The organism is Bacillus salitolerans, from assembly GCF_042680805.1.
In the GTDB taxonomy this organism is placed as follows: Bacteria; Bacillota; Bacilli; order Bacillales; family SA4; genus Bacillus_CJ; species Bacillus_CJ salitolerans.
Map to the genome: position 1 here is coordinate 230,686 of NZ_JBHUEM010000003.1, position 115,343 is coordinate 346,028.

The following is a 115,343-nucleotide window of genomic DNA, read 5'->3' on the forward strand; positions in this document are numbered from 1 at the left end:
TCTTTGGTCCAGTAAATGGATAAATGATTAATATAGCTACTAGAGCCATTATATCAGGATGGACTTTATCGATATTCCAATCCGACGATAGATGAACTTCACAGGTTGTTTTCCTTAATTTTGCTCCCCTATACTGAAGTGGATCATTATCTTCAGGGACAAAGAGAAATTCAAGGATTCCATTTTGTTGTTGATTAAATGTTACTTCCATCTTTTATCCCCCGCCATCTTGATTATTTTGGGCAATAGTTCATTATTTCTTCAATAAGCTTATTTGCCGAGATCCGGTTGTCTCCAGCATTTATTCGATTAATCAAGAATTGATTTCTACTATTAATCCCTTTTTGGACTGTGAAGTATAGCTGAATACCGATTTCCTTTCCCACCTCAACAACCGTTTCATTATATGCACCATATGGAAAACATAATAGCTTTGGCTGCTCCCCCAACTTCCCAGCTAGAATAGATTGAGCAAGGATCAAATCTTTTTTAATTCTATTTCGATATTCTGCTTCGGATTCTAACCGATTCTCTGCTTCTAAAAATAAGAAATTTGTTAGAAGTCTCTTATTTTCTCCGTAGTTCGTATTCCGGTGATGGTTATACGTGTGACTATAGAAGTTCAAATTAAACTGTTTCATCTCCAGCATGTTGTCCCAAGATAGACACCTACTTGAATCAATTAGTTTAACGACAACAAAGTTTGTTGCTGGTATTGATCTTTTTTTTAATTCAGGAAATGCATAATCATAGAAGCTTTTGTTTCCATCGTCAAACGTGAGTAGTACAGCGTTTGGAGGAATTGTACCATCTTTTAAAACAAATTGTATGAATTGATCCATATTTACTATATAAAAGCCATTCTCTAGCAATTTATCTAGATGATTTGCAAACTGTTTTGGCGAGATGTTATATGCTGAATACATATTTCCATTTGGATCTATGTCATGATAGGTTAAGACAATCACTTTATCTTTATAGTAAATTTCATTTATAGTTTTATCTTTAGACAATAGTAGTCCTCCAATCACTAATTTTTGTTATTGTGATAGCTTCCAAGTTTAATAACTTTTGCGTTCCCCTCATGACCTTCAAGCGCATTTCTTGTATCAAATATGAGTGATGAGTGATTTAGTAAAAGTTCTCGAGGAAGCTGATCATGATTTGACAAAATGACAACGGCATCGACCGTATTTAATAATTCTTTTGAAATGTTTTGGTTTATCATTTTTTTACCATTCAATTGTATCTCATCTACATATGGATCATGATAAAGTACCTTGACATTACGTTTCGACCATTCTTCAATCATTTCAATTGCTGGAGAGTGTCTAATATCATTCACATTTGGTTTATACGTTACACCGTATATTAGGAGAGTTGGAGACTGATGCTCTGAAGTGGAGGCTATAATATTGTATATTTCATTTATATTGTAATGAATCATGTTTTGGTTCATGATTTTAGCAAGTTTGATAAATTCACTTGATAACCCTATTTGTTCAAGTTTCCAATTTAAATAAATTGGATCGATGGGAATACAATGTCCACCAATACCAGGACCCGGGTAAAAGGCTTGAAATCCATAAGGTTTTGTTTTGGCTGCATGAATGACTTCCCATATATCTAATCCGATCTGATCACATAAAATTGTCATTTCATTTATTAATGAAATATTAATAAAACGATACGTATTTTCGAGAATTTTTGCCATTTCAGCTACTTTTGATGAACTCACTAGGTGAATATGATCAAATAGTTGATCATAATACGATTTTGCCTTTTCCCCACTTTCTAACGATACACCACCGACAATTTTTACAATATTATTTAGTTTGTGGCTATGATTACCAGGGTCAATTCGTTCAGGAGAGTAGGCTAAGAAAAAATCTTTGCCTTCCATAAGGGAGCTTTCTTCTAAAATGGGTAACACGATTTCCTCCGTTGTACCGGGAAACGTAGAACTTTCTAAAATAATGACTTGACCGTTCTGTAAATACTTTCTAATCTCTTTTACTGAGTCAATGACGTATGATAAGTTCGGAATGTTCTCCTCCAGGGGGGTAGGGACACAAATTATAATACAGTTTACCTCAGCAAGATGACTATAATTGTTTGTTACTTGAATCCTTTGTGTATTCATTGCTTTTTCAATTTCACTATTGGTAATATCAGATAAATAACTTTTTCGTTGATGTAATAATTCGATTTTTCGCTCATCTACTTCTATACCGAATACATTTAATCCCTTTTCAACGCATAGGAGTGCTAAAGGGAGTCCCACATATCCTAATCCAATGATACCTATTGTTGTCTCCGTTCTTTTATTTTGTCTGTCCAAAATAAAAACCCCTTTTTACATTGTTTAATTCATTGTATGAAAGGGGAATGAAATAGGTCATAAGTTCTAATATTTATATTAAAAGAAAGCATAAACCTACGTTCAAATATTGGATAAGAAAGTCGCAATCTCCTCAGCACCGTTTGTGAAGCTTTTATTCCTTTGATCAAAGAACTCTCGATTAAAAAGCAACCTCTTAACAGCATGATGAAAGCTTTCCTTATTTAAATCTTGTAAGGAAATGAACGGACCATATTCCTCAGCCAATTTTGCCCTCATTAACTGATCATCTGCACGAGTACTTTGATTTGGTATGAATATTGTCGGTACTTGAAAATAAACCAATTCCGAAACTGAATTATATCCTGAGGCTGAAATGGCTAGATCTATTCCATTAAAATATCTTGAATTTGGGAAATCCCTAATGGTAATCATGTTTTCACCATCAATATTTAAACGCTCTCCCAAGGGAGACTCCCCAAGTATGATGAAAGTATTATCTAATGTACATAGTTCTTCTAGGATAAATTGTATCGGAGAGAATATATCATTAATTTTCCCGGCTCCTAGCTGAATGTATAGGACTTTATCACCGTCTGGAATATTGAAATATTTCCTAACTTGCTCTTTCGTAAGAAGCTCTTCATGATCTAAATAAACTACAGGATTTGAGTGGAAATATTGATTAATATTGCTGTTCTCTTGCTTCTGCCCTATTTCCCCCGGAACAACAACATACTTAAAATCTTTTTCTTTTTGTAAAAGTTTTTCATAGTTTGGATGCTGCTTATTGATTTGCCTTCTTACCCAAACTTTCACGATGTTCTTATTTTTTATTCCTGATAAGATCCCAGCATAGGGAAATGCTCCATCAAAAACGATGGTCGAAGGTTGATGTTGATTAATAATGAGTTGCAAATGAACGCTCATTTGGTGATTCCAATCCCTTGGAGTTATCTTTCCTTTAAATAATTCACTAGAAGGTAAATGGTACCCCAGCATGTCTTCTTGTTTTATAAGATGAACCGCTGGTGAAGTTGTAAAAATGATACATTCTCTATCGGTAGTAACTTTTTTCAATCGTCTTGCAACTGCTAGAGTCCTTGTTAAGTGACCTAAACCAACACCATTCGTAGGGACAAATAATATGGAGTTATTTGTCATTAGACCAAGCTCCTTTTTCCAGCTAAGTATTTATTAATACAATGTATAAAAGAGAAGTGGAACTTAGTACCTAAATAAATGATGAGTGGAACGTAACCATACGGTGAATACATACATGGTACATATTGACAATTACTTCATACATTATAGATAAACAGTAATGTAGGGAGGTATTGATTATTTATCATAATCTCCCATCGTATTTATTATCGTAATGAAATAACAGATTTGCTTACCTTTGAACAAATATTTTTAAAAAAGGAATATCAATTAAAGCCTCTATCTTTTACCCCGAGGATCATTATAGATTGTGGAGCAAATGTAGGATATACAAGTGTAGTTTATAGTAATACCTCCTTGTGATCGATGCATTTTAAAGGATTCTATTCTCTTATCTAAAAAATCACTTATGTTCTGATAAAATTCTCCAGTGACATTAATTTATGGATACTGCCAAACTATTAATGGATATTCAAACATGGCAATTAGTTCAAGAACTTTCTTCTGTTGGCTCATGAATGCGATTACATTTAAAAAAGCCTTCGCTGATGGCCAAATTACCTTGTAATTCAACAAAAAAGGTATTGTTTTTATATTGGAACGACATTGGAAGCGCTCATGATTATGTAGAGCTGTTAAAAGTAATCCTTAAACCTTAAAAGCATCCATAATAGAGTAGGGATGGAAAATTGTTTACGTCAATTTTTCCGCCCTGCTTTTTCTCATGTTACCAAAAAAAAGTTGATCTAATAAATGAGTGGTTGTATCTAAGGTAACAAACCCTTCATAGTTAGATAAAAGCCACATACAATATAGTAATCTACTGTTCGAATGGCGGGAAAAGTATGATTTCTAAGGAAACTATTAACGAAATTCAAAAGTGTATATTATTTATGCCAACAAATGGTTTTGGCTTAGGACATCTTACAAGAACGTTGGCAATAGCACGTCGACTTAAACAACAAGACCCATCTGTAAAGATTATTTTTATCACCACGAGTCATGCGATTCATTTAGTCTATAAAGAAGGTTTTATTGGTTATTTTTTTCCTTCAGAAAAGCTTTCTACTTTAAAGAGACGTGTATGGAATCAGATGTTTTCCTCAACAGTGATAAACGTAATAAGAGCATATAACCCCAAAGTATTAGTGTTTGACGGTGTCTATCCATATGACATTATAAGCGAAATTGATAAACTTTTAATCAGTATTAACGAAGCAAACGAAATAGCCAATCTTCTTTTTAAATTTGTACATGAAAACGGAGGGGATTCATAGAATGATTTCAGTCATTGCTTGTACAAACAGACCCTCTTTTCTTAACAATCTTTTAAAGAGCTATGCAAGACAAACCATGAAAGAGAAGGAACTAATCATCATTTTGCACAATATAAATTCTCAAGAGGATTTGAAAAAACTGATATATAGTCATGATAAATCTATAAAAGTGCTAGAATTGGACGATACATTTTCACTTGGTGAATGCTTAAATCATGGTATCCAAGTAGCGAACTATACGTATATTGCTAAGTTTGATGATGATGATTATTACGGTCCAAAGTATCTAGAATGTTCATTTCGAGACCTTAATTATTCAAGGGCAGATATTACCGGGAAGACTACTACCTTCATGTATTTTCAAAAAGAGCAAGTCTTAGGATTGTATCTTCCATATAATGAAAATCAGATTACGAATACTCAAAGGCAAACCTCCAAAAAAGTAGTATTTGGGGGAACTTTATTATTTAAAAAAGAAATTGTCGATAATGTTCCATTTCAAGATCGAGATAATGGAGTCGATACATTTTTTTGCTTAAATAGTATCGAGTATGGATACCGAATATATTCCAATTCAAGATACCATTATGCATATTTTCGATATGGAGACCAACATCATCATACATCAAAAGGTTACGATTCTAGATTAATGAGGAATTGCATTTTTATTGATAGAGTAGAAGATTTTCAGAAATATATAGAATGTAATGAATAAAGATGAAAGGACAGTTTCCACAAGGTAACTGTCCTTTCCTACTATTCTAATTTCATATCATTTTGATATAAATCAGCTGAAAAGCTTTCAATATCCTTACAACGAATAATGGTAACTTGTTTATTTAAATATGGAGAAATTAATTCTGGCTCAATTATAACAACGCAACAATCTTTTGTTACAAATTCTAATTCACCCTCAATTTTATCTCCTGATTTAGTTTTTACTTTCACATCTGCACCCTTATATTCTGCAATTAATTTACACAAACAATCTTTATCACAATAGGTCCGAAATGGGTGTTTTTTTCTACAATCACTCACGGTAGTCACTCCCCTCTTTCCTAAACTTTGCACTCCCTATATATTATTCAACCTATTTTTATAGGTTAGGGCGAATATAATAGATGGTTTGTCTATTTTCCTACCAATAGTGAATAAACGAATAGTAAACAAAAGCATAAGACGCATTAATGGACTTGGTGCTAGCCAAGTATTTCTAATAAGTTAAGAAAGAATAAAAGTTTTCAGCAAGAGAATGGGCTAGTGACTTGGAATCGAGCTCCAGCACCCAGCCAAGATGAAAGGGCGGCGATCTTTGCCATATAACCTACTCGAGGTCAACCTAACCTGTCATGAATAATACCACACACTTCAGAACCATTCACTCTGTCTTAGGCTAGACGGGGCGCCCTGAGTCTTTTGTTCTAATGTGTGATTATAACTCCTAACATGATTGGGCTAAGCACCAAAAAACGAGTTCAATGGTGAAAAAGTTTATTTAGTACAAGTTCTTAATTTGTACTTTTGTTATAAGACAAGCGCCGTCTCTCTCTTATTTCCTCGGAATACACTACTAATGTAATTACGTAATTACAGAAATATAAAAGGAGTGAAAGAAATGGGAATAAAGCGTTTAGATTGTGAAGACCTTGCTAGAAAAGATTTTCGAGATATTTTAGAAGACTTTGAAGGAAGAAATAAATTAGTCATACTAGTTGGGGAGAATAACAATATTTTGGGCTTCGGTAATGTAGAAAATGTAAAAGATGGTGTTGTTCACCTAAATTTTCCTGAAACAGATGTTAATCTACCTTTCATTGTTGCAGGAAGAGCTCCACTAAATAATACAACTGGTTCAATCACTATTCCAGAAATAGATTTCTACGTAAGCTTATGTTGCCTATGTTCCATTATTGTTCCCCGAAATTTTGGTGATTCATTAGAAGGTCTAGCAATAGTTCTGCTTATTCTAGGCCTAATTGATTAATAAGTATCAGTTTTAATTCACTCGATGAAGCCTTTACCACAAGTAAAGGCTTCATTTTAACTGACTGTAACAATACATACTCATAGAAAGGAGTTCAGAAAAAGTGAAAATAATTTGGCAGGAGCAACTTAATCCGAATACCATCATTATTCCAAGTAGATTACAAAAAGATTTTGAATCAGAGGACATTCAAGTCCATATTGGCTCTTGGAAGAGAGAAATGCGCATTGAGTTTTCAAAAGAAGTACCAAGAGATACTATCATCCTTCCAGAAATTCTAGATGAAAATTTCATCCTACCTAGTCATCTCCATTATGAAGTTAAGCTTGAAGATTCTAATCTTTATATTGGTCCTGTAATAGGACTACTTTTATCGAACACGATGGAGGAACTAGATAGAATAGAAGAAATGGATCATTACGTTAATTGTTATCAAGATATAAACGGTCTCGTGTATGTTTGTTCAGTCGATGGAATTAATATAAACAATCAAACCATTAGTGGATATTATTACGATCCCTCTAATCAAAAAAGCCAATGGAAAAATGGGACATTTCCTTATCCTGCCTCATTTTATAGAAGATGCTTCATACCAGAAGAAATAATGGAAGCGCTCCAGAATGTAGTAGGAAAAAACCATATGTTTAATGAAAAGTATTATCATAAGTGGAAACTATATGAACTCCTAAAGCAACATGAGCAAATTCGAGATTATCTTCCTGATACCATTCTTTTTACCAAAATTGCTGACTTATTTCATATGTTAGATAAATACACATCAGTTTACCTAAAGCCAATTGGCGGGACATATGGAGATGGGATTGTGAAGATGGTAAAAACGAATAAGGGATATCACTATATAAATAAGTCTGGAAAACTATTACCGTTACTAACTAAAAAAGATGTCGTGAAATATATAATCAAGAATTATCGAATAGGAAGTTATATTGTGCAACAGGATGTAGGATATCAAATGGAAAAGAAAAATATTGATTTCCGTATTGTTATGCAGAAAAACAGAAAGAAAAAGTGGATATGTACTGCTTTCATTGCAAGATATGGAAGAAAAAATAAAATTTATACAAATGATCCATCAGAGGTTCACCAAGGAAGATTGGCACTTCAAGACATGTTTCAATTAGCGGAAGAAGAGGCAATGTTAACTGAGTATGAAATCATTTCAATATGTGTAGAGCTCGGAAAAGTATTTGATCAATTCGGTCATTACGCAGATATCGGAATTGATATCGCTATAGATAAAAACATGAACATCTGGATTCTAGAAGTAAACCATTTGTATCATGACCATGATATGGCTGCTTACCTTGAGAACTTGGAAACATATGAAAGTGTGCTATCAACTCTACTACATTATTTAAAAACATTAGCTGGATATTAAAAAGAGTGAAAGAAGGAGCGAAATTGCCCCGTTACTCACTCTTTTTTAGTTTCAATTAAAAGCCTGCTAATGCTTTTGCATATTCGATAGGAGTAGACATGTTCTTGATAAAAACTTGATCTGGTAAACTCCGTTCACGGCCATACCTGATTTGTAGCTCAAGTAGCCAAATTTTATGGTTTCTATCAATTATTAAATCAAATGCGACGTCCCCAAGATGAACCCCTTGTCTTTCAATTACCTCACAGGCAGCTTTACAAACCGCAAACATATCATTCACTGTTTTTCTTATTTCTGATTGATTCATCTGATACAAGGTTTTAAGAGCGTCTTCACCATACAAAAGAATCTCTCGGTTTTGATAATTTGTATTAATACTATCTTCAGTTGATATTTTTGCAGCAAAACCAGGTGAAGTCCAGCTCTTTGTTTTATTTTTCTGCATATAAAATCTGAAATCTACATTTCTATTGTTGTATCGATATGGAACAGGCTGTTGTACAATATATTGTCTAGAAACTCCTTTTTCCTTTAAATAGGCTAAAGCTTTGCTCACTACTTTAAAATAAACTGTTTTATTATTTGTATCTTTGATTTTGTATCCATAACGGTTCTTTTCAATTGTAAAGATTCCTTTCCCATTTGCTGAATTATGAGGCTTCAAATAAACCATTTGGTATTTACTTAACATCGTATCTAGTACGTTCCTACTCGTTAGATTCAGTGTCTCTGGAAGGTGTATTCGAGTCAGTGGATGCTTAGTAAATAATTGATACTGTTTCCATTTACCAATAAAGTCGCTATTGAATAGACGATCTCCGATTACATCATAAAGACTATTATAAAGAGAGGGTTCTAACTTCTTTGCTCGATTGAAAACGGCTTGGGGATAAGGAAATGATCCTTTTATCCATCTCTTCGTTTTGTTCTTATTTAAAACATAACAATAGCCATTGACTTTTTTTGATTTAACGTGAATATCGGAATTTCTGCAGATAACAAATAATCCGTTAATTTCTTCATAATGATGCAAATGTGCTTCACAATAGGTTAACAGATCATGGGAGATTTCATGATAGTACTCTGGAAGGATTAATAAAATCACTGGACCTACAATAAGGGAGGATCCTTCAAATCTAATCTCAAACTTAATTTCATCTGGAATCATAAACCCATGCTTCATGGATAGTGGTAAGACCATTCTGTTTCTCGGAAGGTTATCATCAATGACTAGTTTCATATTTTTCTTAAGTCCACCGATACAAACTGTTATTTCGTTCTTGATAGATGGAGGGAGTACGCTCGAATGAATCTTGATAGTGTCATCTTGACAATTTGGGAGCCAGTTTATATACATGAAAAACCACCTTCTTGCTTTTTAATAGAATATGTTAGCAAAAAGGAAGATGGACTAGACATAATCATTAAAGGTGGACTATGGATTGTGAAAATTACTGTACCATAAATGGAAATTCATAAACGGTACAGTCCTAACTTCCCTGTTGTAGTAGGTAGTTACCGTAGCGAATAGGATTAGCATAAAGATTCCTACACACATCTTGTAAAGACGAATCCGTCTCCATACCACTGTATTGACTGCGAAAATTACATTCAATAAAATATGGCTTTCCCTCATCCGTTATGCCAATGTCCATCCCTAAGTCTGCAATATGATAGCAATATTGTTCTAAATAATGGGCAACAGATAAAGCTAGTTCACTAATTCGTTTACGTACCACATCAGGAGAGAAGTTTCGATTCCCTTCTAAATACGTTTGAATAGGAGCAAAATCTCCTCCTGATCCAACGTTTGTAATGTTATGTCCCGACTGAGCAAGTTTTCCGACCATACCAGTAATAGCCCACTCGCCACTAGCCGTTCGCTGAACGATGACGCGTGTGTCAAATGTTCGTCCATTAAAGGTAGCGAGAGGTATTTTTTCTTGAACAATAAATGGTTTTTTTGAGATAGCGTCTAATAGAGTTGTCGGTAATGAATTACTAAAAGCCGTCTGTTTCCATTCTTTGTTATGATCCTGATAATGTAAGGTCCATGATTGATTCTTGTCTTTTCCTATAAACATGATTCCTCTTCCTAGACTTGAATAAGAAGGTTTAACAAATAATTGATTAAAGTGTTTCATCATCAAATGAATGTTTTCTTTTGTTGCTGTTAAAGTTTTTGGGAGGAAAGGATGGAACACCTCATTCTTTCCAAGGTACTGGTTCACAATGTGCTTCCCGTAAAAGGGAATGCTGTTGTAGATTTCGTAACCTAAATCCAACATGTGCTTTAGCATTCTTCGGTACTTTTTTCTTCTTAAATGAACTCGATTGTATATTACTCTAGGTAATGGTATGAATTCTTCTCGATATATGTTTTGTTCTGGATCAAACAGTAGAGCTTTCGTCTTGATCGGTTTCTCTATTTTAACATCAGGAAGAGAAATATAATAAAGGCTAATATTGTTCAAGCTTGCTTCTTTTTCATAAAAGTAATGAGAACATTTTCGGTTTCCGTTTACTAGTTTCTGATAATGCTTAATGGAAATGAATATACCTAAATTCTTTTCCAAAGTATCCACTCCTTCCATTACTTATATACTTAGTTGATGAAAAGATTCGTGAAACAGTTCATAAAAAGATAAAGTATTCACCAATTTAGGTAAGGTGAATATTTTTAAAATGAGATTACTATTAGGTCACAACGAGAGATGGAAATAACTCTGCAAACAAGCTTAAAAGGATGAATGTGATGGAAACTATTGTGTTTATAGGAAGTAATAAATCAGGAACAAGCCGGGACGCACTAAGAGTGTCCGAAGAGTTAGGGTACTTTACCGTACTTATTACAGATAGAGAAAAGTTTGTACTGCAACGGGAAGAGTTCCATGAAGTCCACCAAATGATTTATGTCGCCGATTTACTAAATAAAGAGCATATATATAATGAGATTAAGAAATTAGAGACTAGTGGAAAGGTCATTAAGGGTTGTATGAGTTTAATTGATCCTTTTGTTCATTTTGCTGCTACACTTTCAAAAGAATTAGGCTTAGTGGAGTTATCAACTGATGCTATCTTTTTGATGGAGGATAAAACTCGATTTAGAAAAGTGATGAAAAATCATCCTGCAACTCCACTGTTTGATATTTTTAAACCAAATGAAGGACCAATTGAAGAATGGGTTAATGACTATCATTCTAATTTTCCACTAATTATCAAATCCCCTGTTTCAAACGGTTCAAAGGATGTCATGTTGGTAGAAACAAAGGAGAAGCTGAAGCAAGGAATGAACAAATTATGTAGTCTTTATCCTCATTCGCCTATTTTAATAGAGGAATATGTACTTGGTCCCCAATATTTAGTAGAAGTTGTTGTTTATAAAAGTAACATCCATATTGTAGGTGTCATTGAACAAGAAATTACCAATCTACACCGATTTATTGTAACCGGGTATTCGTATCCGGCTTTGTTATCTGTAGAAGATTATTTGAAGCTAGAGAAGGTTGTAAATAGTATTCTTTGTTCTCTAGGTTTGACGCATGGATCGTGTCATCTTGAAATACGTTTCGTGAAAGGGGAATGGAAGCTAATTGAAATTAATCCAAGAATTTCTGGTGGTGCGATGAACCGAATTATTTATGAAGGATCAGGAATTGATTTAGTGAAAGAAACAGTAAACCTAAATCTAGGAGAGGAACCTAGCTTCCAAAGACAATATGAGCAATACGTTTATGTGAAATATTTAACGGTAAATTCCCCGGGGAAATTAATCAAGGTTACGGGTAGAGGGCGTGCTTCCAAGTATGAAGGAGTTAAAGATGTGTATGTTAAACCCCGTAAAGGCAGTATACTTGTTCCTCCACTTTCAATGGGGGATCGCTATGCATACGTATTAGCAGCAGCAGATTCTCCTGAAAAGGCAAAAGATATTGCTACAAACGGAGCAAAAGAAATTAGGTTTTACTTAGAACCAATATAAGGGTGTTGAAGATGATATTAATCGGGATGCTTCATTATCGGAAAAGTCCAGAGGATGAAAGGAAAGCATTTGCATGTGCAGCCGTTGCAAAAATGGAGGGTGTAGAATTTATCTACTTTTCTTATGGTGGAGTTGATTTTGCTCAAAAGAAAATAAAAGGCTGGGATTATGAAGATGGGAAGTGGCGACAAAGAGAGGTTCGTTTTCCCGATGTTATCATTAATATAAGTGGTCCAAGAACAGAACGGCAGGTAGAACTTCACAGACAATTAAAAGAAAGTATTCCTTTTACAAGCTTCTCAGTAGGTAACAAGATGAAGGTTTATAAGATGGTGAAAAAAGGAAAAGTCTTCTCGGATTATCTCATCCATTCTGAAGAGTTGAAAAACGAAGCACTTCTCTTTTCTTCACTCAATCAATATAAAAAAATAGTAATAAAGCCTTTTTCAGGAAATAAGGGGAAAAATGTACTTTTTTTAGAAAAAATAGATTTCAATCATTTTCAGCTTGTTGATCAAGAGAAGAAGAGAATGCTATCAAGAGTGGATTTGAGAGAACTGATTAGAAGGTTAAAGAGGGAAAATCGGTTCTTGATCCAACCATACATTGAATGTAAGACCAAAGCTGGGTTGACCTATGACTTCCGATTACATGTACAAAAGAATGGCAAAGGTGAATGGGAAGTTACACTCATTTATCCAAGGATTAGTGGAAATCAAAAATTGGTAAGCAATGTGAGCAGTGGAGGGTATCGAGGAGAGTTAGATATGTTTTTGCAAGATGAATTTGGTGACAATTATTTTGACATGAAGCGAACGCTTGAATACTTTGCCACTTCATTTTCATCACATTTAGATGAGCAATACCAATGCTCGTTTGATGAGCTAGGAATTGATATAGGTGTCGATCGTAATCAAAAGCTTTGGATATTTGAGGTAAACTGGAGACCAGGCTCCAAACATCGAGAATTTGAAGTAGCGAAGAGACTCATTCCATACGCAATTTATTTAGTAAATGGGTGCGAAGGATAAACCTATTTTACCATAAGCGTTGCACCAATCATATTCCTAGTCTATATCATAATAACAAAACAAGTTTTCGGGGAGGGAGGGGGAAGAATGGGAGAGTGTCATACCCCAGTATGCGAGGCACTAGTAATATTAAAATCCCAACAAGACCAGTTAGAAGGCTGTCCCACAGACTGTTTTAGTAGTTTACTTGCAAAATTGTTGAAGGTTGATACCATTCCTTTTATGTTGTACACACCAAATGGCGGTCCCCTAGAATTAGCTGGTTTTGAACATGAGCAATACACGATTTGTACAAAATATTTCCACACCCGTTTTTTTCGCATTGAATCCATTGATAAAGAAAACTGCTGTGCAAAAATATCCCTGCTTCGCCCAGTAGATTTGGAAGGTTATTCTGCGACCAGTATATGTGAAGTAGCCTATCTTGAACGAACAAAAATTTGCACAGTTGTTGATCTTAACTGCTTCTGTGCAGTCCAATGTTTAGATGTAGAGTTAATGAGAAAAATCATAATCGAACCAAAATGGTAAAAAAACTGAGTTTGACTGGTTCAAACTCAGTTTTTTTATTTATGAAGAAGAAATTTTAAGTTTTTGATTGTACCTAATAGATGGTCTAGTATTCCAGCTCCAGCGCACAGCCAAGATGAAATGGCGACGATACTTGCCATTTCATCCTACTCGAGGTCAGATACTGAAACTACCATCAGATTTTTTCTGATGGTTAGTTGAACCAATCGGATTCCCAACTGGCAGTTTTGTTTTTTTACCGCTAGTTGGAGTGGGATAACCCGAAATGAGTAAAAAGGGAAATGCGCCCTTTTTCTCATATAGGAACATTTGATCTGCCTTAGGCTAACTAGGGCGCACTGAGCCTTTTGTTCTTTCTTATAAGAAGCAATTTGTCATTTATTCTATTAAAATCCCGCAAGGCTTTTTGCATATAGCATATTCATCATTCGCGCTCTATAAAACAAAGACCTAGATCCTGCTGCAAGAGCAATGTAATGGTCAGGATTTTGATTATTAATTTCGATAATCCAAGGCTTTAAGTTTTGATCAATACCGATGTCGAATCCGATATTACCACAATGATATCCATGTGCTTCAACTTCTTTAATGGAATGGAAGGTGATGTCTTTTATTTGTCGATATAATCGTTTTTGAATATCTCTTGGTAGACCTAACCGTTTTCGAAAAGTTTTCGATGCCATTTCTGCCCTACCTCCAGCCGTTATATTGCTCACAATACTCCCGTTAGCCCCAAATCGGGTAAGCATTCCGAGGAGCCTCCACCTTTTATTTTGGTCTTTCACCATTATGACTCGAAGGTCCATTACGCGATGGTGATACGTTATTAAATCTATACTTTTTTGTATGATATACTCTCCACCACTTAAACGGGATTGAAAAAAATAGCGAAAATGTTTTTTAGTATGAAATTGTCTTTCCTTTTGGTTACCGTTCTTCCCGTAGTGAATAATAGCTCCTGATTTTGTTAGTACCGCTTTATAAACTAATTTTCCTAACCTTCCATTAACTGGTTTAATAAATATATTTCCATGCTTATCAAGCATATTGAGAATATCATCTGCATCTTTATAAACGACTGTTTCAGGGAGATAGGAATGAAATTCTTTTGTTAGCATTTTATTCATTTCCCATTTGCTAAAGTTTGGAAAATTAAATACACGGTTCCCAAGGTACGATCTAAAATGGTACATGATGGATTGATAGGCTTTCCATTTGTCGGTTAGACTGGCTTCAACAATGGAAAAGAGAGAGTTAGGATATTTGTAGATCCCTTTATTCCACATGGCATTGGAAGGGTTATACAAATAGCCTTGAATGCAATGATTTTCTTGATCTACCCCATCCAGCGCAAAAGCCATGATAGAGCCACCTATCCTTTCATATTTATTCACGTAGGTTGAAAGACTTGGTAATAACTTTTCTAAGCTATCAGATGTAAGGGCGGCTAAAATCCCAATATAAGGACCAATGATGATTTCTTCCCCATTAACCTTTAGCTCATATAATCCTTCTAATGGAAGTGAAAGCTCATGAATGGTATTTGTAGATAATGATAGTCGATCCTTAGAAAGAGAAGATTCAGCTATTACTTCAATCTTCTGAGTTTGAAGTCCATATTTGATTGCGACCTCTTTTGAATTCTTCAGTTCTTCTTTAAGCTCAGCTGGTATTTTTACTGTAGACACTAAGTTATTTGGCACTATTTTATACAACATCCTGTTATCCTCCAAACTATAGTAGTTATTGCTAGTATATGAAGCAATAAGAAACTTGTTTGGGGGATTGATTACCCTTTTGTCTCTAGAAGGTACTTGGCATAATCGATTGGTGTTTTAAAGATAATATCCCACTCTTTAGAAAGCAGTTTTCCATCAACTATGAGCCCACCTAAATAATCAGAAATAAAATTGCACTCAATAAAATAAGGTGTTCCTTCTTTCGTAACACCAATATCAAATCCTAAGTCTGCGAGATGTGGATAAACATCATTCATATAATTGGCAATGGCCAGGGAAAAGGATTCAATCCTTTCCTTTACTTGATAAATGGATGGGCGAATGTTTGTATTCGAGAAAATATCTTCTAATCGATGGGTCGTACTTCCTTGTGATCCATTTGTTAAATAATCATTTTGTTTTGCCACTTTACAGGTAATCCCTGTAACGACGAATATGCCTATTTTGTCCTTTTGAACACTTACCCTCATATCGAAAGGGCTTCCTTTACAAGTCGCGAGGGATATCGTTTCTTGGATGATATACTTTCTTTTTTTCATTCGATTTAGTAAAACGCTAGGTAACTCATTGGTGAAGTATACTTGTTTTACATCTAGTTCCCCAATATTTTTGTAAAGAAGACACCATTTATCCCCGATTTTATCGAGTTTCATCGCCCCAATGCCTCTTTCTCCATAATTGGTCTTTAATATGAGACTATTAAACTTATTCATCATTTTCCTCAAGTTTTTAAATGTTAAAGGAAGTGTCTCTGGTAAATGATTTCTAATGGTTCGATGTTTTTCTAACAATTGATGTACCGTATATTTCTCAACATCATAATTCGGACGATTAAAAATAATGACTCCTTGTTGAACTAAAGACTGTATTTGTTCTCGGAATTTTGGAAGATGATCCAATACCCTGGAATAAATAACACTTGGCCTTGGTAATTCCTTAATTGTATAGTGATTATTAATTTTTACAAAGCCCTTAACCGTTTTTTTATACGGACTAATGTTACTAAGTGTAAAATAGCAAAGCCTCACGTTGTTTCGCTGTGCTGCTTCCTCAAATAAAGAAAACATGCATGTAACATCAGGAGGCATGTTAGGAATCTGTTTATAGATATTGTTAGGAACAATCATACCCACATAAGGTTGCAAAATTCTCAACTCCTTTAATGCTAGTTTCTATATACTATTCATCTAATAAGTTAGATGAGTAGACAAATTGCACATGTCTTTCTATTTTTTCATTTTGTCTATATCTTTTTAAATGAGAGTGCATACAAATAATTAATGGGAGAGTGAGGAAATGTATACAATCAGATTCAATACGAACCATGAGATGAACGTATTAGTTAATAAGAATCTTTATAATGTAATTGGAGAAACAGTAGAGGTTTATATCGGTGCGTTCAAACAGCGTCTAGATGTGAAAATAGATGAAAGTTTAGAGCGGGACACCATTTCCATACCGTCAAAGTATAAAAATACGTTTCTTTTACCTAAAGATATCCCGTATGAAGTGAAGATTTCAAAGGAGAGGATCATAATAGGCCCACTCATTGGAATTTTAGGTTGTAGAAGAAAACAAGCTTTGACGCAAGAACTGCTAGATTTATTATTATTGAGGTTTGAGGAATATGAATCTATTAATGGACTGGTGTACGTATTTACGGAAGATTCTGTTGATCCTTACAAACAATGGATTAAGGGTTATTATTACCAACCCATCTTAAAAAAGTGGAAAAAGGGCATATTCCCATATCCCCACTCGATCATTGTTAATAAGGATTCTATGAGTTTTGACATGTATCATCATTTCATTTCATTCATAGGACATACTATTTTCTACTCAAGACAATTATCAAAATGGACACAACATGAAATGATTTCAAAAGATGAAAAGTTACGAAATTTTGTACCACCAACGATAAAACTTACTAAATTTAAGAGTTTACTCTCAATGCTAAAGCAATACGGTGCAGTTTATTTAAAGCCGAACCAGTCATATCAAGGAATGGGAATGTATTTTATACAAAAGAGAAATAAGGTGTATTATGTTAAAGATGAGTTCAGTAATTCTTATGTTTTCCATTCAACTGTCCAACTTAATCATTTTATAAAGAAAAGAACAGGGAAAATCAATTATTTAATTCAAAAATCCGTTGCCTTCCAATCAAAGAATCGAAATGTAGATTTTCGGGTCTATCTCCAAAAGAATCGTGAGAAGAATTGGGTTTGTTCTGGTATAACATCTAGGATTTCGAAGGAAGGAAGTATTATCACCAATTCTAGAAATCGTGATCGACTTCTTGTCGCAGACGAAGGGTTCAGCTATTATTACTCTTTAGATGATGAGAAATCTCAAGACATCCAAGCAAGCATGATTCATGCTTGTACAAGGATTGCTACTTTAATCGAAGGAAATGGTATTCACCTAGCAGACCTAGCTTTTGATATAATTGTTGATTCAGATTTAAAGGTATGGGTACTTGAACTTCAAGGTGGATATTCACTTGAAAGAAAGAAACACGAGATTCCCCCGAACATATTCTCTAAATTAACCCTTACCCCTTTTCAATACGCAAAAACTTTAGCCGGTTTTTAACTTTTTATCAAAGTGCCCTTCCCAATTTTTGTCTTTTAAATAAACATATAGAGACAAATTATTTTGGGGGATCGAAACATGAAAAAAATCGAGCTACAAGAAATCATAAAAGCAATAGGTGGAACGGTTATCTCAGGACATCAGAACCCAGCTATTCATTATGTAAGTAGAAGGTCTGATAGTACTTTATGGAAAAATCATACGATGTTTTTTCACCCACCTGGGGAGAAAAATCTCCATATTCATTCTAGTATAAAATCGGCTGTGATTATTACAAGGAACCCAGCTAGAGTTAAAAATTATGGTTCGAAAGTAACAATCGTGAAAGTGGAAAATGTAAGGAGAGCCTATTGGAATTTTGTCTATTATTATAGAAGTCTCTTTAATATACCTTTTATTTCGGTGACAGGAACATGCGGAAAAACGACAACAAAAGAAATGATAAGTTGGATTCTTGCCTTTGATCGAAAGGTAAATAAAACCAATAAAAGCCAAAATGTATTGGCTATGAATTTGAATTATTTATTAAATGTTGATGAAACAACCGGTGCCACCGTCATAGAAGCAGCTGTATCAAGTGTGGGAAATTTACAAACTTCATGCCGTTATTTTAGACCTCAAATTGGAGTATTAACCTCTATTGGGATCGATCATTTAAATGGTTTTCCAACATTTGAAGCATATAGGAATGAGAAAGCAAAAATCTTTTCATGTGTAGGGAGCAAAGGAACGGTTATTGTAAATAGCGATGATAAACATATTCGAAAGTTGGATTTATCAAGATATAAAGGGAAAATTATCTGGTACGGAAAGTCCAAACAATCAGAATTCAGAATAAAGGACATTCATTATGGTTTAAATGGAATGGATTTTTCACTTTATCATAACAGAAAAAAATATAAACTATTTGTACCAGGTTATGGAGAACACAATGTGTATAATGCAGTTGCTGCCATTGCCGTTGCCTACAAACTAGGGGTAGATATAATAGAGTCAGGAAGAAGACTAAAGTCCTTCAAGCATATAGAAAGGCATACCCAAGTATTGCAAGGTGCTAAAGGTTCCACATTAATCGATGATACATGGAGTACAAATCCTACGTCAATTCTCGCAGCACTTGATGTATTAAAAAACATTTCAAAAGATAAGAAAAAAATAGCCGTCATAGGTGATATAAAATGGTTAGGTAAACACACCCAAAAAGCTCATTTAGATGTTGGTGAAATGGTTGCAAGAAGTGATGTTGACTTTTTAATTACTATTGGAAAGGACGCCGGCTTGATTTCAGATCGGGCTATAGAACTAGGACTAAATCCAAAACAGGTCTTTAAACACCAATCAGCAAAAGAAGCCTATCATACGTTAAACTCCATCATCAATCAAGATACAGTAGTACTTGTTAAAACCTCGATGAAACAGTCCTTTTCAACCTTAATTGGAAAGTTAAAGGCTTATAATTAGGGGGATGATGATCAAAGGATCTAAGGAAATGTAATAAAATAAACAAAAAAAGAAGGATTTTCCGAAAATAAATAGAACTATTATCCATTCATTACATTTTTTTCAAAGAGGGACAATATGGAGATCCATTTTTCTGAAGACTTACCTAAATATAAGCAAATAGTAGAACAGTTCGAACAGATGATTCTAAACGGACAGCTTCAAGCGGGGGATGTGCTTCCAACAGAACGGGATTTAGCAAGGAAGCTGAGTGTTAATCGGAGTACAGTTGTAAAAGCATATGACGAACTTCGGGCAACTGGCCTTGTGTACTCGAAGCAAGGAAGTGGAACGAAGGTAAGTGATCACTTATGGGAGCTCATTCCAACTAAGTTAATTAATTGGAAAAAATTAAAACGAATGAGTTTTTCTCCATACCAACCTATTATCTCAAAAATGTATATCATAAATAAAGCAGCAGATGTGATGGATTTTGCTACAAGAAATTTATCAAAGGGACTTATTCCACTCGAGCAAGTAGATTCCAGTTTGGTTGAATTGACGAATAGGTCTTGGTTTTTTGAATCTGATGTTGAGGTCGAGTATGATACTTGCTTCGAAATAGCGAAATATGTAAATCACTATCATGGGATTCAAGTAAATTCTAAACATATTATTACAACACCGGGTGTACCTCAGGCTATAGCCTTATTGATTTATAGTTTCCTAGAAACGGGTCAGTCTGTAGCAATCGAGTGTCCATCCTTTACTTATCGAGTCTCATATTTCATTTCATCGGGAATAAAAATGGTTCGGTTGCCGGTAGATGAAGAGGGGTTGATACCTGAAGCCATTCCAGACTTATATAAGAAACATCGAATAAAGATGGTGTTTACAAACCCAACCTACCAAAATCCTACTGGTTCTACACTGTCTCTTCTAAGGAGGAGAAAATTGATTGAGATTTGTAAGGAATTAAAAATACCAATTGTAGAATTAGATCTTACTAGCTTGCTTAACTTTAATAAAGATAGGAAACCACCTGCTTCGCTATATGAATTAGATGAAAAGAACGAAGTGGTCATTCATGTAGGTGGGATGAATGATGTGATTAGTCAAAATATGTACCTTGGATGGATTTTTGCATCGCCTCCGGTTTTACGAATTTTGGGAGATGCGGTTTTTCAAGCGGGTCTCGTTCCTTCGACGATCACAAGGCAATTCGCTACATCGTTTCTAAAAAATCCGAATTTAGACTCTATTATAGAGCATGTAAGATGTACGTATCGAGACCGTAAAGAAAAGTTTATCTCGACTTTAGATAAATTATCAATATCTGAAGTCATTCCTGTTTTGTCAGAAGGAGGTACACATTTATGGTGCAAGCACAACTTGCCCATGAAGGATTTGGATTTTATTGAGATATGTTTGAAAAATGGCGTTACGTTTATACCTGGATCATTATATGGGGCAGACCATGGTTACATGCGTTTCTCGTTAACGTGGTGTAATGAAGAGATGATTGAGGAAGGGTTAAAACGCCTCAAGAAGGCCTTAATACAAAGTAGAAGTCTGCTTCAGACTAGTTTGTATAGATAATAGAGACACAATAAAGAAGAACATGGAATTCATGTTCTTCTTTTCATTTTATTACTTTTCAATTGAAGCCCACTTGTAGCTATAATCAGGTCCAAATGAGTGAATATGAACATTTTTAACGTACGGTCTCCACAGCTGGGAAGTACCGCGTTGATATAAAGGTGCTAGTGCTGCATCCTCTTCTAGGAGAATACGTTCTGATTCTTGCATTGCTTCAAAACGTGCAACTGGATCAGAGGCTAAAGTCGTTTTTGCATTGTTAATAAGCTCATCAAATCTAGGATTTGAATAATTCATATGGTTATGTCCACCATCTGTTACCCACATGTCAGCAAATGTCATTGCATCTAAATAGTCTGGGCTCCAGCCTGCAAACTGCATTTGATAATCTTCATTTGTATCTAAATCAAGTCGGAATTCAAATGGAACATTTTTTAAATCTACTGTTAAGCCAGCTAAGTTAGTCTCTAATTGATTCTTAATGTACTCTTGTATTTTTATAGACGTTTCAGTATCGCCACCAAGTAACTCAATCGTTACAGAATCTGTGCCGATTTCGGATAAGCCTTGAGCCCATAGAGCTTTTGCTTCTTCAACATTATATTCATTAAAGTTACCATTCTTTGCACGGAAGTCTTCTCCAGTTTCAGGATGGGTGACAAAATCCTTAGGAATGGACCAGTACGCTGGAATCGAACCGTTGTTTAAAATAACATCAGCCAGGCTTTGCTTATCAATTGCCTTTGAGATAGCACGACGAATGTTCACGTTTGCTAATGCTGGATGCCCTTTTTGATTCATCTTTAAGTAGGCCAGAGATGGTTCACCGAATGATTTGAATTCAGGACTCGTTTTGTACTTATCAACAAATTCTGCTGTTAAACCAACACGGTCAATCTGATTGGTTTCATATAAACTAACTGCTGTTGCTGGATCTTTTACAACTTTTACGTTAATCGTTTCAAGCTTTACAGTGGCCGCATCCCAGTAAGAGAAATTCTTCTTTAATACCCAGCCATCTTCATGCTTCCACTCCGTTAATGTAAACGGACCATTGTAAATTAAATTCTCTACCTCAAGTGAGTATTGGTCGCCTTGTGATGTTAAGAACTCTTCATTTTGAGGTAGGAATGTTGGAAACGTCATAAGTGTATTAAAATATGGAACTGGTCGCTCAAGTGTCACTCTTAACGTTGTATCATCTACCGCTTCAACGCCTAGATCACTTGGTTGCATTTCTCCGGCAGATATCTTATCTGCATTCTTAATGACTCCTGACATCATATATGGTCCATATTCAGAAGTAGTGTTTGGATCAATCGCTCTTTGCCAAGAGAATACAAAGTCGTGTGCTGTAACAGGAGTTCCGTTTGACCATACCGCATTGTCACGAAGGTGGAAGGTATACACTAATCCATCCTCACTAACATCATGGTTAATGGCTACCCCTTCAACAGGTTGATTATCTGGCCCTAGTCTATAAAGTCCCTCAAACACTTCATTCATCACTTGGAATGAAACAGCATCAGTTCCCATTGCAGAGTCCATCGTTGGAATTTCTGAACCTTCAATGATATTTAATACTTGAGGTACTGACTTTTCTTGTTGTGCTTCTGTCTGTGATTCTTCATTTTCTCCTTCATTCTCATTTGATTGAGACGTGTCTTGATTACCGCCACTACAAGCAGCGATAAACATGCTCATTAACAACATAAGTGTCATTAATAGAGACAGTTTTCTTGTTTTCATAATTTTTCCCCCTTTAAAAGTTGTCTAAAACGCTACTTCCTTTTGGTTTATTTAATGAATAGTAAAAAGAACTAGCGTTTAGACGGATATAAATCTGATCGCCTAGAAGCAAAACATCTTTTCTAAAAAATGAAATACCTTGGGGAGGTTACCCATCTTAAAGATTAAACGATGCTAGTAGACAACAGATTTTTTTCTATAAAACACTCTTATCTATCACAGAATAGACAATAGGTTTCATAGATTACAAATTTGTACTTTTTCAGTCAGAGGTTCCAAAATCAAATCAAAGCACTTAGGGAGGTTACCTTAAATTTAATTGGAGAACAAGCTGACATAAAAGTAATGAATTTGTAATTAAATCTTAATATTGAAAAAACTTTTTGAAATCATCCAATTATGAGTTTTTTTTACCAACCAATTTTTCTTGCTCAATAAAAAAAAGCCCACGAATGTGAGCAGAGAAGGATATTGAATGGAAACAAGGATATATAGTCATGGAATAAAAGAAGAACGCTTTTTTGTAAGTCAATTAACAGAAAAGAACTTTACTGGGGACTATTCAACTTAAGCCGAACAAAAAAGATTTATGAGATATGTTCGAGCTAGAGTGAGTTCAACCTTTGTGAAAGGTTACTCACTTCACCCAATTGAGAAAAAATATCCGAAATTATACTCTTAAGCCTCCATATTAAAATCTTTTGGTAATTTTACTATTTCTTTATCAAGCTGTCTCGTTAAAATGAGCCAATACATTCGGAAGTCGGCACGCAGTGACCAAACAGGATGTCCAAACGTAGCAGGCTTATTTCCTTCAATAAAGAAATGGCTGCACCAAGCAAAGCCGTAGGCAATAATTGGAGCAAGAAGGATATACCACAATACTCCAGTTAAAATGGCTGTTAGTATACAGATAAAGACAAATGTTGTACCTACAAAATGCCAAAGCCTTGTAGAACGCTTACTATGTTGTGACAAATAAAATGGCCAAAAATCTTGATAGTTTTTAAAATTTTTCATTATATTCCCCCCCTTTATCAAAATTATATGTGAGACAACTATAATTTTGTAGTAATTTATTCTAAATTTTCAAATCTTTTCAATAACTCAAATAATTTTTTTTACTTGTTTACTATTTGTTTTGAAATGAACATTTTCACATTGTATTCATTTACAAGTATGAGTAAAACATGGGTATAATGAAATTATGGAATTTTTAGGGAGGGTAAATGAATGCATGCATTTAATGAAGTGTTTATTCAGATCTTGATTTTGTTAGCTATTTCGATTTCAGTTATTTCAATTGCAAAATTGATCAAGCAGCCATATTCGATTGCACTAGTTTTAGTTGGATTATTACTAGGGGTTACTGAAATCCCAATAATAGAAGAAGCTGAATCCTTTATAACCCAGTCAAATGTGTTTCAAGCGATTATTATTTCATTGTTTTTACCTATCTTACTTGGTGATGCTACAATGAAATTGCCATTTTCTCATCTGTTTGAACAACGGAAGTCTATTTTGGCCCTAGCCTTTGGTGGAACATTACTATCATTTATATTAATTGGGTTTGGTGCCTACTCATTATTGGGGTTACCTTTAGTAGTTGCGTTTACGTTTGCAGCATTAATGAGTGCAACAGATCCTATTAGTGTACTATCGATTTTTAAAACGTTAGGTGTTCCTTCCAAGCTTTCGACAACAATTGAAGGCGAATCTCTTTTTAATGATGGGATAGCAGTAGTCCTCTTTCAAATTTCAACCATATATTTACTTACTTATATAGAAATGGGCTGGGCCGGTTTAGGTAGTGGATTATTATTATTCTTAAAATTTGCAGTTGGTGGAGTATTAATTGGGGGAGCTTTAGGATGGTTATTCTCCCAAATTATTCGAATATTTGATGACTATCCATTAGAAATCGCCTTTTCTGCTCTTTTATTCTTTGGGGCATTTTTCATTGCCGAGCATTTTCATGTTTCAGGGGTTATTGCCGTTGTAGTTGGTGGATTAATGTTTGGAAGCTATGGGTCAAAAATTGGAATGTCCTCGATTACTCATACGAACATTCATTCTTTTTGGGATGCAATTACACTCATTGCAAACTCATTAATATTTTTAATGGTAGGATTAGAAATTAGGCAGATTGATTTTTCTGGTCGTTTCGGAATGATCCTATTGGCCATTGTCTTAGTAGTAATAGGTAGAACGATGGCGCTGTATGTAAGTACAGCAGCTGTAAAGGAGCTGACTAGCAAGGATAAAATGTTACTGAATTGGGGGGGACTTAAAGGAAGCCTATCAATCGCATTAGCCTTAAGTCTTCCTACAGATTTTGAAGGTAGAGAAATAATCTTACTGTTAACCTTTTCAGTTGTGCTATTCTCTCTCCTTGTTCAAGGTTTAACGGTAGGTCCTTTAGTGAAAAAGTTAGGGATTTTAAAAGAAAAGAAACTAAACACATAGCGATATGATCTACATAAACTATCGGAACCTAGGTAATCTAGGTTCCGATAACTTTAAACTTTTACCACCAGAATAATCCTGCTAGTGCAATTCCTGTGATAACGCCAAGTGCTAGACCATACCCTGCTCCCCAGCCATAGCCAGCGCCATAAAACCCGTAGCCATAGCCTCCTGCTCCTGGTCTTCCAGCTGGTGTAATATATACATGACTTCTAGTGACTCTAGTGATTCGGCCTACATGTACACGGCCATTTCGATCATTAATTCTGACAACTTTCCCTTGGTAACGACAACATAATCCATATATATCTTGTGACATTTTCTATACCTCCTTTTCTTTTACGTTAATAAGATATGAAAAGGAGAGTCTAGAAGTTTGTACATTTGACTAGTTCTTATTTATTACATAGAAATACACGAAAACCTAGTTTGGTTGTATACTTACTCGTTAGTTCATGATGTTTGTCTAACATTTGATAGAAGGCTTGATCAATTGATTCAGAAATGTTGAATTCTGTAAAATCCAGGTCATCTATTTCTAATTCTTCTAACCTAACACTTATTGCTTCTACTGTTTTGAATCCACTTGTAAGGATTAAATCCTTCCATTCTTGTTCCTGTAAAATTTGATCTATACCATAGTAATCTTTGAGTTCAGTCTTTTCACTTTCTAACAGTGTATCAATTTCGGTCATTTCAATTAGTATTAGAGTTCCTTTTTCCATTAAAACTCTTGAATATTCTTCTAAGGATTTTTGGATGTTTGTAAAAACAGTGACGGATTCTGAAAGAATTAGGTCAAAAAATCCCGACGCAAAAGGAAGGTTTTCTGTACTTGCTTCTTTAACGATAGCCGTCTTGTTTAAGGAAGAGAGGCGCTCATTCGTTTTTGTTATCATTATTGGATGGGAATCAATCGCATAAACGCTACAAGGGTAATGATGACAAATATAACTCGTGGTTTGCCCAGTTCCGCATCCAACCTCTAAAAGATTATGGCAATCTTCCATATTAATTTCAGCTAAGATGGCTCTAGTGAGTGAAAGTCCACCGGGATGGGCACCGCCTATTCCAAACATTGCTAATAAATCTGTATAAGTATAACCCATACTTTGAATCTCCTTTATCAATTTGGTTCTATTAATCATATTCAAAACAATAGGCAAGGTTCTTTTAGAAAGTAAATTGTTTGAAAATGGGTATCCGCCCTTACACAATGAACACAAAGTACATAGTCTATTTTTGAAAGCGTAAGGGAGGTGTCACCATGAGTGGAGTAGGATATGCAGGTGGTTTCGCGTTAATCGTAGTATTGTTCATCCTTTTAATCATTGTTGGATCAGCTTACGTTGGTTACTAATTAATGTTCAATGGTTATTAATCAGTAATCTCTTTTTTAGGAGGTGAAATTAATGGGCTACGGATATTGTGGTTATGGCTATGGAGCTCCGGTAGCAGGTGCTTATTCTGGAGGGAATACATTCGTATTAATCGTTGTATTGTTTATCCTTCTAATCATTGTAGGTGCAGCTTGGTGCTAATCGGTTAAGGAACAAAGGCCTTACACCGCCTTCTAACTAAAGAGGTCAGTCATTTATCGTTTAAATCGATAAGGGCTGACCCTTATTTAGTTAGTACAAATTGTATTATTTTTTTATACTAACCATCCGTTTTGAGGGGATACTTCAGCCTATTTTCAGAAAGCATCTAGGCAGTTTGTTAAATCACCTGGTAACATATGGTCTACGATTGGGAGGGAAGAAAAATGATCGTTAAACCAAATAGACTAAAGAAAGGTGATACTATAGGGATTGTATCTCCATCGTCTCTAGTAGCTGCCTTTTGCCCTGGAAGAACAGAGAGGGGCATACTGTAGCTAAAGAGATAAGGGTTTAACGTGAAGGTGGGGAGGTTTGCGAGAGAGAAGAAGGGACATGTTGCTCGAACTATTCAATAGCGTATTACCGACTTTCATGAAATGTTTCAGGATGAAAATGTAAAAGCAAAAATGTAGACAATAGGTGGATTTAACTCTCATCAATTATTTTATATAAAGTGGGAAAAAGATGAGTATAATGATTTTGCAGTGATTTGTTCAAGGCTAGTTGAATAAAGTCCTTTAATATCTAAAAACTCCTCAGTTTGAATACAATATTGAAGAAGCTCTTGAATAGTGTATTCTAGACTTGACTGTCTCTGAAAGGTACATTGAAATAAGGATTCTAAAAGAGGTTCATCTTGATTGAAATATGTAACTGTAAAACTATTATTATGTTCTTGCAATTGAACAATACGTAGATTTGTTTCCATATAAGCACCTCCTACTATTGAATTGTTTCCAAAATTTTCGTTTTAAATCAAAACGTGTCTAGTAGTTATTCGACATTTCTCGGGAAATATAGACATAGAATCCTTATTGTTGGAACTGAATTTATAATCAAAAAACTATTGATTTTAACTTGTGAATATGGCAATATATTGAAAAAGCAATGATAAGAAAAGTACAATATGAGAGATCTTTTACAGAGAGCTTTGGTAGCTGAAAAGAAGCAAAGGTACACATATTGGAAAATGGTCTTTGAGCTGCATACTGAACACCCATTGGTTTGGGTTAGTAGGCTATGCCGGGAGTTGGCACCCGTTATCCGAGTCACGGTATCGAGAAACAATCTCCGTACCTGCAGAGCCTAATAGTGCGAGCTATTAGGGAATAAAGGTGGTAACACAGGATTTAAACCCTGTCCTTTAACAATTTTTTGTTAATGGATAGGGTTTTTTGTTTTTCTCTCTGTTACCAACAAAATGCTTGTACAGGTGATTGCCACGTTCCGATTATCATTAGGAGGATGAAAAGGATGAATGTATTTATTGGAGGGGCATGGCCTTATGCGAACGGTTCATTACATTTGGGACACATTTCGGCATTGCTTCCGGGGGATATTATTGCAAGGTATTACCGATTAAAAGGAGACTCTGTTTTATATGTATCAGGAAGTGATTGTAACGGGACTCCTATTGCTATACGGTCAAGGCAGGAAGGAAAGGAAGTAAGACAAATTGCTGATTATTATCATCAAGAGTTCGAAGATTGCTTTACGAGACTTGGCTTTTCATTTGATTTTTACACAAGAACTGATGATATTGAACATCATAAAGCTGTGCAGGACATTTTTTTACATTTACTTTCCAAAGATTTGATATACCGTCAGAACGTAGAACAATCTTTTTGTGTTTGCTGTGATCAATTTTTACCCGACCGCTATGTTGAAGGAACATGTCCTCATTGTAGTAGTGAGGCTAGAGGGGATCAATGTGATGCTTGTTCTACTATTTTAGATCCTCTTGAACTATTAAATAGAAGATGTAAACTATGTGGAAATGAGCCTACTATTCATAATACGGAACATTTATATTTTGCATTGTCTACGTTTCAGCAACAGCTTGAAAATTTACTAAGTGATAAAAAGCTAACTTGGAGAGATAACGCAATCTCTTTAACAAAAAGATACCTAAATGAAGGATTACAGAATAGAGCTGTATCAAGAGATTTAAAAGTAGGCGTTCCTATCCCAATTGAAGGATTTGAGGATAAGAAGGTTTATGTTTGGATTGATGCTGTTTCGGGATATTTATCTGCTTCCATGAAATGGTCGCAAGAAAACAATGAAGAATGGGAGCCTTTTTGGAAAGGAAATGATATCAAATCCTACTACATTCATGGCAAGGATAATATTCCATTTCACACCATCATCTGGCCTGCCTTACTCATGGGGTTAGGTGGACTAAATATTCCAACTCATATTATTTCAAGCGAATATTTAACTCTAGAACGAAAGAAGATTTCTACAAGTAGAGAGTATGCTGTTTGGATACCTGATTTGCTTAGCCAGTATGATCCTGATTCTATTCGTTATTATGTGACAATCAATGCACCTGAAAGGCGGGATGCTGATTTTTCATGGAGAGAGTTTGTTTTATCACACAATGGTGAGCTGCTAGGTGCATTTGGGAATTTCATCAATAGAACATTAAAATTTATCGAGAAATCCTTTCATGGTGAATTACCAAGGGGGAATTGCTCTCAAAAGGTTAAAGAAGAACTAAAAGAATTATATGTTAGTATCGGAAAAGGGATTGAAAAAGGAGAGTTGAAAGCAAGCCTTGAAGAGTTATTTGAATATATTCGAGCCGCAAACAAATACTTTGATGAAACAAAACCGTGGCAAACATATAAAGAAGATATTAATACGTGTATAAATACATTATATACGTGTGTCCAAATGATTGCCAATTTGTCTAACCTACTTGATCCATTTTTACCATTTTCAACAAACAGAATTAGAGAATTTTTACATTTACAGGAACCTACATGGTCTTTAATTGAGGTGGAAAACGTCAAAGTAAATCACATCGTTCCATTATTCGAGCGAATCGACACTACTAGGATTGAAGAAGAAAGAAGAAAATTAGGTCTCTAACTCTTACACGCACTGGAAATAATTTCAGTGCGTGTATCCTGTAACTGTGCTAGATATCGGATATGTTTCAACTCATTATTTGTTATAATTGATTCATCTGGAATTCTATAAATATGGGAGGGATGAGTTATATTACTTGAAGCAACTAGTGTTTTAAAGAAATACTATGGCTATGATTCTTTTAGAAAGGGACAAGCCGAAGCGATAGAAAGTGTGATAGCAGGTGAAAACTCTCTTGTATTAATGCCAACTGGTGGAGGGAAATCAATTTGTTATCAAATTCCAGGTTTGTTAGCAGAGGGTACGACACTTGTTATTTCGCCATTAATATCTTTGATGAAGGATCAGGTAGACAGTTTAAACAGTATGGGTATTAAGGCAACCTTTATCAATAGCTCATTGACACAAGAAGAAGTAAAGAATCGAATTCATGCAGCCCATAATGGTGAATTTAAGCTGATATATATTGCTCCTGAGCGTTTTGAATCCCCACAATTCCGTTCTCTTCTTCAAAGTCTTAACGTTTCCATTATTGCAGTGGACGAGGCACATTGTATATCCCAATGGGGTCATGATTTTAGACCAAGCTATCGAACGCTTAGACTTGCTATAAATGAGCTTTCTACAAAACCCGTTATTGTAGCCTTAACAGCGACTGCTACAAATGAAGTTATTCAGGATATATGTAAGCTACTATCGATATCAGACGAACATATTTTCTCTACAGGTTTTAAACGAAAAAACTTACTTTTTTCCATTGAGAAGGGGGTTGATCGAACATCCTTTATCACGAATTATGTAAAGCAACATAAAGACAAATCAGGTATTATTTATGCTTCTACTCGTAAAGATGTTGAATCTCTTTCGAACCATCTTCAAAAATCAGGAATTAAGGTTGGTAAATACCATGCTGGATTGTCTGATCAGGACCGAGAGAATGCCCAAAATATGTTCTTATATGATGACGTGCATGTTCTAGTCGCCACAAATGCTTTTGGGATGGGGATAAACAAATCAAATGTTCGTTACGTTATTCATTACCAGCTGCCTAAAAACATAGAGTCCTATTATCAAGAGGCTGGTAGAGCTGGACGAGATGGAGAGGAAAGTGAGTGTATTCTTTGTTTTGCTCCTCAAGACATACAACTTCAAAAATTCTTAATCGAACAAACGCAATTGCAGCCTGACATGAAGAAAAAAGAATATCAAAAATTACAGTCAATGGTTGATTATTGTCATACTGAAAAATGTCTTCAAGACTACTTTATTCATTATTTTATTCAGGATGTATCTGATCAAACGTGTGGGAATTGTTCAAACTGTATGGATGAACGAGAGAAAGTTGATATAACGAAAGACGCACAAATTATTTTCTCCTGTATAAAGAGAATGAATGAGCGGTTTGGGGTTACTCTAGTTGCACAGGTTTTGAAGGGTTCGGGTAATAAGAGAATTAAAGAGTTTGGATTCCAGCAGTTAACCACTTATGGCCTGCTAAAGAACTATCCAGAAAAGGAAATTACCTTTAGAATACAGTTTCTATTGGCAGAAGGATTCCTTAAACTTTCTGAAGGGCAATATCCTACTGTGTCCTTAACGAAACGTTGTGTCCCCGTATTACGTAATGAAGAGAAAATTTTCCAAAGAAGCTTACGACAACCTGAATCGGTCAGTCAAATTAATGATGGGTTATTTGAGCTTTTGAGAAAAGTAAGGAAAGAAATCTCTTCTATAGAGAACATTCCACCATTTGTAGTGTTCTCTGATTCAACACTTCGTGAAATGAGTGAAATCTGTCCACAAAATTTAGATGATATGCTTGAGATTAAAGGGGTTGGAGAGCAGAAGCTCGCAAAATATGGGCAGCGATTTTTAGACATTATTGTAGATCAAATAGAAAAACATGGTCATCAGCCAACTAAAGAAGTGGTTACATCAGTAAAAAATATGAAAAATGAACACCCTAGTTTTCTAGAAACATATGAACGGTATAAATCTGGGCAATCCCTTCATGAAATAGCTAAGGGTAGAGAGTTGAAAATAATTACGATTCAGAATCACATCATTCAAGCAATTGAAGCCGGCAAGCAAATAGATTGGGAAACAGAATTTTCCATAGAAGAAGAGAAACTGATTTTGGAAACCTATGATAAGGTTGGATCTGAAAAACTAAAACCGCTTAAAGACTTACTTCCAGATGACATTGATTATTTCAAAATAAAATTAGTGCTAGCGAAACAGAAATTAGGTACCATGACTAAAACTCTTGCTTAATGTAGGAGTTTTTTCTTTAAAGACACAAAGAGTAGGAAGAGGTGTAACTATGAAACAATTAGTAAAGTGGCTGCTTGAGTCTACCTATACGGTTGTGTTTACAGGTGCTGGAATGTCTACGGAAAGTGGTTTACCAGATTTTCGATCTGCACTACGAGGCATTTGGAAGAATAGAAATCCGATAGAACTTGCAAGTGTTCAAGCTATGAAGCATAACAGAGATGCTTTTCTAGATTTTTATACAGAACGTATAAAAGGGGTAAAACAGTGCATACCAAATGCAGGTCACTTTACATTAGCAAAGTGGGAAGGTCTAGGATTTGTAAAATCAATTATTACTCAAAATGTAGATGGGTTCCACCATCAAGCGGGTAGTAAGAATATAAGTGAATTACACGGAACTTTACGGTCTGTTCATTGTGAGCAGTGTAACAAATCTTTCTCAAATGATCGATTTCTTCAGTTTCATTATACGTGTGAATGTGGGGGGGCAATTCGTCCTTCTGTCGTACTCTTTGGTGAAGGATTACCTATGCATGCACTTCAAATGGCTGAAGCTGAATCAGCAAAATCAGACTTATTTATCGTACTAGGATCTTCATTACAAGTATCACCAGCAAACTATTTTCCTGTACTTGCAAAAGAACATGGTGCCAAGCTAGTTATCGTAAATTTAGAAAACACTGAACTTGACTATTTAGCAGACCTTCTTATTCAAGATGAGTCAATTGGGGAAGTTTTATCGAGGCTAGACATGGAAATCAATCGTTCAATTTAAAAGGTCCTCATTCAAGAGGACCTTTATTCTTTATCTTTTAAGAAAAATAAATCATGAAACGGTACTAAACCGACATTGTTTAGCGTAGCTCCCACTAAGCTTTTATGAAAAAATGCTTTTTGGGAGGTTGAATACACAGGGATTAGTATATTGTTTTTGAGAAGAAGATCTTCAATGGTTAGAATACCTTTTCTTTGATTTATGGTGTTGTTTTCTTCCTTCGTAGCCTGAATAAGAGCCTCTACCTTCGAACGTAGTTGAGTATCCAAACTAGTTACGACCATGCTAAAAGGTGACTGGTACACATTGATAAGTGAGGAAACTTCATTATCTTCCATCACATACTCCGAATATAATAAATCAGCACCCCTATTTATCTCGCTATTCAAAAAGTCAGAATAAGACACTATCTTTATGGTTAAATGGATTCCACTTACTTTAAGGTTATCCCTTAACCAATAAAGATCCTCTATATTAGGAGTGAGGTCATACGTCATAACGGTTAAATGAATGTTATATATATCATGGAATATCGGGTTACTTTCCTGCCACTCAATCTTAGAAAAATAGTCAGTAGGTGCTTGCCTATTTTTACGGAGCGCATCGACTAATAATAATTTATGAATAGACGTACTAAATACTTTTCTTACTTGTTCAGAGTGGACATTTCTGTTCATATTCCACATCAAAAATTTAATGGAAAGGTGTTTGCGTGTAACATGATTAAAGTCATGTCCATCCTGTTGATTCACTAAGAATGGATAATAATGCACTAATTTTTCTTTAAGTGATACAGTATCTACATCTTCTTGAGCTTTTGGCAAAAACACCACCATAATTCGGTCTAAATGGGGACGACCTTGAAAATGTTGGTGGAACGAATCAAGTACGAAGGTTTGATCAGTATGTTCGCTTATTTTATAGGGTCCTGTACCAATAGGAGAGCGACTGAATACTTTCGCTGACTTATCTCCAAGGTTATTTGGAACAATGGAGGCTTTTGGAGAAGTCAGTAAGTCTAACCATACAAAGTTTGGGTGCTCAAACATAAATTGGACCGTATAACGATCAATAGGAGAAACATTTTGAAGGCCCTTTATAATCCAAGCAGACGGAGTATGTATAAGTCGTTTGAACGAGAATACTACATCATCACTCGTTAATTCTTGTTGATGATGAAACTGGATCCCTTTTCGTAAATAAAAAGTCCAAACTGTAGCATTATCATTTCGCTGCCAATAATGAGCAATTTTTGGTTCGATTTTTTTCTGAATAGCGTCGTACCCCACTAGCGTATTAAAGAGCTGTGAAACCATATGTCTTTCAGTTTGCCGTTCAACGTAGGCAGGGTCTAACGAGAAGAGATGTCTGAAATATGGAAAGGTCAAAATATCTAATGTTTGTTCTTTGTCTCGTATGACGTTATATCCAAATAAATGAGGGAGCTGTGTAAGTAACTCCTGTTTTTGTTGATCTAACAAGTAAGTGGATATGTAATAAAGTAATTTTGACAAGCTCCCTTTCCTAATCAAAGAATGGGATTCCATTTTAATTAAATCCGCCTGATGAATCATAAATGTAATGGCTGAAACATTCCCTCTTCCTCTGCCACTTTTCCAATGAATCCACTTTTTTTCATGGAGATTCTGAATGATATGTACCACATTTCGTTCAGAACAAAATAACAGACTAGCTAGCTCCTCTCTCGAAATCGGAATGGGTGTTCCAATTTTCACATCGGAAAAGTGATTTTGTAATTTTAAATAGTGTTCGATTAGCTCCATATTTAACTCCTAGTCGAAAAGGTGAAATGAATTAATTGTATTTTACACTTTTTCTTCACCTTATTCTAGCTAGAATGAAAGGGAAGGAGTGGTTATATGAAATTACGTTTATTAGCAATTGGCACAGCCGTTATCGTTACGCTACTATGGTCTTCCTCTTATTTCTTAAACGTTTTTGCCTTTAATGAAGGTGTAGGTCCGATGACATTGGCAGGGCTAAGATATTTTGTGGCGGCGACGGTCTTATATATCGTTAGTCTAAGAATGAGGAGTAGACGTAATGATCATAGATTATCGTTAAAAATGATAGTCGGATTAGGGGTTACTGGCTTTATCATTGCTCAAGGAATGCAGTATGCTGGACAGTACTATTTAACACCTACTCAAACTTCTCTACTATTGAACATTGGGAATACTACTTTAGTAGCTGTCATCGCCTCATTGGCTATAAAAGAAAAACTAAGTTTGGTCTCAATGATTGGAATCATTGGAGTTTCATTCGGGGCAGCTTTATATTATTTTCCATGGTCATTTGCTTTATATGATGTAATTGGGATCGGTCTTGTATTAATCTCATCAGTTGGCTATGCCATCCACTTAACATGGACAAGACATCTTGTAAAAGGAACTTCCATTCATACGTCAGAACTCGTGATGAAACCTATGTTTATTGGTGCAGTTGGTATGCTAATAGTAGGACTTACTGTAGAAGGGGTTCCTGAATTTTCTTGGAAAGTGGTAGGGATCGTATTGTGGTTAGGTACAATTAATGGTTCAGTTGCTTTTACTTTATGGACTTGGAGTCAAAAATATTTAGAGGCATTTGAAAGTAGTATTATCAACAATTTAATGCTTGTAGAGATCGCCCTGTTCGACATAATCATCCTAAGTCGTCAAATAACAACGACTGAATTAATTGGCCTTATCCTCGTGTGCGTAACGATCGTCACGGTTCAAACGATACCCATGTATCAAAAGAAGAACAATTGTCAATAAAAGAGAAAGGCTTGACCCCAATTTGATCTCGGAAGTCAAGCCCGTATCCTAATGTCCGCTTTGAGAAGGACGTCCAGGTGGATAATAATAGGGTGGGACTTTAATCCAGCTTCTTTCACGCATCAGTTTTTTTAAACTAGCACCAAAGACTAGTTTTTCATTCATAAATTCAACCCACATCATCCCGACGTCATTACGAATGGATTGAGCAGCACTTGTTGCGCAGTGGATAATAGCTGTTGCGGTCTTAATAGAGATTCCGTTTGCAATTTCATCATCTGTCATTTTAGCACCGAGGGGAACTGCTTTAGGGTCTGAATCCGGTCTTGGTTCTGAAACAGAGGGAAGGTGAATACCCTCTTTTTTCATAAAGTTTCTGAGCTCAGAAGATTGTTTATCACATTGTGTTAGGCTTTCTTGAAGAATGGCAACAAGTTGATTATCGCTTGTTGAATTTAAACCGATTTGCATAAAAATTGTTGCTTCATCCATTAAAGCCCCATACATCCAGCACGCCATTGTTTCGCCTACATGGAGAGGGGATTTCGGCTCGTTGTCAATTTCCAGCTTCAATGTGTTTAAAACACTCTGAAAAATATTAGTCATGGCAGTCACCTCATAAGGGGGGAAGTAAATTCTTTCGTTTTAAGGTAAATTTCCCAATTTTAAAGACAATTATTACGAGAAAAATTCTTAGTTATGATTACTGTGACAAGAAATCTACTATCGATTGGAATGGCTGGATTTCCTTCACTTTCAAATATTCCTGAAAGGGATTGCCTAACGATGTTATTCGTTGGATCGTTTTGTCTAATGGGAACATTTCTGGTGATAAAGACTCTGTAACCTCCTCCCAAAATAATGGGGTTGCGACAAGAGCATCTTCGTTTCCTCTCGGTGAATATGGCGCGATAATCGTTTTCCCCTCCGCATGCTGAATATAATCAACATATAGTTTATTTCCACGGTTTTTCTTCAACCTTTCAATTGTAAAAAGATTTGGCTCCTTTGAAATTAAAAAGTGAGCAATAAATTCTGTGAATTTTCTCGTGTCCTCATAGGTAAACGTATTTTCAGGTAATGGTACATACACTTGTAACCCTTTATTTCCTGAAGTTTTAATAAATGAGTGTAGATTTAATCCATCAAAAACCTCCTTCATCAGTAAGGCAGCTTTTACGGCTAATGAAAAGTATTGGCGTGAAGGGGGATCAAGATCAAATACAATCTCAGAAGGACCATTCGATTGTAGCGTTTGAAAAGGGATATGAAATTCAAAGGCCAATTGATTTCCAAGCCATGTTAAGGTCTCTAAATCCTTACATACAATATAATTGATTCCTTCTACAGTTTCCCTTTGAATAAAGGCAGGTGCATAATCAGGGCAATTCTTTTGATAAAATGGATCTCCAAGCATTCCGTGAGGATACCTGATCACAGTAAGTAGTCTATTCTCCAAAAAGGGTAAAAGGTATGGTGCTATATCCCTTAAATAGTGTAAGTAGTCTTGTTTATTGATATTTTTCTTCGGCCAAAGAGGTTTTTCTGGATGAGTAATTGTTACTTCTTTCGGCAGTGGATTTAAGTTCTGTAATAGATTTTCCCATGTACACTCTTCCCAGTTCAAATCAAATCTGAACCGCTTAAAACTAGGTTGTCTAAGCTGTTCTTTGTATAGTTCTAAAAAGAAAACCTCTACACATATACTCGGTTCAACAAAGACAAACTCATTGTTTTCAACCGATTTATTTAATGTAATCACCCGCAAGAGCGCTTCCCGTTCCTCAGGTGAAAATCCATGCGAGACGAGTCCAACTGTATAAACCTGTTGATTTCGAAGGATGCCTAGGTGGAAGTACCCATTTTTCTTTTCAAAGGCTGTAATGAAGAACGCACTTTCTTTCCAATTCTTAATCTTAAACCACTGAGTAGTCCGTTTTCCTTCCATCCATTTACTGCTAACATGCTTAGCGATAATTCCTTCTGCATCGTAGCGAGAGGCTATGTTCCATATTTCCGTTTCATCTTTGAAAGATGGAATATACTGAATAAATGAAGATGAATAAGGATCTACCTGAAGGGGTAGGTTGGCGTGCTTAAACATTGACTGCAGTATTTCCTTACGTTCAATATATGCTAGATGAGTGAGATTTTTATTTTTAAACTGTAATAAATCAAAGGCACAGAAATGAGCCTTTTGCCTGTTCATTTGTTCGGCTATCTTATCCTTCACTTTTAATCTTCCACGGAGCTGAATAGCCTCAAAGCTAGCCTTATATGGTGATTCTAGCAGACAAAGTTCCCCATCAAGTAAAACCGGCAGGTTCTCGTTCCATATATTCCTTATAAAAGGTAACGCTTGTTCAAGTTCTGGAAATTGTTCAGTTAAAGAATTACCGTTTCTACTGATAAACGAATGGGAATGATGATCAATAAATAGGATGGCGCGAAAACCGTCATATTTGATCTCATATACCCATTCGTCACCTTTTGGAACATCAAAGCGTAAGGTGGGTAGCATAGGTTTTGAAATGTTCATTATGAGTTCCTTTCCATCATGTATTCATATCATTACCTTCTTGTGATTGTGTATTTTTTATTCATTATTTAATAATATTTAGGAGGATCATATGAAGAAGGCAATTTTCTTAGATCGAGATGGTGTTATTAATGAGGTATTAACGAAACGAGTCAAATTCGTAAATAAGCCAAAGGATTTATATTTACTTCCTCGAGTAGGGGAAGCAATCAAGCTACTAAATGACGCCGGTTTTCTTGTGTTTGTGGTTACAAACCAAGGGGGGATCGGATTAGGGTATATGACAGAAGAAGCGCTTCAAAAGGTACATCATAAAATGGAGAAGGAATTATCTAAAGCAGGTGCATCTATACAAGAGGTTGCATATTGTCCCCATAAACCAGAGGCTGGTTGTGAGTGTAGAAAGCCAAATTCGAAAATGCTCTTTGATCTTGCTAAAAGACATGGTCTTGACCTAGGATCGAGTTACATGGTTGGAGACCGGGAAGTTGATATAATGGCAGGAAAAGGCGCTGGGGTTAAAACAATTATTGTTGGAAAAGAGAAAACAGAGCTTGCAGATTATCGTTTTCCTTCTTTATATGAAGCTGCTGTTTTTATTACAAAGAGGAGTGAGTAAATCTCACTCCTTTACTTATTCCGTTGAATTCCGAAGAATGGATACAAAATCTCATAGTTTAATAGAAAACACTAAAAATCCAAAAAACAATTGAAAAGAATGGTGCTTATTTATGGACCAAGATAAAACAATGTCTGATTTTATTGAAACAGCAAAGGAGCAATTAAGTGAAGTCCCACTTTGGAAAGAAATCCTGGGAACTCCACTAGAAAGAGAAGCTTTTGAATCATCATGCGATTGAAAAGAAGTGGCATTCTACTACCGAAGTAGCTCATTGGCTAGGCGTAACGGATAGCCAGTTAAGGTATTATTTAAAACCTTTCTATGAATACGTAACATCAGAAGACGCACCAAGTTCATCATCAGCTTACCGACTTGATGCTCTTGCAGTGATTAAACTGAAAATGATTCTTTTGCTAAAGGATCAATATCGTGTAAGTGGATTAGAGAAGTTGTTAGGATTAGATGGAGCTGGCTATGTACATACAAAAAGTGAAAAGAAACCAGCTGTTGCTAAAATAGAGAAGGATAGGGACCAACTAGAGCAACAAGTTTTTGCAATAACTCCTGTTAATAAACATTTCACAGTCAAAACCACGCTAAATGTTGAATAACTCCTGTTCATAAACATTTCACATGTCAAACCACGTTAAAATGTTGAATAACTCCTGTTCATAAACATTTCACACTTCAAACGACGTTAAAATGTTGAATAACTCCTGTTCATGAACATTTCACACTTCAAACGACGTTAAAATGTTGAATAACCCTGTTCATGAACATTTCACACTTCAAATGACGTTAAAATGTTGAATAACTCCTGTTCATGAACATTTCACACTTCAAACGAAGTTAAAATGTCGAATAACTCCTGTTCATGAACATTTCACATGTCAAAACCACGTTAAATGTCGAATAACTCCTGTTAATAAACATTTCACAGTCAAAACCACGTTAAAATGTTGAATAACTCCTGTTCATGAACATTCCACACTTCAAACCACGCTAAAATGTCGAATAACTACTGTTAATGAACATTTCACATGTCAAACCACGCTAAACTATCGAATAACTGCTGTTAATGGACATTCCAACTTTAATCCACGTTTAAAATGTCCATATAATTCCTGTTAATGGAGACAGTCTGTTCAAGAATCCTTAGAAACCAATGGAATAAAAGAAAAAAGACTGTGGAGAACTTTCTCCTCAGGCCTTCTTTCTTGTTGTCTTTGTTTTCTTTTGTTCAGTTTTAGGGGCTTTTTCTCCAGTTGGTTCGACCTTTGTCTGTTTGTTTACGTCGGCTGGCTTTGGAGTAGCTGCTTTCCCCTTGTTTTTCTCAATACTTGCCTGAAGAGCACTCATTAAATCTACAACATTTGTTCGAGGTGTTACCTCTTTTGCTGTCGTTCCTTCATTGCTGTTAATTTTTTCTTGAATAAGGGCATGAACAGCCACTCGGTAATCATCTTTGTACTTTTCTGGTTGAAAATCTGTCGTTAATTGATCAATTAACATTATAGCGGTCTCTAATTCTTTTGGGTTAATTTCAACGTTTTCTGGAACTCCAGGAACCTCACCAACATTTCGTACTTCGTCTGGATAATGAATCGTTTCCATTACTAATGTATTTTTATATACTCGAACAATGGCCATTTGTTGTTTAGAACGGATCGTAATTTCGGCAATACCAATTTTTCCTGATTTTTGTAATGCTTCTCTTAATAAAGCATACGCTTTATTTCCGTTTTCACCTGGACCCATATAATAGGACCTGCTATAAAAGATAGGGTCAATCTCCTCAAGATTTACAAAATCAATGATAGAAACACTCTTTTCTTCGTGTTCTTCCTTTAACGATGAAAGCTCCTCGTCACTTAAAATCACGTATTTTCCTTTCACATACTCGTATCCTTTTATGAGTTCAGCCTGTTCAATTTCCTTTTCACAGCTCGGACAAACCTTGTCATACTTAATAGGAGTATGACACTCTTTATGAAGAGTTCGTAATTTTATATCCTTGTCCTCAGTCGCTGAAAACAATTTGATTGGGATATTCACAAGTCCAAAACTAATAGAGCCCTTCCACATAGTATGCATTAACAATCACCCATTTCATGTATGATACGATTCTAATCCATTAGCTGTTAGGATTCCCAAATATCGTATTTTTAACGAGAGAATGATTTCCAACTATCTACTTTTTTTATGCTTTTGAATCACGTTCCACACTTCTTTTTCCTGCTACAACAAAGATTTTAAGTAATGAATGACAAAATAAAAGTATTTAAAAAAATTTATACAACCCCCTCAAAACAAAAAAATGGGCGTATTGTATGGTGAAAGATAAATACAACAACATGTATACAAGGCGCCTAGTTATACAACAAAAAATGATGAGGTGGAATATAAGATGAAACAAATATTAATCAAAGGATCACTTGCAGCATTATTTGCATCAACAGCAGTAACAGGATTTTCGTCATTTGTTAATGCCGAAGAAGACACAACAACATTATCTACTGAAATTAATGAAACGGTCGATTTACAAACAAACGTAGATGAAACGACAAATAACACAACCCAATCTACAGAAGGTGAGACAATTGCAGAGACTCCAGCGTTAGTCCCAGGTGATTTTTTCTACTTTGTAAAAATGTTTATTGAAAAGGTGAAATACACGTTAACTTTTGATGATGTGGCAAAGGCAAGCTTGCTAGCAGATTTTACAGCAGAGCGAATTGCAGAAGCTGAGGTTTTAATGTCACAGGGGGATGAGGAGGCTGCTCTTAAATTAATAAAAGATGCTATTATCACAATTCAAACATCTGAGGAGTTTATGACAAACGTAGAGGCCGACCTGTCAGAAAATGAAATTGAAACTGAAACTTCAGAAGAAAGTGAACTAGAAGATGCTACTGCGACAAACAAGTCTGAGGAAGTCACGACCGAAACTGATTCTAACGTAGTAGAATCAGAAGGAACTGTGGAAGTAACTTCAGAAGAAAAAGCAGTTCCAGTGGCAGAGGAAGAAGATGAGAACGCAAACGTAGAAGTTAAGATCGCACAAAATATCATTGCTTTAACATTAGCCATGGAGAAAGTAAAAAATCCAGTTGCAAAAGCTGCCTTAGCAAAAAATATCGAAAAAAGCTTAGCCAAGCTTGAGGCAAAATTAGCTTCTTTAAACAGTGATATTGTCGTAAATCAAACAATGGAAGCTAACGTAGAAATTACAGAACAAGATTCAGAAGAAGCAGAAGAGACTATTACTGAAACAAATGGAACATCTGAAGTTACAACTTCAGAAACAGTAGAAGTTCAAGAAAGCACCGAGTCGAATGTGGATGCTGAAGTAGAAGTTTCTGAAACTGAAAAAGAGCAATACCTAGCAACAAAGGCAGCAATAGATACTGTCAAGAAAGTTCTAAAGGTTGAAGTATCTACTGAAGTGAAAGCTGAAAAACACTCAAAAGGTAATTCAGTAAGTGAAGAAGCAAAAGTTATGGCTAAGCAAAAACGTGAAGAAGCCAAGAAGGCTGTTGAGTCTTTAACTAAAGGTGAGAAACAGGCAGAAAAAGCCCGTGTTAAAGGAAACGGGAACAACAAAGATAGAGAAAATGGAAACAAAAACTAACCTCTAAAAGCTACCAATTATGATATAATTTTTTAGACAAGAGTCACTTCAATATTAAGAAGTGACTTCTTTTGCTTTTTTACTTACATATACTTTGTAGTAGTTTTTTTAAAATTTTTCAAAAAAGGTGTATGCAACCCTCAGAAATAGACAACATTCGCACGTAAAATATAGAGAAGATAAGAGGTGACCCCTTTGCTAAATTTACTCTTTAAGATTGGGAAAACAAAAACGCTTGAGGATAAGGTTCTTGCTATTCAAAAAGGAGATAAACAGCTCCAGGATGAGCTAATTGATCAATATAAACCTTTTATTGCAAAATCAGTTTCACAGGTTTGTAAGCGATATATTAGTGAGCAAGATGATGAATTTAGCATTGGATTAATAGCCTTCCATGAATCCATTGAAAAGTATTCTACGGAAAAAGGTAGCTCCCTTCTTTCTTTTGCAGACTTAATTATTAAAAGGCGAGTCATTGATTATATTCGAAAAGAAAGTCGCCATCAGACTGTTCATTTTGATCACGAGTCCTCTCATTCAACCGAGGATAGTAATCAAAGTAAATATGAAGTAGATGTGTCGATAGATGAATTTCAAAGGCAGCTTGAACAAGAACACCGAAAGGATGAAATTAATCATTACCAGTCAATCCTCAAACAGTTTGATCTCACCTTTCAAGATTTAGTCGATCATTCACCGAAGCATGCAGATGCAAGGGAAAATGCAATGAGAATAGCTCATGAAGTGATTCAAGATACTGATTTTAAACAAACTTTATTTACGAAAAAACGACTTCCGATTAAGGAGCTTGAAAAAAGAGTGGAAGTGAGTCGTAAAACGATTGAACGCAATAGAAAGTATATAATTGCGATTTGTATTATTATGGCTAGTGATTATGTCTACTTAAAGGATTATGTGAAAGGGGTGATGGGCAATTGAAAAAAGGTGTCATATTAGAGGTTCATAAACACTCTATCACCTTATTAACGCCAGATGGACAATTTTTAAAGGGCAGAAAAGACAGAGAACACTACGAAATAGGAGAGGAAGTAAACTTTATTCCTTTTACAGAGAAAAAGAAGGGAAGGTTGTTCCATTTCGAAAAATTTAGAGTGGCTATTGCTGCATCTGTTGCTGCTGCATTACTATTTTTCACCGTTTTAAGCTTTTATGACACCAAGCAAGTATATGCTTACATGTCAATTGATATCAATCCGAGCATAGAAGCAGGCGTAGATAAAAAGTTTCGTGTCATTAGCCTAGAAGCCCTAAACAATGAAGGAAAGGTCATTATAGACAGTATGGATGAATCATGGCATAGCCAAACCATTGAGTCTGTTACATTAAATATTTTAAAAGAGAGTAAAGAGGCTGGATATTATGAGGACAATGCAGAGGTATTAATTGCTACGGTAATCGTAAATGATAAAGGGGAGCAATTAGAGAGCAAGCTTAATCATAATGTCGAAACAATGATTGAAACAATTAAAGCAGAAGAGGTTTCAGTTATTGCTTTTGAAAGTTCAATGGAGGAGAGAGAATCAGCGGTTAAACATGGACTTTCAACAGGGAAGTACCATCAGCAATTGGTGACTGCAAAAGAAAATGCTTCCATTCTAAAACAAGAAAAGAAAAATGTGCAAGAGAATATAAATAAAGAACAAACGAAAGAAAAAGCAATCTCAAAAGAGCTAGAGAAATTGAAAAAGGAAGAAGAAAAAGCAAACAAAATAAAAGATCGTGTAAAAAAGGACCTTAATGCCAATACAAAAAAACAAAATGAGGAAAGAAAGAAACAAACTCCAAATAATCATTCAAAGGGTAACCAAGAAAAAGCAAATCAACCTAATCAGTCTAACGAGGATAAAGGGCGACCTGGACTTGTAGATGACCTTTTAGAAAGAATTAAAGGGAAGAAACTAGAAAGAGATAAAGACAAAGAGAAAAATAAAGAGAAAGATAAAAAAGATGACAAAAAGGGTAAAGGGAAAAATAAATCAGAGGAAGAGAAAGAGGAAGGCGACCAATAGGGGGGAGGGGGAAGGAGCAAATAATGCTCCTTCTTTTTTATATTAAGTAAGTATTAGTTTCGGTGTTTTGTTTATACAATGATACGGCTAAATCCAGAACTAGCACCCAGCCAAGATGAAATGGCGACGATCTTTGCTAGTTCAACCTACTCGTGGGAAAAAGAAAAATCACTTTTTCCTTGGTCATCAAATAACCCTACATGAGAAATAGGGAAAAGCACCCGTTTTCTCATATAGGAACATTTGCTCTGCCATAGGCTAAACGGGGCAGCCCTGAGTCTTTTGATTCTGCTAGTTCTATTTTCTTGGGGACTGCATATTTTGTAGGAGGACAGGCAGGAGGAGATTAAATGGCCATTTATTTATTATTGCTATTTGTGTTGTGCCAAATCGTGTTTGCTGTATGTTATGTAATGAATAATCAAAAACATCTTCAAGGTATGAATGGAATGATTGTAACGATGGGGATGTCAATGATGGCAGGAGCAAGTGTTGGGACAATAATTGGAGTTTTATTTGTCCATGATATATTTTCATCGACCATTATTAGTGTATTAATCGGTTTGTTTATAGGATTTATCATTGGATGGCCAATCAATTTATTCGTTAGTATTGAAGGGATGCTTTCAGGTCTCATGGGTGGGATGATGGGAGCAATGGTAGGAAATATGGTAGGGCGACCAGGTGAAATGATCAAAATTATCTTACTATTATCGATTATGATTTACTCATTTATCGTTTCCCTTATTCAGCAAGAAACAAAGAATTACCAATCAAAGTTTTCAATTATTCTCATGATTATGTTTGTACTCATATTTTTATTTTTAAGTGTCAATGAGTTAAATCTACAAGTGGATCTACTGCACAAGGAGTATCATCACTTCTTTAGAGGCAACGTTCATTAAATTTTTTTCATTCCTATGTTATACTTGTAAAAAAGCACAAAGGAATGATATTTATGTTAAGCAATCAACTACATAAAACTCTAAATGATCAAATGAATTATGAATTCTTCTCAGCCCATGCGTACTTAGCAATGGCTGCTTATTGTTCAGATGAAGGATTGGACGGATTTGCCAATTTTTTTCTCGTACAAGCTGAAGAAGAACGTTTTCATGCGATGAAATTTTATAATTTTATAAATTCCCTTGGGAAAAGAGCAACCATAAATGGCTTTGAATCTCCAAATAATGAATTCTCTTCATTACTGGATGTTTTTGAAAAAGCACTAGTACAAGAAAAAGAGGTAACAAAACGTATTTATCATCTATCTGATATAGCAATGGATGAACGTGAGCATGCTACTATATCTTTTCTAAAATGGTTTATTGAGGAACAAGTAGAAGAGGAAGATATGTTTGACAGTATTATTCAAAAGCTTAAAAGAATCCAAAATGATAGTAACGCTATATTTATGCTGGATACTGAATTTGCAGGCCGTACCTTTACACCAGAGAATGAATAGTATAATACAAAAGACAAGCATAGGGCTTGTCTTTTTAATTTTCCTTCGTAAAAACCGGGCTTTATCAAAGCCCGGTATATCCATGTACTATTCAATTATTCTTGAGGATTAACTTGACCATTTAGTTGTTGCTGAGCAGTTTTGACAAGACGTTTTGTAATTTCTCCTCCTACTGATCCGTTTGCACGAGAAACTGTATCTGAACCAAGATTTACTCCAAACTCTGTTGCAATTTCATATTTAATTTGATCAAGTGCTTGTTCAATTCCAGGTACTAATAATTTGTTACTACTTCTTGACATCATAATCATCTCCCAATATCTATTACAGCTATATATCTTTAAAGCTGCATTCATAGTATTTGAGTAGTATGTAATGCTATACGAGGGAAAGTTTTCATATTTCGGAGAATAACCGAGAGAGTTTTCCTTAAAAAGGGTTGTTTCTTTCGGCCTTATAGTTCAAAATGTTAGGAGAGTTATATTAGAAAGGTATGAAAACAATGGTCGATCAATTTAAAAACCGGCTGTATCATTTAAGTCCCGCTCAACTTATTGTGAGTTTTTATTTTTTAGCAGTTTCCTTTTCAGTTATTATGCTAAGCTTGCCCATTGCACATAAAGAAGGAGTGGATTGGAGCTTTTTAGATGCGCTTTTTACTGCAGTAAGTGCGGTAAGTGTTACTGGTCTAACTGTTGTATCAACTGCTGAAATGTTTAGTGTTCCTGGAATTTTTATTTTAGCATTTGTACTTCAGTTTGGTGGTATAGGGGTAATGACTCTAGGTACATTTATTTGGCTACTGATGGGGAAGAAGATTGGGCTTAAAGAACGTCAGCTGATTATGACAGATCAAAATCAGTCAAGTCTTTCTGGACTAGTAAATTTAATGAAACATATATTATCAATTATTATTATTGTGGAACTTATGGGTGCACTCATTTTAGGTACCTATTTCTTAAAATATTTTCCTAGTTGGCAGGAAGCCTATTTACAAGGTTTTTTTGCAGCGGTTTCTGCAACTACAAATGCAGGCTTTGATATTACAGGAAGTTCTCTTATACCCTTTGCTAATGACTACTTTGTTCAATTTGTGGTCATCATTCTAATCGTATTAGGGTCTATTGGCTTTCCAGTTTTAATTGAAGTAAAAGACTTTTTAACCCAAAAATCAAATGACTATAGATTTCGATTTTCACTTTTTACCAAGTTAACGACGACTACTTTTTTGATCTTAATAATCGTAGGTACCGTATTGATTATATTATTTGAGTGGAATCATTTTTTTGAAGGGAAAACATGGCATGAAGCCTTCTTTTTCGCCTTGTTCCAATCCGTTTCTACAAAAAGTGCTGGCTTAGCAACAATGGATGTATCACTATTTTCAGAACCAACCCTCCTAGTGATTTCAGCTTTAATGTTTATTGGTGCATCGCCAAGTTCAGTTGGTGGGGGGATTAGAACAACTACATTCGCCCTTAATTTATTGTTTTTATATCATTTTGCTAAAGGTAATCGTCATATAAAGATTTTTAAAAGAGAATTACATGATGATGATATATTAAAATCAGTTGTGGTTACGATTATGGCAACTCTTTTATGTTTTAGCGCAATTACTATATTATCTATGACTGAAGAATTTCCGTTGATAAGTATAATATTTGAAGTCTGTTCGGCATTTGGTACTACAGGATTATCACTTGGTATTACGCCAGAGTTAAGTAATATCGGGAAAATTGTATTAATAATACTAATGTTCGTTGGTAGGGTTGGAATACTATCTTTCCTGTTTGTTCTTGGAGGACGAGAAAATAAAACGCGATACCACTATCCAAAAGAAAGAGTTATTATTGGATAAAGTGAAAGCCCTTTTTAGGGCTTTCAGGCTGTCAAGAAAGTTCTCGACAGCCTTTTTTAATTATTTTGAAAAATAAAAGCTTTCAGCAAGATAATGGGCTAGTGACTTGGAATCCAGCTCCAGCACCCAGCCAAGATGAAATGGCGACAATCTTTGTCATTCCATCCTACTCGAGGTCAAATAACTTGTCATGAATAAAAGGGAAAACCCCCCTTTTTTGCATGCCAGAACATTTGCTTGTCGTGGCAAAACGGGGACACTTGCGCCTTTTGTTCTTTTTAAGAAAGTATAAAAGCTTCAGTTTTTACCGCCAGTTGGAGTGGATAACCCTAAATGAGTAAAAAGGGCGCCCTTATTCTTATGCTCTTTTTGGTAACTTTCCAATTACTTACATTAATATTTCAGGGGAGTGTTGTAGATATTAATATTTGTTAAATAAATTTAAAGGTAAGGCAGGTAGTCTTATGAAACATGAAAAGCGATGGGCAATTGTTTCGCTAGCTTCCATACCATTAGTAATGACATTAGGAAATTCAATGTTAATACCAGTTCTTCCGACAATTGAAAAAAAGCTTAATATCAGTTCATTTCAAGTGAGTATGATTATTACACTATACTCAATTGTTGCCATTATTTTAATACCTATAGCAGGTTATTTATCAGACCGGATTGGACGAAAAAAGGTGATTATACCTAGCTTACTTATAGCTGGGATGGGTGGAATTGTCTCAGGATGGGCTGCTTGGAAAATGGATAATCCATATATCTTGATTTTGATAGGAAGGGTTTTACAAGGGGTAGGAGCCGCAGGAGCAGCTCCTGTTGTTATGCCCTTAGTTGGAGATATGTTCAAGAGTGAAAAAGAAGTAAGTAAGGAACTTGGGGTTATCGAAACGTCTAATACTTTTGGAAAAGTTTTAAGTCCGATATTAGGTTCCTTACTTGCAGGACTTGTATGGTTTTTACCATTTTTTGCAATTCCTATATTTTGTGCAATCTCGATATTACTTATGTTGTTTCTTGTTAAATCACCAAAAATGAAAAAGCCTGTGCCCTTCAAAAAATTTTTTAAAACCATAAAAAAAATATTTAAAAAGAATGCAAAGTGGCTGATCGCCATCTTTATTATTGGTTGTATTCTTATGTTTGTTCTGTTTGGAGTACTTTTTTATTTATCTACGATGCTAGAGGATGAACATAAAATTGAAGGTGTTAAAAAGGGACTAATCCTTGCCATTCCACTTGCCTCTTTATGTATTGCTTCATTTGTCACAGGGAAAAAAATAGAGGAAAACAAAGTGTTAATGAAATGGTTAACGTTTATTGGAATTCTTTTATCAGCTGGGTCTGTGTTTGCAATCAGTTTTACTGAAAACATCTATTTTCTAATTTCGATTTTCTTCATTTGTGGAATGGGTATCGGAGTTGCACTACCTTGTCTAGACGCTCTCATAACTGAAGGTATCGAGAAAGAGGAAAGAGGTACTATAACGTCTATATATAGCTCCATGAGATTTATTGGAGTGGCATCAGGGCCACCATTATTTGTCTTATTAATGAAGGCTTCCCATCAGGTCATGTATTACACCGTAACTGGTATTTGTATTCTGGCAGCCATCATTGCTTTAGTTGGGATAAAACCAAAAGAAATAAAATAAAGTTTGTATGTAAAAGAGCACCAGTCCTTTATTAGACTGGTGCTCTCTTTTTACTCTAATTAGACGTCTCACTATAAGTTTCAAACTTCGTATCAAACCGAAGACGATGAACGACTTCTTCTTTCTAATCTTGATTATAACTCACATCTTTATCCGGATGTGTAAAAGGTACTCCTTGAGGTTCAATATTTTGTTCGACCAGCTCTCTGTTTTCTTCAGTATTCCAACCTATATCATTTGTTGGATGAACCCATTCATCACCAGACATAATCGATGGATCAACATCTTCGCTCCAATTATTTAATGGAGAATTTTCGGAATCATAAAAGCTATCGCCTATTACAACACCGTGTTCATTCACAAATGGTGGTTCCATTTTTTTACCACTACCTTTAAAGATGGGAGCACTCGCTTGGTGCGGCATTGTTTCATTGATAAATGGAGTTTCAATATCTTGTTTATTTTTCTTATCCAAGTTCATCACCTCTTTTTGTAAAGTGGTTACTCGTTTAGTGTTTCCAACTATGAAAATCATATGAATGGCTTTCGTTTCATTTTGGAATCCTATTTAGAAAGGAGATGAGTACTATGTTAATGGATCGTTCTTTTCCGGTTGCTCACCTAAGTAAGGAAAAATTGACTAAAATTCAAAAGTTTGAGCAAAAATTAAGAGAAGAAACAGGCGAAGATATCGTATTGATTGCTTATGAGCACAAAACAACCAAATAAAATAAGGTCAAAACTTCCTATTATGTCGATGGTCAAGAGGTACACAATATAGAATGAGGATTCTCTCAATTTAAGTTAAAGGGGTGCATACAATGGCAAAACGTAAAGTGAAATTTGATGCTGCAAGGAAAAGTAATTTTACTCCAACTGAAAGCTTACCGGATACTGAATTTGCTCAAGAAGCTGTAGAAGAAGAGGCAATGAAGGGTGCGAATCGGAATTCTAAAAAAGGCTATCAAGGCGGAAGGAAGGAATAAGAGATGGCGAAACGAGTTCAGCGGAAGAAACATGCAGGGGATAACAACCATACGATGTCAAAAGATCTTTTGCAGGAGGAATTTGGTACGGAGCTTGGAAACTATAATGCAAATAAACCAGTTGAATTAGTTGCAGAGGCAAAAGCAAAAAAGAAAAAGTAAAAAACGTGTAGGAATTTTTTCCTACACGTTTACACGATTACGTAATGAAGTGGTACTGAAAATAACATTGTATTTTGCTTAGTTGAATCAAAATAAGCTAATAATAAACACGGTTCATTTTTTATTTCTCCAAGCTGCATGAAGTGCTGTAAGTTAAACGTAATCTTTTCAAGAACCGTATGTTTGAAAACATCCTTTTCTTGAAGCTGAAGGCGTTCATATTCATCCCCAAGGATAGAAGGTTGGTCCAGAATCTGATGATAGTAGAGGGAGCGTTCTCTCTTTTCCATCGTATCATCCCACCATGGCTTCCTAGGTTTAAATTTTTGATTTTGTAAATAATCAATCTTCATTAGGCTGTGAACAACATTCAAATCTTGGTTTAAAGTGGAAGACAAAAAGCTCCAGAGTCGTTTGAATAAATCCTCGAGCTGGTGACCAATTCGTACCCAACCTTGCTCATCCCAATGTTTTCCAAATTCTTGAAAGAAATCAAATGGTGTAGGGAACACATTTGTAACTAAGTATTCTACTGTCAAATCCATCCGGTGATCGTTCCAATATTTCTCCAGTACATCTTCAACTTGTTTAATTTTGGTGATATCCTCAAACGATAATAAATTATTTTTTAAGATTTCATAAGGGGCATGGTCTATATATACATAATCATGCTCAGTCGCACGGATTCGTAATCCTGTTCCTCTTAGCATCTTTAAAAATCCTAATTGTAGTTCCTCTGGTCTCATCGCAAATACATCGTTAAACGTCTTTTTAAAGGATTGATAATCTTCTTCTGGTAAGCCCGCAATTAAGTCTAAATGCTGATCAATTTTCCCGCCATTTTTAACCATTGTGACGGTACGGGTTAGCTTTTGGAAATTTTGTTTTCTCATAACTAATTCATTCGTTGCATCATTTGTTGATTGAACACCAATTTCAAAACGAAACAGTCCTTTTGGTGCATGTTCATTTAAAAACTCTATGACTTCTGGACGCATAATGTCCGCTGTTATTTCAAATTGGAATACGGTCCCTGGAAGATGCTCATCAATCAAAAATTGAAACATTTCCATCGCATAGCTTCTACTAATATTGAAGGTACGATCGACGAATTTAATCGTTTTGGCCCCATTCTCCATTAGATAACGAATATCATCTTTTATTTTTTCTTTATGAAAATAACGAACCCCTACTTCTATTGAAGAAAGACAAAATTGACAGCTAAATGGACATCCCCTGCTCGTTTCAATATACGTAACACGCTTTGATAAATGAGGAATATCCTCCTCGAATCGAAAAGGAGAAGGAGCTTCTTGCAAGTTTAACTTGTTTCGCTGAGGATTAATAACATCTTTATCATCTAATCGATAAGCAAGCCCATGAATACCTGCAAAATCTTTTTCCCCCTTCAACTGATCTAGTAACTGCTTAAATGTTTCCTCTCCTTCACCGATAACAATAAAATCAACATCTACTAAACGGTGTAACCAAAAGGAAACATCATAGGAAACTTCCGGTCCACCAATCATAATCGTGAGCTCTGGTTTTATTTTTTTTAGAATACTAATGACTTTAATTGTCTCTTCAATATTCCAAATATAACAACTAAAACCAATGACATCAGGGGTGTAACGGAATAAATCTGTAACGATATTCATTACAGGATCCTTAATCGTATACTCAACCATTTGAACTTGATGCTCAGGCTGTACATAGGAGCGAAGACATCTAATGGCTAGGTTTGTATGAATATATTTCGCATTTAAGGTAGTTAATACAACATTCATAATGGAACAAACTCTCCTTCTTCCACTTCGATATGATAATAACACTATTTCCATAAGTGAGTGGAGGTAATCAAACGATAAATAGTCAAGTAATAAATATACACTAAAGGCTATTCTACCATATTTCAAGAAAGATAGAGGAGGAGTGTTTTGGTAAAGAATGTTTCAAAATATTGAACAGCTCTGTCTAGTTCATTGTTTCCTCTTTTATAGGATCAAATAACTAATAGATTAGAAGTAAAATAATGAAGGATATAGTAGGGTTTTGTAGAATTTTAGAAAGTAATAAAGACCTTTTAGGAGGTGCTATCTTGTCCATTCCATTAAATGAACCGACGATTGATTTAAAGGGTGAGCTACAAGAAAATAATAGATTACAGTCAAAGCTAAAACAATATAAAATTATGTTCGAACAGTCGTTAGATGCTGTCATTGTGTTTGATTCCCATACAAGATTTGTAAAAGTTAACCAAGCTGCCTGTGATTTATTTGAGTTGTCAAAGGAACAATTGGTTGGAAAGAATATACGTGAATTTTTGCTGTTAGAATCATCCGAGAAAATAATTAATCAAGATCGAGTCCTAACGAATGACGGAGTACTAAAAGGTGAAGTAACGATTAGGTTAAAAAACGGAAAAATAAAAGTGATTGAGTTTTCTGCGAGACGAAATGCAATTGAAGGTTTAGAGATTTCCGTTATGCGTGATATTTCACCCAAAAAAATATTAGAGCGTCAACGAAATATTAGTAGGCAAATGTTTATGGATGTTTATAATCGTGCGGTCGATGGTATTGTTATTTTTGATCGAAATGGAAGGATTATTGATTGTAACGATTCCTTTGTAACAGCGTTTGAATCTAAAAAAGAAGATCTAATAGCCTCTTCAATAGGGGAGTTTGTAGAAGAAGAATATAAGTTTAAACTAGAAAAGCTTTGGAAAATTTTGAGTGAAAAAGGAAAGGCAAAAGGAGATCTGCCTGTTACACTTAAGAACCGTAAGAAAAAAATATTTGAATTTACAACAACTTCTAATATACATGATAATTATTTCATGTCTATAATGAGGGATCTCACAGAAAGACGATTAATGGAAAAACGATTACAAGAAAGTGAGCAACGATTTCGTGATATTTTTGATTTAGCTGTTGATGCAATCATAATATGGGACATAAATGGTAGAGTAATCAATGCAAATCAAGCCGCGAGTAGAACATTTGAGCTACCGGTTGAAACTTTGAGTAAACATATATTGTTTGATTTTGTGGTTGGTCAAGAAAAAGAGCTCGAAATAATCTCCAAAGAATTCCAAGAAAAAGGTAATGTTAGAGCTGAATTAGATTTTACAATGGGAAATGGACAAATAAAAAGGTTAGAGTTTACAAGTAGCTACAAGGTGTTTGATGAGTTTCATATGACGATTTTTAGAAACGTAAGTGAACGAAGAATGATGGAAAATTATTTAAGAGAAAATGAACAAAAATTTAGAAGGATTTTTGAAGATGCGTTTGATGGAATTATTTTATGGAATAAAGACTTAAAGGTAATCGATGCGAACCCAGTAGCTTGCAAAATATTGAAGCTAGAGAGAAAGGAATTACTCACAAGAAATTTTAACGAGATTGTCTCAAGTATGAATTTATGTGATCAAATATCCTACTATTCATCTGATGAAGAGGATGCTTTTGCAGAAGTGATGATTAAGCTTTGTAATGGTGAAGATCGTATTATAGAATTTGCGGTGAAATATAACCTTGTTCCAGGACTCAACCTAGCGATTTTTAGAGATGTTACAGAAAAAAAGAGCATTGAAACCACTCTAAGGGAAAGCGAAAATAAATTTAGACAGCTTTTTGATAATGCTCGAAATGGTCTATGTATAGTGGACAATCACGGATGTATTGTCAATATGAATTCAGAAGCTCATCGAATGTTTAGTTGTAACCAATACAAATCAAAAAACATGAAAATACAAAACTTTATTTCAAAGAGTGGAGAAAAGGAACGTGACTCTTGGCAATCAATGCTTGCAAATGAAGACAAAACAGGACAGTTTGAAGTTTTAGGGAATGACCTGAAAATGAGAATGATCGATTATTCGATAAGTAAAAATATATATTCAGGACATCACCTTATTATCCTTCTCGACGTTACTGAGAAACGTGAAATGGAAGAAAGACTTCGTAAATCAGATACTTTAAATGTAGTAGGTGAACTTGCTGCTGGTATTGCACACGAGATTAGAAATCCCATGACAGCACTGAAGGGCTTTATTCAGTTATTACAAGGATCTATACAGGATGAACATACATTGTATTTTGAAGTGATTACCTCGGAATTAAAGAGAATTGAATCTATTATTACTGAATTCTTGATATTAGCTAAGCCGCAAGCGGTAAGATATGAAAGATCAGACATTTACAAAATTGTTCAGGAAACAATTGATTTATTAAGACCACAGGCTACATTGGATAATATTCAGTTTAAATTGCAAGCGAATGCAAGTAGACATGAATTATATTGTGAAAAAAACCAACTGAAACAAGTCTTTATCAATATTTTAAAAAACGGAATTGAAGTTATGCCTAATGGTGGAGTGATTTTCGTAACAATTGATCAGCCTTCTCAGGAGGAAATGAGAGTTTCCATCTTAGATCAGGGTCCTGGTATGACTGAAGAGAAATTGAAGCGTCTGGGTGAACCTTTTTATACTACAAAAGAGCGAGGTACTGGACTTGGATTAATGGTATCTTATAAAATAATCGGTGAACATCGAGGGAGAATAGAAGTGGAAAGTGTGGTTAATGTCGGAACAACGTTTCATATTTATTTACCATTTGATGGAGCAAAGTTCTGCCGTAGTTCAAATATATAGTAGAATAGGGGTATCATATGATGTATTGGGATTATTATGAATCTATTATAGGCAAAATTTATATCGTTTCAGATGCTACCCATATTAGGAGAATTATCATAGGGGAAGATAGTTTAGAGGGCTTCCAACTAAAAGAGAAATCACTTTGTTTCAAATCTACACCTCTATTAAAAGAAGCTGTTCAACAATTACAAGAATACTTCTGTAAAAAGAGGAAGGATTTTGAACTTCCTTTAAAATATGAGGGAACAGACTTCCAACAAAGCGTATGGGAAGTGTTGAAATTAATTCCATATGGTAAGACCATTTCGTATTCGGAAGTTGCTAATCAATTGAATAATCCAAAATCGGTTCGAGCAGTTGGACAAGCCAATCGGAAAAACCAACTTCCTATCGTCATTCCATGTCACCGTGTTATCGGAAAAAACAATCAGATGACAGGTTATGCCGGAAATAAAATTGGTCTAAAACAAACATTACTTCAGATAGAGGGGGCCCTGATCTAAAAGGGTTAAATGTGAAAAATGATGGAACTTGAAACCGCCTTTCATTTTGTAAATGAATTTGGTTACCTTGCTTTGTTTTTTATACTATGGATAGGATTCTTTGGTATACCTGTACCAAATGAAGCGATTGTTATGACGACGGGCTTTTTTGTAGCGAGTGGTATACTTGAGCCTATTCCAGCATTAGTGATTACGTATATAGGGGTTTTAATGAGTTTAAATACCCTTTATGTTTTTGGACGATTTTTCTTTTTTCCTATCCAGAATAAGCTTCTTCATAAGCCAAAATTTAAACAATATATTCAAAAAGCAACTCAATTAATAGAGAGGTTTGGTCCATTTGCTTTAGTGGTAAGTTATTGTTTTCCAGGAGTCCGTCATTTCGTTCCATTTTTGACAGGGAGTATGAAAATGAAGTTCGGAACATTTCTTCTATATTCATATAGTACGGCTGCTGTTTGGACGGTCATATTTTTTAGTTGTGGGTATTTCTTTGGACAACATATTGATGTAATCCTTACCCATTTCTACTCAATCGGTCTTCCGATCCTCGGTACTTTGTTTATCATCATCTTTTTGATTATACGAACTAGAAGAAAAATTATAACAGCTAAACAGAATGAATCATAGAACACATTTTCTTCTTTCATCTTTTGCTCATTCATTGCATATAATTTACTAAGGTTAAAAATATTGCACACGGGCAAAAGTGAGGAGGTAATCAAGTGAGAAATAAGTTAGTATTTTTTTCAGCGGTATTAGCAAAACTTAATGTGATCAGTCAGGATGAACGTAAACAAATATTGGAAATGAAAAAAATGGAGAGAACCTAGTTCTCTCCATTACGTTTACTCAACCATTAAAATTACACCTAGGCCCTCGGAAGAACCTATTGAGATGGGTACTCTGATTGCTTGATTGTAACTTGTTAATTTTATTTCTCCAACAATTAAGGTAGGGGGAGTGATATCCATGACTAATTCATTTTGTGATGCATTCGTCGCTAGATTCCCTGCGATCATATTGCCTAATTCACCAGTGAATGATTCAAGCATTTCCCCATCTAACTGCATCCCATACATCATTTCGCCAATCGAACTGAATGTTTGTGGCTTACCTTCAATAATTATTCTTCCTTTAATATCTCCAGTCATTCCGATCAAAACTGCCATAGATGAATGCAATGCTTTTTCTTTGAAAAGGGATGGAGATTCAATAGATAAGGAAATAGGAAGAATACTTTTAACTGATTGAATCGCTCCATTTAATACTTTTGTCATGTTAATTTGTACAGTAGTCATTTTTTATTCACCTCGTACATTTCTTAGGGAGAATAGAGCCACGTACTCTAGTTAAGAGGTGACTTTATAGGTGGTAAGTATGATTTTTATATCATATCACATTTTTTTAAATAGTAGGCTAGTTTTTTAGAAAAAAGCGAATAGTGTCGAAAAAATCCAACAACTTATGATTAGTAAATCCTATCATTTGAACATGTTTATTGCTCTATAACACCAAAAAAAACAATGTAACCTAAGTATACAAACACTTGGTTTACATTGTTTTTTCATGCTTACTTGTTAAATAGTAAGGAAATGTGTCGGCTGTAATCACTATCGATTATTCCTTTTTCCGTAATAATAGCTGTTACAAGCTCATTAGGGGTGACGTCAAAGGCAGGGTTGAAAACCTTTACACCTGTTGGTGCAATTTGCTGTCCATTTAAGTGTGTAATTTCTTTTGAATCACGTTCCTCTATTGGAATCTCTTGTCCGGATGATAATGTAGGATCAAAGGTAGATAATGGTGCCGCAACGTAAAAAGGAATTTGAAATGCGTTTGCTAATATAGCTAAATTATAGGTTCCAATTTTATTTGCAACATCCCCATTTGCCGTTATTCTATCAGCCCCAACAATGATGGCATTTATACCTTTTGTTGCAATTGTATGTGCAGCCATACTATCGGTAATCAGTGTAACGTCGATGTCTGCCTGCATGAGCTCCCATGTTGTTAATCTTGCTCCTTGTAATACAGGTCTTGTTTCAGATGCATAAATTTCTAATTTAATTCCACGTTCCTTTGCTAAATAAAAGGGTGAAAGGGCAGTCCCATATTTTGCCGTTGCAATAGATCCTGCATTACAAATGGTCAGGATTTTATCCCCATTTTTGAATAAGGATAAGGCATGCTCTCCAATCTGCTTACATACATCTTCATCCTCTAATTGAATTTGTATCGCTTCGTGAATAAGGGTCGTAACAGCACCATTAATAGATTTAGCGTTGGAGATACTATTGGTAAGGCGATTCAACGCCCAGAATAAATTAATCGCCGTCGGTCTAGAACCTGCTAAGTAGTCACGATCCTTTGTAAGTTTTTCAATGAATTCTTGTAATGTCTCACAGTCGTAATTTTGAGCAGCAAGAGCTAAACCAAATCCTGCAGTTATGCCGATGGCAGGAGCTCCCCTTACTTTTAAAGATACAATAGCATTCCACACATCCTGAATGGTTCTTAATTCGAGATACGTAGTTTCATGTGGCAATAATTGTTGGTCTAAGAGGAGAATATGATCATCTTTCCACTGAACTGATTGTGGTATCGATAATGTATTAGTCATGTTGTAGTACACTCCTTATGAATACAATGAGTTCTTCTACTGAATAAATTGAATCTCTGTTTAGAATGAGTTCAGTACCAAGTGATAGGGCATTTGTCTTGGCTATTAGTCTATCATTGAGCTTTTCTATCCCGTCCAAATCAGCAACATGGGCTAATCCTATTGTTCTCCTTATCATTTCACAACCGGCAAAACCTATTGTATCTTCGAAAATTTGTGAGAGAGTGAAATCTAAATATCCTTCAATTTTAGTATAAATTTCTATACTATCTTGAACCCAGCTAGTAGTAAAGGTTTCTTTAAATGTATTCCATGTTTCAATTATTTGATCATAAAGTTTTAGCCTTTCGTGTTCAGGCTTAGAAAGAGCATTCAGAAGTAAGTTTGCAATAAACTGGCCAACATCAAATCCAATTGGTCCATAAAAGGCAAACTCAGGGTCAATTACTTTAGTCTGAGACTCACTTGCAAATATGCTTCCAGTGTGGAGGTCTCCATGTAATAATGCTTCCCCAGTCGTTACAAACTTTTTCTTTAGTTTTGCAACTTCTTGTTTTAATTTTATATTTTCCCATATTTGATGAACACTTGGCGTTAATTCATCTTCAAAATTGTTTGTCTCATGATTAAAAAATGGATCTGTAAATACTAGGTCTTCCGTAATTTTACATAACTCCGGATTACTGAATTGTTTTACTAACTTTTTCTTTTCTTGAGGATCAAGAGCAAAATCTGAAGTGTAGAATAGCGTTTTCGCTAAATAAACACCTATATGTTTGGCCAAAACAGGATAGTGAGCATTGTTAATTAAACCTTTGCGTGCAATTACAAGGTGTGATAGATCCTCCATGATCATAATCGCAAGTGTCTCGTCTGAATAGTAGACTTTTGGTACAAATTCAGGTACATATTGTCCAAATACATGAAGTGCATCACGTTCGATTTTGTTTCTATTTATAGTGAGTGGCCAGCTTTCACCAACTACTTTTGCATAAGGTAGAGCTTGTTTAATAATAATCCCTTGATTATTTACTTCATCTCGAATATGAAAGATAAGATTTAGATTTCCGTCCCCAATTTCTTTACATGTTAACGTGACATCATTTCTAAATAATCCTAAACGAATAGCGAGTGTAGTTGCTGTTTCTTCTGTTAACGGTTCATACGTATATTCTTTTGTTAATTCCATCATGATTACCTCCAATTAATAGATGACGTAGGAGGCTCTTCAATTAGAAAAGCCTCTTTCAGTTAGAAAGAGGCTTGAAGTTATACTTCTCACCTCTTATCTGTCAGAAAGAAATACCTTCTTTCTGTGGAAGTAGCACCGTGCCTTCTGTGATTACTCACAGGCGCAAATGTAAAGCGCCCCATTTCACAATGGTATTACGGTCGGTTGCTGCAGCTTCATCGGGCCATTCCCTCAGCTAACTCTTGATAAGAGATTATGTTCATTTAAGATATGTCAATCTTAAATGTTTTAGTTTAGTAAGTTAAGTTTTCAGTTGAAACTCGGTTGGTAGCGAGTTTTCAGAAATTTTTCACTTGATGAAAATAATAACAGTTTTTAGTTATATATGTCAATAGTTTTTAGTAAATGAAATATTTAGCAATAAAATTCGGGTCTTCTATCTTCAAAAATTGGTATTTGCTTACGTACAGAAGTCACCTTCTCAGTATCAATCGTACCTGTGAGAATAAATTCCGTTTCATTTGCTTCAGAAATTATTTCTCCCCATGGATCAATGATCATAGAGTGACCTGCGAATACATTGCGAGGATCACTTCCTGATCGGTTACAAGCAATAACGTAGCATTGATTTTCAATGGCTCTACTAATCAGGAGCGTACGCCAGTGTGCAAGTCTAGGCAGCGGCCATTCCGCTACTACGAACACAATTTGTGCACCTTGTGATGTATGTTTACGAACCCATTCAGGAAATCGTATATCATAGCAAATGAGTCCTGCACATAGAGTATTACCTATTTCAAATAATCCGTCTTTTACCCCAGGTTGGAGGTGGTGATGCTCATCCATCAATTTAAATAAATGTAATTTACTGTACTCTCCTAGTAGATTTCCATCACGGCCAATTATTAGCATTGTATTATATACACCTTCACTAGTCTGTTTCGCTATAGATCCACCTATTAGAATAATCTTGTTTTCCTTTGCGAAATTTGTAAGAAATGTGAGTGCTCTTTCCCCATTTTTATCTGAGATTTCATCTAGTCTTGTTAGATCATAACCGGTGGACCATAGTTCTGGAAGAACGATGACGTCCGGATTATCAGATAATGCGAGTGTCATTTTTTCTGCGACGATGTTATAGTTCTCATTCGGATCTCCAAATACAATATCAAATTGTATACAGCTTATTTTCAGTTCCATAGATTTGAAATCACCTCAAAAAATTACTTTACATTTTGTTCTTAACAATATATTATTTGTGACTAGAATTTCAAGCCAAAATTCATTAAAAATTCCAAATAGTTTAATTTGAATAAGTAGGTGGAATGATGAAGGTATTCGAGCAATCAGATATTTTAAAAAGTTTACCTGTTCAATTCTTTGCTAGTTTAGTTGCGAAGGTGAACAAGGTTGTAGAACAAGGGTATGATGTGATTAATTTGGGACAAGGTAACCCTGACAGGCCGACACCAGAGCATATTGTGAAATCTTTACAGGAGTCAGCCGCGAATCCACTTCACCACAAGTACTCTCCATTTAGGGGACAACGTTTTCTAAAAGACGCGATAGTATCATTTTATAAACGTGAGTATGGTGTCGAACTTGATCCTGACAAACAAGTAGCAATACTGTTTGGAGGTAAGGCTGGTCTAGTTGAGGTTCCACAATGTGTGTTAAATCCAGGAGATGTAGCACTAGTGCCAGATCCGGGATATCCAGATTATTGGTCAGGTGTTGAACTAGCAAGAGGGAAAATGGAATTTATGCCGTTAAAGGTTGAGAACAAGTTCCTTCCTGACTATTCTAAAATCAGCTCTGACATATTACAAAGGGCGAAGTTAATGTTCTTAAATTATCCTAATAATCCAACTGGTGCTGTTGCTCCGAAAGAATTTTTTGAAGAAACAATAGAAATAGCTAAAAAGAATGATATATGTGTCGTACATGATTTTGCTTATGGTGCAATCGGTTTTGATGGAAATAAACCAATAAGCTTTCTTCAAGTCGAAGGTGCAACCGAGGTGGGGATTGAAATATATACGTTATCTAAAACATATAACATGGCGGGCTGGAGAATTGGATTTGCAGTTGGGAATGAGAGTGTCATCGAATCCATCAACCTTCTTCAAGATCATTTATATGTTAGTTTATTCGGTGGTATACAAGAAGCTGCGGCCACCGCACTTTTATCCTCGCAGAATTGTGTAGATGAACTCGTCCAAATGTATGAGTCTAGGAGAAATATTCTGATTCATGGCCTTCAGGAAATTGGATGGGATGTAACTGCTCCTCCGGGATCATTTTTTGCGTGGCTACCAGTTCCAAACGGATTTACCTCTGTTAGCTTTTCGGATTATTTATTAGAGAAGGCTCATGTTGTGGTGGCCCCGGGTATTGGGTTTGGAAAATATGGTGAAGGTTATGTTAGAGTGGGTTTATTGACGGACGAGGATCGCTTACTTGAAGCAATCGAACGAATAAAAACACTAAATATATTTAAAAAAGATTGACAATTTTAAAAAAAGCTGTCATAATCCAAATTAATTTCTGATAGTTAAATACTTTTTCTTATCAAGAGTAGGTGGAGGGACTAGCCCGATGATGCCCGGCAACCGACTTAGCGATGCTAAGCACGGTGCTAATTCTTGCAGCAAAGCTGAGAGATAAGGAGAGCGGTATCTTACATGTGAACCTCTTCTTATGAAGAGGTTTTTTATTTTGTCCAAAGAGGTGTTTATATGAATGCAGTGAAAGCGACATATTTAATACATGATTCAAAGCTGGACTTGGCAAAAAAAGCCGAAGGAATTGCACTGGGCTTAACCATTGGGTCTTGGACAGATTTGCCACAGCTGGAACAAGAGCAATTAAAAAAACACAAAGGTGAAGTCATAAGCATCGAAGAACTGGCTCAAGACTCTCGTATTGATGATTATTTAGGGAAAAATGTGAAGCGCGGGTTAGTTACTATTTCCTATCCAGCGGCTAATTTTTCGCAAGACTTCCCGGCCATCCTAACAACAGTATTTGGAAAGCTCTCATTAGATGGGGAGATAAAGCTTATGGATTTGGAATTCAGTAATGAAATTAAGTCTTCGTTTCCAGGTCCGTCCTTTGGAATAGAAGGGATTCGAAGTAAGGTAGGAGTGTATGATCGCCCATTATTGATGAGTATCTTTAAAGGCGTAATAGGAAGAGATTTGTCGTACTTAAAGGACCAGTTACGACAACAAGTACTTGGAGGAGTCGATTTAGTTAAGGATGATGAAATTTTATTTGATAATCCACTAATTCCGTTTGAAGAAAGAGTTAAATCAGGCAAAGCGGTACTCAAGGATGTATTTGAGAAAACAGGTCACAGGGCCCTATATGCAGTTAATTTATCTGGGAAAACCTTTGAGCTTTTAGATAAGGCGAAACGTGCAAAAGAACTAGGTGCTGAGGTTTTACTGTTCAATGTGTTTGCATATGGTCTAGACGTTCTTCAGAGTTTAGTAGAAGCGAAAATTGAGTTGCCTATTATGGCGCATCCAGCAGTTAGTGGTGCTTTAACTCCTTCTGAATTCTATGGGATTCATAATCCACTTCTATTGGGTAAGTTACTTCGTTATGCTGGTGCAGACTTTTCATTATTCCCTTCACCTTATGGAAGTGTAGCGATAAAACGCGAGGAAGCACTCGGTATTGCAAATGAATTAACAAAAGACGACCAGTTTAACAAGACAATCCCGGTTCCTTCTGCAGGAATACATCCTGGTTTAGTCCCACTACTAATCAGGGACTTTGGCAAAGATTCTATTATTAACGCCGGTGGAGGAGTTCATGGACATCCCGATGGAGTCATTGCTGGTGGGAGAGCATTTAGGGCTGCAATAGAAGCAGTCCTAGAGGGGCGTACCTTGCAAGAAGCAGCGAAGAATGACGATGCTCTTCAAAAGGCGATAAATTTATGGGGAACTGTAGAGGTGACACAATGAAGAAACCCGTAATATTTTGTGATTTTGATGGAACCATCACTGAAACGGATAATATTATTGCTCTAATGAAGCACTTTGCTCCACCAGAATGGGAAACCATTAAAGATGAAATTCTCTCGCAAGAAATTTCAATAAAAGAGGGTGTAGAGAAATTATTTTCGCTCCTTCCTTCAAGCTTAAAAGAAGAACTAGTTCAGTTTTTAAAGAATCATGCTGAAATTAGGGAAGGTTTTTCAAGATTTGTAGCCTATACAAAAGATCACAATATACCACTATATATTGTTAGTGGCGGTATCGATTTTTTTGTTTATCCTCTATTAACAGGACTTGTTGAAACGAATTCTGTTTACTGTAATGGATCGGATTTTTCAGGTGATTACATTAAAATACTGTGGCCAAATTCATGTGATCAATATTGCCAAAATGATTGTGGATGTTGTAAGCCTTCATTAATTCGGAAACTTGCAGATAATCCTAATCATCATATCATTGTCATTGGTGACTCTATTACGGATTTAGAGGCTGCTAAGTTAGCGGATACTGTTATTGCTCGAGATTTTTTAAAGGAAACCTTAATCACTTTAAACATTCCACATTTTTCATTTGGGAGCTTCGATGATGTGGTGGAGGTGCTAGACAGTCAAATTGAGGTGAAGGTATGAGTACACTAGATGTAAGGTGGAGTGAGTTAGCTGACATAAAGGATGAATTTGCTGTTCGTGACTGGTTTCCAGCAACAAGTGGGAACTTGTCTATTAAAGTTTCAAGTGAGCCTTTGACTTTTTTGGTTACGGCGAGTGGAAAGGATAAACGAAAACGAACGACTGATGACTTTTTACTTGTTGATCAATATGGAAGCCCAGTAGAAGAGACCCATTTGAAGCCATCAGCTGAAACTCAGCTACATGTAGAGGTCTATACTCGCAGTAATGCAGGCTGTTGCCTTCATGTACATACAGTCGATAATAATGTGATCTCAGATCTATATTATTCAAATGGCCAGATACAATTTCAGCACCAAGAAATTATTAAAGCATTTGGTTTATGGGAACAAGATGCTAGCATTACAATCCCGATCATTTATAATCATGCTCATATTCCAACTCTTACAGCCGAGTTTATTCCTCATATTAAGGGGGATTGTGGGGTAGTTCTCATTCACAACCATGGAATAACAGCATGGGGGAAAGATGCCTTGGAAGCAAAAAGAATTTTAGAAGCAAGTGAATTTTTATTTTCGTATCAACTAAAAAAACATTTAGTAAAAATTTAACCTATGAAGTAGGGAGATAGTTCCTCCGTAACCTTTATCCCGCTTTAACTTGCGCTTGCGCTAACACCCCCACATCAAAACTTTAGAAGAAGTTTAAGTGGGGGATAAACGCCAGTAAGAACCCGATAATAGGAATAGAGACTAAGATTGCCACATCCTGTGGCAATATCTGTGTGACCCACATCATGCGGGCCTCACCTAACAATCAGTAGGGGATGAGGAAAACCTCCACTGATTGAAGTTTCACTCTATGAGTTATATAAAATAGGAGGAGAGAATCGATGGCAACAATTCGTATTCATGGTTCTAATGAAATAATTGAAGATCAAGTAAAGGTAGCAGAGTTTTTGGATAGTAATGAAGTTATTTATGAACAATGGGATATTTCAAAGCTCCCAGATAGTCTAAAAGAAAATTTTCTATTAACAGATGACCAAAAAAATGAAATACTAACTGTATTTAGGTCAGAGATTGATGATATTTCAGAGAGAAGAGGGTACAAAACAGCTGATGTTATATCTCTTTCTGACTCTACACCTAATCTAGACCAGCTGTTAAAGAATTTTCAGCAGGAGCATCACCATACAGATGATGAAGTTCGTTTTATCGTTAGTGGTCACGGAATATTTATTATTCAAGGGAAAGATGGAGTGTTTTTTGATGTTAGATTAAACCCTGGTGATTTAATTTCAGTCCCGGAGAATGTGAGACATTATTTTACTTTACAAGAGGATCGAAAGGTAGTAGCAGTGCGTATTTTCGTTACTCAAGAAGGTTGGGTACCTATTTACGAAAAAGAAGAGTTAAATGCATAATTGTACTTAAAGAAGACACTTATTAACTAGAATAGAAGAGACCCTTTCAAGGAAACGAAAGGGCCTTTTCTATGTACCTTTTTTTGATGTCAGGAATAATTAATAGAATTCCATATATGGTTTTTCTGCTTTGTAATAAGCCAGTCGATCATCTAATTTTCCTGTATGGAATTCAAACTTATGACCGTCGGGATCGGTAAAATAGATTGAACGCTTGTCTCTTTCATCTCGGTCACGACCTGGTAACATATTTACACCCAGGGATTTTAAATGTTTAACAACGTGTTCAAACTCACTTTCATGAATAGAAAAGGCAATGTGAGTGTATGAGCTATAGATTTCATTTCTCGGTATATTCTTTTCTACGTTAAGTGCAACCCATAATCCATTTATGTCAAAATAGGCAGTGGTTCTTCCTTTCAAAAGTAATTTAGCTTGGAAGACCTCTTGATAAAAATGAATAGATTTCTCTAAATCAGATACTGAAAATAATAGATGATTAATAGGGCCAACCTTCATATTTATCTTTCTCCTCATCATTCCTCTATAGTTTCTTCTACTATTGTAGTAGTACTGCTCTGCTTCCAATGTTGATAGTCGTCTAAATCTCCCTTTATTTGTTTAATGACGTACAATAAAATCGCTGCATCATCAATATACCCAGCACCAATCAAGATGTCGGGGATGAAATCTATAGGGATAATAAAATAGAGAATACCTATTACAATCATGGTTAATGATTTATAAGGGATCTTACGATACCTTCCTGATATCCAATCTTCATAAGCATCCATTAATAAAATTAGCTGTTCTTTAAATGTTTGGATTCGGCCATTTTCCACATTTGACTTCTTTTTAAGCTCTTCAAGTAACCGTTTGGCTTTATTTCTATCTTTTATGTATTCATGTGCTTTTCCTTTAAAACTACGTACATTATGTTTAATTTGATCGTTATTCAATTCTTTCATCATCTTTAACCTCCTGCACCAATTAGGACTAGACTTTGGTATTTTCAGTTTATCACGTTGACTAGTTACTTTTGATTGAAAAAAATGATACCTGTGTAATAAGATTTCGACATTTCTTACTAATTCTATACTACTTCTCCTTCTTTTATTGTAAGAAAAGGAATGTTTGTCAATTTTGTTAAAAAATCGACCCAAAATAATGTCAATTTTTGCGATTCTATTTACAATTTTAGTAGAATTTGTAATAATTCAAAAGTGGAATAGCATTTATACTTTAATTAGTGAAAGGGGTGGAATGCGTGAGGTCTACTGCTAGTAAACAATTAACAAAGCTGTTAGAGGAAATTAATAGAAAAAGAGAAATGATGATCTCTACTGCATTTGCAACCGGATTCACGAGTGAAGATACGATCAAATGTAGTCAAGAATTGGATGAGTTAATAAACCAATACCAGCATCAGAAAGTATTTGAAAAAAATAAACGTCAATATAGAACATTTTTACAAACAATTACTTTCCTTTCAATAAGAAATTTGAAACTATCGAATAAATATAAATTGTAAAAGCCCACAAAATGTATGTACATTTAGATGGGCTTTTTTCATAGCGTTCGGGAAAGACATATCTCAACTTTTCAAATGTTACCCCAGCACTTGAAGTACAATGACCATAAAAAGTAAACCAACAATAAAGGAGTAGGTGGCCATTTGTTCATTTCCATCTCCATGGCTCTCTGGTATTAGTTCTTTATAGATAATATATAGCATTGCTCCAGCGGCAAAGGCTAAACCATAAGGAACTAAAAAGGACACAAATGAAGTGAGTATGAATCCTAGTATAGCTGTGATAATTTCAACGGCACCTGTTAATGTAGCCACAATAAATGCTTTGATCTTGTTTATCTTCTGCTGAATTAGAAACAAAGCAACCAGAAAACCTTCAGGAGCATTTTGAAGTCCAATGGCAAATGCAATCAAGTTTCCTACTCCATCAGTATCAGAGGCATAACTTACCCCAACTGATAATCCTTCAGGGAGATTATGAAGGGTAATGGCAGCGATGATTAATGTTGCTTTCTTATCGAATTCAATTCCCTTTCGATTGTGTTCTAGATCTATGTGTGGAACATTTCTTTCAAGTATGCTTAGAGCTAACACACCAAGAAAGAGACCAATAGCAAGTTGGTAGATTCCACCACTACTTAATGACTCTGGAATAAGGCTCATGGTTGAAGCTGCCATCATAATCCCAGCAGTAAATGCTAACAATATATCTCTCCATCGGTGGGTTACTTGTTGTAAGAATAGGATAGGAAGCGCACCAAGGCCTGTTGAAAGAGCTGACAGCGTGCTTCCAATTAACAATTCCTTCATCAATCATTCACCTTCATTCATTCATCTATTTTATTATTATAATAGGAAATAGAAACAAAGTATAGAAAGGAGAAATAAGATGAAAGAACTTCAATATGTACTATTAGATGTATTTACAGATAAACCGTTTGGAGGGAATCAGCTTGCAGTATTCTTACATTGTGATGACTTGTCTGGGGATAAAATGCAAACAATCGCGAAGGAACTCAATTTATCAGAGACAGTGTTCCTGTTTCCTCCTAACCCCCAAAATAGTGACTTTACATTAAGAATTTTTACACCAAGAATGGAACTCCCTTTTGCTGGTCATCCCACAATTGGGACAGCTTACTTACTTGGAATAATGGGCTTGGTACCAGTAAAGAACGGTGTGACGACAATTACTTTACAGGAGAAGATAGGTGCTATTCCAGTTGAACTCTACTCGGTAGACGGTCAAATTCAAAAGGTCAACATGGCACAGCCCATACCCAAAATCGTGGAGGAAGGGCATAATAAGAAACGGGTAGCTGAACTTCTCTCACTTAGTGAGGAGGATATAGACCAACATCTTCCTATCCAATCTCTTTCTGCTGGTATTCCATATCTATATATCCCGGTAAAGTCTTTAGATGCAATGAAGCGTATTCGATTTCGAACGGATATTTGGAATGAAAGTTTCGCAGGCTCAGAAAATAATAAACATATCTTTACTTTTTGTTTAGAAACTGAACTTAAGAGCACGAATGTACACAGTCGTATGTTTGCTCCTGCCATGGGGATAGTTGAGGATCCTGCTACTGGTAGTGCAAGTGGACCACTTGGCTACTATCTTGCGAATCATCGAATTGGTGAACCTATAGATGAAACCTATTATTACGTTAGCGAGCAAGGAATTGAAATAGGACGCCCAAGCTTGATAGAAATAATGATTTCAAAGAAAGGACACGAAACAAGAGACATAAAAATTGGAGGTACTGCTGTTATCATAGGCGAAGGGGTATTAAGGGTATAAATGATATACATATGATCGACTGCTCAAATGATTCAAGGAGATAGTGTAAGTATATAATAAACATAATAGGTAAAAATGCAAAAATGAGAGTGTGTAAATAAAATGTAAAAATTCTCCGAAAAGTGTAGCAAAAAAAAGATTTTTAGTGGATAATTATTTCTGATGTGATTAAATATTTTTTGGGAGGAACAGTGGATTATGAAAAAAGTAGTAAGTATTTTATTAATTGCTATTTTAGCAATTAGTCTTGCAGCATGTGGAAATGCGGGAGGAGATCCTGATAAGCTTGTAATGGGCTTTGTGCCATCACAAGAGTCTGACACGATTGCAAGCACTGTTGAACCACTAGCTAAAAAGCTATCAGAAGAATTAGGTATTGAAGTTGAAGGTAAAGTAATGACGAACTACACTGCACTGGTTGAAGCTATGGGTACAAATGAAGTACATATTGGTTTCATTCCTGCCTTTGCTTATGTCTTAGCTAACGAGAAGCACGGTGTCGAAGTAATTCTAAAATCAGAGCGTTATGGTGCTGCTGAATACCGAGCACAATATGTAGTTCGTGCTGACTCAGGTATTGAATCTTTAGAAGATATGAAGGGCAAAATCTGGGCTATACCTGATCTAGCATCAACAAGTGGATTCTTATTCCCTGCTGCTCAAATCATGGACGAGTTTGGTGTAGAAGATCCACAAACAGGATTCTTCGGTGAAACAGTACAAACAGGTGGTCACGATAATGCGGCAATAGCAGTTTACAATGGTGATGCAGATGTAGCTACAACATTTGAAGATGTTCGTAAAAACCTTGAAAAAGAATATCCAGATGTTATGGATAAACTTAAAGTAGTAGAATACACAGACTACATTCCAAATGATACGATTTCTGTTACAGAAGAGCTAAGTGACGAATTAGTTGACAAAATTCGTTCAACTTTCCTAGGATTTAATGAAGATGAAGAAATGATTGCTATCATGAATGAAGTTTATACTTGGGATGCTATCCGTGAAGCTCAAGATAGTGAATACCAAATTGTTCGTGATACTTACAACAAGTTTAAAGATACGATTACATTAGACTAAAGGCTTGAAAATTTTGTAGGGGGGAGCATGCTCCTCCCTTTTTTGCTAATAATAAGAAAACAGTACATATGCATTTCAATATTAATAATGAAGTGGCACATGGAAAAGGAGGGTTCCTCATGATCGAATTTAAAAATCTTTCCCTCGTGTACCCGAATGGAACAAAGGGGTTAAAAAACGTAAATATAAAAATAAATGAGGGTGAATTTGTCGTCATTGTTGGACTATCTGGTGCAGGTAAGTCAACATTCATTCGGAGTATTAACCGATTAGTTACACCAACTGAAGGACAACTTTTAGTAGAGAATGAAGATATACTTAAGCTTAACGGGTCAGGGCTAAGAAAATTACGTACAAGAGTAGGAATGATTTTCCAAAACTACAACCTTGTTAAGCGTTCAACTGTTATGAAAAATGTGATTGCTGGTCGTTTAGGACATACTGGAACTTTAAAAAGCATTCTTAATTTGTATTCAAAACAAGATATGGGACTTGCATATGAAAGTTTAAAAAGAGTAAACATTGAAGAGAAACTATATAATCGTGCAGATGAGCTTAGTGGTGGACAACAACAGCGTGTTAGTATTGCACGTGTGTTAACACAACAGCCAAAAATAATCCTAGCTGATGAACCAGTGGCGAGTTTGGATCCTCCAACTTCTCACCAGGTCATGACTTATTTGAAAAAGATAAATCGTGAAGACAACATTACTACCATTGTTAACCTTCACTTCATTGATATGGCAATGGAATATGCAGATCGAATTATTGGAATGAGAGCAGGAGAAGTCGTTTATGATGGGCCAGCTTCAGAGGTAACTGAACAGACATTTGAAGAAATTTATGGTCGTTCAATCCGTGAAGATGACTTACGGGGAGGTCAAGAGGAATGAAGGATGTAGAAAAATATACTCCTACGAGCCTTTATTCACCAAAAACAAAGACAACGATGACGATAGTTCTAATTGTTGTCATTGGTTTTTATCTCGTAAGCTCTATTACTACTCAGTCCTTTATTACGAATTTTTTTATTAAGCTGCCAAATATTTTTGAACTGATTTACCGCTTTTTTCCACCTAATTGGGCTTATGCTAATAAAGTTTGGCCGAAGCTTTTTGAAACCATTCAAATGGCTGTTATTGCAACAACAGTTGCAACCATTGTTAGTATTCCATTAAGTTTACTTGCTTCAAGGAATATAACGACGAATAAGATTCTTTATAACATTATTCGTTTTTTTCTAAATGTATTACGTACAATCCCTGATATTATATTAGCTGTTGTATTTGTGGGATTGTTTGGGATTGGGGCATTTCCTGGTATAGTAGCACTTATAATCTTTTCTTTAGGTATTCTTGCAAAATTAATGAGTGATACAATTGAAGCGATTGATATGACACCAATTGAGGCGATGGAAGCATCTGGTGCAAATCGACTTCAAACTATTTGGTACTCAGTTGTACCTCAAATCTTACCACAGTTTGTATCCTTTTCTCTTTACGTGTTTGAAATAAACATTCGTGCTTCAGTTGTTTTAGGACTAGTAGGTGCGGGAGGTATCGGTTTATTATTAAGCCAGCAAATTAACTTCTTTAATTATCCGAGCGTAACAACGATTACACTTATCATCTTTGCAGTAGTTGTGATCATTGATTATATTAGTGGAAAAATTAGGGAGGGATTATTGTAATGAAACATATTGAATTACCTCCTAAACAGAAGAAAAATCCGAAGGCTATCATTCGAAATTGGCTTGTAGCAATCATATTGGTCATTATTTATACTTGGACTTTTTCAGGTATAAACATTGATTGGTTAAAGGTTATTGAGCGATCAACTGAGAATTTCGGACGAATCATACCAAGGCTATTTTCACCTGATTTTTCTGCAACGGGTGAAATCCTTTTAAAAATGGTCGAGACCATTTTTATTGCTTATACTGGATCATTAGCAGCAGCTATAATAGCGATTCCATTAGCATTTATGGCAGCTTCTAACATGTCGAGCAATAGATTTCTTAATAAAATCGGTTTATGGATTTTAGGTGGAGTACGTGCATTTCCGGATATCGTCCTCGCCATTATTTTCGTTGCAGCAGTTGGTCCTAATCCGTTTGCCGGTGTCCTTGCAATTGCTATCGGATCAACAGGGATGTTAGGAAAGCTCTACTCTGAAGTGATAGAATCTATTGATATGAAAGTCATTGAAGCAATGGAAGCAAATGGTGCTAATAAAATTCAGATTTTGTTTTATGGAATCATGCCTCAAGTTATTCCTGAATTTTTATCCTATGCTATTTACAGATTTGAAATTGATGTACGTGCATCCTCAATTTTAGGTATTGTTGGTGCTGGTGGTATAGGTACATTGATAACGTTTGCTTATTTAAACCGAAATTGGGAAGAAGTGGGGATGATCCTTCTTGTAATTATTATTGTAGTTACAATAATTGATATGATCAGCTCCTATATACGAAAAAGAATTGTTTAAAGACATGAGAGTTTTCATGTCTTTTTACATTATTAAGCGTACTGTGTCAAATACTTTTTTTTGAATTTTGGGTAAGACAAATACACCTATCCTATTTTTCCTCCATTTAATGGATATATTGGGAGAGCAACTGACAAGGAGCTCTTATAAAAGTTAACCACTACTTCTCAGATCTGAAGTGTATCCTCGTTTCAATTCTATACAGGGATGCATTCTGGCATGAGTACAATCTGTTGATTTCATTAACGTACTATTCGCATTTGTAGGACGAGGTGGATAATGCTTAATTTCCATTTGAAGGGTTGAACGTATTTTAACTTCTTGTCTTCGCAAACTAGTAAGAGTAAGAAGTTGACGTCATTTGCTTTTCCTTAGGCTAAACGGGGCGCCCTGAGCCTTTTGTTCTATTTGGTGATGAAAGGGACTTCTTGACAAAGCACAAGGGATTCATTATCATTATCTTTAATTCAAGATATTATTTCTTAATAAGGAATTGGTTAATATGGAAAAAAATAAGGATATAGAAACATCCCTAAAATTGTTTGTTGTACTATCAAGGGCGTACAGAAGTGTAAATGATCTTGCGAATAAATCGATACAAAGGTTTGAGCTAAACCCAACGGAATTTGCTGTATTAGAGCTTTTATATCATAAGGGTGATACACCTCTGCAACAAATAGGAGGGAAAATCCTTATAGCAAGCGGCAGTATCACCTATGTAGTGGATAAGCTAGAGAAGAAAGGACTACTTTCTAGAAGACAATGCTTGAAAGATAGACGAGTAACATATGCATCACTTACAAAGGCTGGGAAGGAATTGATGGAAGAAATTTTTCCTCAGCATGAACAATATATACAAAATATTCAAGCATCACTGAATACGGAAGAAAAAGAGTCATTAATTTTTTTACTTAAAAAGCTTGGGCATGGCGCAAAGGAATAAGAAAAAACCGAGAACATTTGTGTTCTCGGTTTTTTCTATCTATCTAAATTAGATGCCTTGATTTATTACTCATTAAATTCATTTGGTAGAATTAATACTTCAACGCGACGGTTATTTGCTCTACCTTTTGCTGTATCATTTGTATCAACAGGCTGATACTCACCAAATCCTTTAGCGCTAAATCTCCTCGCATCCAATTTCTCATTTTCAAGGAGAAGTTTCATAAAATTAACAGCACGCATCACACTTAGGTGCCAGTTTGAATCAAATTGTGCATTACTGATCGGAACATTATCTGTATGTCCACTAATTACTACATTTCTGGGAGGTTCCGAGACTAATAACTCTGAAATATCTCTTGCTAAAGTTTGATCACTTAACCGAACAGCTGCTGCTCCTGAATCAAAAAAAACATCATTTAATATTGTGATTAACAGTCCATCTTCTGTTAATGTGGTTTGAAGTTTGTCAGCTAATCTTCTCTTATCAATATACGTATTAATCTTCTTCTGAAGCTCGGCGAGTTCAGATCTTTCCTTCTTGTCAAATTCAGGGTTTTCATTTGGGTCATTGTTCACGTCTTCCTGGTTTAGGGATTCTGGTCTTTCTTCAGGAAGGGGACTAGGATATTCCATCAACCCGGTTCCACCACTCATCGCACTATTTAATGACCTGGCCAATTGCTGAAACTTTTGAACATCTATTGAACTACTTGCAAACAATACAATAAATAATGCAAGCAGTAGTGTTAATAAATCAGCATAGGGAATAAGCCAAGATTCATCAACATGTTCCTCGTGATGATGTTTCTTTTTCCTACTCATCTGATTTACCACCTTGAGAAGCATAGTATTTCTCTCGTTCAAAATGAGGTAAATAACTTGCAAGCTTTTGTTCTAACATTGTAGGAGATTGTCCATCTAAAACCGATAAAACCCCCTCAATCATGACGCGTTTTACATGTATTTCTTCTTTTGATTTTCTCTTTAATTTATTCGCAAATGGATGCCATAAAACATACCCAGTAAAAATCCCAAGAAGTGTTGCTACGAATGCTGCAGCAATTGCTGCTCCTAGTGCATCAATATCAGCCATATTGCCTAGTGCTGCAATTAATCCGACTACCGCTCCTAATACTCCTAGTGTTGGAGCATACGTACCTGCTTGGGTAAATATTCCCGCACCGGCAAGGTGTCGTTCTTCCATCGCATCAATTTCTTCGTTCATGACATCCCGAATAAATTCAGGAGATTGACCATCAATGGCTAGACTAAGACCATTTTTCAAGAAATGATCATCAATTTCAGTAATTTTTGCTTCTAGCGCTAGAAGTCCTTCTTTTCTTGCAATGTTAGCCCAATCTGTAAACATCGGAATAAGATCACTAACAGTTTGGGATGTTTTTGTTTTAAATAATACACCAAAGAGCTTTGGGATTCTTTTCAGCTCATGTCCAGGAAAACCAATTGTAACGGCTGCCGCTGTACCTACTATAATGATAAAGAATGCTGCAGGGTTAAGTAACACACCGAAAGGTACATGTTTAAAGAACATACCTAATAGAAGAGCTAGTAGTGCGAGAATCAATCCTATAATCGTTGCTTTGTCCATAAGTATCACCAACTTTAAGTATTTTCTAGTTTAATAGACTTAAACTAATATTCTTTACCTCGAATATATATAGTTTATTATACTTATGTTATCGGCATAATTTAAGTATCTATGAAGAAATATTTGTGAATAAGTTTATTGGAAGTTATCGTAAAAAAAATTAATCTCTGTTATATTGGCCCATTACACAAGGGGAGTAGACGCATATCCTAAAGAGAATAAACTTTAGGAGGCTAATCATGATACCTTATAGACATGATCAAAGATTTCTCGGCTTTGGCATTGGGCGCCCTTTTGGACGACCATTTATAGGACCTTTACCATTCTTAACAGGTTTAGCAGGAGGATTAGCACTAGGTGCACTAGCTAGACCACCATATTACTATCCACCGTACCCGTATTATCCTTATCCAGTCCCACCTTATCCTTATTATTAATGAATAAAGGGGATGTTTACGAAACATCCCCTTTAATTTGGAATGAATTTTAGTTCTTCATAGGAAACACTCCATTTTTCAAATGGACTGGACCTTATTAATTGTAGAGACATATATCCTTCATCTTTACCGTTTATGGTTGAATAAATCGTGACTGGAATAGAAAGATTCTTGAACAATAATGCATCTTCTTCCATGTTTGTTTCAATGATGAAATCACTTTTTATTTTTATTGATTCGATAGTCTTCATCCATTTAGAAAGCATGATATCATTTTCCCATCCCTTTGTGAGAGTTAGATTTAATAAATATGGATCTTGTTGATTTATGGATTCAATAAATGCCTCGGTAAAGGTAGGGATATTCATCTTGCTTAAATAATCTTCGACCAAACCTGCTGCTTTTAGAATCATTAATTTATGAGAAAAATCCATTCTTTTTGACCGATGTGTCGTACTCCCGTTAAAATGTATACAAAAATGACCAGGAAAATTGTTTTGAAGTGCCCCAGCTCCATGTGGCATACCATGCATAGAGGCAGCAATTAAATAATCTTTTGTTTGTACGAGAATAGCTCTTCTTTTCCAACTCCACTTGCCGTTATATAGACTCTTCATAATCTTCGTATCCTTAGAAGTAAGGGGCTGAACATCTGTGTGATTCCTGCCAGCTCGTCTTTGAACTTGGAAGGATTTACCTGTTTCCCAATCAATAATGGTAAAGGTTGAGAACTTGGGAAGGAGAGTATTCACAAAACTCCAGTGTAACGGCTCTACCTTAAAGCTGATGGGGGAAGGAAGTCTATTGTCTATATCAGCTCTTAATTTTAATGGATACAGAAATAAAACTAACAGGATAAGGATAAGAATCGCTCGTTTCTTCACCTATCATTCACCTATCTTTTTAAAAGAATTATGTACATAATCAACTGTCATAGTATGAGTAAAAAAAGGTCATCCTATGAATGAAAAAGGAGGCTGTTTAGATGAAGAAACAGAAAGAGAAAATTCCAAACCTTAGCTATGAATCAGATGGGAAAATGGGTAAGAAGGATACAGAAAAAAATCAAATTGAAAAAAATAAATCAGCTGATTTTTTTAATATTACCCCAGATAGTGAGTAAGGTATAACCAAGTAGAAAGATTATTCTACTTGGTTTATTTTATGGGTAAAAATATACAAAAACCGGATGACTTTCCCAACTGTTTGTTGATATAGTAATCATAGAAGGGAGGAGAAATATGAAGCAACGAAATATTCTGATAGGCAGTATCTTGATTATAGTTGGGTTACTATTTTCTTTAGAATCAATGGGAATAATCAATAATCCATGGGGATCACTATGGCCTTTGTTTCTCGTTATCCCGGGCATTGCTTTTCACTTAGCATTTTTCCTAAGTGGGGCAAAGAAACATCTTGCAGGTTTATTAGTACCCGGTGGAATCCTTCTTGTTATTGGAAGTTTGTTTATCTTTGAAACATTTACCTCTTGGCAATTTTCGCATCTAACATGGCCGGTCTATTTATTTGCGGTATCATTCGGCTTATTCGAATTATATTTTTTTGGTGGAAGGGAAGCGGGATTACTCATTCCAGTTTTTATATTAGCTGTAGTAGGCATCGTCTTTCTTCTTGAAGGATTCTTAGAGTTTCCGATTTTTAACCTATGGCCATTCGTCTTAATTGTAGTTGGTATATATATCATGTTTGGAAAAGGTCAGTCCAAGCAAGGATAACTGATCAGTCTCCTATTCGGAGGCTTTTTTTCTTTAAAGATAAAATGGAATACGTTTTTTTATTGTTCCAAGTTACAATATTCATTCGTATTCCTGCTCCAGTGCCGAGCCGCTTGAGGTCGAATACAGTAAACTCCATCAGTGATCGTTTCTGATGGTTAATTGAACATTTGCTCTGCCCTATGCTAACGAGGACGCATAGGCCTTTTGTTCGTTAATACAAAATGATGAGACTTTTCAAGTACACTGAAAAACTTATTTATATTAGAGATATTACTCCCCTGAAATCAGGTTAACAATGTCTTCTACTATAGATCTGTAACCTAGTGATATGGATTTTTCCGTACCAAAAAAAGTTGCTGATACAATTAATATAATTGCCGATAAATGCGTAGAAGTTGCTGATAAAATTTGCAAAGTTGCTGATACCCAAAAAAGTTGATGATAAATACGAAAAGTTGCTGTTAAAATCAGATAGTTGTTGATAATTTTCAAGGAGTTGCTGATAAAATGAATAAAGTTGCTGATAGACTTTTAAATGTTAAAAAAAGACCATGTTTTAAAATGGCATGAAAGCAAAATTTCTTCCATTATGACTCTGTCCTTAATTAAAGTTCTTCAACATCATAAAAAGTAACCCTTTTTCAGTTAAATTGTGGGTAAGTATAACTTTCCTATCGTAGTCACGGACACTTCCGCCAAGTTTTTCTACTAAGAATAAGTTTTAATTGTGGCATTTTACAATAGTCTTTCGTATTCCGGCTCCTGAGCCTTTTTGTTCTTGCCAAACTAAAGGATTATCCCTCAGATTTGGTTTATTTTTCATACATTACACAATCAAAGGTTGGTGCATCCTATTATTAAAATACAATATGAAGGAGAATAGGCTATGACTCAATCTAAACGCCAAAAAGAGCGACAATGGAGAACGAGAAAAGAGGCACAGAACCCTCATGGTAAAGTAAAGTCATATGATGATCTTGCAGAAGATGTAACAAACAATGACGTAGAAAATAAGTAATATTGACAGGCGCATTTCCGAATGCGTCTTTTCCATGAAATAAGACCTATTATGAAATAAAAGATTCTACAAAGTTCTCCAATCTGTCCTTCAACGATAGTTCATTGTGACTGAATTTGTGCTATAATATCCGAAGTGAAATAGATTGGAGGAAAAAACTGTGATTGCTGTTCAAAATGTGGGGTTACGTTATGGAGATCGAAAACTATTTGATGATGTTAACATAAAGTTTACACCGGGTAATTGTTATGGATTAATTGGTGCAAATGGTGCTGGGAAGTCGACGTTCTTAAAGATTTTATCTGGTGAAATAGAAGCACAGCAGGGTGATGTTGTCATCACACCTGGTGAAAGACTGGCGGTTTTAAAACAAAACCACTTTGAATATGAAGAATTTGAGGTTATCCAAACGGTTATAAAAGGGCATGCACGTCTTTATGAAGTGATGCAAGAGAAAGATGCAATCTATATGAAAGCAGACTTTACTGATGAAGATGGAATGAGAGCTGCTGAATTAGAAGGTGAGTTTGCTGAATTAAATGGTTGGGAAGCGGAGTCTGAAGCAGCCATTTTATTAAAAGGGTTAGGTATCGGTGAAGAGTTCCACCATAAAAAAATGGCAGAACTTACAGGTGGAGAAAAGGTTAAAGTATTATTGGCTCAAGCTCTATTTGGTAAACCAGATATTCTTCTGTTGGACGAGCCTACTAACCACTTAGATATCCATGCGATTCGCTGGTTAGAGGAATTTTTAATCAACTTTGAAAACACCGTTATCGTAGTATCTCACGATCGTCACTTTCTAAATAAAGTTTGTACTCATATTGCAGATCTGGATTTTGGAAAAATTCAAATCTATGTCGGTAACTATGATTTCTGGTATGAATCAAGCCAGTTAGCTTCAAAAATGGCGCAGGATGCCAATAAGAAGAAAGAAGAAAAGATAAAGGAACTGCAGGCATTTATTGCACGATTTAGCGCAAATGCCTCAAAATCGAAGCAAGCAACATCACGTAAGAAGTCACTTGATAAGATCCAGCTTGACGATATTAGACCATCATCACGTAAATATCCATATGTTCACTTTGCACAAGAACGTGAAGTAGGTAATGATCTATTGCGTGTGGAAGGCATTACAAAAACGATTGATGGTGAAAAAGTACTCGATAATGTTAGCTTCATCGTTAATAAGAATGATAAGATTGCCTTTGTTGGAAGAGATGAAATTGCCAAGACTACTTTATTTAAGATTTTAATGGGTGAGATGGAAGCTGACAGTGGAACATATAAATGGGGTGTAACAACAAGTCAAGCTTATTTCCCTAAAGATAACTCCGAGTATTTTGAAAACAACGACATGAATTTAGTTGATTGGTTACGTCAATATTCTCCAAATGACCAAACTGAAAGCTTTTTACGTGGATTCCTTGGAAGAATGCTATTTTCCGGAGAGGAAGTTATGAAGAAAGCGAAAGTTTTATCAGGGGGAGAAAAAGTCCGTTGCATGCTTTCAAAAATGATGTTAACAGGTGCTAACGTCCTCGTGTTGGACGAACCGACAAATCATTTGGATTTAGAATCAATTACTGCACTAAATAATGGTCTCATCAACTTTAAAGGAACAATGCTATTTACGTCCCATGACCATCAATTTGTAGAAACGCTTGCGAATCGTATCATTGAAATTACACCTAAAGGTATTATAGATAAGCAAGTGACGTATGATGAGTATTTAGAAAACAGTGAACTACAAAAACAAGTGGAAGCGATGTATGCGTAACCATTTAAACAAAAAAGGAATGGAAAGGCTAAAGCTTTCCATTCCTTTTTTTGATAGTTAAAAATTCAAATCAATTCTTTCTCCTCTTACTAAAAAAATAATATTCTCTGCAATGTTTGTTATATGATCACCAACTCTTTCAAGATACCTACAAATAAATGCAAGCTGCGTGAGTTGAGGAATTCCATCTGGTCTTGCTGTCATCTGAGTCAATAGCTTTTGGATAGTATCTCCGTACATTTGATCAATTTGATCATCCTCTTTAGCTATCAAATACGCTCTTTCAACATCTTCCTCATGAAAAGCTGTTAGGGAATCGGAAAGCATCTGTTGTATAACTCGTGCCATTTCTGGAATAGATTCTATCGAGGTGTAAAAAGGTTCATTGCCAATAAACTGTGTGGAGCGTGCAATATTGACTGCTAAATCACCAACACGTTCAATGTCCGATGAAATTTTAATGGCAACAATGATTCTTCTTAGGTCTGTGGCAACGGGTTGTTGAGTGACAATGTTTTTGATAGCCATTTCATTTATTTCACGCTCTAACATATTTATTTCATGGTCATCATCAATGATCTTTTGTGCTAGTTCTAAGTTCTGTGATTGTAAGGCTATAATAGATTGATCAATTGCATGCTTTGAACGATAAACCATTTCTAGTAGTTTTTCTTTTAATGCTAATAATTGTTCATCAAATTGTGTACGTATGCTCATCAGTTTCTCCTCCTACTTACAATCTTATGGGTGAAATTATATGAATATACCTTTAGAATGATAACTGAAAAATATAGTCCTTTACATTTACAAAATATAACAGAAATTTTCTGACTTTTGTATCAAATTCCTACGACAATTACCGGCGATTATTGTTGTAATTCGTCAAATTGAGCCGAAAAGGAAAAGATTGCTAGAAAATAACGTTATGATTATAATAGTAATATCATTTTAAAGGAGGAATTTACATGTCAGTACAAACACTTGGATTACAGGCAGCAGGAGATTTATTAACAGGGAGATTTGTTCGCTAGTGTAATCAAATCGCCCTAACATCATATCTCCTGCTTTTTTAAGCTGCAAATGAGACGAGCATAAAGTAGGAGGACATTTTATTGTGATGAAAAATACGTTAGGTTCGTATAATACTCGAATTCTTTTTTGGATCAACTTCTTTAGTACGATTAGTTTTATTAAACCGGTATTAACTCTTTTTTATTTTGAGCGAGGAATTAATGAGACTGAGTTAGTTTTAATCATCATGTTTTGGAGCGGAGCTGTTTTAATTGGTGAAGTTCCAACCGGGGTTTTTGCAGACCGTTTTGGAGCAAAGCTGTCATTTTTAACAGGGTCATTTATTAGAGTAATTAGTGTAGGCATATTGATTTTTGCACATGAGCCGTGGGTGTTTTTCCTAGCTAGTGCCTTGAGTGGTCTTTCAGTTACCTTTTTTTCTGGAGCAGACGAAGCGTTACTTTATGAATCGTTAAAGCAGTCAAATGATGAAGAAAAAATGGACAGTGTAATGGGGAAAATACAATCAGCGACCTTTTTGACAATGATTGTAACTGTATTAGTCGGATCGTATATTGCCAAAGACTTAGCAGAATCACAATTTTTCATGCTGTTAATCATGAGTATGGCTGCCCAATTTGTTGTGGTGTTTCTAACATTGTTTGTAAAAGAACCATCAAAAATGGAATATTCAAAGGAACATCCATTTTTGCATGTTGGAGAAGGTATTAAGGTTATTAAAAAGACACCACAGTTATTATGGATGTTTTTAAATGTCTCTATTGTGTTTATTCCTGCAGCAGCTATTTTTGATAATTTTGACCAACTTATATTAACAGAGGCTGGCATACCAGTCATACTTATTGGTGTAATTTATGCGATAGCAGCTGTCCTTGGATTCTTTGCTTCACGTTCGATAGGATGGATGACAAAGAGGTATTCAGCCGTCATGCTAATGCATGTAACAGGGGGATTTGCCGTTTTAAGCTTACTAGCCATCAGTCAGTTTGGTCATTCTCTATGGGTAGTGCTAGTAGCCTTTTTAATCTTACGTTTTGTTCGTGCAGTACGATACCCAATTTATTCAAAGCTTAGTAATGAGTTTATCCCTTCAAATGTAAGAGCAACGACCATCTCACTGTTGTCTGTGTTAGATTCTGTATTTGATCTAATCATTATGGGAACGGTTGCTAGTATAGCTGGATTTGGTTTACCAACTATATTAATCGTTTGTGGATTCATTGCTTTGGTAGGTACATTATTACCAATCAAAAGAGCAACCGAGGAAAAAATAGTTGAGAAATTAAGTGTTTAATGAAAATGAGCCTAGTACAATACTAGGCTTATTTCTTTTACTATACGTGTGTAATTTTGTTGGAGAGAGGGGCAAGACTTCTTCTGGAGCTTTAAAAATGGATTAGGTAAAAGTACCTTATGCGGGGTTCTCAGAAATACTGCCATGTTTTTTGATAACTACAGTGATTGCATAGCACGTGTAAGGTGCATGCCGAGAACAAAAGCAAAGTGTAACGAAATCACGATTATATTTAGATAATGACAAAAATATGACGATATGCACCTTACGAATATGACTATTAAACGCTATAGTATAATTAATAAAATTGATGGAGGTAGTTAGGGTGAATGCTCAAATCGAAACTTCCGATGGGTTAAGGGGAATAGCACCTAGTAGTCGTAATTTTGGAAGAAGTGTTATTTTTTTGTTATTTAATTTTCCTATAAGTGTTTTTTCTTTTGTAATAATGGTAACTGGTTTTTCATTAGGAGTAGGTCTTGCAATCACCCTTATCGGGCTGCCGATATTAGCAGGAACACTAGTTTTCGCTAAGAATTTGGTGAAGGGTGAAATGTCTATGGTTACTTGGTATTTTGGGATAGTGCAAGTAACCGAAAGAAAAAAGGAGGATTTCTCACAATCCTTCTTCACAAGCATAAAATCCACGTTACTTGATCCAACCAACTGGTTATATTTTGCATATTGCATATTTAGATTACCGATAGGAATTTTATCTCTTGTAATTGTCATTACGTTTCTAGTACTGCCACTAGCATTTCTATTAGTTCCTTTGTATTACTCATTCATTCCAGGAGGACTTATGGTTTCTTATGTTAATGGTTATATGATCATCGTGGACACCATGCCAGAAGCATTACTATTAACAGGCATAGGTGTTATCCTTTCTTTTATATCCTATGTGATTATTACATACACAAGTTATTTTATTGCTAGGTTTGCTTTGTTCATAGGTGGACCTATAAGGAAGCATATATGAATAAATTTAGAGGATGTTGAAGTAAGTAGCATTTTTAATAAATTTGAGATTTAAAGTATTGATTGTATCTTATTACAATATGCTTTAGTAATCTGGCTCCTGTGCCCAGCCAAGATGAAATGGCGACGATCTTTGCCATTTCATCCTACTCGAGGTCAAATAACCTGTCATGAATACAAGGGAAAGGTCGCCCTTTGCTTGTCTGGCCTACCCGGGGTGCTTGCGCCTTTTGTTCTCCAGCCTAACCGGCGAAAAGACCTCCACTTCAAACTATAGAAGATTCGAAGACGTTTAAGTGGGCGATAAACGCAAGCAAGACCCGATAATAGGAACACAGACTAAGATCGCCCCATTCAGAACAACTACTTTTCGGAACAACCTCACATGAAACATCTTCTTTCAAAATATTTCTTGTTGCTCTCACTAGAAAATATGCTATATTAGAGGACGTGAAATAAATAATTAGAAGAGGTTCGCGAACTCCCTCTATAAAAAACTAGATCAGACGATATCTTGACGGTATGGTTTGTTTAGTTCTGATTTTATAGATGTGGTTAGGAAGCTCAAATTCTATTCATAGAACAGGGGCTTCTTTTTATTTGATAAGGCTTGATGAACCAAAAATGGATGAATTCATTTATTTATTAGTAGAAGGTAGGTTTTATTCATGTCAGGAAGAAAAGATTCTGAATTAGAAGGTGTGACTTTATTAGGAAATCAGGGTACGAAGTATTTGTTTGAATATTCACCTGATGTATTAGAGACTTTTGAGAATAAGCATATTGAGCGTGATTACTTTGTAAAGTTCAACTGCCCTGAATTCACTAGTCTTTGTCCAAAAACAAATCAGCCCGACTTTGCAACCATTTATATTAGTTATATTCCAGACCGATTAATGGTAGAGAGTAAATCATTAAAGCTGTACTTATTTAGCTTCAGAAATCATGGGGATTTCCATGAGGATTGCATGAATATTATTATGAAGGATCTAATTAAATTAATGGATCCTCGTTATATTGAGGTTTGGGGAAAATTTACTCCAAGAGGTGGAATCTCAATTGATCCATATACAAACTATGGTAAGCCGGGGACAAAGTATGAAAAGATGGCGGAGTATCGATTAATGAACCATGACTTATACCCGGAGAAAATAGATAATCGATAAAAAAAATAGCAGGAGCTTTTCCTGCTATTTTTTAGTCATTTAGCGCACCAATTATTTTATAATTCTTATGGTTAACGACTGTGCGTCGCTCTAAGTCAAGATCTTGGAAGTTATCCATATACGTTAAATCTACAATTACGGAGTTTTCATTAACTTTTTCTACTATTCCTTGGAGTCCATTTTTAAATTCAATTATATCGCCTAATGCGGCTGTTTTCATGACAAAATCTCTCCTTCCCAATACCTTACAACTACAAGTTTGCATGAAATCTGTCGAAACGTAAAGTCATTTCCTTTATTTTAAGAAAAATTTCATATTTGTCAATAAAATGTTACAAACCTATTCTACAAAAATTATGGTAAAATGACAGGGTGCTCGAAACATGTTTGGAAGGAGACTTGAAGTATGGTTCATGCAGGATTAGTACTAGAAGGTGGCGGAATGAGAGGCGTATATACTTCAGGCGTACTCGAATATTTTATGGAACAAGATTTATACTTTCCATATATTATTGGCGTATCAGCAGGTGCCTGCAGTGCAGCATCGTATCTTTCTAGGCAAAAAGGAAGAAATAAAAGAGTAAATACAGATCATCTAGATAACCCAGATTATTTATCTTATAGAAACTACTTGAAAAAACGACAACTTTTTGGAATGGATTTTATTTTTGATGAAGTACCTAATAAGCTTGACCCATTTGATTACGATACTTTCAATAAGGCAAATGAAACCTTTATCGTTGGAACAACTGATTGCCATAGTGGAGAGACCATCTATTATAACAATCGAGAACATGGTAAGGATATGCTGCAAATTTTAAGAGCGTCAAGTTCATTACCATTTGTAGCTCCAATCGTGAAATACGATCAACGTCACTTGCTTGATGGTGGAATTTCAGATCCGATACCGATAAGGCAAGCTGAACATGACGGTTTAACAAAAAATGTAGTGATTCTAACGAGAAATAGAGGGTATTACAAAAAGCCTTCAAGAAACTCATGGCTTACAAGAAAGGCTTATCGCAATTACCCAGGTTTATTAGAAAAATTAGACATTCGTGCTGAAAGCTATAATAAAACATTAGAGTACATTTTTAGTGAAGAGAAGAATGGAAATGTTTTTATTCTACAGCCTACTAAACCATTAAAGGTAGGTAGAGTGGAACGTAATAAAACTAAGTTAATTGAGCTTTATGAAGAAGGCTATGAGGATGCAAAAGCAAATTATTCTAAGCTAATGACTTGGTTACAATCGTAACTTCTTTCGTATAAAAAAGAAGCAGCAAAGCTGCTTCAATCGTATGTGCTTGGGCAATCGTACTTGCTTCATTGTTGGATGGATTTTTCGTTACTGCTTTAAATAAATGTTGTATGCTTAATTATCATATTGTATACAATAACTTTTGTGTGTTGTGTGTTTGGTTCTTTTTCATGGTGTATGGGATTCATGGTGATGACGTAAATCATTCTAGTTGTATGATCATGTTGTCATTTACGCATATCTGTTGTGTGTAATTTAACATTCATGGTAATAATCATGGTGTATGTTCGCAATAGTTCACGGTGAAAATTCTTGTTGGATCTTCATGCAGCCATCTCACCGTGTAAGCACTGTTTTTAGAGTGGATGTTGTGAAGAAAACTAATTATCTATGTCCTCCAAGTTGTTGCTCAGCCATTTGAACAAGACGTTTTGTAATTTCTCCACCTACAGACCCATTTGAACGAGAAGATGTATCCGCTCCAAGGTTTACACCAAACTCTTGGGCAATTTCCATTTTCATTTGATCAAGTGCGCCTTGTACACCAGGTACAAGCAATTGATTTGAGTTGTTAGTTGCCATGTTGGTTTACCCCCTTTCTTATCGTTGCTTCATGTATATGTTTTGTACAACTTAAATTTTTTATTCATGATTATTTATATAAAGGTATAAATAAATGGAGAGGACTTTAGGAATATGGATGAAAATCAAGTAAATGAGATTCTTACAAAGTTACGAAACCGAGAAATTGAAGAATACTTAGTTGAAAAACAAGATTTTTTAACTTTTCGAGCTCTGCTGGTAAAACAAGAGGATTTTAAACACTTCCGTGGAATTGCTATGCAAGGTGGAAATGTCATTTATACATATATGAATGAACCAAGAAGTTAAGTGATTGTACTGCTTCCTTTAAGGGAGGCTTTTTTTATGCAAAAAAAGTATGTGATTTGTATAACAATTGTACATTATTCAATCATATAGACGTCTTGACATAAGACTCAAGATTACATCATGTAATAAGTGTACTATATGATATAATACACATGATACATTATTATAAGTAAAGGAGGAGTCCAATGATACATATTGACCCACGTAGTTCGACTCCGATATATGAGCAAATTATTAAACAATTCAAAGAGCTATGCGTAAAAGGAATCATTAAACCAGGAGAAAAAGTTCCATCTGTTAGGGAGTTGTCAACGATGATTGTCGCTAACCCAAATACAGTGAGTAAAGCATATAAAGAATTAGAACGTGTTGGAATTCTTGAAACGTTAAGAGGGAAAGGCACGTTTGTGTCAGAAGTATTCCAAATGACAATGGACGAGGAGAAAGCAATAATGATAAAAGAACAACTCAAAGAAATTGTGATTGATGCACTTTATACTGGAATCAATATAGAGGATATTCAAATTTGGTTAAGTGAAATTCAACAAGAAATGAGGGGGGGAATGGATGCTTAGTTTGGTGGATATTACGAAATATTTAGATGATGAGGTCGTTCTATCTGATATTAATCTTCAATTCAATAAAGGAGAAATATTTGGATTGCTAGGTTGTAATGGTTCAGGAAAAACAACATTACTGCGATTAATCATGCAATTGCTGATACCTGAAAAAGGTGATATTTTATATAATCAAGAATCCATTATTAAATGTCCAACCCTCAAGCAAAAAATTCAGTTTATGCCTGTTAGAAATTCCTTCTTTGAGAAATACAATTATAATGAATTAACGCAAATTTTGAAAAGTATTTATCCACAATTTGATATTTCCTATGCAAATGAATTAATGAACCGGTATAGCTTACCTGAAAATAAAAAATATCGTGAACTATCAACTGGTCAAAAGAAACAACTATCATTAATCGTAGCTTTTGCATCAAGACCAGAGGTACTCTTGCTCGATGAACCAACTGATGGAATTGATGCGGTCACTAGACACGACCTACTTCAACTACTGATCGATGAAGTAGCAGATAGAGAAATAACTGTCATTATTACATCGCACAGATTGGAAGATATTGAACGAATTTGCAACCGTATCGGATTTTTAGAGAATAACCAATTATCAGAGGTTTTTGACTTGGATGAGCTAAAGGAACAATATGTTAAGATCCAGGCTGTGTTCGATGATGACATCTCACTTAAAATAAGAGAAAAGAAAATTCCCATTCTCGACCATGCAGGAATTTTTTACACCCTTCTTCTTCCAAAATCCGATATTGAAGGAAGAAGTTGGCTTAAATCACTGCAACCAAAGGTATGGAATGAACTTTCTGTCAATCTTGAAGAAGTGTTTATAGCAAAGTTTGGAGGTAAAAGAAGATGGTAAAGAAGGGACTATTAGAAATTGAATGGAGGCAGCAAAAATGGCTTATAATTCTTGGATTTCTATACATTAGTTTTTTTCTTCCAGTCGAAACTTACCTATCATATCAAGGCTGGAAGTCATTTCAGTATTCGATTGATCAGTTTACTTTTTACATTGATGGGAGAGTAGGAAGCCATATCTTTCTTTCGTCCCTTTATGCATTTTTACTTGCTATTACTCAAATAGGAGTTGAAAGAGGGAAAGGGTTGTTTGACTTTCAACTTGCTCTACCTTACTCGCGCGGAGCAGTTTACGTAACAAAACTATCCGTAGGGCTACTATTACTAATCTCTAGTGTTCTTGTGTCTTTAGGATTGACCTTTACGTTACTAAAAGTTATGGATGCAGAGTATTATTATTTTAGTGATTTTTACAGTCATTTGTTTGTCACTTTGATTCTTGTGTATTCCTTGACGCTAGCAGCAGGTGGGGTAACAGGAAATGTATTTGCCCAAGGTTTAACAGCATTTAGTGTTTCTGTACTTCCTATAATAACAATGAACTCGATCGGTATGAATGTTGCCATTTGGATTGAAGAGTTTATGGTCCGTTCTTATATTCCAACGAAGATTGTCATTGATAGTATATTAGAGCTTTCCCCAATATATTATTTATTTTACGGTAACACCTTAACCAAAACGGGAGTCATTGTACCTTTAATACTATCAATTGTCTTTTCGATTGTAGGTTATCTTACTTTTTCTAGGCAACCATATGAAAGAAATGGGAGCTTTTTTCTTTGGAAATCATTAAATCGTCCAGTTCAACTAGTTGTCATATTTATTGGGATGTTAGGGTTTAGTGGATTCGGTTATCATACATCTGGTAGTCAATTTGCAGGATACATTGTTGGAGCAATTGCTGGAGCTGTAATTGGATTTATTCTATCTTATTTCACCATTTATCGAAGAAGTAGGAAAGGTTAATATACAAAATTCATGAAGGGAAATATTGGATGTGTCTATGGAAGTCTCTATTGCTTAAGGAGTTTTTCTAGAAAAAAGCAAATGGTAAAAACTTGGTGTTTAATTCCTTCTAGTAAGCTGATAGTTTAGTAGGTGAGCAAAAACTAGGAGGTTTGATAACATGAAATGGTTTAAAAAACTAGCAATTGCTACAACTCTAGCTGCTTCAATCTTTACCTTTCAGGCAAATGCAGCAGATGCTCATTCGACTTCACATCAAGTAAAATACGGAGATACTTTTTGGAAACTGAGTGCACAGTATGGTGTCTCAATCGCCTCTATCCAAAAAATCAATGGATATAAATATAGCTTATTTGCAGGTGAAACAATTGATATTCCACATATTCTAACAAGCTATGAAAAAGACCTATTAGCTAGGTTAGTTCACGCAGAAGCGAAAGGTGAGCCATTCGCTGGCAAGGTCGCGGTTGCAACAGTTGTTCTAAACCGTGTAGATAGCAAATTATTTCCTAATTCAATTCATGAAGTTATTACCGAAAGGTCAGCTGGTGGGTATTATGCTTTTACACCAGCAGCTAACGGTACCCTAAAGCTTCCTGCAGATAATGATGCAAGACGTGCAGTTGAAGAAGCCTTAAAATTCCGTGGTCAAGGAAGTGGCTCTATATACTTCTACAATCCTCGTACAGCTCAAAGTGAGTGGATAAAATCACGCCCTGTTACTGTTGTTATTGGCAATCACACGTTTGCAAGATAGTAAAAAGGAATGGGTCTATCCCGTTCCTTTTTACTATACCCATTACCCATAATAACTTGTCTATAAAATGAAGTAATTTAATCGGCTTTATAATTTGTCCTAATTTGAAAAATTATACGTTATTAGATTAGGTATGGATACTAATTGCTCGGAACTTGTTTTCATGTTTTTAACAACAGCTACTTGGTTTTGTATTTCATTTTCCCCAATGATTAGAACAAAAGGGATATTTTCCTTATCAGCATAATGTAAAGACCGTTTCAGTTTCCGATTAATCTGTTCAATCTCAACTCTATATCCATTATTACGAAGAGCTTTTCCAAGTGTAAGACATGTGTCAAGTGTACCTAGTGGAATGATGAGAATATCTAGGAGATTCTCAGGTGCTTGTTGCTTTTGCAATAGTGCATTGAAAACGACATCCAGTCCTATAGAAATCCCAACAGCGGGGTACTCGTTACCATCCTCTAAAAATGATCCAATAATATAGTTATACCGTCCACCGCTACCAATGCTTGAAGTAATGGATCCATCTTTTAGAAATATTTCATAAATAGTACCTGTGTAGATCGATAAGCCTCTTGCGAGAAATGGATTAAATTCGCTTTGATTGATTACATCCAAAGCTTGTAGATAAGTTTCTAATTCCAGAAGCTCTCGTATACCTTCTTGAAGTGTTGGGTTTGAAAAATTTGACTGAAAATAAGAGATTGTTTTTGGCTCATTTGACATAAATAATTGCTTGATAGTAGCTATTGTATCTACACGAATGCCGATGTCGGTAAGCTCTTTAACGATACCATTGACTCCGATTTTTTCAACTTTATCTAAAATCAGGATTGTCTCTTCTAGTTGATTTTGGGAGACTTCAAACTCCTCTAAGAGTCCAACTAAAAGTTTGCGATTATTAAATTGGACCGTTACCTCCAGGCCAAGTTTTTCAAATATCTCTACTGCCATTGACATAAGCTCCGCTTCAGCTGAGACTGATTGAATTCCTACAACATCGACATCACACTGTGTAAATTCGCGATATCTACCTGTTTTAATAGGACCATTTCGAAAGACTTTTCCAATTTCATAACGCTTGAATGGTAATTTTAATGTAGGGTTCATACCTATCACTTTTGCAAATGGGATTGTGAGGTCATATCTTAGTGCTAAATCTCTGTCACCTTGATCAGTTAGCCGATAAACCTCCTTTAGGATTTCTGCTCCCCCTCCATATTTGTACGCCATCAAATCATACATATTTAGAATGGGTGTTTCTAGTGATTTACAGCCGTAACACTCAAAGGTTTCCTCGCAAACTTGTCGTACTTTATTCCGAATTATTTGTTCCGAGGGTAAGTAATCTCTTGTTCCTTTTACATTTTGTAATCGAAGTACCATGATCCAATCTCCTTACCTAAAAAATTTTGAGAATAAAAAAAGCACCAAGTAGTGAAAAAATCCCTACTAGGTGCTTAAAAAGCAAATAAACCAGTAGGGTACAGGAATAGCCCTGTACCCTACTGGTACAAGGCTTTAAATATGATGATGTAATTGATGGTTAAATGCGATAACAATTTTCATAATGTATCTCCCTTTCCTTGAAAATGACTTTACCATAATGTGTTAAAAAAGAAAAGGCTGTTTAAATATATGAGGGCTACACGTTTATTACACTGTACGTGAATAAACTTCATAAGCATGTAAGACTTTATTAAAAAGGAGGTGTATAAACATGACTAGTTTATTTATGAAAATAATTATTTGTCCACTTGTTGTAGCGTTATCGGCATATATACTGCCAAATGTTAATTACACAGCTTGGATTCAGCCTATTATAATTGGACTATCTTTAGCTGTAGTAGGTACATTAATGGAGTATATTTTTTTAAAGCGAGGCACTTTGTGGACGAGTACCTTTTTAGATTTTATAGCAGCAACCTTAATTGTTTATGGAGTCTCGTATATGATGGAGGGGACGGCAGTAACCTTTTTCGGTGCATTAATTGTGGCTGTATTTTTAGCAGTGATCGAACATTTCACACATTTATATTTAATTAGGACAAACAAAACAGTAAAATCACATGCATAATGAGAATTAATGTAAAAGAATGGGAGAGCACTTGAAAGTTAACTGTTCGTTGTCGTTGTAACCGGAGGAGGAAGCGGTACTGGTATAATTTTGTAAATAGGACTAATCATGACCAATGATGGAGGAATGGCGAAGAAAATGATCTACTTAGTGTGGATTTTCTCCATCCTTGGTTATGGATAGGATTGAGCTTGTCATGAAATGTTCAAGATATGATTGTATATTTTAATGAAATTTCGATTATAATTATCCTTGTTAAAAGGATGGTGTGAAAATGAATAAAAAATATTGGTTATTACTACTCATAGTCGTGATAGTTGGCTGTAATGCAGATAATAATGATGACGCTAGTAGTCAAGAGAGTTTAGATATGCCAGCTATTCTTGAGGTTGAAATAAAGATATCACCTGAGGATCCAGTACCTGGAGAAAATGTACGCGTTCAAGCTGTTGTTTCTCAAGGTGGAGAACCAGTTGAAGATGCAAGTGAAGTGAAATTCGAAGTGTGGGAAATGAGTGAAACAGAGCATGAGATGATAAAAGTCGTGCATATAATAAATGGCATATATGAAATGAATAAAATATTTAAAGAAGACGGAACGTACAACATTGTTGCCCATGTGACCGCAAGGGATCAGCATAATATGCCAAAAAAGGAGATTCTAGTGGGTAGCCCGGAAGAGCAGTCTGAAGATCCGAAAACAGATCCCACACATTCCCATGATGAACATGCTCATCATCATGCAGACGGAAACATTGTCCTTGAATTCAGTTACGAACAGGTAGATAATAGCCAAGAAGCTACATTAACAGCGGTAGCTTTACTTGAAAATGAGCCACTAGAACAAGCTAAAGTAAAGTTTGAAATCTTTAAGAAAGATGATACAAAGCATGTGTTTATCGATGCAATAGAACGAGCTAGAGGTACATACGAAGCAAAATATGGTTTTCCTAGTAAGGGTGAGTTTATAGTCATCCTACATTTACAAAATGAAACCATTCATGAACATACAGAACATCTCATGCACATAAAATAAGCTTTGACCACATACCCACATAAGCAAAACGACTAATCAAAGGATGTCAGTATTTTAAAGGAAGCTCATTCGGGCTTCCTTTTTTCATATGAGGTGAAAGGGATTTTTCCATTCCATTAATAAACCATAATGGCATGATTCCTCATCTTCTAAATAATTTGGAGCCACTGCAACTGGTGTTCTGCCACATCGGATTAAGAAAGTGATGACTGGATCATAAACTTCTCCTGTAAACACACGTTTTACATACTCTTCAATGGTAAGTGAGGACGCATGTTTATGATAGCCAGGTAGGCGACCACCACCAACTAGGCGATCTAGTTGGTGGTGGATAACGACATCATACATGGATTGCATTAGTAACTTTCCGAGTCCTAGTTTACGATAAGAAGGAGAGATACAGATATCTACAACATACAAAGAGTTTCCATTGGGGTCATGATTATTAATGTAACCTGAGTTAGTGACTTCTTCCCAAGTATGTATAGGATTTTCTGGATCAAAGTTAACAAGCATTCCAGTCATAGACCCACATACTACTCCGTCAACCTCGATACAAAGTGCACCTGCTTGAAATAATTGAACATGATTAGAAAGCTGCTCTGTATTCCATAACAATTCTTCAGGGAATGGTAGGGGAAAGCTTTCTCTTTGGATTTTTATTAGATCTTGAAAATCTTCTGAATTGTAATTTCTTATCGTTGCCTTAATGGGTTTATTATCCTCAAAAACATATAATTGTTTCGTATATATACTCATTTTTCATGCACCCCTTTAGCATTGTACGTTATTTCTATTATACAAAAAAAAAATAATAGAAAAAGAAAACTCATAAAGGAGCTACACTTTATCCATAAATGAATGAATAATTGCATTCAATTCAGCTGCATGTTTTGTAGGTATTTGATGGCGTGACTTTGAGACATAAACAACTTCAGTATTTTTAATTCTTTCCTTAAATAAATATTGATAATGATGAACATAGTAATCCTTTGCTCCATAGATGAGTAATAATGGTGATTTTATTTGATAAAGCCTGTTTGTACAGGTATATTTTAGGCCTTCAACATACATATCATAAAGGGAACCTGGATGGCTTTTTAGTACGTATTGCTCAATTTCCTTTTTATAGTCAGGAGTAGTACCATGGGCAAATCCTAGTACTTTAGCTAATAACGGAAGTCCCCCTAACTTAACGGTTAAGATGCCTAATTGAAATTCTTGCTGGAGCAAGAATGAATTCACTTCAGGAAATCCGCCAATTAAGATAATCCCTGCTGTACGCTCAGGATATTGCAAGGCAAACTCTAATGCAATTGAACCACCGTTTGAATAACCACAAATAACAACTTCCTCTAACTTTAATTCATTCAAAACCGGAATGACACTATTCGCTAAAAGTGGAATCGTAATTTTATTGAAAGGGGGGATACTGTTTCCATTACCAGGAAGATCCATTCGGATCACTTGATATTTGTTACTCAAAGGTAGCTGTAAGTTAAAGGTCACAAGTCCCATACCAGGAGGATGGATAAAAAGAATGGGCTTTCCTGCACCATGCCGATCATAGTAAATAGAATTTACGGAAGGCATATATATCACTCCTTTCAAAGATCACTTATTTAACAGTAGTATTCGAAGATGACGAAAAAATTATTTTCACTACAATCTCATGGCAAAAACTTTCATTTGTAAATTAAGTGGTTATAGACAAACTAGAAATGCTTCTCTATTTGAGTAAGACTTTCGATTTCAAGGAGGAATTATTTTGACTGTTGCTACGCAAGTTAAACAAACGTTAGCGGGACTAAAAAGTGCCCAAGCGAGTTTTGAAACATTTGCTCTTCAAACAGAGAATGAGCAAGCAAAGCAATTTTATCAAAATGCATCACAACAAACTCAACAGCTTGTTGATTCGCTAAACTCTAGGGTTCAACAGATCCAAGATGAAGAGCCGCAATACGGTCAGCAGTAATAAAAAAGGGGCATTTGTTAAGAATGCCCCTTAAGTAATTTTGGAACACCATACAAATCCCCTCAAAGCATCTTTAGTTGAAGTAATTTTCTATAAGCTGTTCAACTTTACTTGGATCTGGTTGATTTCCTTTAAATTCGAATGTGATTTCTTCGATAAATTCTCCATCTTTATATACGTGTATGGCCCCCTTTTGAAGCATGACACTATACTCTGTTTCAAATATATATCCATTTTTTTCAGTAGCGCCCATGTTATATACACCCCTTTTTTACTAGGGTGTGTAAAAGGGATAAAAACTAATCCTACCGTTCTCAATCCATTCACATAGTTCCATCTGATTTGGCAAAAGTTAAAAGAGTCAAGTAATCAGTTTATGAAGGAGTGTTTAGATGCCTAGATCACCTGAATCGAGAGAAAACAAACATGCTCACCAGTTTCATCCAGATGGAAAACAGGAAAGTATTATTAATGATTCTACTGCTTCACAAGGGAAGCAAATGGGTATTACGATTGATATGGATCCAAATAATCCATACCAATTTAAGAACTCGTTTAAGTATACTCCGAATGAGGATTCAGAATTAAAAAGGTTTCAAGAAATTTTTGAGGAAGAGTAAAACCTTTTATCAAGGATGTTAATTGATAGTAGTGATTCTGGTAAAAGGCGGGAATATGGTTGAAATAGTGATGGGGTTAATCCTATCGCTATTTTTTTAGTTATATGAAAAATTCTAGCTCTCAAGTTATAAATAAAATAATATAGACAATTTAGGATTCTTTTTGTATTGTGGTGGTAAATACAATAATTAGAGAATATATACATTTATAACAAAAATTAGAGATACATACCATAACTACAAAGGAGGTGTTTTTTTTATGAAGTCTGTTATTGGCTTAGGAAAAACCTATGAAGCAGCAATTGAGCAAGCTTTGCTTGAATTAAAGGCGACGATTGACCAGGTAGTAGTTGAAGTCCTAGAGGAAGGTAAAAAAGGCATACTTGGAATCGGATATTCTCCTTATAAAGTGAAAGTAATGTTCAATGAGATTTCAACACAAGATGAAGATAATGAAACACTACCCCCGGCAAGTAAAATAGGCTCAATAGGTATTGAAAATGGACAACTTATTAAAAGTGGAGATTTTACTATGCAGGCACCTACACTTGTTCCATGTAAGTATGCCCATGTTTTTGTTAACGGTGAAGAAATTGATGGACCTGTAAAAATTTCCGAATCAGATGAAATAATGATTGAAATTGAACAGGTTAACGAACAGCCAGAATGGTCAATACGATTAAATGAAAGTTTAACAGAAGCCAGTTTGAACTATGATCCTGGTCACCAGGTGGTGAGAAAACTTATTGATCAGTCACCGCTCTCAAGACTAACTTTACGCATTGAAGAAAAGGTTGTGGAAGAGTGTTCTGTGACCGTTCAGGATGTCATTAAGAAATCAAGAGAACTCGGGATTACGGCAGAATTAAATAATGAACTCATCGAACAAGTATTAAAAGAGAAACGATCACAAGAGATCATCATAGCTAAAGGTAAAAAGCCAATACCAGGAAAAGATGGCAGAGTTGATTTATATATAAACCTTGAAGACACATTTGTACCACCACTAGAGCTACCGGATGGAACTTTAGACTTTCGTGAAACGAGAAAAATACCTCATGTTCAAGAAGGTGATCTAATCGGACAAATTCTTCCTCCAACGAATGGAGAGGAAGGTATATCTGTAACGGGTGATATATTATCACCAGTAAATGGTGTGGAGCTTAAGGTGAGTGTATCTGACAAAATCCAAATCGATTCAAATGGCGAAATAATAGCACTTCAAGAAGGTCGACCAAAGCTAGAGTTAACAAAGAATTACGCAAAGCTTGACATTGTTAAAAAGTTAGTTCATGAAGGGGATTTAACATTTGCAAATGGAAATATAAGATTCAATGGGGATGTGGATGTAACAGGAAATGTTGAGGATGGTATGGAGATAGAAGCGAAGGGCGAAATCTCCATTATAGGGACAGTTAGCAACGGGAAGTTGTTTGCTCCTCATACAATCTCTATAGGCAAAAGCCTTATATCCTCATATGCCTATGCAGGGAAGAGTGATGTAATTGTGACAAAGCTTTGCCCTTTATTATTGAAAATAGAAACGTATATTGGCTATTTATTAAACGGTATTCAACAGCTGATGGCATCACAACAACACTCCAATAGTTCACTAAATTCTATAAATATAAGAGGGTACGTTCGTATTCTCTTAGAAAAGAAATTGATGGAGCTTATTCCAATTGCGAAAACATATGAGACAACCATTCAAAACGACAATGTTACACAATCAGACCTTATTTTTATCAATGATATGCTATTTAGTTTATTAAACTTCCACTCTTCAAGTATGTATTCCCTAGAAGAACTTCTTCAACTGAAAGAACATTTAAGAGGAGTTATAGAAATAAATTCAAAGGAAGTAGACCCTTCAGTACAAATTGCTTGTGGTTATTCGATCCATAGCCAGTTATACAGTGATGGCGATATACACGTACTTGGAAAAGGTTGCTATAACTCTATACTCCAGGCGAAAGGTTCCATACTTGTTTCAGGACTAGTAAGAGGAGGATCTGTACGAGCAGGAAAACATATTAAAATAAGAAGTGTTGGATCATCGACAGGTGTCAAAACATCGTTAATGGTTGAAAGTTATGGAGTTATGGAACTCGGTGAAGTTCATGAGGATGTGACAATACAGATTGGTAAACAAATTTTTACATTCTATGAGTATAAAAAAAATATATATGCACACATTGATTATGATGGACAAATTTCACTAGAAAAGAACGCTTAGCAGCTTGTTATTTTTTGAACGAACCTTAATAAACTTATCAAGAATGAACGATTGGATGGTGTCGATTTGACATTCTTGGAAAGGCTTTAGTAAAATAGCTATGTACGGAATTTTCTTACAAAAGGGGGAGTTTTGCTTGAAGAAGAAAAGTCTATTTTTTTCTATCGTACTAGTGTTAGGATTATCTATGATTCTAGCAGCGTGTGGCGGTGGCGGGAACCAAGGTAGCGGGAACCAAGATAGCGGGAAACAATTTGTGAGTATCGTGACAGGTGGAACGGGAGGTACATACTATCCACTTGGAGGAGCGATGGCTGATATTATTACAGATAATACTGGAATTGAAGCAACAGCTCAATCTTCTGGAGCATCAGCAGAAAATATGCAAACATTAGCTGATGGTGAAGCAGATATTGCGTTTGTACAAACGGATATCGCTAGCTATGCAACAGAAGGTAAATTAATGTTTGAAGAAAATGCAATAGATAATGTCCAAGCAATTGGAACATTATACCCTGAAACAATTCAGATTGTAACACTAGCGGATAGTGGTATTAACTCTGTTGAGGATTTAAGAGGGAAAACGGTTTCTGTTGGAGCGCCAGGTAGTGGTACCTTTGCGAATGCAGAACAAATTTTAGAAATCCATGGAATGACTATGGATGATATTAAAGCTCAACACCTTGCATTTGATGAGTCAACAGAAGGAATTCAAGATGGAAACATTGAAGCGGCATTTATTACTTCTGGTACGCCAACTGGTTCCGTTGAAGCATTATCTGCAGTAAAAGGTGTAAAGCTTCTTCCACTTGCAGAAGATAAAATTGATGCACTCATTGCGAAATATCCTTATTATGCAAAAGATGTAGTTGCAGCTGGAACTTACGGACTTGAAGTAGAAGTAACAACAGTTGCCGTTCTGGCAATGTTAGTAGTGTCTTCTGATTTAGCAGATGATGATGTATATGATATAACAAAAGCTATCTTTGAAAATACAGATAAAATTACACACGCCAAAGGAAAGCTCATCACTGCAGAGTCAGCACTTGATGGAGTTGGGATCGAGTTACACCCTGGTGCTGCGAAATACTTCGAAGAAAAAGGCTTAAAATAAGCTTCATAAGGAAGAAGGTAAAAAGATAGGCTGAAAAACTTTTCAGTCTATCTTTTTTCTAAGCTTTAACAATCACAACTCTAAGCTTAATGAATGGTGTCAATGATGAAAAAAAGTTATGTTTATTACTTTGTTGTAATCCTATTTTGTGTTGCGATCTTATTTATACCTTATAAGAATGCACTTGTAATCGAAAGAGAAAATTCTGGAGCCATATCTGCCTATTTTGATTTGAATCATGGAGATAGATTTGAGATACAGTATACTCATTCCATTCATCTTTCGGACGTTAGAGAATACTATCAAATAACGAGACAAGGGCAAATCATGCAGACAAAGCTTATTTATGAAGATTATGCGATTGGAATGCCCTCAGATGCATTAACGGGTGAGACTTTTCATATTGAAAATGGAAAGATAGTTATATCAAACATGAAAAGGAATTATCCAGCAATTGACCTCCGAACGGGCCAAGTTGTTGCAAATCATCAAATAATTGTTCATGATAAAATCACTTCGTTTTCTGATTTTATTAAACCTGGTTCTTGGGTTAAAATAAAGTTTAGAAAAATAAGTGTAATTGAAATGGTGAAAGGAGTGAATATGAGTGGAAAGTAAGAATTCACAAGTGGAAATGCAAGAATTACTAGAAAAATATGATCCAGAGGCTGGTACAAGAAAACTTACTGGTGTCGTTGGTTGGATTGTCTTTATTGGACTACTTTCTTTTTCTTTATTTCAGCTTTATACAGCTATATTTGGAATTTTTACCGCACAGATACAGCGTTCGGTCCATCTTGGATTTGCGCTTGGATTGATCTTTCTATTGTTCCCTGCAGTAAAAGGCCACCTGAAAAAACAAAAGGGTCGCTTTCAAATCGCTTGGTATGATGGACTTCTATCTATTCTTGGTGTCATTGTTGGTTCATATTGGCCATTAATGATTCAAGATCTTGTATTACGTGTAGGCAGACTAACAACGCTTGATCTTATAGTTGGAACACTTGCAATTATACTTGTCCTAGAAGCTACTAGACGTGCAGTTGGGCTTCCTATTACAATTATTGGGCTCGTTTTCTTGTTATATGCTCACTTTGGACCTTATATGCCGGGTTTTCTAGCACATAGAGGATTAAGTATACAACAAATTATCCAAACGATGTTTTTCACAACAGAAGGGATTTTAGGAACTCCTCTTGGTGTATCGTCTACCTATATTTTCTTGTTTTTACTTTTTGGAGCATTTCTAGTAAAAACAGGTGTTGGCCAATATTTTAATGACTTAGCGGTGACAATTGCTGGTAAGTTAACAGGTGGACCTGCAAAGGTAGCCATTTTTTCAAGCGCCTTGCAAGGTACAATAAGCGGAAGTTCTGTAGCGAATGTTGTAACTTCAGGCTCATTTACAATTCCGATGATGAAGAAACTAGGCTACAAAAAGGAGTTTGCAGGTGCAGTTGAGGCTGCTGCTTCAACTGGAGGGCAATTAATGCCACCAATTATGGGAGCTGCTGCCTTTTTAATGGTTGAATTTATCGGTGGTATATCATACTGGGATATTGCCAAAGCTGCGGCAATACCTGCAATTCTTTACTTTACAGGTATTTGGATCATGACTCACTTTGAAGCAAAACGCATTGGTTTGCGTGGGTTAAAAGATGAGGAAATGCCAAATCGTAAGGAAGTACTTAAAAAGATTTACCTACTTGTTCCTATTCTAGCAGTTGTCTTTTTCTTAATGTCAGGCATGAGTGTAACAAAGTCAGCTCTTTGGGCCATCGTTGTGACGATAGCTGTCAGTGCGATTCAAAAATCAACTAGAATAGGAATTCGAGAAATGATTGAAGCTCTTGTTGATGGGGCAAGAACTGCATTAGCAGTAGCAGCAGCTACAGCCGCCGCGGGTATTATCGTCGGTGTTGTAACAAAAACAGGACTTGGCTTAAAGCTTGCAAATGGGCTTGTTGACTTAGCAGGGGGATTATTACTTCCAACACTATTCTTTACAATGATTGCAGCTATCATTTTAGGAATGGGCTCACCTACAACAGCAAATTATGTAATTACTTCAACGATTGCAGCACCCGCGATTATATTGCTTGGTGTACCTGATTTATCTGCTCATTTATTCGTGTTCTACTTTGGTATTGTGGCAGATATTACACCACCAGTAGCTTTAGCAGCGTTTGCAGCATCTGGTGTATCTGGTGGGGAACCAATTAGAACCGGGGTTCAATCTGCAAAGCTCGCCATTGCAGCGTTTATTATTCCATATATATTTGTGTTATCACCTGAGTTGTTGATGATAGATACAACATTGGGCGGTCTCATTTGGGTAATAATTACTTCAGTTACTGGTATGATAGCAATTGGCTCATCAATGATTGGTTATTGGATGAACAAAATGGGTGTGATACAGCGTGTTATTGCATTTGTTACAGGACTTTTATTAATCTATCCAGAGGGTATCTCAGACACTGTTGGTGCAGTACTCTTTGTTCTACTGTTTGGATATCAATATATGAGAAGGGATAAGCAAGGAGCTCCAATGCCTTCTAATTAGAAACTTTGTGAGTTAATCCTTACTTAAATATAGGATAAGTATTATTTAGGAAAAAAAGGAATATTAAGGCACAGTTCATACAAATTTGGACTGTGTCATTTTTTCGTATAAAGGATATTTTGGCATGTTAATTTAACCGTCTATTTTCGTTTAAATGGATAGAAAAAAGGGAAATTTGATTACATGTAGAAATGTAAGATAGGTAGAAAGGAGAGAACATTTTGCAACGACACCGTAAGAAAATTCAAGATTTAACTCTATCCTATATAGATGAAGGAAGCGGAGATGCAATTGTATTCATTCATGGTTTTTGTGGGAGTGCTGCCTATTGGGAGGAAATCGTTCCTTCATTAACTGACTCCTACCGAGTTATTGCACCTTCGTTAAGGGGACATGGGAAAACAAGTGCCGTATGTGAGCCATATACTATCGATGATATGGCTACAGATATAAAATTACTTTTAGATGAGTTGAACATTAATAAGGTCATGATGTTTGGTCACTCCCTTGGTGGATATGTAACATTATCTTTTGCTGAACAATATCCCGAATATTTACGAGGTATGTCCCTCATTCATTCAACGGCTAACGCAGATAATGAGGAGGGGAAGGAGAGTAGGAAAAAAAATATTGAACTTATATGTGATAATGGTATTGAACCATTAATCAGTTTGTTAGTTCCTAAGCTATTTTCATCAGTTAATTATAAAACAATGTCTGATGAGGTTGATTTTGTAAAAGAAATAGGACTTAGTACAAGTGTTATAGGTGCAAAGGGTGCTTTGCAAGCTATGATGAATAGACCTAGTAGAAACCATGTCCTTGAGAGGATAAAAATTCCAGTATTATTAGTTGCTGGAGAACAAGACCAAATTATTCCGACAGAAAAGGTATTTTCATTTGATGGACCTCATATACAACAACAAATGCTTAAGCAGTCTGGACATATGGGAATGCTCGAAAATAAAGAAGATTTACTTACCTATATTAAAAGCTTTATCATCAATCATACAGAGCTCCTCAATAAGTGAAGAGCTTTTTCTTTATTCATTTTTTGAGGAAGGGATTACATAAAATCTCTTCACTGAAGCTCTAGTTATGTGTAAATTATATATATTCAGAATATTGAAAAATATATTTGTGGTTGGTATACTATAAATACTAAAAATTTTTGGGGGGAAAAGATGAGCAAAAAAACATCCTTATTCAGTTTTTTATTGGTCCTAATGCTTATGTTGTCAGCGTGTGGTGGAGGAAGTGAATCTGCTAGTGGAGAGGCTAGTTCAGATGATCCAATTGAAACAGTAGTAAATAAATACGTAGAAGCGATTAATTTAGAAGATATAGACCATTTATTAAAAACAATTCATCCATTCTCCGCTCAGCATATCGAGCTTAGAGGATATTATGATAAGGATTTTGCTCAATTTGATTATGAAGTGAAAAAAGTAAGCTCCACTGTTAAAGAAAAACTAGATGACAAAGTGGTAGTGGAGCTCGTTTTTTCAAAAGCGTTATTAACTGAAAAAGCAGAAGGTCCCAATGAATTAAAAGAAGGAGAATTCACTCAGACTTTAACACTAAAAACGAAAGGTGAAGAGTGGGTTATTGATAAAGTTGAATAAGCCATCAAGCATTGACTTAGTTCAATGCTTTTTTGTATTGATGTAAAAAATATCTTTACTCACTAGATTACTTTTTTTAATCATGGAAACTTTGGTAAAATAGTGAAAAGTTATAACGAAGGGAAGTTGGAGAAGGGTTATGACAAACAGTAATGTGATTGGTTTTATTGGAACAGGCGTGATGGGAAAAAGCATGGTAAAACACTTCATGAGAGCTAGGTATGAAGTTAATATATATACAAGAACAAAGGACAAAGCAGCAGAGCTTATTGATATGGGTGCTAATTGGATGGAGTCAGTTGCAAATCTTTCGGCTTCTTCTCATTACATCATGACGATGGTAGGATACCCAGAGGATGTTGAAGAAGTGTACTTTGGAGAGAACGGAATTATTAATCATGCATTGCCTGGTTCCGTTTTAGTTGATTTTACCACCTCTTCACCAAGCTTAGCTAAGAAAATCTATCGTCTGTCAAAAGAGAAAAACTTACATGCGATGGACGCCCCAGTTTCAGGTGGTGACATTGGGGCAAGGGATGGAACGCTTACGATTATGGTTGGTGGTGACCAATCTACCTTTGGAAAAGTCTCACCTATACTTTCATTGGTAGGAAAAAATGTTGTTTTGCAAGGTGATGCCGGAGCAGGTCAGCATACAAAAATGTGTAATCAAATCGCAATTGCAAGTAACATGATGGGGGTTTGTGAGGCATTGGTGTATGCTAAGCAAAGTGGTCTTGAACCTGAAAAGGTCTTGCAATCGATCTCGGCTGGAGCTGCTGGTAGCTGGTCGTTATCTAATTTAGCACCTAGGATGCTGCAAGGGAATTTTGAACCGGGCTTTTATGTGAAGCATTTTATTAAAGATATGAAAATCGCCCTCGAAGAAGCTGAAAAAATGAATTTAAAATTACCAGGATTGGCTCTTGCCAAAAAACTTTATGATGAGCTCTCTTCAAGTGGGGAGGAAAATAGTGGTACGCAAGCACTAATCAAATTATGGAGTGAAAGTTGATGAATATATTGTGGGATTTTGACGGAACTATATTTGATACCTATCCTGCTTATACAAAAATAATGATGGAGATAGTGGGTAATGGAGTAAGTGAACAAGAAATTTATATGAAATTAAAAGTTTCTTTTTCACATGCGATTAAGCACTATCAATTAGATGAGGAAATGGTACAACTCATAAGGAGGAAAACCTCTGAAATTAAACCAGGCGAAGTATCTCCCTTTTCAGGTGTAGAGGAGATATTGAAGCATGCAAAAAAGAATGTCATTATGACACATAAGGAAAGGGAGGAAGTACTTCAGATTTTAGACTTTCATCACCTATCAGATTATTTCGTTGAGATTATTGCAGGGGATGATGGATTTCCTAGAAAGCCTGATAAGACATCATATGAATTCTTACATAAGAAACATGGACTTCATTTGGCAATCGGTGATAGGGAGTTGGATTTAATTCCAGCCAAGCAGATCGGAATCGCTACGTGTTCTTTCCAAAATCCAGTCGTGGAAGCAGATTATCACCTAAGTTCGTATGCAGATTTTTTTGCAGTGTTGAAGGAATGAAGAACACCTCTTTTGCATGTTTTTCATTCACCAAGTAAAAACTAGTCTTAAAGGGGTGAATGAACATGGCAAAAAGAACGAAAAAGAATGATCCACAGCAAAAAAATAAGAAGGGCTTTGATTCTGCTGTCATTGATTCTGAGTTTTCACATGAGCTCGGAAGCCACGATGCAAATGAAAAGCATAAGAAAAAGGCAAAGAAGGAAAAGGCAGCAAAAAATAACGGTGAATATAAAGGATAAGTTCGTAAAAGTGCACGAACCGTGCACTTTTTTTGTTTCCATATTTGCTCACTGTTTGGTACGATTCAAGTGATAAGGAAAGAAAGGTGTGGTGGTTTGAAAAACGTAGGGATGATACATCATATAGAGTTATATGTCTCAGATTTAACGAAAAGTCTCTCATTTTGGGATTGGTTTTTACTTGAATTAGGGTATGTAGCCTTTCAAGAATGGGAGAAAGGGAAAAGCTATAAAATTCATAATATGTATCTTGTTTTTGTCCAAACAAGGGAAAAGTATTTACATATGCCCTATCATCGCTGCGGTATAGGACTTAATCACCTCGCCTTTCACGCATCTTCTAGGGAGCAAGTAGATTTGATGACAAAAGCTGTGAAGGACCGTGGGATGAATGTATTATACGAAGACAAACACCCTTTTGCAGGTGGTAAGGACTATTATGCACTCTTTTTTGAAGATCCAGATCGGATCAAAGTGGAGCTTGTAGCCCCCGGTGATCAAGTTGAAGAGAAACGATAAGTAAGTAGCTAGGGCTGCTTACTTATTTTAAGAATGATAGAAGTTGTTCTTTTACCGTGTCTGGGAAACATAGCCGTGTACTAAAATATGTTTGCTCGTTCGTTAAATGAACACGGATGAGACCAGCTGAACGCAATATCATAAGGTGATGGTGAGCATTCCCCTTTGCACCACCAATTTCTTTTTGTACATCTGTAAAGGTAGCTTTTTCTTTAGATAAAAACTTCAATATTTGGAGTCTTTTAGAGTCTGCCATCCCCTTTAAAATCTTTAATAATTCATCTTCCTCCATACCAGTATTACGAATTGGGTACCAAATAAATAGTTTGTCCTTAAAGAAACTGAATGTATGTAAGGGTCTAAAGTGATAAGCAGGTAAAAGTATGACTTCGTTTATATCCTCTCTCTCTATTCTTAATCCAGTTGCATATTTTTCAATTACCACAGCCACTGAAGCATCAGAGTCATTCAAATCTGCTTTTAACCTATTGGCAGAGTTCACTCGTTCTGATAAAAGTCGATGTGGAAAATGTTTGAAATACTGCTCATTCCATTCATGTATTAATTCCAAAAACTCTGTTCGACTGTTTTCAATATTTAACAAATACTTTGTATCACATTCTACTAACAGAGGGCATAACAACTCGTATAACTCTCCAGATGACGGTTTTTTAAGCCATTCGAGAAAAGCCTCAATGCTATCTCTATTCGGACATTGTTCTAATAAAATACAGGCTACATCTATGAAGGCGATGTCATCCTTCTCCTCTAATTTTTTGCGCAGGGAGGGGGAAATTTGATTATTTACATGGTCTATCCATTTGCTACCAACATCTAAGTACTTAATATTAGAAGGTCTTTTATATAGAGCAAATGATAGTATCAGTTCATATACGGGTGAATCGTCAACTCTGACCTGAAAAGTCATATTTTAGCTCCTTTACCCGTTCCAACTGGCGCCAAGGCCACCACTTCAAAACTTTAGATGTATCGTGAAGTTTAAGTGGGGGGAAAACGCCAGTAAGAACCCATTAATTGGAACACAGACTAAGATCGCCACATCCTGTGGCAACGTCTGTGTGTCCCACATCCTGTGGCAACGTCTGTGTGTCCCACATCGTGTGGGCCCAGGCTAACAATCAGTGGAGGATGAAGAAAACCCCCTCTGATTGATTTCACTTTATATCTAATGATTATTTATTATATCATGTTCATTCCTTTTGAGAAGAATATACAAAACATGCTACATAATAGTTGAACTTATTCATTAGTTCAATTAGTATTGAACTAATGAATAAGTTCAAAGGAGATTGAACAATGAAAATTTCTTCTCGTTTAAGTGTTTTCAACAATTCTACATATTTAAAAATGTATCTCGCTCAACTTATCTCACAAGTAGGGACGTTTACTGGTTTATCAGCTATGGCCTTTTATATGTTAGATCGTTTTTCAACTCAACCCATTTTTACGACTATTACCGAACTCATGTATTCGTTACCAACACTATTTGTTTTTCTATTTACTGGCGTAATAGCAGATAAGCTTGATAGAAAGAAAATTTTACTATGGTGTGATGGTATTAGTGGATTTATTAGTATTCTTTTGTTATTTGCCATCTATTTTGATAGTGTACCTCTTGTGTTTTTGCTACTATTTCTCCGAAGTGGATTCATGAAATTTTTTCATCCAGCAGGAGTTGCGATTATTCAAGGTGTACTATCAAAGGAAGAATATCCTGTTGCGATTGGATTCAATCAAATGCTGTATAGTATTTTTGTCATTATTGGAAGTGGTTTAGGGGCAGTTGCCTATTGGAATATTGGGATCTCTGGGGCTATTATTGTAGATTCGATAAGTTTCTTTCTATCAGGATTACTCATCTATTCATGTAGTATAAGTGAAGATATAAGATTACCAAATGGAAAAATAAGGTTTAACGATTTAAAGTTTTCAGATATGATAGGAGATTTTAAATTAGGTATTTCCTATACGGTTAAAAATCCCATCATCTTATCTTTATACTTTGGCGTTATCATCATGGGAATCGTAAATGGTGCTATGAGTGTAATTCCACTATTTATGATGAAATATAATCTCACACCTACTAACTATGAAGGTATGCAAGTCATACTTAGCTGGGCATTTGGGATAGGAATTTTACTCGGAAGCATTTACGCAACTAGGTTAGTAAAAAAAATCCCTCTTTACAAAATGATCATAGCGAGTTTTGTAGTAAGTTCTCTTGCTCACTTTACACAATCAGTATTCCATTATAGTTCGGTTTTTGTAATTTTTCACTTTATTTATGCTTTTAGTGTTCCACTATGCAATGTAGCTTTTTTTGGTTGGATTGGTCAAATTGTCGAGAAAAAAATGATGGGACGTGTTCAAGCACTGATCACTCCTCTTATGATGTTTACCTTCGCAGTTACACAAGGAATCATAGCTATCGTTTTTCCTAAATGGATTTCAATAGAAGCTCTGGTAGCGGTAGTTGGCTTTAGTGAATTATTAATAAGTTTGTTTTATTTCATCACGTTACCCGGAATTGCTAGGAAAGTAAAGGATTCAGTTGTTTCCGTATCATGAAGGAAAATTTACATAGTTTAGTATGTTATAATTCTGATAAATAGAGGGGGGATTCGGTTGACCATTAGCCTTATTATTCGAAAAGCCATTCAACAAGACTACAAGCAAATTGCGAAGGTTCATGTTGATAGCTGGAGAACAACTTATCACGGTATAATCAAAGAAAGTTATTTGCAAAACATCAAGTACGAAGATAGGGAGAACTTATGGACGAGTGCCTTAGCAGAAGAATCTCATCATATTTGGGTTGCAGAAGTAAATCACAAAATTGTGGGGTTTGTCAGTGGTGGCCGTGAACGGACAAATAAGTATGGGATCGAGGGAGAGCTCTATGCCATTTACATATTAAAAGAGTTTCAGCAAAAAGGAATAGGGAAAAAATTAGTAACAACTTTCGCAGAAGATTTAAAGACAAATGGCTATTCATCTATGCTTGTATGGGTATTATCAGAAAACCCTTCAACGTTATTCTATCAGTCTTTAAAACCGGCCGTTATAGACTATGAATATATCGATATTGGTGGAGAAAACCATAAAGAAACGGCTTACGGATGGAAGGATCTAACGAATCTATTAGCTTGATTTTACAGAATATTTTTATAATTATATTGACGTTCGTAGCACCTCCATGAGATAGTGAAACAAAATACGATTCTCATGGAGGTGCTATTGATTGAGTGTAATTCAAAAACATGAGGAATTCTTACAATATTCTGAGCAGGATATTGAGACAACGCTTCTGACTCCAAGTTTCCGCGTAGATCTACGGAATCCAAAGAAAGAAGACCTAGATCAGTTCATTACTACGAATATTGTAAGTGATTGGTCACAGCTTTCTTGGAAGCAAATCGGCCGGCCATACGAAGTGAAAACAGTTGCAAAAGATCGAATTGAATGGGAGAACCATAATCAAACGAGTATGCCAGTAAAAACGTCGTGGGAATATTTTAATCGTTCTTTTCACGAATGGTTTGTAAAGGATGTACCAGCAGAATTAGAAGAGAAAAAGAAAGCGCTCGCAAAACATCTAAAACAATTCCATCTTGGAGAAATAAAAGAAGGAGTAGGTGATTTAATAAAATTAAGATTATGGAATTATGTACATCGGATAGAAGATGGTATATGGGATCCAAGAGGAAAACGAGCATTATTTGAAGGGTTAGATATACAAAAGCCTAAAATCTTATTTTTAGGAGCTGCTGAAGGCTATGAAGCCATGCAATTGGCGGCTATGTATCCTGGAGCTGAAGTCGTTTTAGTAGATTATGATTCGTATTGCCGTGATTATCGGTTTGCAGAATTTCCTGAATCATATCCATTTTTAGGTGTAAATCCTAGAACTGGTGGTCCAAAAGTTTGGTACAAATCAGATATGAACATAGAGTACGTAGTGGAAGATATTCGAAATCTTAAATATGGAAAAGAATTTGATATTGTCCTAAGTGTAGGTTTATTAGAGCATGTACCTGATGAACATAAAGAAGAAATTCTAGATATGCATCGAAGATTTCTAAAGCCATCTGGATACCTCATCATGACAACTCCACGTGATCAATTAAAGTCGAGACTTTACTATAAAATAATGGCTGATGTAATGAATCATACGTATCGAGAGCTAATGAATATAAAGCAAATGGGTTTATTTGTATATGAATCTGGTTTTGATATACTTCGTCACGGTTATATTAAAGTGCATAATGGAATCATTGCAAAAACTAGATAAGTATAATTATAGAGTTTATATGCCTATCGATTGTAAAAGTCGATAGGTTATTTTGTAGAATTTTATCTATATAAATTACTTGAATTTTCTGACATAAGTAGTATCATAGAGGATGAGGATTTACATACCGAATGGTTAGTAATTATTTACCCCAAAATGTAAGCGTATTCATAACTCTTAAATCAAGTTATCTAGTGGTGTGAAGATAAGACCTATTCTCTCACACTCTAAATAGATAAAGACACAACATGAAAAACATCCTTCGTTTATTCGTAAATAAAATGCTTGGAGGAATGTAAAATGAGTCAAAAACCTTGGTTAAAGATTTACCCTGAACACATTAAAGCAGAAATTGAAATACCCAAAAAAAGCTTACCTCAAATGTTACATGAAACATCGAAACAATATCCACAAAACATCGCACTCTCTTTTTACCACAAAAAAATGACCTATTTAGAATTATCTACCTTAGTAGGAGCATTTGCTTCAGCTCTTCAATCCAACCAATTTTCAAAGGGTGATAGAGTAGCCATCATGTTACCGAATTGCCCACAATACGTCATCTCATATTATGGTACTTTAACCTTGGGTGGGATTGTTACACAGGTTAACCCTATGCTCGTAGAAAGAGAGTTACAGTATATCTTACAGGATTCCGGTGCTGAAACAATTATTATTTTAGATGTATTTTATTCACGTTTGAAGGCCGTTCAATCAGAAACAAATGTCAAAAATGTGATAGTAGTCAGTTTACAACCTTCTGAACACTCTTTTGCACCGGATTTCTTGTTTGATGAGTTCATGAGATCAGGTAATGGAAAAATTAATTATATCGATATTGATCCACATGAAGATGTTGCCGTACTCCAATATACAGGTGGTACAACAGGACGTTCTAAAGGAGCTATGCTGACTCATGCCAATTTAGTAGGTAATATCCTGCAATGTTTTGAGTTTTTTAAGGATGATATAGAGTTTGGACAAGAGCGCTATTTAACAGTTATTCCTTTATTCCATGTTTTTGGAATGACTGTATGTATGAACTTTTCTATTTATACGGGATCTAATAATATTATGCTACCGAGATTCGATCTTGAGGAAGTATTGAATACGATAAAAAATGAGAAGCCCACGATATTTCCAGGTGTTCCAACTATGTATGTGGCGATAACAAATCACCCTGAAGCTGAGAAATATGGGATTGATAGTATTCGGATGTGTAACAGTGGTAGTGCTCCTATGCCAGTCGAGTTATTGAGAGAGTATGAACGAAAAACTGGAGCAAAAATATTAGAAGGATACGGTCTATCTGAAGCATCACCGGTTACCCACTGTAATCCTATATTTGCAGAGAGAAAGCCTGGAAGTATTGGAATAGGGTACCCGTCAACGGACTATATGGTGGTAGATTTATCAACTGGAGAGCATGAAGTTCCTCCAGGTGAGTTAGGCGAACTCATTATTAAAGGTCCGCAAGTTATGAAAGGGTATTGGAATATGCCGGAGGAAACAAAAGAAACTTTACGTAATGGTTGGCTGTTTACAGGTGATATTGTTAGAATGGATGATGAAGGTTATGTTTATGTTATCGATCGCAAGAAGGATATGATCATCGCAAGTGGATATAATGTATATCCCCGTGACATAGAAGAAGTATTGTATGAACATCCTGCTGTTCAAGAAGCAGTCGTGGTTGGAATTCCTGATGAATATCGAGGAGAAACCGTTAAGGCCGTTCTAGTTTTAAAAGCAGGAAAAGAAGCAACTGAGGAAGAAATAATTCAATATTGCAAAGAAAACATGTCATCGTACAAAGTCCCAACAGTAGTTGAATTTCGAAAAGAATTACCGAAAACAAGTATAGGAAAAATTCTCCGTAGAGTGATAAAAGAAGAAGCTTCACAGAGAGTAACCAAACAGTAAATAGACTGAAAAGTAGGAGCATGCTTGATATTAGTACACAGAGAGAATGAATATTCTTCATTCTCTTTTGTTTTTTATTGTAGAAGGTGCTAAAAGCAGCAAGTTTGCAAGTTTTACAGATACTAAATGAAGGAAGAAGTGTGGAAAGTCGTTCTATTGAACTATTTATTTTTTAAAAAATAGGACTTTAGAAGATTGAAAATATAGTTAACTAAAAATGGGATTTACTGTATAATCATTTCAAATAGGATTCACCTCCACCTTAAAGACAATAAAAAGAGAGAAATAGTAAGGGAGGTAAGCGTAACAACAATGCATAATTCTATCTTAAATACAATTTTTACATGTAAACCTAATGGGACGATACTCTATGTTTCGTCTACTTGTATAGAATTATTAGAATATACACAAGAAGAATTGTTAGGTTTATCATTACAAGATTTTATCCATCCAGAGGATCGATATTTAGTCGAGAGCTTTTTTCATATACCAGAAACAAAAGAATGTACTGGGCGTCTAAAAACAAAAAAAGGTCCATTTGTATGGACTCAGTTTTCGATTTCTAAAATATATAACCGTGATTATAAGATTGTTGAAATCATTATTGATACAAAGATTATGCTACCTAAACTACAAGTTGAACAACCGACTATTAAATGCGATAGTGTTTTCAATGATGTTAACATTAAAAATCATTCTATATATGAGCTCATAGAGGAAGCCCCATTTGGGGTTATGATTAATAAATTTGGAAAAATTCAGTATATGAACAAAGAGACACAATCTTTACTCCATATTGGTGATCGTAAAGACTGGATTGGTCAAACTGTTCTCCAATTTATTGATGAAGAGTATCAAGATGTTGTGAGAAGTCGTATTGAACTTATTCAACAAGGTAAAAATGTTGGTGTAAATGAACAGAAGTGGAAAAGTGTTGAGAATAAGGAATTATTTTTAGAAGTAAAGGCGACTAGGGTCACCTTAGGTAATGAGTCATATGAATACGTAGTTTTAATGGATATTTCTTCTAGAAAACAGTTTCAAGAAGTGTTACAAATGAGTAGAGAACGCTATAGAAGGCTAGTGCAAAATTCCATTGATACGATAGGGGTTATAGTAGAAGATGAATGGGCTTTTATTAATGATTCAGGAGTTACCTCATTTGGTGCTAAATCCTATTCAGATATAGTTGGGCAGTCTATTTTTGATTTCCTCCATGTGGATGACCACGAGGCAATCAAGAAAAAGATCGAATTCGTCTTGCAGGAGAACAAAGAGATTGGACTGTCTGAAACAAAGTGGCATCGACTTAATGATACAATTATGCATGCCGAAATGGTTGCAATACCGGTAACTTTTCAACTAAAAAAAGGGGTTCAGGTCATTATCCGAGACATTAGTGAGCGTAAGGAAGCAGAGAAGCTTATGCTTGAATCTGAAAAGCTATCAATTGCTGGTCAATTAGCAGCGGGCATTGCCCATGAAATTAGAAATCCATTAACATCAATAAAAGGATTTATTCAACTAATGAAGTCAGGTGCTGTCGAGAAACAACAATATTATGAAATCATTTCAGCTGAATTGAATCGAATTGAGATTATTTTAAGTGAATTACTCATGTTAGCAAAACCACATAGTAGAGCATTTAATGAAGGAGATATCATTCAAATTCTAAATGATGTAATCTTTCTATTAGAGACTCAGGCAAACTTACATAGCGTTAGCATATCCCTCGAGTATGGTCAATTAAATGAGACCATAATCGTATGTGATGAGACTCAACTAAAGCAAGTATTTATTAATCTCATAAAAAACTCTATTGAAGCCATGCCAAACGGTGGGAATGTTCATATCAAAGTAAGTGATAGGGGGATGAATCAAATTCAAATCACTTTTAAGGATACGGGTATAGGGATGCCGCCATCATTACTAAATAAAATTGGAAGTCCATTTGTTACGACAAAAGAAAACGGAACTGGGCTTGGACTAATGGTAAGTTTCAACATTATTAAAAATCATAAAGGAAATGTCAACATTGTAAGTAGCGAAAATAAAGGAACAACCTTTACAATTGAATTGCCAAGATCATAAAAAATCGCCATCTTTTCAATAGAAATGGCGATTTTTTTTGCTTAAAAAGAAATTATATGTTTTGATTGTATCTTATTACAATGCGCTTTAGTCATCCGGCTCCAGCGCCCAGCCCCTTGAGGTCAAATAACCTGTCATGAATATAAGGGAAAGGTCGCCCTTTTCTTCATGACAGGTTATTTGCTTCTGCCTTAGGCTAAACGAGGCGCCCTGAGCCTTTTGTTCTGAAAGAAAGGATAAAATACAGATTTCGTGTTTTGTATCGTCTATCTAGATTACCTTATATGCGACAGAAATCGTTCCAAACGGTCCATTGCTTCTACAAGTATCTCCATTGAATAAGCATAAGACAGTCTTACATAGCCTTCACCATATTTTGAAAAGGCATCACCTGGAACCACCGCAACACGAGCTTCTTCTAGTAATCTTACAGCAAAATCGAATGAAGAAAGTCCAAATTTTTTAATGGATGGAAAGAAATAGAAGGCTCCACTTGGTTTTACTGTTTCAATTCCCATCGATTGGAGGCGATAATAAACATACTCCATTCGTTCTTGATAAACTTTCTTCATAGATAGGGCATCATCAATACCATTCGTTAAAGCTTCATATGCAGCCTTTTGTGAAATAGTTGTTGCACAAGAAACATTATATTGATGTACCTTTAATAAATGCTTGGCTAAATATTCTGGGGCAAATAGTAAGCCGATTCTCCATCCCGTCATGGAATGTGATTTTGATAAACCATTTATCACAATCGTTTTTTCTCTCATTTCATTGAAATGAGCAATTGAGGAGTGAGGACGATCAAAAATTAATTCACTATATATCTCGTCTGATAGGACAAATATATTTTTGTCTTTTAAAAGGTTTGTAATCTCTCCTAGCTCTTCGGTAGTTAACGATGCACCCGTTGGATTAGATGGGTATGGTAATACAATACACCTTGTTTTTTCTGATAAGTGAGGTTCAATTAAATCAGCTGTTAATTTAAATTCATTTTGGGTCGTGTCTATAAGAATAGGCTTTGCTCCACAGAGATGAATAATTGGTTCATATCCTGGATAAACAGGCCCAGGTAAAAGGACTTCGGTGTTAGGTTCAAGGATTGTTCTAAACGTACAATCGATTGCTTGACTAGCCCCAATAGTGACAATTACTTCAGATGTAGGATTATATACTAGGTTATATTTTTTTTTGACAAACTCGGCAGCTGCTTCCCTCAGTTCTAGGAAACCTGCATTATGTGTATAATTTGTAAAGTTTTCTATGATTCCATTGATTCCTGCTTGTTTCACATGTTCTGGTGTTTGAAAGTCAGGCTGTCCGATAGTCAATGAAATAACATCTTCGTATGTAGAAACCATGTTAAAAAATTTACGAATTCCAGATATTTGAATATTTTTGACTGTTTGATTAATTAAATGCTCCACGTTACATCGCTCCTATGTAATACTGCCTATCATTTTACCATGTGGGACATAAAAGTCATACTTTTTCCTTTGTGAAAAGAGAATAAGAAAGAGATAGAAGTTACCCTTCTATCCCTTACATCATTTTGTTAAAACTGGAGCTTTTCTTCAATATAAGATTTAA

120 protein-coding genes, 3 riboswitches and 1 other annotated feature (2 of these 124 only partly in view) are annotated in these 115,343 nt (G+C 35.5%); of the genes, 79 read left to right on the forward strand and 41 right to left on the reverse strand.

Annotation, left to right across the window (positions count from 1 at the left end; genetic code table 11):
• The 4 genes from ACFSCX_RS02710 to ACFSCX_RS02725 form a co-directional block, all read right to left on the reverse strand.
• A protein-coding gene (locus tag ACFSCX_RS02710; protein ID WP_377926564.1) for a DUF6395 domain-containing protein crosses the window boundary here: on the reverse strand, positions 1-211 show its beginning. Its footprint begins 1,082 nt before the window's first position; the window shows 211 of its 1,293 coding nt (coding positions 1-211); its start codon is at positions 209-211; its stop codon lies beyond the left edge, outside the window.
• A gap of 22 nt (positions 212-233) precedes the next feature.
• Complete coding sequence (locus ACFSCX_RS02715; protein WP_377926565.1) at positions 234-1,013, reverse strand: polysaccharide deacetylase family protein; 780 nt, start codon at positions 1,011-1,013, stop codon at positions 234-236.
• A gap of 17 nt (positions 1,014-1,030) precedes the next feature.
• Positions 1,031-2,341 carry a nucleotide sugar dehydrogenase gene (locus ACFSCX_RS02720; protein WP_377926566.1) on the reverse strand — a complete coding sequence of 437 codons (1,311 nt, stop codon included), beginning with the start codon at positions 2,339-2,341 and terminating at the stop codon, positions 1,031-1,033.
• A 102-nt stretch (positions 2,342-2,443) separates the two neighbouring features.
• On the reverse strand, positions 2,444-3,505 hold the full coding sequence (locus ACFSCX_RS02725; protein WP_377926567.1) for a glycosyltransferase: 1,062 nt from the start codon (positions 3,503-3,505) through the stop codon (positions 2,444-2,446).
• A gap of 845 nt (positions 3,506-4,350) precedes the next feature.
• Between ACFSCX_RS02725 and ACFSCX_RS02730 the strand changes: the two genes are divergently transcribed.
• On the forward strand, positions 4,351-4,782 hold the full coding sequence (locus ACFSCX_RS02730; RefSeq protein ID WP_377926568.1) for a hypothetical protein: 432 nt from the start codon (positions 4,351-4,353) through the stop codon (positions 4,780-4,782).
• Between the two features lies 1 nt (position 4,783).
• Positions 4,784-5,497 (forward strand): glycosyltransferase family 2 protein, encoded by a 714-nt coding sequence (locus tag ACFSCX_RS02735; RefSeq protein WP_377926569.1) that lies wholly within the window; start codon positions 4,784-4,786, stop codon positions 5,495-5,497.
• 41 nt (positions 5,498-5,538) lie between these two features.
• Here ACFSCX_RS02735 and ACFSCX_RS02740 read toward each other — a convergent pair whose 3' ends face one another.
• The gene (locus ACFSCX_RS02740; protein WP_377926570.1) at positions 5,539-5,820 is read right to left on the reverse strand and encodes a hypothetical protein; all 282 of its coding nucleotides are present in this window, start codon (positions 5,818-5,820) and stop codon (positions 5,539-5,541) included.
• A 577-nt stretch (positions 5,821-6,397) separates the two neighbouring features.
• On the opposite strand from ACFSCX_RS02740, the gene ACFSCX_RS02745 reads away from it, so the two are divergent.
• Positions 6,398-6,766: a hypothetical protein gene (locus tag ACFSCX_RS02745; protein WP_377926571.1), complete on the forward strand. Its 369-nt coding sequence runs from the start codon at positions 6,398-6,400 to the stop codon at positions 6,764-6,766.
• Positions 6,767-6,869: 103 nt separating this feature from the next.
• On the forward strand, positions 6,870-8,165 hold the full coding sequence (locus ACFSCX_RS02750; RefSeq protein ID WP_377926572.1) for a YheC/YheD family endospore coat-associated protein: 1,296 nt from the start codon (positions 6,870-6,872) through the stop codon (positions 8,163-8,165).
• Between the two features lie 55 nt (positions 8,166-8,220).
• On the opposite strand, the gene ACFSCX_RS02755 is transcribed toward ACFSCX_RS02750, so the two are convergent.
• Entirely contained in the window at positions 8,221-9,405 is a 1,185-nt protein-coding gene (locus tag ACFSCX_RS02755; RefSeq protein ID WP_377926573.1) for a YheC/YheD family endospore coat-associated protein, read from the reverse strand.
• A 66-nt stretch (positions 9,406-9,471) separates the two neighbouring features.
• Between ACFSCX_RS02755 and ACFSCX_RS02760 the strand changes: the two genes are divergently transcribed.
• Positions 9,472-9,630 (forward strand): hypothetical protein, encoded by a 159-nt coding sequence (locus tag ACFSCX_RS02760; protein WP_377926574.1) that lies wholly within the window; start codon positions 9,472-9,474, stop codon positions 9,628-9,630.
• 25 nt (positions 9,631-9,655) lie between these two features.
• On the opposite strand, the gene ACFSCX_RS02765 is transcribed toward ACFSCX_RS02760, so the two are convergent.
• Entirely contained in the window at positions 9,656-10,741 is a 1,086-nt protein-coding gene (locus ACFSCX_RS02765; RefSeq protein WP_377926575.1) for a YheC/YheD family protein, read from the reverse strand.
• Positions 10,742-10,920: 179 nt separating this feature from the next.
• Here ACFSCX_RS02765 and ACFSCX_RS02770 point away from each other — a divergent pair, with 179 nt between their 5' ends.
• The 3 genes from ACFSCX_RS02770 to ACFSCX_RS02780 all read left to right on the forward strand — a co-directional run bounded on the left by ACFSCX_RS02770 (position 10,921) and on the right by ACFSCX_RS02780 (position 13,709).
• Positions 10,921-12,147, forward strand: a complete 1,227-nt coding sequence (locus tag ACFSCX_RS02770) for an ATP-grasp domain-containing protein (protein ID WP_377926576.1) — start codon at positions 10,921-10,923, stop codon at positions 12,145-12,147.
• A gap of 11 nt (positions 12,148-12,158) precedes the next feature.
• Positions 12,159-13,178, forward strand: a complete 1,020-nt coding sequence (locus tag ACFSCX_RS02775) for a YheC/YheD family protein (RefSeq protein WP_377926577.1) — start codon at positions 12,159-12,161, stop codon at positions 13,176-13,178.
• An 87-nt stretch (positions 13,179-13,265) separates the two neighbouring features.
• Positions 13,266-13,709, forward strand: coding sequence for a CotY/CotZ family spore coat protein (locus ACFSCX_RS02780; protein WP_377926578.1), 444 nt, complete (start codon positions 13,266-13,268; stop codon positions 13,707-13,709).
• 386 nt (positions 13,710-14,095) lie between these two features.
• On the opposite strand, the gene ACFSCX_RS02785 is transcribed toward ACFSCX_RS02780, so the two are convergent.
• Positions 14,096-15,427, reverse strand: a complete 1,332-nt coding sequence (locus ACFSCX_RS02785) for a YheC/YheD family endospore coat-associated protein (protein WP_377926580.1) — start codon at positions 15,425-15,427, stop codon at positions 14,096-14,098.
• A 71-nt stretch (positions 15,428-15,498) separates the two neighbouring features.
• The gene (locus ACFSCX_RS02790; protein ID WP_377926581.1) at positions 15,499-16,593 is read right to left on the reverse strand and encodes a YheC/YheD family endospore coat-associated protein; all 1,095 of its coding nucleotides are present in this window, start codon (positions 16,591-16,593) and stop codon (positions 15,499-15,501) included.
• Between the two features lie 151 nt (positions 16,594-16,744).
• Here ACFSCX_RS02790 and ACFSCX_RS02795 point away from each other — a divergent pair, with 151 nt between their 5' ends.
• From ACFSCX_RS02795 to ACFSCX_RS02805, 3 genes are all read left to right on the forward strand, one after another.
• Positions 16,745-18,043 carry a YheC/YheD family protein gene (locus ACFSCX_RS02795; RefSeq protein WP_377926582.1) on the forward strand — a complete coding sequence of 433 codons (1,299 nt, stop codon included), beginning with the start codon at positions 16,745-16,747 and terminating at the stop codon, positions 18,041-18,043.
• A 78-nt stretch (positions 18,044-18,121) separates the two neighbouring features.
• Positions 18,122-19,504 carry a UDP-N-acetylmuramoyl-tripeptide--D-alanyl-D-alanine ligase gene (locus tag ACFSCX_RS02800; RefSeq protein ID WP_377926583.1) on the forward strand — a complete coding sequence of 461 codons (1,383 nt, stop codon included), beginning with the start codon at positions 18,122-18,124 and terminating at the stop codon, positions 19,502-19,504.
• A 117-nt stretch (positions 19,505-19,621) separates the two neighbouring features.
• The gene (locus ACFSCX_RS02805) at positions 19,622-21,082 is read left to right on the forward strand and encodes an aminotransferase-like domain-containing protein (RefSeq protein WP_377926584.1); all 1,461 of its coding nucleotides are present in this window, start codon (positions 19,622-19,624) and stop codon (positions 21,080-21,082) included.
• 51 nt (positions 21,083-21,133) lie between these two features.
• Here ACFSCX_RS02805 and ACFSCX_RS02810 read toward each other — a convergent pair whose 3' ends face one another.
• Positions 21,134-22,831, reverse strand: coding sequence for a peptide ABC transporter substrate-binding protein (locus ACFSCX_RS02810; protein WP_377926585.1), 1,698 nt, complete (start codon positions 22,829-22,831; stop codon positions 21,134-21,136).
• Positions 22,832-23,509: 678 nt separating this feature from the next.
• A complete protein-coding gene (locus tag ACFSCX_RS02815) occupies positions 23,510-23,851 on the reverse strand; it encodes an Mpo1-like protein (protein WP_377926586.1) in 342 nt (113 codons plus the stop codon).
• A gap of 213 nt (positions 23,852-24,064) precedes the next feature.
• On the opposite strand from ACFSCX_RS02815, the gene ACFSCX_RS02820 reads away from it, so the two are divergent.
• Positions 24,065-25,297: a cation:proton antiporter gene (locus ACFSCX_RS02820; RefSeq protein ID WP_377926587.1), complete on the forward strand. Its 1,233-nt coding sequence runs from the start codon at positions 24,065-24,067 to the stop codon at positions 25,295-25,297.
• Between the two features lie 61 nt (positions 25,298-25,358).
• Here ACFSCX_RS02820 and ACFSCX_RS02825 read toward each other — a convergent pair whose 3' ends face one another.
• Entirely contained in the window at positions 25,359-25,616 is a 258-nt protein-coding gene (locus ACFSCX_RS02825) for a hypothetical protein (protein ID WP_377926588.1), read from the reverse strand.
• Positions 25,617-25,692: 76 nt separating this feature from the next.
• Complete coding sequence (locus ACFSCX_RS02830) at positions 25,693-26,406, reverse strand: class I SAM-dependent methyltransferase (RefSeq protein WP_377926589.1); 714 nt, start codon at positions 26,404-26,406, stop codon at positions 25,693-25,695.
• Between the two features lie 158 nt (positions 26,407-26,564).
• Between ACFSCX_RS02830 and ACFSCX_RS02835 the strand changes: the two genes are divergently transcribed.
• Together ACFSCX_RS02835 and ACFSCX_RS02840 are read left to right on the forward strand one after the other, a co-directional pair.
• Positions 26,565-26,657 (forward strand): YjcZ family sporulation protein, encoded by a 93-nt coding sequence (locus ACFSCX_RS02835; RefSeq protein WP_377926590.1) that lies wholly within the window; start codon positions 26,565-26,567, stop codon positions 26,655-26,657.
• Positions 26,658-26,709: 52 nt separating this feature from the next.
• Positions 26,710-26,838, forward strand: a complete 129-nt coding sequence (locus tag ACFSCX_RS02840) for a YjcZ family sporulation protein (protein WP_377926591.1) — start codon at positions 26,710-26,712, stop codon at positions 26,836-26,838.
• A 505-nt stretch (positions 26,839-27,343) separates the two neighbouring features.
• On the opposite strand, the gene ACFSCX_RS02845 is transcribed toward ACFSCX_RS02840, so the two are convergent.
• A complete protein-coding gene (locus ACFSCX_RS02845; protein WP_377926592.1) occupies positions 27,344-27,607 on the reverse strand; it encodes a hypothetical protein in 264 nt (87 codons plus the stop codon).
• A gap of 170 nt (positions 27,608-27,777) precedes the next feature.
• Positions 27,778-28,046: a binding site (T-box leader), on the forward strand.
• Between the two features lie 106 nt (positions 28,047-28,152).
• Here ACFSCX_RS02845 and metG point away from each other — a divergent pair.
• From metG to ACFSCX_RS02860, 3 genes are all read left to right on the forward strand, one after another.
• Positions 28,153-29,775: a methionine--tRNA ligase gene (metG, locus tag ACFSCX_RS02850; protein WP_377926593.1), complete on the forward strand. Its 1,623-nt coding sequence runs from the start codon at positions 28,153-28,155 to the stop codon at positions 29,773-29,775.
• A gap of 129 nt (positions 29,776-29,904) precedes the next feature.
• A complete protein-coding gene (gene recQ, locus ACFSCX_RS02855; protein WP_377927059.1) occupies positions 29,905-32,049 on the forward strand; it encodes a DNA helicase RecQ in 2,145 nt (714 codons plus the stop codon).
• Positions 32,050-32,098: 49 nt separating this feature from the next.
• A complete protein-coding gene (locus tag ACFSCX_RS02860) occupies positions 32,099-32,827 on the forward strand; it encodes an NAD-dependent deacylase (RefSeq protein ID WP_377926594.1) in 729 nt (242 codons plus the stop codon).
• A gap of 23 nt (positions 32,828-32,850) precedes the next feature.
• Here ACFSCX_RS02860 and ACFSCX_RS02865 read toward each other — a convergent pair whose 3' ends face one another.
• The gene (locus ACFSCX_RS02865) at positions 32,851-34,611 is read right to left on the reverse strand and encodes an ABC transporter substrate-binding protein (RefSeq protein WP_377926595.1); all 1,761 of its coding nucleotides are present in this window, start codon (positions 34,609-34,611) and stop codon (positions 32,851-32,853) included.
• Positions 34,612-34,707: 96 nt separating this feature from the next.
• Between ACFSCX_RS02865 and ACFSCX_RS02870 the strand changes: the two genes are divergently transcribed.
• The gene (locus ACFSCX_RS02870) at positions 34,708-35,607 is read left to right on the forward strand and encodes a DMT family transporter (RefSeq protein ID WP_377926596.1); all 900 of its coding nucleotides are present in this window, start codon (positions 34,708-34,710) and stop codon (positions 35,605-35,607) included.
• 48 nt (positions 35,608-35,655) lie between these two features.
• Here the strand turns inward: ACFSCX_RS02870 and ACFSCX_RS02875 are convergent, their stop codons facing one another.
• Together ACFSCX_RS02875 and ACFSCX_RS02880 are read right to left on the reverse strand one after the other, a co-directional pair.
• Positions 35,656-36,213 (reverse strand): DUF3231 family protein, encoded by a 558-nt coding sequence (locus ACFSCX_RS02875; protein ID WP_377926597.1) that lies wholly within the window; start codon positions 36,211-36,213, stop codon positions 35,656-35,658.
• 97 nt (positions 36,214-36,310) lie between these two features.
• On the reverse strand, positions 36,311-38,146 hold the full coding sequence (locus ACFSCX_RS02880; protein ID WP_377926598.1) for a DNA ligase D: 1,836 nt from the start codon (positions 38,144-38,146) through the stop codon (positions 36,311-36,313).
• 91 nt (positions 38,147-38,237) lie between these two features.
• Between ACFSCX_RS02880 and ACFSCX_RS02885 the strand changes: the two genes are divergently transcribed.
• From ACFSCX_RS02885 to ACFSCX_RS02895, 3 genes are all read left to right on the forward strand, one after another.
• Complete coding sequence (locus ACFSCX_RS02885; RefSeq protein ID WP_377926599.1) at positions 38,238-38,765, forward strand: D-glycero-alpha-D-manno-heptose-1,7-bisphosphate 7-phosphatase; 528 nt, start codon at positions 38,238-38,240, stop codon at positions 38,763-38,765.
• Between the two features lie 112 nt (positions 38,766-38,877).
• Positions 38,878-39,006 carry a hypothetical protein gene (locus ACFSCX_RS02890; RefSeq protein ID WP_377926600.1) on the forward strand — a complete coding sequence of 43 codons (129 nt, stop codon included), beginning with the start codon at positions 38,878-38,880 and terminating at the stop codon, positions 39,004-39,006.
• Positions 38,987-39,379, forward strand: a complete 393-nt coding sequence (locus ACFSCX_RS02895; protein WP_377926601.1) for a hypothetical protein — start codon at positions 38,987-38,989, stop codon at positions 39,377-39,379. Before ACFSCX_RS02890 ends, ACFSCX_RS02895 begins: the two co-directional genes overlap by 20 nt.
• A 592-nt stretch (positions 39,380-39,971) precedes the next feature.
• Here ACFSCX_RS02895 and ku read toward each other — a convergent pair.
• Positions 39,972-40,862, reverse strand: coding sequence for a non-homologous end joining protein Ku (gene ku / locus ACFSCX_RS02900; protein WP_377926602.1), 891 nt, complete (start codon positions 40,860-40,862; stop codon positions 39,972-39,974).
• 313 nt (positions 40,863-41,175) lie between these two features.
• On the opposite strand from ku, the gene ACFSCX_RS02905 reads away from it, so the two are divergent.
• The 5 genes from ACFSCX_RS02905 (at position 41,176) to ACFSCX_RS02925 (ending at position 45,894) form a co-directional block, all read left to right on the forward strand.
• A complete protein-coding gene (locus ACFSCX_RS02905) occupies positions 41,176-42,399 on the forward strand; it encodes a DUF5667 domain-containing protein (RefSeq protein WP_377926603.1) in 1,224 nt (407 codons plus the stop codon).
• Between the two features lie 186 nt (positions 42,400-42,585).
• Entirely contained in the window at positions 42,586-43,338 is a 753-nt protein-coding gene (gene sigI, locus ACFSCX_RS02910; RefSeq protein WP_377926604.1) for an RNA polymerase sigma factor SigI, read from the forward strand.
• Positions 43,335-44,429, forward strand: coding sequence for an anti-sigma factor domain-containing protein (locus ACFSCX_RS02915; protein ID WP_377926605.1), 1,095 nt, complete (start codon positions 43,335-43,337; stop codon positions 44,427-44,429). Before sigI ends, ACFSCX_RS02915 begins: the two co-directional genes overlap by 4 nt.
• 350 nt (positions 44,430-44,779) lie before the next feature.
• Positions 44,780-45,334, forward strand: a complete 555-nt coding sequence (locus tag ACFSCX_RS02920) for a hypothetical protein (protein ID WP_377926606.1) — start codon at positions 44,780-44,782, stop codon at positions 45,332-45,334.
• Between the two features lie 53 nt (positions 45,335-45,387).
• Complete coding sequence (locus tag ACFSCX_RS02925; RefSeq protein WP_377926607.1) at positions 45,388-45,894, forward strand: ferritin; 507 nt, start codon at positions 45,388-45,390, stop codon at positions 45,892-45,894.
• A gap of 95 nt (positions 45,895-45,989) precedes the next feature.
• Here ACFSCX_RS02925 and ACFSCX_RS02930 read toward each other — a convergent pair whose 3' ends face one another.
• Positions 45,990-46,196, reverse strand: a complete 207-nt coding sequence (locus ACFSCX_RS02930; RefSeq protein ID WP_377926608.1) for a small, acid-soluble spore protein, alpha/beta type — start codon at positions 46,194-46,196, stop codon at positions 45,990-45,992.
• A gap of 200 nt (positions 46,197-46,396) precedes the next feature.
• Here ACFSCX_RS02930 and ACFSCX_RS02935 point away from each other — a divergent pair, with 200 nt between their 5' ends.
• Positions 46,397-47,752 (forward strand): TrkH family potassium uptake protein, encoded by a 1,356-nt coding sequence (locus ACFSCX_RS02935; protein WP_377926609.1) that lies wholly within the window; start codon positions 46,397-46,399, stop codon positions 47,750-47,752.
• A gap of 464 nt (positions 47,753-48,216) precedes the next feature.
• Positions 48,217-49,410 (forward strand): MFS transporter, encoded by a 1,194-nt coding sequence (locus ACFSCX_RS02940; RefSeq protein WP_377926610.1) that lies wholly within the window; start codon positions 48,217-48,219, stop codon positions 49,408-49,410.
• A gap of 124 nt (positions 49,411-49,534) precedes the next feature.
• Here ACFSCX_RS02940 and ACFSCX_RS02945 read toward each other — a convergent pair whose 3' ends face one another.
• A complete protein-coding gene (locus ACFSCX_RS02945; protein ID WP_377927060.1) occupies positions 49,535-49,891 on the reverse strand; it encodes a DUF3905 domain-containing protein in 357 nt (118 codons plus the stop codon).
• Positions 49,892-49,998: 107 nt separating this feature from the next.
• Between ACFSCX_RS02945 and ACFSCX_RS02950 the strand changes: the two genes are divergently transcribed.
• From ACFSCX_RS02950 to ACFSCX_RS02960, 3 genes are all read left to right on the forward strand, one after another.
• Entirely contained in the window at positions 49,999-50,139 is a 141-nt protein-coding gene (locus ACFSCX_RS02950; protein ID WP_377926611.1) for a hypothetical protein, read from the forward strand.
• A 92-nt stretch (positions 50,140-50,231) separates the two neighbouring features.
• The gene (locus ACFSCX_RS02955) at positions 50,232-50,396 is read left to right on the forward strand and encodes a hypothetical protein (RefSeq protein WP_377926612.1); all 165 of its coding nucleotides are present in this window, start codon (positions 50,232-50,234) and stop codon (positions 50,394-50,396) included.
• A 3-nt stretch (positions 50,397-50,399) separates the two neighbouring features.
• Complete coding sequence (locus ACFSCX_RS02960; RefSeq protein WP_377926613.1) at positions 50,400-50,558, forward strand: hypothetical protein; 159 nt, start codon at positions 50,400-50,402, stop codon at positions 50,556-50,558.
• A 29-nt stretch (positions 50,559-50,587) separates the two neighbouring features.
• Here ACFSCX_RS02960 and ACFSCX_RS02965 read toward each other — a convergent pair whose 3' ends face one another.
• A complete protein-coding gene (locus ACFSCX_RS02965; RefSeq protein ID WP_377926614.1) occupies positions 50,588-52,345 on the reverse strand; it encodes a B12-binding domain-containing radical SAM protein in 1,758 nt (585 codons plus the stop codon).
• Between the two features lie 311 nt (positions 52,346-52,656).
• Between ACFSCX_RS02965 and ACFSCX_RS25705 the strand changes: the two genes are divergently transcribed.
• From ACFSCX_RS25705 to ACFSCX_RS02985, 3 genes are read left to right on the forward strand one after another with little or no spacing between them, the layout of a single operon-like run.
• Positions 52,657-55,218: a PAS domain S-box protein gene (locus tag ACFSCX_RS25705; RefSeq protein ID WP_465252669.1), complete on the forward strand. Its 2,562-nt coding sequence runs from the start codon at positions 52,657-52,659 to the stop codon at positions 55,216-55,218.
• Positions 55,219-55,238: 20 nt separating this feature from the next.
• Complete coding sequence (locus ACFSCX_RS02980; protein ID WP_377926615.1) at positions 55,239-55,724, forward strand: methylated-DNA--[protein]-cysteine S-methyltransferase; 486 nt, start codon at positions 55,239-55,241, stop codon at positions 55,722-55,724.
• An 18-nt stretch (positions 55,725-55,742) separates the two neighbouring features.
• Positions 55,743-56,354 (forward strand): DedA family protein, encoded by a 612-nt coding sequence (locus tag ACFSCX_RS02985; protein ID WP_377926616.1) that lies wholly within the window; start codon positions 55,743-55,745, stop codon positions 56,352-56,354.
• A 218-nt stretch (positions 56,355-56,572) separates the two neighbouring features.
• On the opposite strand, the gene ACFSCX_RS02990 is transcribed toward ACFSCX_RS02985, so the two are convergent.
• The 4 genes from ACFSCX_RS02990 to ACFSCX_RS03005 all read right to left on the reverse strand — a co-directional run bounded on the left by ACFSCX_RS02990 (position 56,573) and on the right by ACFSCX_RS03005 (position 60,739).
• Positions 56,573-57,025, reverse strand: a complete 453-nt coding sequence (locus tag ACFSCX_RS02990; RefSeq protein WP_377926617.1) for a chemotaxis protein CheX — start codon at positions 57,023-57,025, stop codon at positions 56,573-56,575.
• Positions 57,026-57,297: 272 nt separating this feature from the next.
• Positions 57,298-58,347: an S-methyl-5-thioribose-1-phosphate isomerase gene (mtnA, locus tag ACFSCX_RS02995; protein WP_377926618.1), complete on the reverse strand. Its 1,050-nt coding sequence runs from the start codon at positions 58,345-58,347 to the stop codon at positions 57,298-57,300.
• On the reverse strand, positions 58,340-59,536 hold the full coding sequence (gene mtnK / locus ACFSCX_RS03000; protein ID WP_377926619.1) for an S-methyl-5-thioribose kinase: 1,197 nt from the start codon (positions 59,534-59,536) through the stop codon (positions 58,340-58,342). The genes mtnA and mtnK overlap by 8 nt, the downstream gene beginning before the upstream one ends.
• Positions 59,537-59,629: 93 nt before the next feature.
• A riboswitch (SAM riboswitch) is annotated at positions 59,630-59,791 on the reverse strand.
• Between the two features lie 162 nt (positions 59,792-59,953).
• Entirely contained in the window at positions 59,954-60,739 is a 786-nt protein-coding gene (locus ACFSCX_RS03005; protein ID WP_377926620.1) for a carbon-nitrogen family hydrolase, read from the reverse strand.
• 128 nt (positions 60,740-60,867) lie between these two features.
• Between ACFSCX_RS03005 and ACFSCX_RS03010 the strand changes: the two genes are divergently transcribed.
• From ACFSCX_RS03010 to ACFSCX_RS03030, 5 genes are all read left to right on the forward strand, one after another.
• Positions 60,868-62,049: a pyridoxal phosphate-dependent aminotransferase gene (locus ACFSCX_RS03010; RefSeq protein WP_377926621.1), complete on the forward strand. Its 1,182-nt coding sequence runs from the start codon at positions 60,868-60,870 to the stop codon at positions 62,047-62,049.
• Positions 62,050-62,104: 55 nt separating this feature from the next.
• Positions 62,105-62,209: riboswitch (SAM riboswitch) on the forward strand.
• Positions 62,210-62,277: 68 nt separating this feature from the next.
• Positions 62,278-63,516, forward strand: a complete 1,239-nt coding sequence (gene mtnW / locus ACFSCX_RS03015; RefSeq protein WP_377926622.1) for a 2,3-diketo-5-methylthiopentyl-1-phosphate enolase — start codon at positions 62,278-62,280, stop codon at positions 63,514-63,516.
• On the forward strand, positions 63,513-64,178 hold the full coding sequence (locus tag ACFSCX_RS03020; protein WP_377926623.1) for a 2-hydroxy-3-keto-5-methylthiopentenyl-1-phosphate phosphatase: 666 nt from the start codon (positions 63,513-63,515) through the stop codon (positions 64,176-64,178). The genes mtnW and ACFSCX_RS03020 overlap by 4 nt, the downstream gene beginning before the upstream one ends.
• Positions 64,175-64,789, forward strand: a complete 615-nt coding sequence (locus ACFSCX_RS03025) for a methylthioribulose 1-phosphate dehydratase (protein ID WP_377926624.1) — start codon at positions 64,175-64,177, stop codon at positions 64,787-64,789. The genes ACFSCX_RS03020 and ACFSCX_RS03025 overlap by 4 nt, the downstream gene beginning before the upstream one ends.
• A gap of 281 nt (positions 64,790-65,070) precedes the next feature.
• Complete coding sequence (locus ACFSCX_RS03030; protein WP_377926625.1) at positions 65,071-65,604, forward strand: 1,2-dihydroxy-3-keto-5-methylthiopentene dioxygenase; 534 nt, start codon at positions 65,071-65,073, stop codon at positions 65,602-65,604.
• A 99-nt stretch (positions 65,605-65,703) separates the two neighbouring features.
• Here ACFSCX_RS03030 and fosB read toward each other — a convergent pair whose 3' ends face one another.
• Together fosB and ACFSCX_RS03040 are read right to left on the reverse strand one after the other, a co-directional pair.
• On the reverse strand, positions 65,704-66,123 hold the full coding sequence (gene fosB, locus ACFSCX_RS03035; protein ID WP_377926626.1) for a metallothiol transferase FosB: 420 nt from the start codon (positions 66,121-66,123) through the stop codon (positions 65,704-65,706).
• A 17-nt stretch (positions 66,124-66,140) separates the two neighbouring features.
• A complete protein-coding gene (locus ACFSCX_RS03040; protein WP_377926627.1) occupies positions 66,141-66,572 on the reverse strand; it encodes a YkvA family protein in 432 nt (143 codons plus the stop codon).
• Positions 66,573-66,871: 299 nt separating this feature from the next.
• Here ACFSCX_RS03040 and ACFSCX_RS03045 point away from each other — a divergent pair, with 299 nt between their 5' ends.
• The gene (locus tag ACFSCX_RS03045; protein ID WP_377926628.1) at positions 66,872-67,135 is read left to right on the forward strand and encodes an aspartyl-phosphate phosphatase Spo0E family protein; all 264 of its coding nucleotides are present in this window, start codon (positions 66,872-66,874) and stop codon (positions 67,133-67,135) included.
• Positions 67,136-67,213: 78 nt separating this feature from the next.
• Here ACFSCX_RS03045 and ACFSCX_RS03050 read toward each other — a convergent pair whose 3' ends face one another.
• On the reverse strand, positions 67,214-67,945 hold the full coding sequence (locus tag ACFSCX_RS03050; protein ID WP_377926629.1) for a ZIP family metal transporter: 732 nt from the start codon (positions 67,943-67,945) through the stop codon (positions 67,214-67,216).
• A gap of 79 nt (positions 67,946-68,024) precedes the next feature.
• Here ACFSCX_RS03050 and ACFSCX_RS03055 point away from each other — a divergent pair, with 79 nt between their 5' ends.
• The 6 genes from ACFSCX_RS03055 (at position 68,025) to ACFSCX_RS03080 (ending at position 73,455) form a co-directional block, all read left to right on the forward strand.
• A complete protein-coding gene (locus ACFSCX_RS03055; RefSeq protein ID WP_377926630.1) occupies positions 68,025-68,939 on the forward strand; it encodes a PhzF family phenazine biosynthesis protein in 915 nt (304 codons plus the stop codon).
• A gap of 198 nt (positions 68,940-69,137) precedes the next feature.
• Positions 69,138-70,022, forward strand: coding sequence for a phosphate/phosphite/phosphonate ABC transporter substrate-binding protein (locus tag ACFSCX_RS03060; RefSeq protein WP_377926631.1), 885 nt, complete (start codon positions 69,138-69,140; stop codon positions 70,020-70,022).
• Positions 70,023-70,141: 119 nt separating this feature from the next.
• Complete coding sequence (gene phnC / locus ACFSCX_RS03065; protein ID WP_377926632.1) at positions 70,142-70,915, forward strand: phosphonate ABC transporter ATP-binding protein; 774 nt, start codon at positions 70,142-70,144, stop codon at positions 70,913-70,915.
• Positions 70,912-71,712: a phosphonate ABC transporter, permease protein PhnE gene (phnE, locus tag ACFSCX_RS03070; protein ID WP_377926633.1), complete on the forward strand. Its 801-nt coding sequence runs from the start codon at positions 70,912-70,914 to the stop codon at positions 71,710-71,712. Before phnC ends, phnE (ACFSCX_RS03070) begins: the two co-directional genes overlap by 4 nt.
• A complete protein-coding gene (gene phnE / locus ACFSCX_RS03075; protein ID WP_377926634.1) occupies positions 71,712-72,512 on the forward strand; it encodes a phosphonate ABC transporter, permease protein PhnE in 801 nt (266 codons plus the stop codon). Before phnE (ACFSCX_RS03070) ends, phnE (ACFSCX_RS03075) begins: the two co-directional genes overlap by 1 nt.
• 502 nt (positions 72,513-73,014) lie before the next feature.
• Positions 73,015-73,455, forward strand: a complete 441-nt coding sequence (locus tag ACFSCX_RS03080; RefSeq protein ID WP_377926635.1) for a MarR family winged helix-turn-helix transcriptional regulator — start codon at positions 73,015-73,017, stop codon at positions 73,453-73,455.
• A 65-nt stretch (positions 73,456-73,520) separates the two neighbouring features.
• Here ACFSCX_RS03080 and motB read toward each other — a convergent pair whose 3' ends face one another.
• Together motB and motA are read right to left on the reverse strand one after the other, a co-directional pair.
• A complete protein-coding gene (gene motB / locus ACFSCX_RS03085; protein WP_377926636.1) occupies positions 73,521-74,279 on the reverse strand; it encodes a flagellar motor protein MotB in 759 nt (252 codons plus the stop codon).
• A complete protein-coding gene (motA, locus tag ACFSCX_RS03090; protein ID WP_377926638.1) occupies positions 74,272-75,066 on the reverse strand; it encodes a flagellar motor stator protein MotA in 795 nt (264 codons plus the stop codon). The genes motB and motA overlap by 8 nt, the downstream gene beginning before the upstream one ends.
• A gap of 239 nt (positions 75,067-75,305) precedes the next feature.
• Between motA and ACFSCX_RS03095 the strand changes: the two genes are divergently transcribed.
• Entirely contained in the window at positions 75,306-75,503 is a 198-nt protein-coding gene (locus tag ACFSCX_RS03095) for a hypothetical protein (RefSeq protein ID WP_377926639.1), read from the forward strand.
• A gap of 32 nt (positions 75,504-75,535) precedes the next feature.
• On the opposite strand, the gene ACFSCX_RS03100 is transcribed toward ACFSCX_RS03095, so the two are convergent.
• Positions 75,536-76,387, reverse strand: a complete 852-nt coding sequence (locus ACFSCX_RS03100) for a hypothetical protein (protein WP_377926640.1) — start codon at positions 76,385-76,387, stop codon at positions 75,536-75,538.
• Between the two features lie 101 nt (positions 76,388-76,488).
• Between ACFSCX_RS03100 and ACFSCX_RS03105 the strand changes: the two genes are divergently transcribed.
• From ACFSCX_RS03105 to ACFSCX_RS03120, 4 genes are all read left to right on the forward strand, one after another.
• A complete protein-coding gene (locus tag ACFSCX_RS03105; protein WP_377926642.1) occupies positions 76,489-76,626 on the forward strand; it encodes a hypothetical protein in 138 nt (45 codons plus the stop codon).
• Between the two features lie 118 nt (positions 76,627-76,744).
• Positions 76,745-77,239, forward strand: a complete 495-nt coding sequence (locus ACFSCX_RS03110; protein WP_377926644.1) for a LiaI-LiaF-like domain-containing protein — start codon at positions 76,745-76,747, stop codon at positions 77,237-77,239.
• Positions 77,240-78,128: 889 nt separating this feature from the next.
• Positions 78,129-78,260, forward strand: coding sequence for a DUF6254 family protein (locus tag ACFSCX_RS03115; protein WP_377926645.1), 132 nt, complete (start codon positions 78,129-78,131; stop codon positions 78,258-78,260).
• A gap of 160 nt (positions 78,261-78,420) precedes the next feature.
• Positions 78,421-80,040, forward strand: a complete 1,620-nt coding sequence (locus ACFSCX_RS03120) for an ABC-F family ATP-binding cassette domain-containing protein (protein ID WP_377926646.1) — start codon at positions 78,421-78,423, stop codon at positions 80,038-80,040.
• A 57-nt stretch (positions 80,041-80,097) separates the two neighbouring features.
• On the opposite strand, the gene phoU is transcribed toward ACFSCX_RS03120, so the two are convergent.
• Positions 80,098-80,757, reverse strand: coding sequence for a phosphate signaling complex protein PhoU (phoU, locus tag ACFSCX_RS03125; RefSeq protein WP_377926647.1), 660 nt, complete (start codon positions 80,755-80,757; stop codon positions 80,098-80,100).
• A gap of 400 nt (positions 80,758-81,157) precedes the next feature.
• Here phoU and ACFSCX_RS03130 point away from each other — a divergent pair, with 400 nt between their 5' ends.
• From ACFSCX_RS03130 to queF, 3 genes are all read left to right on the forward strand, one after another.
• Positions 81,158-82,366, forward strand: a complete 1,209-nt coding sequence (locus ACFSCX_RS03130) for an MFS transporter (RefSeq protein ID WP_377927061.1) — start codon at positions 81,158-81,160, stop codon at positions 82,364-82,366.
• Positions 82,367-82,691: 325 nt separating this feature from the next.
• Entirely contained in the window at positions 82,692-83,345 is a 654-nt protein-coding gene (locus ACFSCX_RS03135) for a sensor domain-containing protein (RefSeq protein ID WP_377926648.1), read from the forward strand.
• A gap of 462 nt (positions 83,346-83,807) precedes the next feature.
• Positions 83,808-83,851, forward strand: a riboswitch (PreQ1 riboswitch).
• A 161-nt stretch (positions 83,852-84,012) separates the two neighbouring features.
• A complete protein-coding gene (queF, locus tag ACFSCX_RS03140) occupies positions 84,013-84,510 on the forward strand; it encodes a preQ(1) synthase (protein ID WP_377926649.1) in 498 nt (165 codons plus the stop codon).
• A 31-nt stretch (positions 84,511-84,541) separates the two neighbouring features.
• Here the strand turns inward: queF and ACFSCX_RS03145 are convergent, their stop codons facing one another.
• A complete protein-coding gene (locus tag ACFSCX_RS03145) occupies positions 84,542-84,730 on the reverse strand; it encodes a YkvS family protein (protein WP_377926650.1) in 189 nt (62 codons plus the stop codon).
• Positions 84,731-84,916: 186 nt separating this feature from the next.
• Here ACFSCX_RS03145 and ACFSCX_RS03150 point away from each other — a divergent pair, with 186 nt between their 5' ends.
• On the forward strand, positions 84,917-85,768 hold the full coding sequence (locus ACFSCX_RS03150) for a patatin-like phospholipase family protein (protein ID WP_377926652.1): 852 nt from the start codon (positions 84,917-84,919) through the stop codon (positions 85,766-85,768).
• Positions 85,769-86,155: 387 nt separating this feature from the next.
• On the opposite strand, the gene ACFSCX_RS03155 is transcribed toward ACFSCX_RS03150, so the two are convergent.
• Positions 86,156-86,353: a small, acid-soluble spore protein, alpha/beta type gene (locus tag ACFSCX_RS03155; RefSeq protein WP_377926653.1), complete on the reverse strand. Its 198-nt coding sequence runs from the start codon at positions 86,351-86,353 to the stop codon at positions 86,156-86,158.
• Between the two features lie 114 nt (positions 86,354-86,467).
• Between ACFSCX_RS03155 and ACFSCX_RS03160 the strand changes: the two genes are divergently transcribed.
• The 5 genes from ACFSCX_RS03160 to ACFSCX_RS03180 all read left to right on the forward strand — a co-directional run bounded on the left by ACFSCX_RS03160 (position 86,468) and on the right by ACFSCX_RS03180 (position 89,830).
• On the forward strand, positions 86,468-86,662 hold the full coding sequence (locus ACFSCX_RS03160; RefSeq protein ID WP_377926654.1) for a hypothetical protein: 195 nt from the start codon (positions 86,468-86,470) through the stop codon (positions 86,660-86,662).
• Between the two features lie 185 nt (positions 86,663-86,847).
• Complete coding sequence (locus tag ACFSCX_RS03165; protein WP_377926655.1) at positions 86,848-87,237, forward strand: GntR family transcriptional regulator; 390 nt, start codon at positions 86,848-86,850, stop codon at positions 87,235-87,237.
• On the forward strand, positions 87,230-88,108 hold the full coding sequence (locus tag ACFSCX_RS03170; RefSeq protein ID WP_377926656.1) for an ABC transporter ATP-binding protein: 879 nt from the start codon (positions 87,230-87,232) through the stop codon (positions 88,106-88,108). Before ACFSCX_RS03165 ends, ACFSCX_RS03170 begins: the two co-directional genes overlap by 8 nt.
• Positions 88,102-89,073, forward strand: a complete 972-nt coding sequence (locus ACFSCX_RS03175; RefSeq protein WP_377926657.1) for a hypothetical protein — start codon at positions 88,102-88,104, stop codon at positions 89,071-89,073. Before ACFSCX_RS03170 ends, ACFSCX_RS03175 begins: the two co-directional genes overlap by 7 nt.
• A 160-nt stretch (positions 89,074-89,233) precedes the next feature.
• Positions 89,234-89,830: a cell wall hydrolase gene (locus ACFSCX_RS03180; protein WP_377926658.1), complete on the forward strand. Its 597-nt coding sequence runs from the start codon at positions 89,234-89,236 to the stop codon at positions 89,828-89,830.
• A 99-nt stretch (positions 89,831-89,929) separates the two neighbouring features.
• Here the strand turns inward: ACFSCX_RS03180 and ACFSCX_RS03185 are convergent, their stop codons facing one another.
• A complete protein-coding gene (locus ACFSCX_RS03185; protein ID WP_377926659.1) occupies positions 89,930-91,222 on the reverse strand; it encodes a histidine--tRNA ligase in 1,293 nt (430 codons plus the stop codon).
• A 334-nt stretch (positions 91,223-91,556) separates the two neighbouring features.
• Here ACFSCX_RS03185 and ACFSCX_RS03190 point away from each other — a divergent pair, with 334 nt between their 5' ends.
• Positions 91,557-91,913 (forward strand): hypothetical protein, encoded by a 357-nt coding sequence (locus tag ACFSCX_RS03190; protein ID WP_377926660.1) that lies wholly within the window; start codon positions 91,557-91,559, stop codon positions 91,911-91,913.
• Between the two features lie 274 nt (positions 91,914-92,187).
• Positions 92,188-92,949 (forward strand): FixH family protein, encoded by a 762-nt coding sequence (locus ACFSCX_RS03195; protein ID WP_377926661.1) that lies wholly within the window; start codon positions 92,188-92,190, stop codon positions 92,947-92,949.
• 84 nt (positions 92,950-93,033) lie between these two features.
• On the opposite strand, the gene ACFSCX_RS03200 is transcribed toward ACFSCX_RS03195, so the two are convergent.
• Positions 93,034-93,702, reverse strand: a complete 669-nt coding sequence (locus ACFSCX_RS03200) for a GNAT family N-acetyltransferase (RefSeq protein ID WP_377927062.1) — start codon at positions 93,700-93,702, stop codon at positions 93,034-93,036.
• A gap of 87 nt (positions 93,703-93,789) precedes the next feature.
• The gene (locus ACFSCX_RS03205) at positions 93,790-94,542 is read right to left on the reverse strand and encodes an alpha/beta fold hydrolase (protein ID WP_377926662.1); all 753 of its coding nucleotides are present in this window, start codon (positions 94,540-94,542) and stop codon (positions 93,790-93,792) included.
• 175 nt (positions 94,543-94,717) lie between these two features.
• Here ACFSCX_RS03205 and ACFSCX_RS03210 point away from each other — a divergent pair, with 175 nt between their 5' ends.
• Entirely contained in the window at positions 94,718-94,924 is a 207-nt protein-coding gene (locus tag ACFSCX_RS03210) for a DUF1657 domain-containing protein (RefSeq protein ID WP_377926663.1), read from the forward strand.
• 73 nt (positions 94,925-94,997) lie between these two features.
• On the opposite strand, the gene ACFSCX_RS03215 is transcribed toward ACFSCX_RS03210, so the two are convergent.
• The gene (locus ACFSCX_RS03215; RefSeq protein WP_377926664.1) at positions 94,998-95,177 is read right to left on the reverse strand and encodes a DUF5370 family protein; all 180 of its coding nucleotides are present in this window, start codon (positions 95,175-95,177) and stop codon (positions 94,998-95,000) included.
• A gap of 139 nt (positions 95,178-95,316) precedes the next feature.
• On the opposite strand from ACFSCX_RS03215, the gene ACFSCX_RS03220 reads away from it, so the two are divergent.
• The 11 genes from ACFSCX_RS03220 (at position 95,317) to ACFSCX_RS03270 (ending at position 105,421) form a co-directional block, all read left to right on the forward strand.
• Positions 95,317-95,544, forward strand: coding sequence for a hypothetical protein (locus ACFSCX_RS03220; protein WP_377926665.1), 228 nt, complete (start codon positions 95,317-95,319; stop codon positions 95,542-95,544).
• A 259-nt stretch (positions 95,545-95,803) separates the two neighbouring features.
• The gene (locus tag ACFSCX_RS03225; protein ID WP_377926666.1) at positions 95,804-97,780 is read left to right on the forward strand and encodes a flagellar assembly protein A; all 1,977 of its coding nucleotides are present in this window, start codon (positions 95,804-95,806) and stop codon (positions 97,778-97,780) included.
• 136 nt (positions 97,781-97,916) lie between these two features.
• Complete coding sequence (locus ACFSCX_RS03230) at positions 97,917-98,894, forward strand: TAXI family TRAP transporter solute-binding subunit (RefSeq protein WP_377926667.1); 978 nt, start codon at positions 97,917-97,919, stop codon at positions 98,892-98,894.
• A 105-nt stretch (positions 98,895-98,999) separates the two neighbouring features.
• A complete protein-coding gene (locus ACFSCX_RS03235; protein WP_377926668.1) occupies positions 99,000-99,512 on the forward strand; it encodes a DUF1850 domain-containing protein in 513 nt (170 codons plus the stop codon).
• A 16-nt stretch (positions 99,513-99,528) separates the two neighbouring features.
• Positions 99,529-101,457 carry a TRAP transporter permease gene (locus tag ACFSCX_RS03240; RefSeq protein WP_377927063.1) on the forward strand — a complete coding sequence of 643 codons (1,929 nt, stop codon included), beginning with the start codon at positions 99,529-99,531 and terminating at the stop codon, positions 101,455-101,457.
• A 221-nt stretch (positions 101,458-101,678) separates the two neighbouring features.
• Positions 101,679-102,488 (forward strand): alpha/beta fold hydrolase, encoded by an 810-nt coding sequence (locus tag ACFSCX_RS03245; RefSeq protein ID WP_377926669.1) that lies wholly within the window; start codon positions 101,679-101,681, stop codon positions 102,486-102,488.
• A 153-nt stretch (positions 102,489-102,641) separates the two neighbouring features.
• Positions 102,642-103,082, forward strand: a complete 441-nt coding sequence (locus tag ACFSCX_RS03250) for a hypothetical protein (RefSeq protein WP_377926670.1) — start codon at positions 102,642-102,644, stop codon at positions 103,080-103,082.
• Positions 103,083-103,221: 139 nt separating this feature from the next.
• Positions 103,222-104,097, forward strand: a complete 876-nt coding sequence (locus ACFSCX_RS03255) for an NAD(P)-dependent oxidoreductase (RefSeq protein ID WP_377926671.1) — start codon at positions 103,222-103,224, stop codon at positions 104,095-104,097.
• Complete coding sequence (locus ACFSCX_RS03260) at positions 104,097-104,660, forward strand: HAD-IA family hydrolase (RefSeq protein WP_377926672.1); 564 nt, start codon at positions 104,097-104,099, stop codon at positions 104,658-104,660. Before ACFSCX_RS03255 ends, ACFSCX_RS03260 begins: the two co-directional genes overlap by 1 nt.
• A 65-nt stretch (positions 104,661-104,725) precedes the next feature.
• Positions 104,726-104,902, forward strand: coding sequence for a hypothetical protein (locus ACFSCX_RS03265; RefSeq protein ID WP_377926673.1), 177 nt, complete (start codon positions 104,726-104,728; stop codon positions 104,900-104,902).
• 111 nt (positions 104,903-105,013) lie between these two features.
• Positions 105,014-105,421 carry a VOC family protein gene (locus ACFSCX_RS03270; protein WP_377927064.1) on the forward strand — a complete coding sequence of 136 codons (408 nt, stop codon included), beginning with the start codon at positions 105,014-105,016 and terminating at the stop codon, positions 105,419-105,421.
• A 22-nt stretch (positions 105,422-105,443) separates the two neighbouring features.
• Here ACFSCX_RS03270 and ACFSCX_RS03275 read toward each other — a convergent pair whose 3' ends face one another.
• A complete protein-coding gene (locus tag ACFSCX_RS03275) occupies positions 105,444-106,349 on the reverse strand; it encodes an ArsR family transcriptional regulator (protein ID WP_377926674.1) in 906 nt (301 codons plus the stop codon).
• Between the two features lie 389 nt (positions 106,350-106,738).
• Here ACFSCX_RS03275 and ACFSCX_RS03280 point away from each other — a divergent pair, with 389 nt between their 5' ends.
• The 5 genes from ACFSCX_RS03280 to ACFSCX_RS03300 all read left to right on the forward strand — a co-directional run bounded on the left by ACFSCX_RS03280 (position 106,739) and on the right by ACFSCX_RS03300 (position 113,747).
• Positions 106,739-108,010 carry an MFS transporter gene (locus ACFSCX_RS03280; protein WP_377926675.1) on the forward strand — a complete coding sequence of 424 codons (1,272 nt, stop codon included), beginning with the start codon at positions 106,739-106,741 and terminating at the stop codon, positions 108,008-108,010.
• 57 nt (positions 108,011-108,067) lie between these two features.
• The gene (locus ACFSCX_RS03285) at positions 108,068-108,592 is read left to right on the forward strand and encodes a GNAT family N-acetyltransferase (protein ID WP_377926676.1); all 525 of its coding nucleotides are present in this window, start codon (positions 108,068-108,070) and stop codon (positions 108,590-108,592) included.
• Positions 108,593-108,683: 91 nt separating this feature from the next.
• Positions 108,684-109,733 (forward strand): class I SAM-dependent methyltransferase, encoded by a 1,050-nt coding sequence (locus ACFSCX_RS03290; protein WP_377926677.1) that lies wholly within the window; start codon positions 108,684-108,686, stop codon positions 109,731-109,733.
• A gap of 300 nt (positions 109,734-110,033) precedes the next feature.
• Entirely contained in the window at positions 110,034-111,656 is a 1,623-nt protein-coding gene (locus ACFSCX_RS03295) for a long-chain-fatty-acid--CoA ligase (RefSeq protein WP_377926678.1), read from the forward strand.
• Positions 111,657-111,968: 312 nt separating this feature from the next.
• Positions 111,969-113,747, forward strand: a complete 1,779-nt coding sequence (locus tag ACFSCX_RS03300) for a PAS domain-containing protein (protein WP_377926680.1) — start codon at positions 111,969-111,971, stop codon at positions 113,745-113,747.
• A gap of 275 nt (positions 113,748-114,022) precedes the next feature.
• On the opposite strand, the gene ACFSCX_RS03305 is transcribed toward ACFSCX_RS03300, so the two are convergent.
• Both ACFSCX_RS03305 and ACFSCX_RS03310 read right to left on the reverse strand, forming a co-directional pair.
• Positions 114,023-115,180 carry an aminotransferase A gene (locus ACFSCX_RS03305; RefSeq protein ID WP_377926681.1) on the reverse strand — a complete coding sequence of 386 codons (1,158 nt, stop codon included), beginning with the start codon at positions 115,178-115,180 and terminating at the stop codon, positions 114,023-114,025.
• A gap of 128 nt (positions 115,181-115,308) precedes the next feature.
• Positions 115,309-115,343: the 3' end of a glycine--tRNA ligase gene (locus ACFSCX_RS03310; RefSeq protein WP_377926682.1), read on the reverse strand. 1,348 nt of this gene lie beyond the right edge of the window; the window shows 35 of its 1,383 coding nt (coding positions 1,349-1,383); its start codon lies beyond the right edge, outside the window — the gene reads right to left on this strand; it ends in the stop codon at positions 115,309-115,311.

What these genes read in the sequence shown, in the direction of transcription:
- ACFSCX_RS03300 (WP_377926680.1), top strand. Translation starts at nt 111,969, where the DNA reads ATGCATAATTCTATCTTAAATACAATTTTTACATGTAAACCTAATGGG.
- ACFSCX_RS03105 (WP_377926642.1), top strand. Translation starts at nt 76,489, where the DNA reads ATGAAGAAACAGAAAGAGAAAATTCCAAACCTTAGCTATGAATCAGAT.
- ACFSCX_RS02825 (WP_377926588.1), bottom strand. Translation starts at nt 25,616, where the DNA reads ATGTCACAAGATATATATGGATTATGTTGTCGTTACCAAGGGAAAGTT.
- ACFSCX_RS03020 (WP_377926623.1), top strand. Translation starts at nt 63,513, where the DNA reads ATGAAGAAACCCGTAATATTTTGTGATTTTGATGGAACCATCACTGAA.
- ku (WP_377926602.1), bottom strand. Translation starts at nt 40,862, where the DNA reads ATGCATACTATGTGGAAGGGCTCTATTAGTTTTGGACTTGTGAATATC.
- ACFSCX_RS03265 (WP_377926673.1), top strand. Translation starts at nt 104,726, where the DNA reads ATGGCAAAAAGAACGAAAAAGAATGATCCACAGCAAAAAAATAAGAAG.
- ACFSCX_RS03180 (WP_377926658.1), top strand. Translation starts at nt 89,234, where the DNA reads ATGAAATGGTTTAAAAAACTAGCAATTGCTACAACTCTAGCTGCTTCA.
- ACFSCX_RS02940 (WP_377926610.1), top strand. Translation starts at nt 48,217, where the DNA reads ATGAAACATGAAAAGCGATGGGCAATTGTTTCGCTAGCTTCCATACCA.
- ACFSCX_RS02845 (WP_377926592.1), bottom strand. Translation starts at nt 27,607, where the DNA reads ATGGAAACAAATCTACGTATTGTTCAATTGCAAGAACATAATAATAGT.
- ACFSCX_RS02755 (WP_377926573.1), bottom strand. Translation starts at nt 9,405, where the DNA reads ATGAAACTAGTCATTGATGATAACCTTCCGAGAAACAGAATGGTCTTA.
- mtnA (WP_377926618.1), bottom strand. Translation starts at nt 58,347, where the DNA reads ATGACTAATACATTATCGATACCACAATCAGTTCAGTGGAAAGATGAT.
- ACFSCX_RS03025 (WP_377926624.1), top strand. Translation starts at nt 64,175, where the DNA reads ATGAGTACACTAGATGTAAGGTGGAGTGAGTTAGCTGACATAAAGGAT.
- ACFSCX_RS03055 (WP_377926630.1), top strand. Translation starts at nt 68,025, where the DNA reads ATGAAAGAACTTCAATATGTACTATTAGATGTATTTACAGATAAACCG.
- ACFSCX_RS02840 (WP_377926591.1), top strand. Translation starts at nt 26,710, where the DNA reads ATGGGCTACGGATATTGTGGTTATGGCTATGGAGCTCCGGTAGCAGGT.
- ACFSCX_RS03170 (WP_377926656.1), top strand. Translation starts at nt 87,230, where the DNA reads ATGCTTAGTTTGGTGGATATTACGAAATATTTAGATGATGAGGTCGTT.
- ACFSCX_RS03220 (WP_377926665.1), top strand. Translation starts at nt 95,317, where the DNA reads ATGCCTAGATCACCTGAATCGAGAGAAAACAAACATGCTCACCAGTTT.
- phnE (WP_377926634.1), top strand. Translation starts at nt 71,712, where the DNA reads ATGAAACATATTGAATTACCTCCTAAACAGAAGAAAAATCCGAAGGCT.
- ACFSCX_RS02950 (WP_377926611.1), top strand. Translation starts at nt 49,999, where the DNA reads ATGTTAATGGATCGTTCTTTTCCGGTTGCTCACCTAAGTAAGGAAAAA.
- ACFSCX_RS02905 (WP_377926603.1), top strand. Translation starts at nt 41,176, where the DNA reads ATGAAACAAATATTAATCAAAGGATCACTTGCAGCATTATTTGCATCA.
- ACFSCX_RS02945 (WP_377927060.1), bottom strand. Translation starts at nt 49,891, where the DNA reads ATGAACTTGGATAAGAAAAATAAACAAGATATTGAAACTCCATTTATC.
- mtnK (WP_377926619.1), bottom strand. Translation starts at nt 59,536, where the DNA reads ATGGAATTAACAAAAGAATATACGTATGAACCGTTAACAGAAGAAACA.
- ACFSCX_RS02870 (WP_377926596.1), top strand. Translation starts at nt 34,708, where the DNA reads ATGAAATTACGTTTATTAGCAATTGGCACAGCCGTTATCGTTACGCTA.
- ACFSCX_RS02930 (WP_377926608.1), bottom strand. Translation starts at nt 46,196, where the DNA reads ATGTCAAGAAGTAGTAACAAATTATTAGTACCTGGAATTGAACAAGCA.
- ACFSCX_RS02730 (WP_377926568.1), top strand. Translation starts at nt 4,351, where the DNA reads ATGATTTCTAAGGAAACTATTAACGAAATTCAAAAGTGTATATTATTT.
- ACFSCX_RS02860 (WP_377926594.1), top strand. Translation starts at nt 32,099, where the DNA reads ATGAAACAATTAGTAAAGTGGCTGCTTGAGTCTACCTATACGGTTGTG.
- ACFSCX_RS03005 (WP_377926620.1), bottom strand. Translation starts at nt 60,739, where the DNA reads ATGGAACTGAAAATAAGCTGTATACAATTTGATATTGTATTTGGAGAT.
- ACFSCX_RS02925 (WP_377926607.1), top strand. Translation starts at nt 45,388, where the DNA reads ATGTTAAGCAATCAACTACATAAAACTCTAAATGATCAAATGAATTAT.
- ACFSCX_RS02960 (WP_377926613.1), top strand. Translation starts at nt 50,400, where the DNA reads ATGGCGAAACGAGTTCAGCGGAAGAAACATGCAGGGGATAACAACCAT.
- ACFSCX_RS03150 (WP_377926652.1), top strand. Translation starts at nt 84,917, where the DNA reads ATGGTTCATGCAGGATTAGTACTAGAAGGTGGCGGAATGAGAGGCGTA.
- ACFSCX_RS02725 (WP_377926567.1), bottom strand. Translation starts at nt 3,505, where the DNA reads ATGACAAATAACTCCATATTATTTGTCCCTACGAATGGTGTTGGTTTA.
- ACFSCX_RS02760 (WP_377926574.1), top strand. Translation starts at nt 9,472, where the DNA reads ATGAATCTTGATAGTGTCATCTTGACAATTTGGGAGCCAGTTTATATA.
- ACFSCX_RS03175 (WP_377926657.1), top strand. Translation starts at nt 88,102, where the DNA reads ATGGTAAAGAAGGGACTATTAGAAATTGAATGGAGGCAGCAAAAATGG.
- fosB (WP_377926626.1), bottom strand. Translation starts at nt 66,123, where the DNA reads ATGAAGGTTGGCCCTATTAATCATCTATTATTTTCAGTATCTGATTTA.
- ACFSCX_RS02805 (WP_377926584.1), top strand. Translation starts at nt 19,622, where the DNA reads ATGGAGATCCATTTTTCTGAAGACTTACCTAAATATAAGCAAATAGTA.
- ACFSCX_RS03260 (WP_377926672.1), top strand. Translation starts at nt 104,097, where the DNA reads ATGAATATATTGTGGGATTTTGACGGAACTATATTTGATACCTATCCT.
- ACFSCX_RS03240 (WP_377927063.1), top strand. Translation starts at nt 99,529, where the DNA reads ATGCAAGAATTACTAGAAAAATATGATCCAGAGGCTGGTACAAGAAAA.
- ACFSCX_RS02820 (WP_377926587.1), top strand. Translation starts at nt 24,065, where the DNA reads ATGCATGCATTTAATGAAGTGTTTATTCAGATCTTGATTTTGTTAGCT.
- ACFSCX_RS02795 (WP_377926582.1), top strand. Translation starts at nt 16,745, where the DNA reads ATGTATACAATCAGATTCAATACGAACCATGAGATGAACGTATTAGTT.
- ACFSCX_RS02935 (WP_377926609.1), top strand. Translation starts at nt 46,397, where the DNA reads ATGGTCGATCAATTTAAAAACCGGCTGTATCATTTAAGTCCCGCTCAA.
- ACFSCX_RS02920 (WP_377926606.1), top strand. Translation starts at nt 44,780, where the DNA reads ATGGCCATTTATTTATTATTGCTATTTGTGTTGTGCCAAATCGTGTTT.
- mtnW (WP_377926622.1), top strand. Translation starts at nt 62,278, where the DNA reads ATGAATGCAGTGAAAGCGACATATTTAATACATGATTCAAAGCTGGAC.
- ACFSCX_RS03190 (WP_377926660.1), top strand. Translation starts at nt 91,557, where the DNA reads ATGACTAGTTTATTTATGAAAATAATTATTTGTCCACTTGTTGTAGCG.
- ACFSCX_RS02890 (WP_377926600.1), top strand. Translation starts at nt 38,878, where the DNA reads ATGGACCAAGATAAAACAATGTCTGATTTTATTGAAACAGCAAAGGAG.
- phoU (WP_377926647.1), bottom strand. Translation starts at nt 80,757, where the DNA reads ATGAGCATACGTACACAATTTGATGAACAATTATTAGCATTAAAAGAA.
- ACFSCX_RS02955 (WP_377926612.1), top strand. Translation starts at nt 50,232, where the DNA reads ATGGCAAAACGTAAAGTGAAATTTGATGCTGCAAGGAAAAGTAATTTT.
- ACFSCX_RS03160 (WP_377926654.1), top strand. Translation starts at nt 86,468, where the DNA reads ATGGATGAAAATCAAGTAAATGAGATTCTTACAAAGTTACGAAACCGA.
- metG (WP_377926593.1), top strand. Translation starts at nt 28,153, where the DNA reads ATGAATGTATTTATTGGAGGGGCATGGCCTTATGCGAACGGTTCATTA.
- ACFSCX_RS03110 (WP_377926644.1), top strand. Translation starts at nt 76,745, where the DNA reads ATGAAGCAACGAAATATTCTGATAGGCAGTATCTTGATTATAGTTGGG.
- motA (WP_377926638.1), bottom strand. Translation starts at nt 75,066, where the DNA reads ATGGACAAAGCAACGATTATAGGATTGATTCTCGCACTACTAGCTCTT.
- phnE (WP_377926633.1), top strand. Translation starts at nt 70,912, where the DNA reads ATGAAGGATGTAGAAAAATATACTCCTACGAGCCTTTATTCACCAAAA.
- ACFSCX_RS03255 (WP_377926671.1), top strand. Translation starts at nt 103,222, where the DNA reads ATGACAAACAGTAATGTGATTGGTTTTATTGGAACAGGCGTGATGGGA.
- ACFSCX_RS03040 (WP_377926627.1), bottom strand. Translation starts at nt 66,572, where the DNA reads ATGAAAGAATTGAATAACGATCAAATTAAACATAATGTACGTAGTTTT.
- ACFSCX_RS02800 (WP_377926583.1), top strand. Translation starts at nt 18,122, where the DNA reads ATGAAAAAAATCGAGCTACAAGAAATCATAAAAGCAATAGGTGGAACG.
- ACFSCX_RS03115 (WP_377926645.1), top strand. Translation starts at nt 78,129, where the DNA reads ATGACTCAATCTAAACGCCAAAAAGAGCGACAATGGAGAACGAGAAAA.
- ACFSCX_RS02875 (WP_377926597.1), bottom strand. Translation starts at nt 36,213, where the DNA reads ATGACTAATATTTTTCAGAGTGTTTTAAACACATTGAAGCTGGAAATT.
- ACFSCX_RS02880 (WP_377926598.1), bottom strand. Translation starts at nt 38,146, where the DNA reads ATGAACATTTCAAAACCTATGCTACCCACCTTACGCTTTGATGTTCCA.
- ACFSCX_RS03250 (WP_377926670.1), top strand. Translation starts at nt 102,642, where the DNA reads ATGAGCAAAAAAACATCCTTATTCAGTTTTTTATTGGTCCTAATGCTT.
- ACFSCX_RS03155 (WP_377926653.1), bottom strand. Translation starts at nt 86,353, where the DNA reads ATGGCAACTAACAACTCAAATCAATTGCTTGTACCTGGTGTACAAGGC.
- ACFSCX_RS03295 (WP_377926678.1), top strand. Translation starts at nt 110,034, where the DNA reads ATGAGTCAAAAACCTTGGTTAAAGATTTACCCTGAACACATTAAAGCA.
- ACFSCX_RS02810 (WP_377926585.1), bottom strand. Translation starts at nt 22,831, where the DNA reads ATGAAAACAAGAAAACTGTCTCTATTAATGACACTTATGTTGTTAATG.
- ACFSCX_RS02980 (WP_377926615.1), top strand. Translation starts at nt 55,239, where the DNA reads ATGTATTGGGATTATTATGAATCTATTATAGGCAAAATTTATATCGTT.
- ACFSCX_RS03235 (WP_377926668.1), top strand. Translation starts at nt 99,000, where the DNA reads ATGAAAAAAAGTTATGTTTATTACTTTGTTGTAATCCTATTTTGTGTT.
- ACFSCX_RS02965 (WP_377926614.1), bottom strand. Translation starts at nt 52,345, where the DNA reads ATGAATGTTGTATTAACTACCTTAAATGCGAAATATATTCATACAAAC.
- ACFSCX_RS03030 (WP_377926625.1), top strand. Translation starts at nt 65,071, where the DNA reads ATGGCAACAATTCGTATTCATGGTTCTAATGAAATAATTGAAGATCAA.
- ACFSCX_RS02745 (WP_377926571.1), top strand. Translation starts at nt 6,398, where the DNA reads ATGGGAATAAAGCGTTTAGATTGTGAAGACCTTGCTAGAAAAGATTTT.
- ACFSCX_RS02865 (WP_377926595.1), bottom strand. Translation starts at nt 34,611, where the DNA reads ATGGAGCTAATCGAACACTATTTAAAATTACAAAATCACTTTTCCGAT.
- ACFSCX_RS02785 (WP_377926580.1), bottom strand. Translation starts at nt 15,427, where the DNA reads ATGTTGTATAAAATAGTGCCAAATAACTTAGTGTCTACAGTAAAAATA.
- ACFSCX_RS02985 (WP_377926616.1), top strand. Translation starts at nt 55,743, where the DNA reads ATGATGGAACTTGAAACCGCCTTTCATTTTGTAAATGAATTTGGTTAC.
- ACFSCX_RS02780 (WP_377926578.1), top strand. Translation starts at nt 13,266, where the DNA reads ATGGGAGAGTGTCATACCCCAGTATGCGAGGCACTAGTAATATTAAAA.
- ACFSCX_RS03205 (WP_377926662.1), bottom strand. Translation starts at nt 94,542, where the DNA reads ATGCCTTCCGTAAATTCTATTTACTATGATCGGCATGGTGCAGGAAAG.
- ACFSCX_RS03165 (WP_377926655.1), top strand. Translation starts at nt 86,848, where the DNA reads ATGATACATATTGACCCACGTAGTTCGACTCCGATATATGAGCAAATT.
- ACFSCX_RS03225 (WP_377926666.1), top strand. Translation starts at nt 95,804, where the DNA reads ATGAAGTCTGTTATTGGCTTAGGAAAAACCTATGAAGCAGCAATTGAG.
- ACFSCX_RS02990 (WP_377926617.1), bottom strand. Translation starts at nt 57,025, where the DNA reads ATGACTACTGTACAAATTAACATGACAAAAGTATTAAATGGAGCGATT.
- ACFSCX_RS03280 (WP_377926675.1), top strand. Translation starts at nt 106,739, where the DNA reads ATGAAAATTTCTTCTCGTTTAAGTGTTTTCAACAATTCTACATATTTA.
- motB (WP_377926636.1), bottom strand. Translation starts at nt 74,279, where the DNA reads ATGAGTAGGAAAAAGAAACATCATCACGAGGAACATGTTGATGAATCT.
- ACFSCX_RS02885 (WP_377926599.1), top strand. Translation starts at nt 38,238, where the DNA reads ATGAAGAAGGCAATTTTCTTAGATCGAGATGGTGTTATTAATGAGGTA.
- ACFSCX_RS03195 (WP_377926661.1), top strand. Translation starts at nt 92,188, where the DNA reads ATGAATAAAAAATATTGGTTATTACTACTCATAGTCGTGATAGTTGGC.
- ACFSCX_RS03130 (WP_377927061.1), top strand. Translation starts at nt 81,158, where the DNA reads ATGAAAAATACGTTAGGTTCGTATAATACTCGAATTCTTTTTTGGATC.
- ACFSCX_RS03095 (WP_377926639.1), top strand. Translation starts at nt 75,306, where the DNA reads ATGATACCTTATAGACATGATCAAAGATTTCTCGGCTTTGGCATTGGG.
- ACFSCX_RS02835 (WP_377926590.1), top strand. Translation starts at nt 26,565, where the DNA reads ATGAGTGGAGTAGGATATGCAGGTGGTTTCGCGTTAATCGTAGTATTG.
- ACFSCX_RS02815 (WP_377926586.1), bottom strand. Translation starts at nt 23,851, where the DNA reads ATGAAAAATTTTAAAAACTATCAAGATTTTTGGCCATTTTATTTGTCA.
- ACFSCX_RS03080 (WP_377926635.1), top strand. Translation starts at nt 73,015, where the DNA reads ATGGAAAAAAATAAGGATATAGAAACATCCCTAAAATTGTTTGTTGTA.
- ACFSCX_RS02735 (WP_377926569.1), top strand. Translation starts at nt 4,784, where the DNA reads ATGATTTCAGTCATTGCTTGTACAAACAGACCCTCTTTTCTTAACAAT.
- ACFSCX_RS02830 (WP_377926589.1), bottom strand. Translation starts at nt 26,406, where the DNA reads ATGGGTTATACTTATACAGATTTATTAGCAATGTTTGGAATAGGCGGT.
- ACFSCX_RS02770 (WP_377926576.1), top strand. Translation starts at nt 10,921, where the DNA reads ATGGAAACTATTGTGTTTATAGGAAGTAATAAATCAGGAACAAGCCGG.
- ACFSCX_RS03215 (WP_377926664.1), bottom strand. Translation starts at nt 95,177, where the DNA reads ATGGGCGCTACTGAAAAAAATGGATATATATTTGAAACAGAGTATAGT.
- ACFSCX_RS03185 (WP_377926659.1), bottom strand. Translation starts at nt 91,222, where the DNA reads ATGGTACTTCGATTACAAAATGTAAAAGGAACAAGAGATTACTTACCC.
- ACFSCX_RS03060 (WP_377926631.1), top strand. Translation starts at nt 69,138, where the DNA reads ATGAAAAAAGTAGTAAGTATTTTATTAATTGCTATTTTAGCAATTAGT.
- ACFSCX_RS02775 (WP_377926577.1), top strand. Translation starts at nt 12,159, where the DNA reads ATGATATTAATCGGGATGCTTCATTATCGGAAAAGTCCAGAGGATGAA.
- ACFSCX_RS03050 (WP_377926629.1), bottom strand. Translation starts at nt 67,945, where the DNA reads ATGAAGGAATTGTTAATTGGAAGCACGCTGTCAGCTCTTTCAACAGGC.
- phnC (WP_377926632.1), top strand. Translation starts at nt 70,142, where the DNA reads ATGATCGAATTTAAAAATCTTTCCCTCGTGTACCCGAATGGAACAAAG.
- ACFSCX_RS03270 (WP_377927064.1), top strand. Translation starts at nt 105,014, where the DNA reads ATGATACATCATATAGAGTTATATGTCTCAGATTTAACGAAAAGTCTC.
- ACFSCX_RS03010 (WP_377926621.1), top strand. Translation starts at nt 60,868, where the DNA reads ATGAAGGTATTCGAGCAATCAGATATTTTAAAAAGTTTACCTGTTCAA.
- ACFSCX_RS03145 (WP_377926650.1), bottom strand. Translation starts at nt 84,730, where the DNA reads ATGAAAACAGCCGCATTAGGCGATATAATTGAATTTAAAAATGGACTC.
- queF (WP_377926649.1), top strand. Translation starts at nt 84,013, where the DNA reads ATGTCAGGAAGAAAAGATTCTGAATTAGAAGGTGTGACTTTATTAGGA.
- ACFSCX_RS03275 (WP_377926674.1), bottom strand. Translation starts at nt 106,349, where the DNA reads ATGACTTTTCAGGTCAGAGTTGACGATTCACCCGTATATGAACTGATA.